112 protein-coding genes and 2 pseudogenes (2 of these 114 only partly in view) are annotated in these 114497 nt (G+C 60.4%); 25 read left to right on the top strand and 89 right to left on the bottom strand.

The window, feature by feature from the left end:
• The 33 genes from M0814_RS21725 to M0814_RS21565 form a co-directional block, all read right to left on the bottom strand.
• Positions 1 to 300, bottom strand: the 5' portion of a protein-coding gene (locus M0814_RS21725; RefSeq protein ID WP_103484540.1) for a phage tail protein. Its footprint begins 861 nt before the window's first position; 300 of the gene's 1161 nt are visible here — the first part of the coding sequence; the start codon lies at positions 298 to 300; its stop codon lies beyond the left edge, outside the window.
• Positions 301 to 313: 13 nt separating this feature from the next.
• Complete coding sequence (locus M0814_RS21720) at positions 314 to 913, bottom strand: putative phage tail protein (RefSeq protein WP_103484539.1); 600 nt, start codon at positions 911 to 913, stop codon at positions 314 to 316.
• Complete coding sequence (locus tag M0814_RS21715; RefSeq protein WP_103484538.1) at positions 901 to 1944, bottom strand: baseplate J/gp47 family protein; 1044 nt, start codon at positions 1942 to 1944, stop codon at positions 901 to 903. Before M0814_RS21715 ends, M0814_RS21720 begins: the two co-directional genes overlap by 13 nt.
• Positions 1934 to 2332 carry a phage GP46 family protein gene (locus tag M0814_RS21710; protein ID WP_103484537.1) on the bottom strand — a complete coding sequence of 133 codons (399 nt, stop codon included), beginning with the start codon at positions 2330 to 2332 and terminating at the stop codon, positions 1934 to 1936. The genes M0814_RS21715 and M0814_RS21710 overlap by 11 nt, the downstream gene beginning before the upstream one ends.
• Positions 2332 to 2841 carry a phage baseplate assembly protein V gene (locus tag M0814_RS21705; RefSeq protein ID WP_103484536.1) on the bottom strand — a complete coding sequence of 170 codons (510 nt, stop codon included), beginning with the start codon at positions 2839 to 2841 and terminating at the stop codon, positions 2332 to 2334. Before M0814_RS21705 ends, M0814_RS21710 begins: the two co-directional genes overlap by 1 nt.
• Before the next feature lie 135 nt (positions 2842 to 2976).
• Positions 2977 to 4026: a phage baseplate assembly protein gene (locus M0814_RS21700; protein ID WP_103484535.1), complete on the bottom strand. Its 1050-nt coding sequence runs from the start codon at positions 4024 to 4026 to the stop codon at positions 2977 to 2979.
• 3 nt (positions 4027 to 4029) lie between these two features.
• Entirely contained in the window at positions 4030 to 5268 is a 1239-nt protein-coding gene (locus tag M0814_RS21695) for a DNA circularization N-terminal domain-containing protein (protein ID WP_103484534.1), read from the bottom strand.
• Positions 5255 to 6835: a phage tail protein gene (locus tag M0814_RS21690; protein WP_103484533.1), complete on the bottom strand. Its 1581-nt coding sequence runs from the start codon at positions 6833 to 6835 to the stop codon at positions 5255 to 5257. Before M0814_RS21690 ends, M0814_RS21695 begins: the two co-directional genes overlap by 14 nt.
• A gap of 130 nt (positions 6836 to 6965) precedes the next feature.
• Complete coding sequence (locus M0814_RS21685; RefSeq protein WP_003222226.1) at positions 6966 to 7262, bottom strand: phage tail assembly protein; 297 nt, start codon at positions 7260 to 7262, stop codon at positions 6966 to 6968.
• Complete coding sequence (locus M0814_RS21680; RefSeq protein WP_007964335.1) at positions 7259 to 7606, bottom strand: phage tail tube protein; 348 nt, start codon at positions 7604 to 7606, stop codon at positions 7259 to 7261. The genes M0814_RS21685 and M0814_RS21680 overlap by 4 nt, the downstream gene beginning before the upstream one ends.
• Positions 7607 to 7673: 67 nt before the next feature.
• Positions 7674 to 9170 carry a phage tail sheath subtilisin-like domain-containing protein gene (locus tag M0814_RS21675; RefSeq protein WP_103484532.1) on the bottom strand — a complete coding sequence of 499 codons (1497 nt, stop codon included), beginning with the start codon at positions 9168 to 9170 and terminating at the stop codon, positions 7674 to 7676.
• Entirely contained in the window at positions 9170 to 9349 is a 180-nt protein-coding gene (locus M0814_RS21670; RefSeq protein ID WP_103484531.1) for a DUF2635 domain-containing protein, read from the bottom strand. Before M0814_RS21670 ends, M0814_RS21675 begins: the two co-directional genes overlap by 1 nt.
• The gene (locus M0814_RS21665) at positions 9346 to 9930 is read right to left on the bottom strand and encodes a hypothetical protein (protein WP_103484530.1); all 585 of its coding nucleotides are present in this window, start codon (positions 9928 to 9930) and stop codon (positions 9346 to 9348) included. Before M0814_RS21665 ends, M0814_RS21670 begins: the two co-directional genes overlap by 4 nt.
• Positions 9931 to 10088: 158 nt before the next feature.
• Complete coding sequence (locus M0814_RS21660) at positions 10089 to 11117, bottom strand: phage tail protein (protein ID WP_103484529.1); 1029 nt, start codon at positions 11115 to 11117, stop codon at positions 10089 to 10091.
• A gap of 9 nt (positions 11118 to 11126) precedes the next feature.
• Positions 11127 to 11339, bottom strand: coding sequence for a tail protein X (locus M0814_RS21655; protein ID WP_103484528.1), 213 nt, complete (start codon positions 11337 to 11339; stop codon positions 11127 to 11129).
• Positions 11332 to 11715, bottom strand: a complete 384-nt coding sequence (locus M0814_RS21650) for a phage tail protein (RefSeq protein ID WP_003222209.1) — start codon at positions 11713 to 11715, stop codon at positions 11332 to 11334. The genes M0814_RS21655 and M0814_RS21650 overlap by 8 nt, the downstream gene beginning before the upstream one ends.
• The gene (locus M0814_RS21645; protein WP_103484527.1) at positions 11715 to 13958 is read right to left on the bottom strand and encodes a phage tail tape measure protein; all 2244 of its coding nucleotides are present in this window, start codon (positions 13956 to 13958) and stop codon (positions 11715 to 11717) included. Before M0814_RS21645 ends, M0814_RS21650 begins: the two co-directional genes overlap by 1 nt.
• A 128-nt stretch (positions 13959 to 14086) precedes the next feature.
• On the bottom strand, positions 14087 to 14668 hold the full coding sequence (locus tag M0814_RS21640; RefSeq protein ID WP_103484526.1) for a phage tail assembly protein: 582 nt from the start codon (positions 14666 to 14668) through the stop codon (positions 14087 to 14089).
• Positions 14669 to 14825: 157 nt separating this feature from the next.
• Complete coding sequence (locus M0814_RS21635) at positions 14826 to 15332, bottom strand: phage major tail tube protein (protein ID WP_103484525.1); 507 nt, start codon at positions 15330 to 15332, stop codon at positions 14826 to 14828.
• Positions 15332 to 16498 carry a phage tail protein gene (locus tag M0814_RS21630; RefSeq protein ID WP_103484524.1) on the bottom strand — a complete coding sequence of 389 codons (1167 nt, stop codon included), beginning with the start codon at positions 16496 to 16498 and terminating at the stop codon, positions 15332 to 15334. Before M0814_RS21630 ends, M0814_RS21635 begins: the two co-directional genes overlap by 1 nt.
• Positions 16499 to 16500: 2 nt before the next feature.
• Positions 16501 to 16686, bottom strand: a complete 186-nt coding sequence (locus tag M0814_RS21625) for a hypothetical protein (protein WP_103367836.1) — start codon at positions 16684 to 16686, stop codon at positions 16501 to 16503.
• A gap of 86 nt (positions 16687 to 16772) precedes the next feature.
• Positions 16773 to 17030 (bottom strand): tail fiber assembly protein, encoded by a 258-nt coding sequence (locus M0814_RS21620; protein WP_247868526.1) that lies wholly within the window; start codon positions 17028 to 17030, stop codon positions 16773 to 16775.
• Between the two features lie 9 nt (positions 17031 to 17039).
• Complete coding sequence (locus M0814_RS21615) at positions 17040 to 17660, bottom strand: hypothetical protein (RefSeq protein WP_103484523.1); 621 nt, start codon at positions 17658 to 17660, stop codon at positions 17040 to 17042.
• Positions 17661 to 17740: 80 nt separating this feature from the next.
• The gene (locus M0814_RS21610) at positions 17741 to 18271 is read right to left on the bottom strand and encodes a hypothetical protein (RefSeq protein WP_103484522.1); all 531 of its coding nucleotides are present in this window, start codon (positions 18269 to 18271) and stop codon (positions 17741 to 17743) included.
• 70 nt (positions 18272 to 18341) lie between these two features.
• On the bottom strand, positions 18342 to 18995 hold the full coding sequence (locus M0814_RS21605) for a phage tail protein I (RefSeq protein WP_103484521.1): 654 nt from the start codon (positions 18993 to 18995) through the stop codon (positions 18342 to 18344).
• The gene (locus tag M0814_RS21600) at positions 18992 to 19987 is read right to left on the bottom strand and encodes a baseplate J/gp47 family protein (RefSeq protein WP_103484520.1); all 996 of its coding nucleotides are present in this window, start codon (positions 19985 to 19987) and stop codon (positions 18992 to 18994) included. The genes M0814_RS21605 and M0814_RS21600 overlap by 4 nt, the downstream gene beginning before the upstream one ends.
• Entirely contained in the window at positions 19984 to 20316 is a 333-nt protein-coding gene (locus M0814_RS21595; RefSeq protein WP_003222189.1) for a phage baseplate protein, read from the bottom strand. The genes M0814_RS21600 and M0814_RS21595 overlap by 4 nt, the downstream gene beginning before the upstream one ends.
• Before the next feature lie 14 nt (positions 20317 to 20330).
• A complete protein-coding gene (locus tag M0814_RS21590; RefSeq protein ID WP_103484519.1) occupies positions 20331 to 20939 on the bottom strand; it encodes a phage baseplate assembly protein V in 609 nt (202 codons plus the stop codon).
• Positions 20940 to 20942: 3 nt separating this feature from the next.
• Positions 20943 to 21464 carry a hypothetical protein gene (locus M0814_RS21585; protein ID WP_103484518.1) on the bottom strand — a complete coding sequence of 174 codons (522 nt, stop codon included), beginning with the start codon at positions 21462 to 21464 and terminating at the stop codon, positions 20943 to 20945.
• A gap of 73 nt (positions 21465 to 21537) precedes the next feature.
• Positions 21538 to 21879 (bottom strand): phage holin family protein, encoded by a 342-nt coding sequence (locus M0814_RS21580; protein ID WP_103484517.1) that lies wholly within the window; start codon positions 21877 to 21879, stop codon positions 21538 to 21540.
• Between the two features lie 110 nt (positions 21880 to 21989).
• Complete coding sequence (locus tag M0814_RS21575) at positions 21990 to 22565, bottom strand: DUF642 domain-containing protein (protein ID WP_103484516.1); 576 nt, start codon at positions 22563 to 22565, stop codon at positions 21990 to 21992.
• Between the two features lie 56 nt (positions 22566 to 22621).
• Positions 22622 to 23038, bottom strand: coding sequence for a tail fiber assembly protein (locus M0814_RS21570; protein ID WP_103484515.1), 417 nt, complete (start codon positions 23036 to 23038; stop codon positions 22622 to 22624).
• 517 nt (positions 23039 to 23555) lie between these two features.
• Entirely contained in the window at positions 23556 to 24299 is a 744-nt protein-coding gene (locus M0814_RS21565) for an XRE family transcriptional regulator (RefSeq protein WP_081794245.1), read from the bottom strand.
• A 200-nt stretch (positions 24300 to 24499) separates the two neighbouring features.
• On the opposite strand from M0814_RS21565, the gene mutS reads away from it, so the two are divergent.
• The gene (gene mutS / locus M0814_RS21560; RefSeq protein WP_003222179.1) at positions 24500 to 27082 is read left to right on the top strand and encodes a DNA mismatch repair protein MutS; all 2583 of its coding nucleotides are present in this window, start codon (positions 24500 to 24502) and stop codon (positions 27080 to 27082) included.
• Positions 27083 to 27245: 163 nt separating this feature from the next.
• A complete protein-coding gene (fdxA, locus tag M0814_RS21555; protein ID WP_003222178.1) occupies positions 27246 to 27569 on the top strand; it encodes a ferredoxin FdxA in 324 nt (107 codons plus the stop codon).
• 612 nt (positions 27570 to 28181) lie between these two features.
• Here the strand turns inward: fdxA and rpoS are convergent.
• The 8 genes from rpoS to M0814_RS21515 all read right to left on the bottom strand — a co-directional run bounded on the left by rpoS (position 28182) and on the right by M0814_RS21515 (position 35398).
• Positions 28182 to 29189, bottom strand: a complete 1008-nt coding sequence (gene rpoS / locus M0814_RS21550) for an RNA polymerase sigma factor RpoS (protein WP_103486013.1) — start codon at positions 29187 to 29189, stop codon at positions 28182 to 28184.
• A gap of 105 nt (positions 29190 to 29294) precedes the next feature.
• Entirely contained in the window at positions 29295 to 30176 is an 882-nt protein-coding gene (locus tag M0814_RS21545) for a peptidoglycan DD-metalloendopeptidase family protein (protein WP_103486012.1), read from the bottom strand.
• Positions 30177 to 30388: 212 nt separating this feature from the next.
• Positions 30389 to 31024 (bottom strand): protein-L-isoaspartate(D-aspartate) O-methyltransferase, encoded by a 636-nt coding sequence (locus M0814_RS21540; protein WP_169841266.1) that lies wholly within the window; start codon positions 31022 to 31024, stop codon positions 30389 to 30391.
• Positions 31025 to 31065: 41 nt separating this feature from the next.
• Positions 31066 to 31815, bottom strand: a complete 750-nt coding sequence (gene surE, locus M0814_RS21535) for a 5'/3'-nucleotidase SurE (RefSeq protein WP_103486011.1) — start codon at positions 31813 to 31815, stop codon at positions 31066 to 31068.
• Complete coding sequence (gene truD / locus M0814_RS21530; protein WP_103486010.1) at positions 31803 to 32861, bottom strand: tRNA pseudouridine(13) synthase TruD; 1059 nt, start codon at positions 32859 to 32861, stop codon at positions 31803 to 31805. Before truD ends, surE begins: the two co-directional genes overlap by 13 nt.
• A complete protein-coding gene (ispF, locus tag M0814_RS21525; RefSeq protein ID WP_007964300.1) occupies positions 32858 to 33331 on the bottom strand; it encodes a 2-C-methyl-D-erythritol 2,4-cyclodiphosphate synthase in 474 nt (157 codons plus the stop codon). The genes truD and ispF overlap by 4 nt, the downstream gene beginning before the upstream one ends.
• A gap of 43 nt (positions 33332 to 33374) precedes the next feature.
• Positions 33375 to 34220: an S-formylglutathione hydrolase gene (gene fghA / locus M0814_RS21520; protein ID WP_103486009.1), complete on the bottom strand. Its 846-nt coding sequence runs from the start codon at positions 34218 to 34220 to the stop codon at positions 33375 to 33377.
• A gap of 65 nt (positions 34221 to 34285) precedes the next feature.
• Positions 34286 to 35398 (bottom strand): S-(hydroxymethyl)glutathione dehydrogenase/class III alcohol dehydrogenase, encoded by a 1113-nt coding sequence (locus M0814_RS21515; RefSeq protein WP_003222162.1) that lies wholly within the window; start codon positions 35396 to 35398, stop codon positions 34286 to 34288.
• 117 nt (positions 35399 to 35515) lie between these two features.
• On the opposite strand from M0814_RS21515, the gene M0814_RS21510 reads away from it, so the two are divergent.
• The gene (locus M0814_RS21510) at positions 35516 to 36412 is read left to right on the top strand and encodes a LysR substrate-binding domain-containing protein (protein ID WP_103486008.1); all 897 of its coding nucleotides are present in this window, start codon (positions 35516 to 35518) and stop codon (positions 36410 to 36412) included.
• 143 nt (positions 36413 to 36555) lie between these two features.
• Here the strand turns inward: M0814_RS21510 and ispD are convergent, their stop codons facing one another.
• From ispD to rpsB, 23 genes are all read right to left on the bottom strand, one after another.
• A complete protein-coding gene (gene ispD / locus M0814_RS21505) occupies positions 36556 to 37263 on the bottom strand; it encodes a 2-C-methyl-D-erythritol 4-phosphate cytidylyltransferase (RefSeq protein ID WP_003222160.1) in 708 nt (235 codons plus the stop codon).
• Positions 37260 to 37538, bottom strand: coding sequence for a cell division protein FtsB (ftsB, locus tag M0814_RS21500; protein ID WP_003222158.1), 279 nt, complete (start codon positions 37536 to 37538; stop codon positions 37260 to 37262). Before ftsB ends, ispD begins: the two co-directional genes overlap by 4 nt.
• 171 nt (positions 37539 to 37709) lie before the next feature.
• Complete coding sequence (gene eno / locus M0814_RS21495) at positions 37710 to 38999, bottom strand: phosphopyruvate hydratase (RefSeq protein ID WP_003222156.1); 1290 nt, start codon at positions 38997 to 38999, stop codon at positions 37710 to 37712.
• Between the two features lie 156 nt (positions 39000 to 39155).
• Complete coding sequence (gene kdsA / locus M0814_RS21490) at positions 39156 to 40001, bottom strand: 3-deoxy-8-phosphooctulonate synthase (protein WP_003222154.1); 846 nt, start codon at positions 39999 to 40001, stop codon at positions 39156 to 39158.
• Between the two features lie 4 nt (positions 40002 to 40005).
• On the bottom strand, positions 40006 to 41637 hold the full coding sequence (locus tag M0814_RS21485; RefSeq protein WP_003222153.1) for a CTP synthase: 1632 nt from the start codon (positions 41635 to 41637) through the stop codon (positions 40006 to 40008).
• 274 nt (positions 41638 to 41911) lie between these two features.
• Positions 41912 to 43240 carry a tRNA lysidine(34) synthetase TilS gene (gene tilS, locus M0814_RS21480; RefSeq protein WP_003222151.1) on the bottom strand — a complete coding sequence of 443 codons (1329 nt, stop codon included), beginning with the start codon at positions 43238 to 43240 and terminating at the stop codon, positions 41912 to 41914.
• Between the two features lie 133 nt (positions 43241 to 43373).
• Positions 43374 to 44321 carry an acetyl-CoA carboxylase carboxyltransferase subunit alpha gene (locus M0814_RS21475; RefSeq protein WP_064586192.1) on the bottom strand — a complete coding sequence of 316 codons (948 nt, stop codon included), beginning with the start codon at positions 44319 to 44321 and terminating at the stop codon, positions 43374 to 43376.
• Positions 44322 to 44459: 138 nt separating this feature from the next.
• Entirely contained in the window at positions 44460 to 47981 is a 3522-nt protein-coding gene (dnaE, locus tag M0814_RS21470) for a DNA polymerase III subunit alpha (RefSeq protein ID WP_003222149.1), read from the bottom strand.
• A gap of 76 nt (positions 47982 to 48057) precedes the next feature.
• Entirely contained in the window at positions 48058 to 48684 is a 627-nt protein-coding gene (gene rnhB, locus M0814_RS21465) for a ribonuclease HII (protein ID WP_003222148.1), read from the bottom strand.
• An 8-nt stretch (positions 48685 to 48692) separates the two neighbouring features.
• Positions 48693 to 49826 carry a lipid-A-disaccharide synthase gene (gene lpxB, locus M0814_RS21460; protein ID WP_177434739.1) on the bottom strand — a complete coding sequence of 378 codons (1134 nt, stop codon included), beginning with the start codon at positions 49824 to 49826 and terminating at the stop codon, positions 48693 to 48695.
• Positions 49826 to 50602 carry an acyl-ACP--UDP-N-acetylglucosamine O-acyltransferase gene (lpxA, locus tag M0814_RS21455; RefSeq protein ID WP_103486496.1) on the bottom strand — a complete coding sequence of 259 codons (777 nt, stop codon included), beginning with the start codon at positions 50600 to 50602 and terminating at the stop codon, positions 49826 to 49828. Before lpxA ends, lpxB begins: the two co-directional genes overlap by 1 nt.
• On the bottom strand, positions 50599 to 51039 hold the full coding sequence (gene fabZ / locus M0814_RS21450) for a 3-hydroxyacyl-ACP dehydratase FabZ (RefSeq protein ID WP_003222142.1): 441 nt from the start codon (positions 51037 to 51039) through the stop codon (positions 50599 to 50601). The genes lpxA and fabZ overlap by 4 nt, the downstream gene beginning before the upstream one ends.
• 106 nt (positions 51040 to 51145) lie before the next feature.
• Positions 51146 to 52201, bottom strand: a complete 1056-nt coding sequence (lpxD, locus tag M0814_RS21445; protein WP_045122314.1) for a UDP-3-O-(3-hydroxymyristoyl)glucosamine N-acyltransferase — start codon at positions 52199 to 52201, stop codon at positions 51146 to 51148.
• Positions 52202 to 52204: 3 nt separating this feature from the next.
• Positions 52205 to 52708, bottom strand: coding sequence for an OmpH family outer membrane protein (locus tag M0814_RS21440; protein ID WP_003222140.1), 504 nt, complete (start codon positions 52706 to 52708; stop codon positions 52205 to 52207).
• A gap of 45 nt (positions 52709 to 52753) precedes the next feature.
• Positions 52754 to 55141, bottom strand: coding sequence for an outer membrane protein assembly factor BamA (bamA, locus tag M0814_RS21435; protein ID WP_103486497.1), 2388 nt, complete (start codon positions 55139 to 55141; stop codon positions 52754 to 52756).
• A 74-nt stretch (positions 55142 to 55215) separates the two neighbouring features.
• Positions 55216 to 56568, bottom strand: a complete 1353-nt coding sequence (gene rseP / locus M0814_RS21430; protein ID WP_003222134.1) for a sigma E protease regulator RseP — start codon at positions 56566 to 56568, stop codon at positions 55216 to 55218.
• A 54-nt stretch (positions 56569 to 56622) separates the two neighbouring features.
• Positions 56623 to 57813: a 1-deoxy-D-xylulose-5-phosphate reductoisomerase gene (ispC, locus tag M0814_RS21425; RefSeq protein ID WP_103486498.1), complete on the bottom strand. Its 1191-nt coding sequence runs from the start codon at positions 57811 to 57813 to the stop codon at positions 56623 to 56625.
• Complete coding sequence (locus tag M0814_RS21420) at positions 57810 to 58616, bottom strand: phosphatidate cytidylyltransferase (protein ID WP_003222130.1); 807 nt, start codon at positions 58614 to 58616, stop codon at positions 57810 to 57812. The genes ispC and M0814_RS21420 overlap by 4 nt, the downstream gene beginning before the upstream one ends.
• Complete coding sequence (gene uppS, locus M0814_RS21415; RefSeq protein WP_003222128.1) at positions 58616 to 59371, bottom strand: polyprenyl diphosphate synthase; 756 nt, start codon at positions 59369 to 59371, stop codon at positions 58616 to 58618. Before uppS ends, M0814_RS21420 begins: the two co-directional genes overlap by 1 nt.
• Before the next feature lie 14 nt (positions 59372 to 59385).
• Positions 59386 to 59943 carry a ribosome recycling factor gene (gene frr / locus M0814_RS21410; RefSeq protein ID WP_103486499.1) on the bottom strand — a complete coding sequence of 186 codons (558 nt, stop codon included), beginning with the start codon at positions 59941 to 59943 and terminating at the stop codon, positions 59386 to 59388.
• Complete coding sequence (pyrH, locus tag M0814_RS21405; protein WP_003222124.1) at positions 59940 to 60683, bottom strand: UMP kinase; 744 nt, start codon at positions 60681 to 60683, stop codon at positions 59940 to 59942. Before pyrH ends, frr begins: the two co-directional genes overlap by 4 nt.
• Positions 60684 to 60895: 212 nt before the next feature.
• Complete coding sequence (tsf, locus tag M0814_RS21400) at positions 60896 to 61759, bottom strand: translation elongation factor Ts (RefSeq protein ID WP_003222121.1); 864 nt, start codon at positions 61757 to 61759, stop codon at positions 60896 to 60898.
• A gap of 203 nt (positions 61760 to 61962) precedes the next feature.
• Positions 61963 to 62700 carry a 30S ribosomal protein S2 gene (gene rpsB / locus M0814_RS21395; RefSeq protein ID WP_003222119.1) on the bottom strand — a complete coding sequence of 246 codons (738 nt, stop codon included), beginning with the start codon at positions 62698 to 62700 and terminating at the stop codon, positions 61963 to 61965.
• A gap of 373 nt (positions 62701 to 63073) precedes the next feature.
• Here rpsB and map point away from each other — a divergent pair, with 373 nt between their 5' ends.
• The 4 genes from map (at position 63074) to M0814_RS21375 (ending at position 68831) form a co-directional block, all read left to right on the top strand.
• Positions 63074 to 63856 carry a type I methionyl aminopeptidase gene (gene map / locus M0814_RS21390; protein ID WP_103486500.1) on the top strand — a complete coding sequence of 261 codons (783 nt, stop codon included), beginning with the start codon at positions 63074 to 63076 and terminating at the stop codon, positions 63854 to 63856.
• 41 nt (positions 63857 to 63897) lie between these two features.
• Positions 63898 to 66600: a [protein-PII] uridylyltransferase gene (locus M0814_RS21385; protein ID WP_103486501.1), complete on the top strand. Its 2703-nt coding sequence runs from the start codon at positions 63898 to 63900 to the stop codon at positions 66598 to 66600.
• Between the two features lie 122 nt (positions 66601 to 66722).
• Positions 66723 to 67922, top strand: coding sequence for a succinyldiaminopimelate transaminase (dapC, locus tag M0814_RS21380; protein ID WP_003222115.1), 1200 nt, complete (start codon positions 66723 to 66725; stop codon positions 67920 to 67922).
• 261 nt (positions 67923 to 68183) lie between these two features.
• Positions 68184 to 68831, top strand: coding sequence for a hypothetical protein (locus tag M0814_RS21375; protein WP_103486502.1), 648 nt, complete (start codon positions 68184 to 68186; stop codon positions 68829 to 68831).
• 15 nt (positions 68832 to 68846) lie between these two features.
• Here the strand turns inward: M0814_RS21375 and M0814_RS21370 are convergent, their stop codons facing one another.
• Entirely contained in the window at positions 68847 to 70478 is a 1632-nt protein-coding gene (locus M0814_RS21370) for a Na+/H+ antiporter (RefSeq protein WP_103486503.1), read from the bottom strand.
• A gap of 293 nt (positions 70479 to 70771) precedes the next feature.
• Between M0814_RS21370 and M0814_RS21365 the strand changes: the two genes are divergently transcribed.
• The 5 genes and pseudogenes from M0814_RS21365 (at position 70772) to M0814_RS21345 (ending at position 73958) form a co-directional block, all read left to right on the top strand.
• Positions 70772 to 71134 (top strand): ArsC family reductase, encoded by a 363-nt coding sequence (locus tag M0814_RS21365; protein WP_003222107.1) that lies wholly within the window; start codon positions 70772 to 70774, stop codon positions 71132 to 71134.
• 32 nt (positions 71135 to 71166) lie between these two features.
• Complete coding sequence (gene dapD / locus M0814_RS21360; RefSeq protein ID WP_003222105.1) at positions 71167 to 72201, top strand: 2,3,4,5-tetrahydropyridine-2,6-dicarboxylate N-succinyltransferase; 1035 nt, start codon at positions 71167 to 71169, stop codon at positions 72199 to 72201.
• A gap of 11 nt (positions 72202 to 72212) precedes the next feature.
• Positions 72213 to 72311, top strand: a pseudogene (locus tag M0814_RS29195) (metal ABC transporter ATP-binding protein); the annotation flags it as partial.
• 40 nt (positions 72312 to 72351) lie between these two features.
• Positions 72352 to 73557 (top strand): cysteine desulfurase, encoded by a 1206-nt coding sequence (locus M0814_RS21350; protein WP_103486505.1) that lies wholly within the window; start codon positions 72352 to 72354, stop codon positions 73555 to 73557.
• A complete protein-coding gene (locus M0814_RS21345; protein WP_103486506.1) occupies positions 73554 to 73958 on the top strand; it encodes a SufE family protein in 405 nt (134 codons plus the stop codon). The genes M0814_RS21350 and M0814_RS21345 overlap by 4 nt, the downstream gene beginning before the upstream one ends.
• 99 nt (positions 73959 to 74057) lie before the next feature.
• Here the strand turns inward: M0814_RS21345 and tcdA are convergent, their stop codons facing one another.
• The gene (gene tcdA / locus M0814_RS21340; RefSeq protein WP_102355646.1) at positions 74058 to 74876 is read right to left on the bottom strand and encodes a tRNA cyclic N6-threonylcarbamoyladenosine(37) synthase TcdA; all 819 of its coding nucleotides are present in this window, start codon (positions 74874 to 74876) and stop codon (positions 74058 to 74060) included.
• A 381-nt stretch (positions 74877 to 75257) separates the two neighbouring features.
• Between tcdA and M0814_RS21335 the strand changes: the two genes are divergently transcribed.
• The 4 genes from M0814_RS21335 (at position 75258) to M0814_RS21320 (ending at position 80479) form a co-directional block, all read left to right on the top strand.
• Positions 75258 to 77849 carry a glycosyltransferase gene (locus tag M0814_RS21335; protein ID WP_003222095.1) on the top strand — a complete coding sequence of 864 codons (2592 nt, stop codon included), beginning with the start codon at positions 75258 to 75260 and terminating at the stop codon, positions 77847 to 77849.
• A 216-nt stretch (positions 77850 to 78065) separates the two neighbouring features.
• Complete coding sequence (gene dapE / locus M0814_RS21330) at positions 78066 to 79217, top strand: succinyl-diaminopimelate desuccinylase (protein WP_003222093.1); 1152 nt, start codon at positions 78066 to 78068, stop codon at positions 79215 to 79217.
• Positions 79217 to 80026 (top strand): putative RNA methyltransferase, encoded by an 810-nt coding sequence (locus M0814_RS21325; RefSeq protein WP_003222091.1) that lies wholly within the window; start codon positions 79217 to 79219, stop codon positions 80024 to 80026. Before dapE ends, M0814_RS21325 begins: the two co-directional genes overlap by 1 nt.
• A 75-nt stretch (positions 80027 to 80101) precedes the next feature.
• Positions 80102 to 80479 (top strand): hypothetical protein, encoded by a 378-nt coding sequence (locus M0814_RS21320; RefSeq protein WP_103486309.1) that lies wholly within the window; start codon positions 80102 to 80104, stop codon positions 80477 to 80479.
• Positions 80480 to 80633: 154 nt separating this feature from the next.
• Here M0814_RS21320 and M0814_RS21315 read toward each other — a convergent pair whose 3' ends face one another.
• Complete coding sequence (locus M0814_RS21315) at positions 80634 to 80843, bottom strand: cold-shock protein (protein WP_003222087.1); 210 nt, start codon at positions 80841 to 80843, stop codon at positions 80634 to 80636.
• Positions 80844 to 81080: 237 nt separating this feature from the next.
• On the opposite strand from M0814_RS21315, the gene plsB reads away from it, so the two are divergent.
• From plsB to M0814_RS21295, 4 genes are all read left to right on the top strand, one after another.
• Entirely contained in the window at positions 81081 to 83579 is a 2499-nt protein-coding gene (gene plsB / locus M0814_RS21310) for a glycerol-3-phosphate 1-O-acyltransferase PlsB (protein ID WP_003222085.1), read from the top strand.
• A gap of 97 nt (positions 83580 to 83676) precedes the next feature.
• Positions 83677 to 84363, top strand: a complete 687-nt coding sequence (locus tag M0814_RS21305; protein WP_103486310.1) for a hypothetical protein — start codon at positions 83677 to 83679, stop codon at positions 84361 to 84363.
• Between the two features lie 51 nt (positions 84364 to 84414).
• Positions 84415 to 84813 carry a YbaY family lipoprotein gene (locus tag M0814_RS21300; protein WP_103486311.1) on the top strand — a complete coding sequence of 133 codons (399 nt, stop codon included), beginning with the start codon at positions 84415 to 84417 and terminating at the stop codon, positions 84811 to 84813.
• Between the two features lie 21 nt (positions 84814 to 84834).
• The gene (locus M0814_RS21295; protein WP_003222080.1) at positions 84835 to 85524 is read left to right on the top strand and encodes a DUF4197 domain-containing protein; all 690 of its coding nucleotides are present in this window, start codon (positions 84835 to 84837) and stop codon (positions 85522 to 85524) included.
• Between the two features lie 801 nt (positions 85525 to 86325).
• On the opposite strand, the gene M0814_RS21290 is transcribed toward M0814_RS21295, so the two are convergent.
• Both M0814_RS21290 and M0814_RS21285 read right to left on the bottom strand, forming a co-directional pair.
• On the bottom strand, positions 86326 to 89394 hold the full coding sequence (locus tag M0814_RS21290) for an efflux RND transporter permease subunit (RefSeq protein ID WP_103485397.1): 3069 nt from the start codon (positions 89392 to 89394) through the stop codon (positions 86326 to 86328).
• Between the two features lie 6 nt (positions 89395 to 89400).
• The gene (locus M0814_RS21285) at positions 89401 to 90501 is read right to left on the bottom strand and encodes an efflux RND transporter periplasmic adaptor subunit (protein WP_103485396.1); all 1101 of its coding nucleotides are present in this window, start codon (positions 90499 to 90501) and stop codon (positions 89401 to 89403) included.
• Between the two features lie 94 nt (positions 90502 to 90595).
• On the opposite strand from M0814_RS21285, the gene M0814_RS21280 reads away from it, so the two are divergent.
• Complete coding sequence (locus tag M0814_RS21280) at positions 90596 to 91231, top strand: TetR/AcrR family transcriptional regulator (RefSeq protein WP_045122312.1); 636 nt, start codon at positions 90596 to 90598, stop codon at positions 91229 to 91231.
• A gap of 105 nt (positions 91232 to 91336) precedes the next feature.
• Here M0814_RS21280 and M0814_RS21275 read toward each other — a convergent pair whose 3' ends face one another.
• Positions 91337 to 92116: a class I SAM-dependent methyltransferase gene (locus tag M0814_RS21275; RefSeq protein WP_177434740.1), complete on the bottom strand. Its 780-nt coding sequence runs from the start codon at positions 92114 to 92116 to the stop codon at positions 91337 to 91339.
• Between the two features lie 96 nt (positions 92117 to 92212).
• Here M0814_RS21275 and M0814_RS21270 point away from each other — a divergent pair, with 96 nt between their 5' ends.
• Entirely contained in the window at positions 92213 to 92833 is a 621-nt protein-coding gene (locus tag M0814_RS21270; RefSeq protein ID WP_103485399.1) for an energy transducer TonB, read from the top strand.
• A 4-nt stretch (positions 92834 to 92837) separates the two neighbouring features.
• Here M0814_RS21270 and M0814_RS21265 read toward each other — a convergent pair whose 3' ends face one another.
• The 7 genes from M0814_RS21265 to ppc form a co-directional block, all read right to left on the bottom strand.
• A complete protein-coding gene (locus tag M0814_RS21265; protein ID WP_103485394.1) occupies positions 92838 to 93530 on the bottom strand; it encodes an extensin family protein in 693 nt (230 codons plus the stop codon).
• A gap of 2 nt (positions 93531 to 93532) precedes the next feature.
• Positions 93533 to 94369 (bottom strand): isocitrate lyase/phosphoenolpyruvate mutase family protein, encoded by an 837-nt coding sequence (locus tag M0814_RS21260; protein ID WP_103485393.1) that lies wholly within the window; start codon positions 94367 to 94369, stop codon positions 93533 to 93535.
• 30 nt (positions 94370 to 94399) lie between these two features.
• On the bottom strand, positions 94400 to 95260 hold the full coding sequence (locus M0814_RS21255; RefSeq protein WP_103485392.1) for a DUF72 domain-containing protein: 861 nt from the start codon (positions 95258 to 95260) through the stop codon (positions 94400 to 94402).
• Positions 95260 to 95568, bottom strand: coding sequence for a hypothetical protein (locus M0814_RS21250; RefSeq protein WP_003222071.1), 309 nt, complete (start codon positions 95566 to 95568; stop codon positions 95260 to 95262). The genes M0814_RS21255 and M0814_RS21250 overlap by 1 nt, the downstream gene beginning before the upstream one ends.
• 256 nt (positions 95569 to 95824) lie before the next feature.
• On the bottom strand, positions 95825 to 96499 hold the full coding sequence (gene tsaB / locus M0814_RS21245) for a tRNA (adenosine(37)-N6)-threonylcarbamoyltransferase complex dimerization subunit type 1 TsaB (RefSeq protein ID WP_103485391.1): 675 nt from the start codon (positions 96497 to 96499) through the stop codon (positions 95825 to 95827).
• A gap of 93 nt (positions 96500 to 96592) precedes the next feature.
• Complete coding sequence (gene adk / locus M0814_RS21240) at positions 96593 to 97240, bottom strand: adenylate kinase (RefSeq protein WP_003222067.1); 648 nt, start codon at positions 97238 to 97240, stop codon at positions 96593 to 96595.
• 290 nt (positions 97241 to 97530) lie between these two features.
• A complete protein-coding gene (ppc, locus tag M0814_RS21235; RefSeq protein WP_103485390.1) occupies positions 97531 to 100161 on the bottom strand; it encodes a phosphoenolpyruvate carboxylase in 2631 nt (876 codons plus the stop codon).
• Between the two features lie 213 nt (positions 100162 to 100374).
• Between ppc and M0814_RS21230 the strand changes: the two genes are divergently transcribed.
• The 3 genes from M0814_RS21230 (at position 100375) to M0814_RS21220 (ending at position 102334) form a co-directional block, all read left to right on the top strand.
• Positions 100375 to 100719, top strand: coding sequence for a hypothetical protein (locus tag M0814_RS21230; RefSeq protein WP_003222064.1), 345 nt, complete (start codon positions 100375 to 100377; stop codon positions 100717 to 100719).
• Between the two features lie 365 nt (positions 100720 to 101084).
• Positions 101085 to 101489 carry a DUF4398 domain-containing protein gene (locus M0814_RS21225; RefSeq protein ID WP_003222062.1) on the top strand — a complete coding sequence of 135 codons (405 nt, stop codon included), beginning with the start codon at positions 101085 to 101087 and terminating at the stop codon, positions 101487 to 101489.
• Positions 101490 to 101545: 56 nt separating this feature from the next.
• Positions 101546 to 102334: an OmpA family protein gene (locus M0814_RS21220; RefSeq protein WP_003222060.1), complete on the top strand. Its 789-nt coding sequence runs from the start codon at positions 101546 to 101548 to the stop codon at positions 102332 to 102334.
• 173 nt (positions 102335 to 102507) lie between these two features.
• On the opposite strand, the gene M0814_RS21210 is transcribed toward M0814_RS21220, so the two are convergent.
• From M0814_RS21210 to M0814_RS21155, 12 genes and pseudogenes are all read right to left on the bottom strand, one after another.
• On the bottom strand, positions 102508 to 102837 hold the full coding sequence (locus tag M0814_RS21210; protein ID WP_003222058.1) for a hypothetical protein: 330 nt from the start codon (positions 102835 to 102837) through the stop codon (positions 102508 to 102510).
• Positions 102834 to 103739 carry an alpha/beta hydrolase gene (locus tag M0814_RS21205; RefSeq protein ID WP_103485389.1) on the bottom strand — a complete coding sequence of 302 codons (906 nt, stop codon included), beginning with the start codon at positions 103737 to 103739 and terminating at the stop codon, positions 102834 to 102836. Before M0814_RS21205 ends, M0814_RS21210 begins: the two co-directional genes overlap by 4 nt.
• 156 nt (positions 103740 to 103895) lie before the next feature.
• Positions 103896 to 105173, bottom strand: coding sequence for a flavohemoglobin expression-modulating QEGLA motif protein (locus tag M0814_RS21200; RefSeq protein ID WP_003222055.1), 1278 nt, complete (start codon positions 105171 to 105173; stop codon positions 103896 to 103898).
• 24 nt (positions 105174 to 105197) lie between these two features.
• On the bottom strand, positions 105198 to 105752 hold the full coding sequence (locus M0814_RS21195; protein ID WP_003222053.1) for a hypothetical protein: 555 nt from the start codon (positions 105750 to 105752) through the stop codon (positions 105198 to 105200).
• A 159-nt stretch (positions 105753 to 105911) separates the two neighbouring features.
• On the bottom strand, positions 105912 to 106625 hold the full coding sequence (locus M0814_RS21190) for a TetR family transcriptional regulator (protein WP_007964212.1): 714 nt from the start codon (positions 106623 to 106625) through the stop codon (positions 105912 to 105914).
• A gap of 105 nt (positions 106626 to 106730) precedes the next feature.
• The gene (gene lysS / locus M0814_RS21185; RefSeq protein ID WP_103485387.1) at positions 106731 to 108233 is read right to left on the bottom strand and encodes a lysine--tRNA ligase; all 1503 of its coding nucleotides are present in this window, start codon (positions 108231 to 108233) and stop codon (positions 106731 to 106733) included.
• 111 nt (positions 108234 to 108344) lie between these two features.
• A protein-coding gene (prfB, locus tag M0814_RS21180; RefSeq protein ID WP_103485386.1) for a peptide chain release factor 2 occupies positions 108345 to 109440 on the bottom strand; the annotation gives its coding sequence in 2 pieces (ribosomal slippage) (positions 108345 to 109367 and positions 109369 to 109440; 1095 coding nt in all).
• 121 nt (positions 109441 to 109561) lie between these two features.
• A pseudogene (locus tag M0814_RS29190) lies at positions 109562 to 109651 on the bottom strand (metal ABC transporter ATP-binding protein); the annotation flags it as partial.
• A 15-nt stretch (positions 109652 to 109666) separates the two neighbouring features.
• Positions 109667 to 110668, bottom strand: coding sequence for a PleD family two-component system response regulator (locus tag M0814_RS21170; protein ID WP_003222045.1), 1002 nt, complete (start codon positions 110666 to 110668; stop codon positions 109667 to 109669).
• Positions 110669 to 110716: 48 nt separating this feature from the next.
• Entirely contained in the window at positions 110717 to 111727 is a 1011-nt protein-coding gene (locus M0814_RS21165) for a chemotaxis response regulator protein-glutamate methylesterase (protein ID WP_103485385.1), read from the bottom strand.
• Positions 111724 to 114012 carry a hybrid sensor histidine kinase/response regulator gene (locus M0814_RS21160; protein WP_103485384.1) on the bottom strand — a complete coding sequence of 763 codons (2289 nt, stop codon included), beginning with the start codon at positions 114010 to 114012 and terminating at the stop codon, positions 111724 to 111726. Before M0814_RS21160 ends, M0814_RS21165 begins: the two co-directional genes overlap by 4 nt.
• Positions 114009 to 114497 carry the 3' portion of a chemotaxis protein CheW gene (locus M0814_RS21155; RefSeq protein WP_003222039.1) on the bottom strand. It continues 207 nt past the right edge of the window, so only the last 489 of its 696 coding nucleotides appear in the window; the start codon falls outside the window, past its right edge; the stop codon is at positions 114009 to 114011. The genes M0814_RS21160 and M0814_RS21155 overlap by 4 nt, the downstream gene beginning before the upstream one ends.

The raw sequence follows: 114497 nt of genomic DNA, 5'->3' as shown, positions 1-114497 counted from the left end.
ATCGACCAGTAAGGTCGGTGCTGGCGAATAGGTCGCAGCGTAAGCGTTGGCGGTGCCGGTATCCAAAGCAAAATCGATGAGGCCGGCCTGATTGATTTTGCGCACAGCGGTCAACAACTGCCCGACGTTGGCTTCATCGGGAACCAGCGCCCCCCCCTTGATCACGCCGAGTATCTCCTCGGTTACGGAGTTGCCCCACACCGCCGGGATCAGCGATCCCGGAGTCCCGGCAATCGGGTTTTCATCGACAAACTTGCCATTGACCAGACCTGCGCTAGGTACACTTTTCGGGTAATCCATTTCTGTTTATTCCTTATTCAAAATTGATGTACACCTGCGTATGAGCCGGTGCACTGCGGTGAATGAGACATTCCAGGGCCGAGCCCGGATTCATGCCGAAGCGTTCGCCCCAGTAACTGGCGCCAAAGCGACGTCCGGTGGCCAGACGCCCGCCGGTATTGAGGATCCACATGAACTGCGCCTTCCAGGTGCCGAAATGGGCGCTGCCAAACCGCGATCGGCCCATGCGCGGGACTCGCAGTTCGTTGACGGTGGCGTCCGGATAACCCTGACTGCGGGCGACCTCAATGAAATACGCGGCGTTCTGATTGCCAACTGCCAGCAACCGTCGGCGTACGGCCAGACGCCGGTCGTCATACAGCGGCGTCGCTCCCAGACACGGGTCGGGCAGGTTCATCAGCTGCTCCCAGTCCGGCACCAGTTCACTGACGCCCGCCGGATCCATCTCATTGAGCAGGTCAACGGCACGCGCATCCAGATGCGCCAGTTGAGCAGCGACGCCTTCAAGCACCTGATCGAGTTCAGGCAGGCGCTCCATCTCCCAGGCCGGGCCGCTGGGCAGGAGGCTGCGCAGTTGGTCGCGGTACTGCGCGACATCTCTCAAGACAGCCATTCGATACCCCCAAAAGTCAGCAACTGATTCTCGGCGGCCGTGACGTCGGCTGAAGGTGCATCGAGCCGGTGATCTGTCTCTCCGGTGGCGCTGCTGATGGCTTCGCCGATATGGCTCAGCAACAGGGTCTCTCCGAGGCCGGCCTCGCGGTTGTGCAGATCGCGCAGCTGGTTTTCGATCGCGGCGCGCACAGCGCTGGTGTCGGGAGTGATCCGCAGCTTGTAATTGACCGGCACCTGCACCGGAGCCAATACCCGCACGTCGGCAGTCACCGGGCGCAACGGCTCGATGTAGGCATGGACATCTGCCAGCTGTTGCTCATTGGGAATCGGCTGCAGATCGTCGTCACGCATGACGAATAAACCCACGGTGCCGGGCCCGAGGAAATTGCCCCGGCACCACGCTCGGGTAATCCCCGGGCATTCCAGCGCCCAGGTTTCATAGTCTTGCGCCGAACCGCCGTGAGGAATGAGGCGATAGGAACGAATCACCCGGGCGCGCATTGACTCAAGGCTTTCCTCGGCGACACCGCCCGTGAGCCCGGGAGCCAGGACCACAAAGGTATTGCCGAGAATGCCGGCGATCGGCTGCACCAGGCTGAGCGTCAGACCGGCATCGGCATTACCCAGGCTGCCGGCCTCCAGCGCAGCGATGGTCGTGATGTTGATGCCGTTGCGCGCCGTGCTCGCAGCCGTGACCCTGTAGGTACGTCCGTCAGTCGATTGCAATAGCGTATCGACATCCAGCACGGCACCGGGGGTAGCTGTGAATCTGACACTGCCTTTGGCCGCCTGGGCGGGTTTGCGCGGCTGGTTAAGACGCAGTGCGGCGATACGTTCCAGGGTCGATTCGTCGGCCTTGTCGGGCAGGATCTGCTGGGCAATCCAGTCGAGATAGCCATACAGACCGTACACCGCACCACCAAGAGTACGGGCCAGCACTTGCGCATCGGACTGGCGCAGCGAATCGCCGGCCAGGTCGCTTTGGGTGCGCTTGATCAGCACCGGCAGCGAAGGGGTTTCAAACGGCATAGATCACCTGCCAACTGTTATCGGGGTTGATGTCCAGACGTTCGCCATCGGCCAGGGTCAGAACCGTGCGCAGGTTCAGGCGCTGGGCGTCGAGGCGTTCGCTGATGATGTCGATGGCGCTGCAGTGGCCGTCGTCGATCAGCCATTGCAGGGCTTCGCGGGCATAGAACTCGGCGTCCATCTGGGTCTGTCGGGTCAGCTTGACTCGATGCAACAGCCACAGCCGCGAGCCGATGCGGTCGTCGGCGACGGTGGGAAAGGTGTCGCCCCACCAGCCATAACGCTCTTCGTCGTCGAGGGCGTCGTCATCTGCGGCGCGGCGCCAGGTGAACAGGCTGATGAGCACGGCGCGGGTCAATGCGGCGTGGAGGTTCTGGCTGATGAGCATTATTTGCCTCCTACCGGTGCGCCGGTCTGACCGCTGCCCGGTTGCACGCCGACATGCATATGGTTGAGCTGGCTCACCGCACCGGCAATTTGATCGCCGGTGGACACGATCTTGCCGGTCTGATTGAGCACCGGCGTGTCGAAGTTCACCGCCGTACTGGCGCGGATGTTCAGCGTGGAAGTCTCGATGTCGATTATTCGCCCGCGCCGGAAATGGATCTTGTCACCCTCGTCGGTGTAGATCGCCACTTCGCCATTGGTCAGCGATTGCAGGCGATATCGCCGGTCGGCGATCACCAGTGCGATGGCGTGGGAGCGGTCACCGCCAAGGAAGGTGACAACCCCCTCAGCCCCGGCCAGGGGTCGACTGGTGAAGCCATAAGGTTCGAAATGCTCGATGTCGTCGTTCAGTTCACCGGCGGTGAGGCGCATTTGCAGCGATTGCAGCTTGGATGCCGAGTTGGCGAGCACGACGGTGCCGCGCGCCAGCAGGCGTGTCAGTAGGCTCATGAATTGTCCTTCAAAAGATGGGCACGACGCGGTCAACTGTAGGAGTGAGCCTGCTCGCGATGGCGTCAGTGCAGTCGACCTTTCAGTGGCCGGTCTACCGCTATCGCGAGCAGGCTCACTCCTACAGGGGTGGTGTCAGGCCGAAGATTTTTTCGGAGGCGTGGGATCGGGATCAAAGGTCTGCGGCGGTGCCACTTGCAGCGTGGTCACCGAGCCTTGCGCCGACAGCGAATAGGTGACCTTGGAGATCAGCATGTCGCCGTCAAAGCCGAGCACCGGATCCTTGACCTTCACCAGCGTGTTGTGGCGCCACAGATCGCCATTGGACTGGCGCCAGCCCTGCACCTGATAAGTAGTGGTCTGTGCCCGGCCAACACGAGTGGCGCTTTCCCAGAGAGCCCGTTTGAGCGACAGATCAGGGTTGATCTGCAAGCCCTCGTTGATCACGGTTACGCGACGTCGCTTGTAGCCCAGATCGGTAGCGATCGATTCAATCTCGCTGACCGCCGCGCCGCTTTTCTGATCGCTGCCCTTCTGCTGGCCGATGACCCGGTATTCGGAGAACACCTGGCTGTAATCCATCGGCGCGTTGGCCGAGAGAATATTCTTGCCCAGCTCCAGTACATCACTGGCCCGGCCACTGCTGCCCGGCTTGGCCAGCAACAACCGGCCTTGTGCGTCATCGGTAGAAAACACCCGAAACAACGAGAGCAATCGGTCGATGGATTGAAACACCGTCTCACCCGGGACGATGGTGTAACTGCCCAGCCGTGTGGTTTCAGCAATTTCGCTGACCACGTTGACCTTGTAAGAAGACGCCAGCGCTTGGACGATGCTCAGCATCGGCTGGTCTTTCCACTGGTTCGGGCGATTGATCGCGGCGCAATCCACAAGATCCTGCGTACAGGAACTGCCCTCGATGCTCAAACTGATCTGCCGCCCGTCATAGCGGATCGGCGCCTTGAACACGTACCCGGTCAACACCAGATCCTTGCCGATCCGTACCTCGCAGGCATCGCCGGCGGCGATGCGCTGATCCACCGTCTGCCCCGGCCATTGCCAGGTGATATCGAGCTTGAAAGTGCGGAACTGACGCTCCAGATCCGCGGTGATTTCAACACTTTTCCAACCGCCATACTCCATCTCGCCGACGGTCAGCGTGACGCGATTATCCATCTCGCTCATGGCTCACTCCCTGGAGACTTTCACGTCATTGGGCGACATGAACCCGGGATGGGCAGCCGCGTTGCGTTGGCTCACTTCGTCGACTCGCGTGGCATCGGTAAACTGTTTGTAGGCCACCACCAGTGCCGGCAGACTTTCCTGAAATGACTTGCTGACCAGCCGCACCCCCGACGAAGCCACGGCCTTGAGGTGCGCATTCAAGGCATCCTTCAGATCATTGATCGCCTGAAAATGCACCGGGCCAGCCTTGTCCAGCATCGGATTGACGGCCACCGCCACCGCATCACGCAGCGCCTGCATGTCGTCCGTGACGGGCACTTCCTGACGAGTGACTGGCTGATGCACCTGCTGTCCCACCGAAGGTATCGATTGCAGCTTGACCGGGGAGGTTGCCACTGGCATCGATGCGACCCATTGGGCGACTTTTACCAGCATCGTGTCCTGCACCAGATCGGCCATGGCCTGTGCCGCAGCACTGGTGTCCTTACCCGTGGTGAGCCTCGGCGCATCGGCCTTGCGAATCGCTTCGAGCTGCTGCGACACGTCAGCTATCACGCCACGGTAGCCCTCCTTCGCGAACGCCTTGAGCTCCTTGATATCGCCGAGCAAACCCTTGAACTCGGCGGCTACTTCCTTGGGCAATTCCTTTACCGCTTTCACCAGTTCGGTAATTTCCTTGTACTGCTCGATCAGCGGCTTGAGTTGCTCCTTGATCACCTCATAAACGCCGGTGAGGCTATTACGCAGATTGGCAATACCGATCCGCGCGGCCTTGATCAGCGTCATCGCCTGCTCGAAACGCGCGACAGCCGAACCCAGTAGCGTATCGGCCTTGGCCAGCAACACCTTCTGAGTACTGACGGTGGCCGTCGGAAACGGGACCGGCTGATCGGGATAGAACTTCAGCGTGAAGGTCACCAACCCACCGTCCTGGCGGGTATGGGTCATGTCGCACTCACCGACCCTGACTTGCAGGCGCCCCAGCCACGGGTGCACCAACTCGCCACTGCCCAGTTCCAGCGCCTTGAGCAGCTTGTCGCGCTGTTCCAGGCAATCGGCGCCGATAATGAACGCAGTCAGATCGTGGGTCCTGGCCTGCTGACCGAGATCCTCGAAATACGGCAGGTCGCGTTGCGGATACTCGTGCAACTGCCCCTTGCGACCGACCGGGGTTTTCACCTGATCGATCCAGAAGCCTACACCGCGAAATGATGCTGGCAACAAACGGTCACGCCAGTTCATTGGAACCTCCCACGGACAACGAGCGATAGCCGATGCGCGAAGACAGCGCCAGGCCTGGTTGATTGGTTTGCGGTTGATCGGTGCGCAGCCCTGCCGGCGCATTTTCGAAGCGCACGGTCAGGCCGCCTTCGAGTTGTGTACGGTTGTTGAGCGCGCTTTGCTGGATCAGGCTGTTGGAGGTTTGCGACAGAGAGCCGCCCTGTAACGCCGGTTTTTCCGGCAGATTGCCGGGTGAGGCCAGCTTGCCCGGTGCAGACAATTCACTCTCGGTGGATGGGTTTTCGGCCTTGAAAAACACCGGTGCCAATTCGCCTTTACCCTCGGCATTGGTTTTCAACTGGGCCTGGGTGAAGACATCCACGCGGGCCTTGGCATCGGCGATCAACTCACCAAAACCGCCATTGAAGAAATCCTTGATCGGTGCGATCGCGTCCTGAAATTTCTGCGCCCACTTTTCAATCCACGCTGTAACGGGCGCCCAGTTCTCGATGATCTTTTCCAAAGGCGACCAGCCTAGCTGCTCGCGAATAATCGCGTATGTCGCAAGGAACGGCAGCTTGATGTAATCCCAGATCGCCGAGAACACACTGACCACACCGCCCCAGATAGCCTGAATCACCTCAAGCGGCGACCAGTCAAAGAAGCTTTTCAGGAACGCCTGCACGGGCACCGACACCGCTCTGAGCAAGTCCCAGATCGATGAGAAAAGATCCACCAGAGGCCCCCAGTTGTTCACAATCAGCCCTTGCGGCGAATAGTTGAACAAGGTTTTGTAGAACTCGATCACCGGCGCCGCCACAGCCTTGAGGCCGTCCCATATCGTCGAGAAAAGCCCTGTGACCGGTCCCCAATTGCTGATCAACAGCCCCAGCGGCGTGTAACTGAACATTGTCTTGAAGAACTCGGCCATCGGAATGACGACTGGGGCAATCTTCTGCCAGAGCCCGATAAAAAACGTCGAAATCGGTTTCCAGTAAGCCACGATCAAACCGGCGGCCAAGGCAATGCCCGTGGCAATCAGCATGATCGGATTGGCCTTCATCACCATGCTCATCACGTCAAACACCTGGGTTGCACCGGCCACGGCGGTTTGCATCGCCGAAAACGCGATCGCCCCCGCCGCCAGACCTTGCACCAGTTCCGGGTTGTCATCGAGCAAACTGCCGAAACCGGTCAGCATCGGCTCAAGCCCAACGACCACAGCACCGACCGCCGGCACCAATGCGGCATTCACCGCATTGGAGACCTTCTCCATCGACGCACTGAACACGTTCATGTTCTGCGCAGCGACTTTCGGTGCGGCAGGCAGATCCACGGTTTTCGCCGTCTCGCTGACTTCAGTCAATTTGCCCTGAAACGCCGCCGCCGATTTGATCCCGTCCACGAACGGCGTGATCACGCTGCCGCCCTTGAACAGACCACTGATATCGAGCTTGCCAAGTCCGGTCTGTTCGAGATTTTTCTTGAAGCTCTCGACCTTTACTCGCAGGGCGCCGAGTTTGGGCGACAGTTCATCGATGCCCGTGATCAGCACCGGTGTTTGCACTTTCTTTTCTTCGTCTGCCATCACTGCACCTGCTGCATCGCATTGATCCGTTGCGCGTGCTCCAGCGATTCGCGGAGCACATCCAGTGGCCTGGCCATCATCTGTTCGGGGTCAACCTTCCAGAACCAGGCCAGGTCATAGGCGACTGCGATCAGGTCGGTGATGGCTCCGACGCCGCACTCATGAAAAAACTCGCAACGGCCCAGCTCAGCGCGTTGAGGTCAGCCAGATCGAGCTGATTGACCGACGACGGCGGGATGCCGGCGCACACGGCGATGTATTTGGCCGCCACGTCCATGTCGAGGCTGACTTCTTCGCTCTTGTCGATCTTGTACGGCAGCGCCTTGATCGCTCGCACTTCCTGCACCGTCGGACGGCGCAGGACGAGTTCGGTCAGGGGCTCGCCGTGAGCTTCGATCGCAACCTGAAGCTTCACGGCGCCGCTCATTGCCAGGTCCCCTTGATGCCTTCGAATTTCAGTTCGATGGTGGCGTCATCGCCCTTGGAAACCGGTTCTTCGACCAGATAGGCACCGGCCAGCACGTAGACCTTGCCGTTGCTGAATTCGCAGGTGACGGTGATGTCGGTGCCTTCGATCAGCTTCTTCAGCGGAAAGTCGGCGGTGTGCAGCGCGGTCACTTTGAACGACGGCGCAACGTCGGTTTCCTTGTAGAAACCCGGTACGACGGTTTCGCGTTTGACGGCCATCAGCGGGGCTTCGCAGCCGCCGTTGATAGTCAGTTGTGCACCGTCGACTTTGACGTAGCAGGTGCCTGCAATCACTTGACCCATGGTGTTACTCCCTTCAAATAAAAAAGCCCACCGAGGTGGGCTGAATGCTTACGGCCTAACGCGGCGATCAGGCCGCGTCGTCGTATTGCAGACGGAATTGGTTGAGCAGTGCGAACACGCGCAGACCGTTGATGTAATCCGGCGGGAACAGCACGTTCACGCGGCTCGGGTCCTGCACGTCGCGCTCGACGATCAGGTGCTCGGCGAACAGCTCGGCGTTCTCCACGTGGCCTTCCAGTTCCAGCTTGGCGTACTGCGCGATCAGCTCGCCGCGAATGGTCGCCGGGGTGACGATCGGCTGACCGGCGCCGAAACGGGTGCCATCGGAGGCCAGTTTGTGGCGCCCGTATTTGCTGGTGATCACGCTTTGCAGACGACGCACGATGAACGCCGACTGGTGCATGGTTTCGCTGTCCAGGTAGGAGTTGTCGGCCTGACCGTAAGCGTTCTTCTGGTAGGTGGTGATCGAACGCTGGATGCGCACGTAACCGCCTTCGTAGTACGCGGTGGCAATGCCGTAGTTGAGCAGCGACTGACGCTCGGTCAGGGTGAAACGTTCGCTGGCCGGTGCCGGATCAACGCCCGGCAGGCTGCCGCTTTGCGTCGGACGGCTGGCATCGGCGGAGATGAACACCGCGGTGCGCGCAGCCAGTGCGGCAGCTTGTACCCAGAACGGTTGCGGTACGCCCGGCTCCAGCGCCTGAATGGTCATGTGCTGGTCGTTGCGGCCCTGGCCTGCGGCGACCAGAGTGCCAACGGTGCCACGCTTGGCGCTGTAGACGTGACCGAACAGTTGCTTGGCCCAGGACCAGCGACCGGTGCTGTCATCCATGACTGCTTGCCAGGTGTTGAGAGTGGCCAGATCCGACCATGGCAAAGCGATGAACTCGAACGGTTCGTCACCCAGCGCGGCAACCGCTGCTACCTGATCCGGCACGCCGACGCCGCCGATCATTGCCGTGACAGTCGTGACCAGGCCTGGCGGAGTGTCTTCGCCGTTGCTCTTGCCCAGACGATTGAACTGCAGGCTGATGTCGTTACCGCTGTCGCCAACCCATTTGGCGCTCACGGTCACGGTGCCGTCGACGGCTGCCGCACTGACCGGTAGATCGGCAGTGGCGTTGATTTTCTGCGCCAGAGCGGTGGCCGCTTGTGCAGCGGTGGCACCGTTGACCACGGTGGCCTGCACCCGCACACCAGCGACGTACAGGTTGAGTACGCCAGCCTGAGTCGCGGTGCCGGTCAGGGTCAGCACGCCTTTGGCGATGGCGCCTTCAGCGTTGTGCAGCGGCAGGCACCAGATCTCGCCGATCGGGTCGGCCTTGCGGAACGTCTCGTACATCGAGGCGAGCATCGAGCCCTGACCACCGATGCTTTTTGCCAGCGCGACGCTGGAGACCAGCACCAGTTTGCCGACTTCGCTCGGGGCGATATTGTCGTTGACCTGAGCGACGATCAAACGGCGCATGGTCGACGTCGCGCTATTAGCGGCCGAGTTGTCCATTTCGGCATAGAACAGCGGTACACGAATGTCCGCGGGGATGTTGCTGAATCCGATCGCCATTATTTGGCTCCCTGTGCTTTGACTTTTACGGTTTTGATTGTGATATCGCCGTCGGCCAGACGCCGGCGCCACCAGGCGCTGTCCAGCACTTCACGGCCTTCGAGGGGCAGCAGATCGCCCGCTTCCGGGTCAGGCACGGCACGGCCAGCGGCCGGCAGTACGGTGATGCGATTGCTCATGGGGTTACGTCTCCAGAGAAAGTCAGTTCCACGCGCCCGTCAGGGCCCGGGTGTTTCAGATTGGGGTCGGCCGGATCGATCGCATCGACCCGCACGGTGACCCCGGTAAAGGACGACAAACCGTCCAGTTCACGTTCGTGCCAGCTCTCCGCAGGCTGACTTGGCAGATTGCGGCCAAGCTGGAACTCGGCAAAAAAGCGCAGCCGATAGAAGGCCCGGCTGCTGTTGATCGAGACCATTTCGCCGCCGTCGTAGACGATGGCGCTGTAGTCGCTGCCCGGCTTGAACCCCACCAGCGCACGCCACAGTTCGGCACGCAGGTCGTGCAACAGATCCAGCGCTTTTGTAGCGTCGGTTGCGTCAAGCGCGAGGACGATTTCGAAGCGGTCGCGGATCGGTTGGGCGGTGAGGTTTTGTGCGGTGCTGGTGCTGGCGAGATCCGCCAGGGGCAGCACGTGGGCCGAGGGTGTCGGCAGATCCGCGTTGCCTTGCAGCAACGCCAGATCGACGCCCACCGCAATGTGATTGGCAAGGCTTGGGCATTGCCCACGCAGTTGCGTGAGGATCGGGGTGATCTTCATGGTGGTGTTCCAGAGTTGAAATGAGTTGCAGAAAACACCGCGAATCCACTGTAGGAGTGAGCCTGCTCGCGATAGCGGTGCCACATTCACAATCAATGTGCCTGACACACCGCTATCGCGAGCAGGCTCACTCCTACAGGGGACTCGTGGGTGTGAGATCAGTCCTTGGCTTCGGCTTTCGGGTCGAGGCACGCGGCATCGATCACGCAGCGATAGCTGTTCTCGCGATTGCCGCTGGCGGTGACTTTTTCGATCGACCAACGCCCACGCATGAAGTCCGGCCAGGTCTCATCGAGCAGCACCAGACCTTCGGCCGCCAGCAGTGGATTGCCGGGACAAGTGATTTTCACCTTGTACTTCTGGCGGAGCATCTTGCGCACTTCGCCCTCGCCGACGGCGATTGCATCGGCTTCAGTGGGTTGCTTCTGGCGGAGGGTCTTGAACGGCGCGATTCCTGTTTCAACCCAGCGCAACACACCTGCAGCGCCATCCCAAAAACAGGTCTTGCAACCCTTGGTCTGCTCGCGGGCAGACTCCTCCAGCGTGGCGCTGACGAACGCGTGATCGCCGGGACGGTTGTTGCTGGTCACCGACAATGTCACGTCCGCCAGCACCTGGCCCGACAACGATTTGGTCTGGCCGGGACGGGCCAGCACGTACACGTCGTTGTAGGGTTTGGTCACCGCGTTGTACTTTTTCGCCAGGCGCGTCAGAAAGCTCATGTCGGTTTCGTTGGACTGGTCGACGTGCTCAATCCTGATCATCGCCACCTCGGGCGCAACGCGCGGTGAAAAGCCATGGCTCGATACCAGATCGCGAAACAGCGAACCCAGTGTTGTCGGGCCATGACTGGCCGTGCGACGTTGCTTGAAGCCCGTCTCGTCATCCTTGCTGAACGGCGCCGCCGTGGCCACCAGCGTCAGGCGAAACGGGAACAGCGTCGGCGTCAGGCGCGTCACTTTGAACTGGCCCTTGTCGACCATTCCCGATTCCAGATAACCGACCTCAAGGCCGATTTTTCCACCCAGATTCGGCAGCCCTTCGAGGCCTTCAAGATCAATCGTCAAGGTCAATTGATCGGACTCGAAACCGGCAGCGTCGATGTGCTCCCAACTGATCAGGCGTTGATTGAGCAGATCCGCGTTTGCGCCGTAAATCTTAACGACCGGCGTAAAACCCAGTGTCATGCAACCTCCTTAATCCCAGGCCGTGAGCGGTTTGATCGTGGCCGGTTTCGAGTCGAGTTCCGGCAACGTGACCCAAACGCCCGCAGGCAGGATCGGGCCGTGTTCGGCCAGGGTCGGGTTGAGTATCCACAGAGTTTCTTCGGCGGCGTCATCACTGCGCCCGGTTTCGCGGTAGAGCAGCAGATTCACCGAATCACCGGCCATGCTTCGGACCTTACGCATTGTTGAACTCCGCTAGCTCGATGACCCAATCGACGACCATTGCCGTGCCGTCATCGATGATCTGGGTTTGCGTTTCCTGAACCGAATTGATCCGCCACAAACCCCAGTTGCGACCGATGCCATCGATCAATGGCAGTGGTATGCGCAATGCCTGCAAGGCGCGCAACTCATCGAGCCGGTCCATGGCTACGGCGTACATCGACTTGCCGGTGATGGTCAGGGTTTCCGGTTTTTGCCCGGTCTGACTGGATTTGGGTTTACTGGTCAGGATCTGTATTTCGGCCCAGCCACCGTCGGCCTTGCGCAGCAGCTGGTGGTACGCAAAGTTGCGCGACAGGCCGAAGATGAAACTGCCCAGTGCCATTTGTTGTTTCATCAGGCGACTCCATCGGTGAGGGCTGCGTCACGGCGGGTGGCGAGAGCGTTGGTGCCTGCAGCGGGTGTGAATGCGGTATCGAAATGGTTGCGCATGACCTGCGAAACCACATCGCCGATTTTTTCGGCATTGAGCGCATCACTGCCGCTGATCTGCACCAACGGCGAGTAGGTGTTATTGGTGAGTAGCGTCTGTGCGCTGGACAGATCCTTGGCCACTTGCGCGGGGGGCGCGAGTTTGTCCTCGGCAGGTTTCCCCCATTGTTCCCCCACATAGGAGCCGAGCATTCCGCCCAGAGTGCCGCCGATGAATGTGCCAATACCAGGTGCAATGAACGAGCCGATCGTGGCGCCAATCGCAGTTCCAGCCAACTCGCCGGCAGCACCTTTGACAGCTTGATCATCGCCGTCACGCCAGCCCTTCAAACCCGCGTAAGCGGCATGACCAATCGCCAGCGGCGCGCCCATCTTGAAGGCGGGCAATGATTTGACCAGCGGCGGTAGAAGCTTGGATTTGGCACCCTCGACCAGCGGCATGAGCTTGGCGGTCGCGCCGTTGAGCCAACTCGGGCGCATGCTTTTGGCCATCTCACCGACCATTTTCACGCGGGTTATCGCATCGTCAAACATCGGGGCGATTTTGGCCGTCATCGTGCTCAAACGTCCGCCTCGACCGGCGCCAGAGGAAGGAACACGAGACCGCGCGCTGGAAGATGCGCGTCGACCGGCGCGCTTTCTTTTAGGCCCCTCGCCGCCGTCGTCACCGCCATTGATCACATCGGCAATATCGGCGGGCAATCGCGCCGTCGCCAGACGCAACAGTTTCGAGTTGACCGCATCCAGCACCGAGGCGACCCCGGTCTTCAGTACACCACCGACGAACGGCATGGCGGCCACACCGGCAAGTGTGAGACCAGCCGCCAGAAACGGCAGTGCTTCAGCCGCTGAACTCAAGCCATTGACCACAGCCGTTAGCGACACTGCCAACGCGTCAGTCACGGGCGCGAGTGCATTTCCCACCGCTGTCGACAAGCGATTAAGACTCGCATCCAGCGCATTCCAGCGCCCTTGTGACGTATCGCCAAAGGCTTCGGCCGTTTTCGTCGCGGCACCGCCGCCGGAACCCAGCTCCGAGGTTGCATATTGGTGCTTGTCGGACACTCGCGTGAAGGCTGTCTTGACGTCGTCGGGCTTCTTCAACAACTCAAGAATGCTGGTACTGCTCTCGCCAAACAGCGTCTTCGCTGTGGCTGCACGTTCGGGTACGGATTGTTTAGCGAGCGCCGCGAGCACCGAATCAATGGCACCTGGCGCATCCGTGCGCATCTTCTCAGGTAACGAATCGGGGTCCAAGTGCAACCGGGTCATCGCCGAACGCTGTTCGGTTGACGCCGCGTTTCCTTTGCCGAAGACCGACGTAAAGCTCTTCAATGCCGCAGTGGCACCGTCCTTGTCGGCCCCGCTGTTCAACAGCGCAGTGGCAAACGCTGCCACCTGTTCCGGTGTCATTCCCGATGCAACAGCACTCTCGCCCGAGCGTTGTACGACCGCGCCGATATCGGCAGGCTTGGCATCCAGACCGCTGCTGCCCAGGTAACTGACCGCATCGGCCAGATCCTGTCCCTGGTATCGATCCAGCTTCAAGGAGGAACGCCAGACCGCGAGCATTTCCCCCGCGGCCTTGACGTCAATCCGGAAGGCTGTGGCATTGATCGCCGCGTCGCCGGAATACGCTCTTAGCTCTGTCGCTCGCTGATCACCCTTGGCGCCGTCGGCAATACCAGATCGCGCCCCGACCTGCTGGATTTGCAACAGATCCGCACCAGTCGCGCCACTGGCTGCAACTGATCGCTGAGTCGCGAGTTCGAGGGTTTGCTCTGAATGCGCTTGAAGCTGGTCTTTGTTGAGCCCAATCAACTGATTGAGCTCAACCAGCGCGGTCTCGTTAGCCATCGCCGATTGCAGCTTTTTCGGTGGCGGACGCTGCTCGATTTCCGCCTTGAGTTTTGACTTCGGCTCACTGTTGGCGGCTGGCGGCGCCGCGACGACCTTGAACAACGATTGCTGGCTGACCAGCAGCTCTCGCAGCTTGATCTGCTCCTGAGTCAGCAAGCGAATATCCACGCTTGCCAGGGACAATGTCAGGTTCAGATCCTGTAGTGATTTGCCGAGGTTGGTCGGCAGCGCGTCCGCCGTATTGCCACTCTCACCGGCGTATGCGAGCGCATATTTACTCTCTGCCATGCCGCTCTACTCCTGTTTCACGCCAAGGCGAGTGATCGCTATGTCGTAGCGGCGCAACGCCTTTTCGGCGTCCCATTCCAGAATCTCCGCTTCACTTACCGGGTAAATGAGCGGGACGATATCGAGGATTACTTCGATGTCGCGTTCCGAAAGTAGGCCGCCGGCTGGTTTAAAAAATCGTCGATGCGCACCTGCAATTGGGTCCAGTCCGGGACGCTCAGCTGGGCCAGATCGGGGATCATCAGACCGGTGCAGTGGGCAGTGATGAACTCGGCGCGTTCCTTGGCCGTTTTCAGTTTTTTCATCACTTTGGTGGCGCGCAGTGCCGGCATTTCCAGCGACAGCGAGGTCACGGTGCGGCCGGTCACGGCGAGCGGTTGCAGCAGCTGCACTTCGTCAGGATCGTCGGACTTTTCCGCGTCCTCGACCTGCTCCAGAAAGTACGCCGTCGGACGGGTCGACATCTCGTGCACGTACTGGGCGATGCTCACGTAGTCCGGGCGTTTCAGCTGGTCGAGTTCCTTGACCGACAGGCCGGTGGCGAGCAGCGCCAGTTCGAAGAACTGATCGTCTTCATCATCGCCGGCACGTTCCAGCGCTTCTTTCTGCGCGGCGTAGAACAGTGGCTTGAGCTGGATCTGTTCGATCTGCGCGCCGTCGTCACCGCTGATCGGCGACAGCAGGTCATGCTTGGGTGGCATCCACGACATGTATGAATTCCTTGGTGATTCTTTTTTAGGGGGTGTCGCTATTCCCTTGTAGGAGTGAGCCTGCTCGCGATGGCGGTCTTTCAGGCACATTGATGTTGAATGTGCTGGCCTCATCGCGAGCAGGCTCACTCCTACAGGGTTTGGGGTGTATCGAGAGTTACGGCATCAGCACCGCACGACGCGCATCACCGAGGATGTCGACGCCGTTGAGCACGAACTTCTGGGTGCGCACGTCGATGTCGATCACCGGGATGCCGTTTTCCAGGCGGTTGTAGGTGCGGCAGGAGAACTCCAGAGTCGTCAGGGCTTTGCCGCCCATCTTGATCGCGTCTTCACCCATGGTTTTGAGCTTGCCGCCGATGGTGTGATAGGTGAACCAGGTGTTGCCGTCCTGATCCTGACCGGCTTCACGCACGTTCAGCAGGATGTCGTCGCCCAGCTTCACACCCATCGCCAGCAACACTTCAGCACCGGTGCCTTGCAGCTTGAGCGTGGCGTTCAGAGCCTTGGCACTCTTGGCCATTTCCTCAACGATGAAGCGCCCGCCCGCCATGCTTTCCATGTCGAAATCGATTTTCGGCGGGGTGAATTCCTCAACGGTCGCCGACAGCGGCAGACCTTGCAGGGTGGCCGCGATGGCCTGTCTTACGCGGTTGGTAAACATTAGAGAACGTCCTCCAGGAACTGCTCGATGATTTCATCGCGGGCGTTGAGTTGATAAACCATGTGTTCGTTCGGCGCGTAGCGGCCATAGTCGATGACCACGTACCAGGTGCCGTTCTTGTACTTCTCGACGCTGTTGAGTTCCGGGTGCAGGTAGACGCTGCCGCCAGGAATGGTTTCGTCGGCGACCAGGGTCTGCAGCCAGTCGTTGATGCGCTTGACCTCCTGATCCATGAACGACTTGGTCAGGTTCTTGGCCATGGCTTTCTGGCCGGCCTTGACCAGCTTGCGGCTGATCGCATCTTCGAGGCCGACGTAGCTGATGAACTTGCCGGTGATCGAACGGTTACCCAGCAGCGAGAAGCCACCGAGCACGGTGCGGGCGTAGTAGCTCACGCCGTAACGGTTGAGCAGATCACCTTCGGTGGAGGTGTCGAGGATGTTGTATTCGACGACGCGGGACACGTCTTCGGCGTAGGTCACCTGGTTGCCCGGGCTCTCCCACTGCTTGACCTTGGCCAGTGCGGCAATCGCCAGGCTCGACGGCGCGAGGAAGACATTTTTCTTCGCGGCTTTCGAGTACACGGCGGGCATGTTGTGCACCACCAGGCAGCGGTCGAAACCGAGGTCGGCGCCGCCCAGTTCCTGGCTGTAAGCCACTTGATCAGCGACCGAAGCGTCTTTGCCGTCCAGTACCACACGGGCCTTGATACGCTTGCCGAACGAAGCGAACTCGCTGGCCACCGCTTTGGTGCCGGTGAAGCCCGGCGCGCCGATGATGGTCAGGTCTTCCGGGACACTGCCCAGTGCGGCCAGACCGAGCTTGCGGCCGGTGGTTGGATCGACACCACCGATCACCGCGTTAACGGTGTCGGCCGGGGTCGCGCCCGCTTCGACGATCACCACGTACACCGGCACCTTGACCACTTTGAGGATCTGGTAAACCGCGTGGTACAGCGTGCCCTCTTCGGCGCCGGTCGGATCGAGCAGCGCGTGAGTGGTGAAGCTGTTGATGCGGAACGGTGCGTTGCGCGGAATCAGCGGATCGGCTTTCGGCGCGGTGCCGACCAGACCGATGACGTTGTCACCCAGGCCACCCATGGCCTCGGGGGATTCGGTGGCATTGACGGTAATGCCGTTGTGCTCGAAGTTCAGAACCTCAGCCATGGTTAGTCAGCCTTCTTGGCAGCGGCCTTTTTGGCCTGGGTAGTAGGTGTTTTCAACTCCAGTCGACCGGCGCTGTGCAGCGCACTGGCCTCGACGTCGAGCAGATCAAGGTCTTGACCGACGCTCGACCAGTGCCCACCGCCGGTGGGGAATGGGACGAGCACGGTGTAGGTTTGGCGAACAGACATTTGCGAGCTTCTCCAGACGCAAAACGCAAAAGCCCCATGTAGGGGCTTTGTGCAGACGTAAAAAAACCGCTTTCGCGGTATCGGGTTTACTTGATGAAAGAGGGCAACTCAGGCCAGACCAGTTCAGTGGGTTGCTCCACCGTTTCAGGAATGTCGCGAAGAGCCTTTCGGTAAGCCTTGAGCTGTGCCAGTTGCTCGGCGGTAGCCGGATAATCAGGCAATTGCGTAAAGTCAGTGGCGCGCAGCAATTGATCGCGACGACTGCGAATGGCAGCCCATTCGATTTCCGGCATGGGCCCTGCCAGAGGCAGATCAGTTGCCACACTTTCAATATGTTCGATCATGATTTTTCCTTAATTGAACAAAACGGTCTCGGCCAAGGACAATTTGGTTTTCAAATCACCCAAATTGAACAAACGGCCGTTACCCACTCGCATGGTGTCGATGCGAACCGTGGTGAAATAAATATTTGGAATCAGCACTCGCATAACAATATTGCCATTTGCATCCACATAAACAGCAGGCGTCATATTGCCAAAGGTCGAAACATTCAGCAGCGAGCGAGTAGGCTGATAGCAATAACCAACTATTGTTTCCTCAATGATTTTTGCCGTACCGTAACTGTAGCCCTTTACATTGAACCAGAACATTTCAGAGTTGATGTTGATATTCAATGGGATCTTGAAATGCATATAGACATTGAGACTGGTCGCCAGATCTGTCGGCACAAAACCACCCTCGCTACCCAAACCATGCGCGCCCCCCGTGCCCGTGACAAAACCTTGCAATATATTCCGGCGGATCGTACCCAGTGCCGTTGGGTCACCTTCAACATCTTTTAGACTTCGCCATTCATTGAACTGATTCAACGCCGTGGCCATGGTGGTATTAATGCTGCCAATTTTCCCGTTCACGACACTGGTCAAATTGTTTGCAGCCGTGACCAACGATGCAACAGTAGTTTCTAGACTCACGTTTAAGTTTCCTGTTTTATTAATAAGCCGACACGGCCATTATCGAGAGGTTCGCCTTTATCAGCTGCAACCGCGATGACTTATCTTGTTTCAAGCGCCATTACCCGTAACAGCAGTTGAACATGACGGGACATATTATCGATATCGGCACATGCCAACGCCGTAAACTCTTCACTCAACAATATATTGAGATTTTCCGTTCCTACCGACACGGTGACGCTGTCCGCCGGCAGCGGAGAGACATCCAAGGTGAACTTCTGCAATACGCGCGCGGCACTTGCCTTGTAGGTCAGCAACTTGCCGGCTACTGAGTAAACCGCCAGGAGCGTGCCACTGGCGAGATAGAAGCCGAATTCCCCGATTTCATATTCGTCCGGACCGCTGAACAGCGCTCCCATCCTGAGTTGTCCTGCACCCAGGTCTTCGTAATCGACAATCGCAACGCGCTGTCGCTCATCGCGAAGTGCGGTTTCGGAGCCGGTAGGATCGTAGCGAGCGGTGCCGGCACCGATATGCGTGATCTCGCCTTTCAAACCCTGGTTTTTTGCCTGCAACACTTCACCCAGTCCCGCAGAGGTGAAGCGAACCAGGCGCGTAACGTCATCCGTCATAACTGCGCCCTTCAATCATTGATTTTTGATGCGCTGGAGTTCCAGCGTTTATTGGCCGCGCCTCGACCCTTCACCCAGGCAGCGCCGAGTGGAGAGACAGCTCGCTGTCAGAGAGCGCCAGCGATGCACCCGCGCTGAGCCCCAACAGAGCAGGCAACTCGATTTGCGGCAGAGCCCCTGCCCGCTCGCAGTCATGAATACTCAGACCGGGGTCAACAGCCGCAGCAGCTTGCAAACCGGCGCGGGTGCTGTGAACGATGGTGATGGTTGCCTCATCACGCTCACTTTTCGCTGCATTGACACGCCGTATCAGGCGGTTGTGATCGCCGCTCGACCAACGCGTACCAATCAGCGCCTGCACGTCGAAAGAATAGGGCTGACCTGCCGGTCTCTGCTGATACCAGGCCGCTATATTCGGCGTGAAACCCAACGACTCAACGGCATGACTCAGCGCCTGGCGAGTACCCGCCTGGCGCTGTATTTGCCAGGCGAGCGATACCGTCAGACGTTTTTCGGTCTCGCTGGCATCGGCATCCCACTCACTGACGCCGCGATCCGCCGCCAGATACGGCAAAAAAACCACCGGCGTTTTGCTCGGGTTCATCAGTTCGGGGAACGGCGGCGCGATGCGATCAAGCAGCGCACCGAAGCCCAGATCCAGTCCACGTTCGAGTGCCGAGCTGTTGGCCGGCAGCAACGTCGGGCTATGCGTTGGCTCACTCATAGCGTCAGCACCTCGACCTCGACCGCCGTGCAGTACGGCGCCTGAAACGCCGTGGTGACGATCGGCGCCAGCGGTTCAAGAATCTGCAGTTGCACGGTGCCAGCGCTGTGCAGCGTGTAGTCGATCCAGCTCGGATCGACCCGCCCTTCGAGGCGATGGCAACTGTCGGCGTAGGCCTGCAATTGCTGCTGTGCGGCAACTTTGGTCAGGCCCGAGTCGGGGCCGGAATTGATCTTGGCCACCACACGAATCTTGTAGCGTTGAATGTCCGCAGCCTTGACCGTGACCAGGTCGGTTTCCGGTCGCACATCGGGCCGGGCGAAGTGCTGGCGTACACCGTCAAGCAACGCTGCAGACGGGGTGCCATCGCCGTCGCGGGACAACACTGTGACCTGCACTTCGCCCGGCGCCGTGCGGCGTCCGTTGCCGTCCTTGACCTGTGCAGCGAGGCCGTCCGGATTGAAGGTGTAGGTGACATTCACCACACCGGCATCGCTGGATTCGACCTTCACCTTCGGCCGCTCACCGAGGGTAAACACTTCGCGGCGATACTGCATTCGCGAGCCCGCTGCCGGGGCGTGCGGTGCCAGGTAATAGCGCAGCCGGGCGTCGTCGTCGCTTTCGTAAATCGCGGGTACCGGCGGGAAGGCTGCAGGGTCGCCCGCATCGAGCAACTGCCGCTCCAGGCCCATGTCTGCCAGCCGTGCATCGAGGTTGCTGCCGGTCGCCCACCACGCCAGCATCTGCTTGATGCGAGCGTTGTATTTGCGTTCATGGGTTTGCAGGCGCACGCAGAAGGCTTCGAGCGCCAGGGTCAGCAGCTCGCTTTCGTTGTCGAGGCTGGTCTTGAGTTTCGCCGCGCTGTCCGGCGCTCGGGCGCCGACGTATTCGATGACGAAGTTTTTGAACTCGGCGAGCAGGTCTTCGAAGGCGTCGACGGTGATCAGCGCCGGTTCGGCCAATTGGTTCTGGCCGGGGATCAACATGCTCATGTCACTACCTCGAAGGTCTGTTGACGGTTTTTCCAGGTGCCGGCGAAACGCAGCAGCAGACCGGCGCCCTGACGGCTGGCGACGATCACGCTCGGCTGAAAATCGCTGATCCCGTTCTGCGCGTTGTAGAACGCCTGAGCCGCGTGGCTCTGCGCCAGAAGCAGAACGTCGTCACCGAGGTTCTGCCCCAGCAGCGTGGGGATCAGCGAGCCATAAAGGGGCCTTTTTTGCCGGGTGCCCAGCGGCGTGGTCAGGGCTCGTGTCGCGCGCTGCACAAACTGCAGCCAGTCGTCGACCGTGGCCCCGGAGTCTCTATCGATTCCGATCATGGGAAGCTCTTGATTCAGGGGCTGATGACGCGGCCCTGGTGATCCACCAACGGGCCGCTGAAGTGCACGCCCGAGGCATCGATGCTCAGGCCGACGCCGCCCAGTTGCAGGCTGATCAGCTGTGGCGTCATCGTCAGTTGCGCCGGGCCGATGCTCAGTGCAAGCGACTCGCGAGAGCCACTGAATGCAGCCGGGGCGTTCTGCCAGTGCAAGGTGTGCGTGGCGTCGTCGTAGCCGCTTTCGCTGCCGTCGACATGCACCCGGCGCGTCAGCGTCGGTACCGTCGCCGTCGGCGGAAATCGGTCACTGTTGAGGCCGAACAACGCCACGCTTTGCGCGCCGCTTTCACCGCTGCCGTAGTTGAACAGCAGGCACTGCTCGCCCACGCTCGGAATCCGCGACTCGCTCTGCGCTCCGGCGCTGGGGTTGAAGAACTTGATCGACGGCGTGAGCAATCCTCCGTGGCTGACTTGGCAAGTGTTGCTCGCAGCATCGACTGCCTGACAGACGCCGATGCGACAAAAACTCTCGGCACGTCGGTGCAGGTCGTCGATTTCCGCTTCCATCTCCGCCAGCCGCTCGATGATCGGCCCCAGTTGCATGCGCAGTAATGCGTCGAACATCGGTCAGGCCTCCAGCGCGGTGTATTGGTCGGGGTCATCGATGTTGCTGACTTCCCAGGTGCGGGCGAATTTCGGCGTACCGAGCGGGTCGTCGAGCAACGTCGGGCCGAGATAGAGGGTCTGGGTGAAGGTCAGCGTCCACGCCTTGTATGGCTGGTCGGCGCGGATCAGCACTGACGGCAGACCATCAAGGTTCATCGGCAGATCACATTGAGCGCCGGGCAGTCCCCAACGGTTGTCGGTGATCAGGTTTTTCAGTACGGCGATCAGATCGCAGGCGGCAAATGCGCTCGCAGAAAGTGCCGGAATGACTTGCAGCGACACCGTCATGACGTGGGCGATACGCCCGTCAGCGGCACGTGCGCCCGGTGCATTACGGTCGAAGTCGATCAACGCCCAGGCCTGAGCGCCGGGTGCCGTGAAGTCGTCGTTATTGCCGACCTGCAGGTTCAGGCCGGCGCTGTTGCGCAAGGTTGTCGCCATCGCCGTGAACAGCTGCGAAGGCTGCTGGATCGGTGCGGGCATGCATTGACCTCCTTTTCAAATGTCCACGCGCAGCCCCGCCGCATCAGTTGCAGCGAGGCAGGAAAGTGAGGGTTTACTGTGGATCGTGCGGTGGCGGTACTTCGCACACGCCAATACGCTTGGCGGCCCAGCGTTCGTACAGACCGATAGCCACGTCGGCACCGGCCATGGCGGTCAGGCAGCCGATTGCGCACGCAGCCCAGATCGACATGCCAGCGGCGTACAACAGCATAATGGCGGACACCCCGCAGATGACGCAGGCACCGGAGCGCAACGCCAGACGTCGCATGAGCGCCCAGCCTCGAGCGCCGTCCTTGTCGGCGCGCCACATTTCACCGGATACCCCGCCCACCAAGGCAAGCAGGATAACCAGCCAGACCGGCATGTCCGCCAACGCTTGTTGCTCGGTTGTCATGTCACGCCTCCTGGGAGCGTTGATGAATGAACGGATTGTGGGGAAGCGACACCGCATCGGTGTCGCCGCTCACGCTTGAATAAAACGCCGCGAATTCGCGGCGATATCGGTTACAGAGGTTCAACAATGACGTTGTCGATAAAGGCAAAGTTGGCATACGGGTTCTGTTCGTTGAAAAACGCCAACGTTGTCTGTGGGGTGATCGCGGTGAACTCGTAAGTGATGGTGCTCCACTCCACCGCGACGCCTTTGGCAGACGGCGTGCTGAACGTAGCGGTCTGGCCAGCCACTTTCACCTGAATGACACCGTCGCCGGAGCGGCTGGCGTAACGCGAGTTACCCGCACTGAAGGTCAACCGGTACTTGGCGCCTACGGTGGTGGCGAAGTTCTGCTGAATCCCGCCGCCATTGCCGTAAACGTAGTTGGCCAAGTCAACAATCGCCACGCCATCGGCTGCGGCGGAACCGAACGAAGCTGGCAAGTTGAAGTACTCGGCACCGGACAGAAACGTCGTCCAGCCGGTGATGAAATTGGCTTTCGCCGGGGTGTCCAGAATGCAGCTGCCGCTGCAACCGGGCTGTTCAAAGCTGCCGTTGACCAGAAGGTTGGCGGCGACTGCATTGGCTCCCGCGCCAAACGACACAGCAGCGAGCATCAATACGACGTACTTCTTCAAAATGTTCATGCATTTCCCTATGAGTAAACTGGCATTGCTGAAGTTGCGCGTGCATCAAACAGCGTTTATGGAACTTCTGGCCAGGTGACGGTCAGCGGATAGCCAGGCTGTTTATTGACATTGCTCATATCGATAAAGAATTGCTTGTACGCCAGCAAGGCGGCTTTATCGGCCGGAGTGGCCAGACCCAGTTCAACTTTGTAGGCCAGCGCGGAGGAAGCCAGAGTATTGTTGGCTCGTTCCAGACGTGGGGCTCTGGCAGCGCGCAGTTCGTTGGACAGTTGGGATGGCTGACCCCACATATCGCTGTCGGTAAATGTCCAGACGCCGTCGGTGTTCACCGCATTCCAGGAGTAGTCGATTTTGGGCAATGCGCTGACATCCACCCAGACTTGGTTCGCCGGAAACTCTTCGGTGATCGGGTTAGCAGTTTCAAAAATGTTGTCGACTTTGCCTGCGACAACACGTGCGTACTTCTTCATGCTCATCATCCTTATTGATTGCCGGCATTCCGGCTTTTCAGTTCCTGCCCGGGTAGGCATTCCAAAAAGCCCGGCAATGGTTGCCGGGCTTTTCAGTAATGCGCTCCTTCGCCTTCCTTCAAATCCTGTGTTCGAGAAGGAAGCTGACTTTTCGGCGCTACTGGCGCGGTACGAGTCCATTCAAATTGTTTTTCCGACCGCGGTCCCTGCCCGCCGGATAACTGCTCTTGGTGCTTTACGCTGCACACCCGGGTCAGTTGCCAACCCTCTGAACCGTTGAGGCCGGTTCATCGCTGCCTGTTCTTGTGGAACTAAAGAGCTGTTGTTGCCAGCCGCTTTGTCGAGCGGCTTGGTGGCAAGGATATGCATGGATGCATATACAGTCAATGCATAAATGCATTTATTTATGCGCAAGAAATGCACAGGCGCATGAAAGCCGCATAAATCAAGGCGTTGGAGGTTTTATTCGGGCGAAAAAAAACCCGCCAAGGGGCGGGTTTTCAGTGAAGGGGGAAGTCTATCGAGCGTACATGCCCCACCAGAAGACGTGACCGAGGATGACGATCTGCTCTTCCTGCATGTCCTGGAAGCTGTAGTCCTCGTCCGGATGCTCATCACGATTGAAGCTGCGCAGACGGATGCCGGTCGGCAGGCGATAGAGCTGCTTCACACGCAACTGACCGTTGTGATTGATCGCGTACAGGTCGCCATCGATGATGTCGCCGATCCCGCACTTGCCGGCGTTCACCCCGACCGTGGCGCCATCACGCAGCACTGGCATCATGCTGTTACCGCGCACCGTCACGCATTTGGCCTGGTCGAACTGCACACCGTTGTGGCGCAGGCTGCGCTTGCCGAAGCGCAGGCTAGAGCGTTCGCTCTCTTCGATGACGAATCTTCCTGATCCAGCAGCCAATTCAACCTCGCGAAGAAAGGGCACCGACACCTCGTCGTCATCGACAGGGGTATCGTCGTCCCACAGGCTTATGTCCTTGAGTTCCGCATGCACGTCATCACGCGCGCCGCCCGTCGCCGGTGCGACGTCTGCGCGACCACGCAATTGATCAGTGCTCACATTGAAGTATTCGGCGATCTTCGAAATGTGTTTATCCGAAGGATCGACGATCTTCCCGCTGAGAATCCGCGAGAGCGTTGATTGAGGCACGCCGGTGCGACGGTGGAGCTCCGTAGGGGAGATCCCGTGCTGGTCGAGCAGTGCTCTTAAGACGGAGGATACGTTGCGTTTTTGCATAACGCGCATAGTGCTTGAAGTTTTTTCCGAAGACAAATGCTGATTTGCATAAATCGTGCATATATCACAATTAAACGCAGAAAGTGCCAGCGGACTGTCATGCCTGCGTCAAGCAGACCGCCCATGGTAACCTTGCGCCCATCGCGGAAAAGCCCGGCGGTTGCCCTTGCTTTTGCCCTACATCATTTAACGAGTTACCTGACAATCCGATGAATAAAGCCGTCTCCGACCTGTCCTCCCACACCCCGATGATGCAGCAGTACTGGCGCCTGAAGAACCAGCACCCGGACCAGCTGATGTTCTATCGCATGGGCGACTTCTACGAGATCTTCTATGAAGACGCGAAGAAGGCTGCCAAGTTGCTCGACATCACCCTGACCGCGCGCGGTCAGTCGGCGGGACAGGCGATTCCGATGTGCGGGATTCCTTATCACGCGGCGGAAGGTTATCTGGCGAAACTGGTCAAGCTCGGCGAGTCGGTAGTGATCTGCGAGCAGGTCGGCGATCCGGCCACCAGTAAAGGCCCGGTGGAACGTCAGGTGGTGCGGATCATTACCCCGGGCACGGTCAGTGACGAGGCGCTACTCGATGAGCGCCGCGACAATCTGATTGCGGCGGTACTGGGCGACGAGCGTCTGTTCGGTCTGGCCGTGCTGGACATCACCAGTGGCAACTTCACCGTGCTCGAAATCAAGGGCTGGGAGAACCTGCTGGCGGAACTGGAGCGGGTCAACCCGGTAGAGCTGCTGATCCCGGACGACTGGCCGAAAGACCTGCCGGCGGAAAAACGCCGTGGCGTGCGTCGTCGCGCACCGTGGGATTTCGAGCGTGATTCGGCGCTGAAAAGTCTCTGCCAGCAGTTCTCCACCCAAGACCTGAAAGGCTTCGGCTGCGAAACCCTGACCCTGGCCATCGGCGCCGCCGGTTGCCTGCTGGCCTACGCCAAGGAAACCCAGCGCACCGCCCTGCCCCATCTGCGCAGCCTGCGTCATGAGCGCCTGGATGACACCGTGGTGCTCGACGGCGCCAGTCGCCGCAACCTGGAACTCGATACCAACCTGGCCGGCGGTCGCGACAACACCCTGCAATCGGTGGTCGATCGTTGCCAGACCGCGATGGGCAGCCGCTTGCTGACCCGTTGGCTGAACCGTCCGCTGCGTGATCTGACCGTGCTGCTGGCGCGGCAGACCTCGATCACTTGTCTGCTCGATGGCTACCGCTTCGAAAAACTCCAGCCACAGCTGAAGGAAATCGGCGACATCGAGCGGATTCTGGCGCGGATCGGCCTGCGCAATGCGCGCCCTCGCGACCTTGCTCGACTGCGTGATGCTCTCGGCGCCCTGCCACAACTGCAAGTGGCGATGACCGACCTGGAAGCGCCGCACCTGCAACGCCTGGCAACCACCACCAGCACCTACCCGGAACTGGCGGCGCTGCTGGAAAAAGCCATTATCGACAACCCGCCAGCGGTGATCCGCGACGGCGGCGTGCTGAAAACCGGTTACGACAGCGAACTCGATGAGCTGCAATCGCTGAGTGAGAACGCCGGCCAGTTCCTGATCGATCTCGAAGCCCGGGAAAAGGCGCGCACTGGCCTGGCCAACCTGAAAGTCGGCTACAACCGCATTCACGGCTACTTCATCGAGCTGCCGAGCAAGCAGGCGGAATCCGCTCCGGCCGATTACATCCGTCGCCAGACGCTCAAGGGCGCCGAGCGCTTCATCACGCCGGAGCTGAAAGAGTTCGAAGACAAGGCGCTGTCGGCCAAGAGCCGTGCCCTGGCCCGCGAGAAAATGCTTTATGAAGCGTTGCTGGAAGATCTGATCAGCCAACTGCCACCGCTGCAGGACACCGCCGGCGCGCTGGCCGAACTGGATGTGCTAAGTAATCTCGCCGAGCGTGCATTGAACCTCGACCTGAACTGCCCGCGCTTCGTCAGCGAGCCTTGCATGCGCATCACCCAGGGTCGTCACCCGGTGGTCGAGCAAGTGCTGACCACGCCGTTCGTGGCCAACGACCTGAGCCTGGATGACAACACCCGGATGCTGGTGATCACCGGTCCGAACATGGGCGGTAAATCCACCTACATGCGCCAGACCGCATTGATCGTGCTGCTGGCGCATATCGGCAGCTTCGTGCCGGCGGCCAGTTGCGAGTTGTCGCTGGTGGACCGGATCTTCACCCGGATCGGCTCCAGCGATGACCTGGCCGGTGGCCGTTCGACCTTTATGGTCGAGATGAGCGAAACCGCCAACATCCTGCACAACGCTACCGAACGCAGCCTGGTGCTGATGGACGAAGTTGGGCGCGGCACCAGCACCTTCGACGGCCTGTCGCTGGCATGGGCGGCCGCCGAGCGTCTGGCGCATCTGCGTGCCTATACTCTATTTGCTACGCATTATTTCGAACTCACCGTGTTGCCGGAAGCCGAGCCTTTGGTGGCCAACGTGCATCTGAACGCCACCGAGCACAACGAGCGCATCGTGTTCCTGCACCATGTGTTGCCGGGGCCTGCCAGCCAGAGCTACGGCCTGGCGGTAGCGCAACTGGCCGGCGTGCCGAGTGAAGTGATCGTGCGTGCCCGCGAGCACTTGAGCCGACTGGAAGACACCGCATTGCCGCATGAAGCGCCAAAGCCTGCCATCAAAGGCAAACCGGCCGCTCCGCAGCAAAGCGATATGTTTGCCAGCCTGCCGCACCCAGTGCTCGATGAGTTGGCCAAAGTGGATCTCGATGACCTGACCCCGCGTCGAGCGCTCGAATTGTTATATGCACTCAAGAACCGGATCTAAGCACTAAAGAACCGGATATAACGCAAACGGCTTCAAGCTGTTAGAATCTCGCGCGGTTTGGGATGCTGCTGGCTAATAGCCTGGCTGGCAGACATCGCTCCCGAACCTGGCGACCCCAACCGTGAAGGGGCAACGCTGCCGCCGCCTGAGGAGAAAATTAGAAATGACCTTCGTCGTCACCGACAACTGCATCAAGTGCAAGTACACCGACTGCGTAGAAGTCTGTCCGGTGGACTGCTTTTACGAAGGCCCGAACTTCCTGGTGATTCACCCGGATGAGTGCATCGACTGCGCCCTGTGCGAACCGGAATGCCCGGCCGTCGCGATTTTCTCCGAGGACGAAGTTCCGGAGGATATGCAGGAGTTCATTCAACTGAACGTTGAATTGGCCGAAATCTGGCCGAACATCACCGAGAAGAAAGAATCGCTGCCGGATGCCGAAGAGTGGGATGGCGTCAAAGGCAAGATCAAAGACCTCGAACGCTGATCTGTCGCGCGTTACGAAAAGGCCCTTTGCGGGCCTTTTTGCTTTCCGGGTTTTACTTTTCTACAGGCAAAAAAAGGGGCGGTTTGACCCGCCCACATTTTTTCCCTATTCCCTGTATTCCTTTTCATCGTCCTGATGAATCGCGTCCTGCGATGTCCATTCCCCTCTTCCTTGAAGGGCGTGTCTGTCCGTCGACACAGTGCTGATACTAAAGAGTTCCCTGCCGAGAGCAATCGGCGTTGCGGGCTGAAAAACCCTGTAATAAGCACTTCACAATAAAAAATAAACTTTTAAATCAAGTAGTTAAACTCGATCACTCTGAGCAATCGACGTCTGCCGTCCTGCAAAAATAGGGAACACTTACGAAAGAGTAAGCCAAGGCTTACACCGTGAGACTACAAACGATGGAAATGCTGACCGTATGTCCGACAGTGAACTTTGTGGCGAGGCAGCTTGCTCTCACTTGAGTGCGCAGCGCTCATGAGTCTTTGGGATTGCTGCGTAACCCGGCGGGAACAAGCGCCCTCGCCACAGACAGTCATCAGCCAATATCCGAGCAATAAAAAAACCCCGAACCAGTCGGGGCTTTTTATGGGCGGGTGTCAGAGGCGCTTACTGAAACAGCGACTCGCTCGACAGGCCATTCTTCTCGAGAATTTCCCGAAGGCGCTTCAGGCCCTCCACCTGGATCTGCCGCACCCGTTCCCGGGTCAGGCCGATCTCCAGGCCTACATCTTCCAGCGTGCTGCTCTCATGACCGCGCAGGCCGAAGCGGCGTACAACCACCTCGCGCTGCTTGTCGGTCAGTTCCGAGAGCCATTGATCGATGCTCTGCGACAGGTCGTCATCCTGCAGCAGTTCGCATGGATCGGTCGGACGGTCATCCGTCAGGGTGTCCAGCAGGGTTTTATCCGAATCCGGACCCAGCGAGACGTCGACCGAAGAAACCCGCTCGTTCAGGCCAAGCATGCGCTTGACCTCGCCCACCGGTTTTTCCAGCAGGTTGGCGATTTCTTCGGGTGAAGGTTCGTGATCGAGCTTTTGCGTCAGTTCCCGTGCCGCCCGCAGGTACACGTTGAGTTCCTTGACCACATGGATCGGCAGCCGGATGGTCCGGGTCTGATTCATGATCGCGCGTTCGATGGTCTGACGAATCCACCAGGTAGCGTAGGTCGAGAAGCGGAAGCCGCGCTCGGGATCGAACTTTTCCACCGCGCGGATCAAGCCGAGGTTGCCCTCTTCAATCAGGTCCAGCAGCGACAGCCCTCGATTGACGTAACGCCGGGCGATCTTCACGACCAGCCGCAGGTTACTTTCAATCATGCGCTTGCGCCCCGCCGGATCGCCACTTTGCGACAGACGCGCGAAGTGAACTTCTTCCTCGGGGGAGAGCAGTGGAGAAAAGCCGATTTCGTTGAGATACAGCTGCGTGGCATCGAGTGCCCGAGTGTAGTCGATGTACTTGTGTTGCTTAAGTGAAGCGGAGTGTTTGGATCTGGAACGAACGGAAGGTGGAGCAGCCCCTTCATCATTCGACATCGAATCCGAATCGATGCCGGTCTCCATAAGGAGAACCTCATCGTCGATGTCAAACTCCGGCACTTCTTTACTGAGAGCCATTGTTATAGTCCTTTGGTGAGTTCGACCCCAAGCTCAAGCGACGCCTTTATCCTTGGCAGCGCTGGAGCCTGTCCCCTCTACGCGACGGAACAGGCTGGCCTCAAATCAACGTTTGGGCAGGAACTGCAGCGGATCTACAGGTTTACCTTGTCGGCGAATCTCAAAATGCAGTTTCACCCGGTCTGTACCCGTTGACCCCATTTCGGCAATTGTCTGTCCGACCTTGACCTGCTGCCCCTCCCGTACCAACAGCCTGCGGTTATGTCCGTAGGCACTGACGTAGGTTTCGCTGTGTTTGATGATGACTAATTCGCCGTAGCCCCTTAAGCCACTCCCGGCGTAAACCACCGTCCCATCAGACGCAGCTAAAACAGGCTGTCCCAAATCTCCGGCGATATCAATTCCTTTATTCAAACTACCGTTTGAAGAGAATTTTCCAATCAGAATGCCATTAGATGGCCATCCCCAGCCGGTCGGGGCCGGACCCGGTGGAGGCAGTGGAGCAGGTGCCGATTTACTGGCGACGGACGGTGCAGCCCCCGCAGAACCAGCACCGGAGCCGGTCACCGTGGTGGTCGTCGTGCCATTCGCCTGGCGCCGGATTACCGTGGTTTTGCTCGACGATGATGGCGCGGAACCGCCGTTGCTCACCACCGTTGTCGGTGTTGAACCGGTGCGGCCGTCAAAGCGAATTGTCTGACCCGGGTGGATCGTATACGGCGTAGGAATATTGTTCCGGGCAGCGAGGGCTTTGTAGTCCCAGCCGTAGCGAAAAGCGATGGAAAACAGCGTATCGCCCGGACGGACTACATACTGCCCGGTCGTGACGGCCGGACGCTGGGCCGCCGCACTGTTGCGATCGACCACCCGCACGTTGCTCGATTTGGTGCTGGAGCAACCGACCAGCAAGGTGCTCAAGACAAGGCCAGTCACCAGGCGCTGAAAGCTCGTGTTACCCATACGCTGCGCAATGACTGTGAGACTCACCCGCCGCTCCCTTTGTGGTGGCTGAAAAAATATGGAATGCCCATTCAGGCATGAGGTGTCGCAAGTATAACGGGCCGCGCCGTCTTTACCTTTAATGAAGCGAAATCGCTGCACGCACACGTTTGCCGAGAACCGATCGAGTGCGTTTAAACACTCGCCGCCGCTGTAAGACCGAAGCCAGCGCCAGGAATTCAGCGCCCGCAAACAAATGCTCAGGCCAGTGGGCCATTGAGCAATGGCACGAAGCGCACCGCCCCCAGAACGTGACGAGAAAAGCCGTGTTCTTCGCGCACGATCAGCATCAGTTGCTGCACTTCCCCCGAGCCGACCGGAATCACCATCCGCCCACCCGGTGCCAGCTGATCGAGCAACGCCTGCGGCACATCAGTCGCAACCGCGGTGACGATGATGCCGTTGTACGGCGCCAGCGCCGGCCAGCCTTCCCAGCCATCGCCCCAGCGGAACACCACGTTACGCAGGTTCAGTTCGACCAGACGTTCCTTGGCCCGATCCTGCAAGACCTTGATGCGCTCGACCGAGAACACCCGTTCGACCAGTTGCGACAGCACGGCCGTCTGGTAACCCGAACCGGTGCCGATCTCCAGCACCTTGTCCAGCGGCCCCGCCTCCAGCAGCAGCTCGCTCATGCGCGCCACCATATAAGGCTGAGAGATGGTCTGGTTGTGGCCGATCGGCAGCGCGGTGTCTTCGTAGGCACGGTGCGCCAGCGCTTCATCGACAAACAGATGACGCGGCGTACGGCGGATCACTTCCAGCACCTTGGCGTTGGACAGGCCTTCTTCGTAGAGACGCTGGATCAGGCGTTCGCGCGTGCGCTGCGACGTCATGCCGATGCCGCTGCGCAGTCTGTCTTCGTGTTCACGAGCCATCAGCGCAGTCCCTCCAGCCAGCCGTCGAGGCTTCTGAAGGCATCGTTGAAGGTGCGATCGAGCTGCAACGGCGTGATCGACACATAGCCCTGCATCACCGCATGAAAATCAGTGCCCGGGCCGCCGTCTTCGGCATCGCCGGCAGCAGCAATCCAGTAACCGGCCTTGCCCCGCGGATCGACCACTTTCATCGGCGCTGCCGCACGGGCGCGATGGCCCAGACGGGTCAGCTGAATGCCCCGAATATGGTCGATCGGCAGATTGGGAATGTTCACGTTCAGTACCGTACGCGGCGGCAGGTCCAGCCCGGCATGGGCCTCGATCAGTTTGCGCGCGAAATGCGCCGCTGTCGCCAGATTGTCCACCTGTCGCGAACACAGCGAGAACGCAAACGAAGGGCGCTCGAGAAAGCGTCCTTCGAGGGCTGCCGCCACAGTGCCGGAATACAGCACGTCATCGCCCAGATTGGCACCGAGGTTGATCCCGGAAACCACCATGTCCGGCTCGCGCTCCAGCAGGCCGTTGAGGCCCAGGTGCACGCAGTCGGTCGGCGTACCGTTGAGGCTGATGAAACCGTTGGCCAGGTATTGCGGGTGCAGCGGACGGTCGAGCGTCAGCGAACTGCTGGCGCCGCTTTTGTCCTGCTCCGGGGCGATAACCACGCATTCGGTGTAATCCGCCAGCGCAGCATAAAGCGCGGCGAGACCGGGTGCGGTTACCCCATCGTCGTTAGAAATCAGAATACGCATGGGCTGTCCGTCTGCCCCACCGGCACCAGATCAACGAGTTCGCGCACCAATACGGTGGCGAAGCATCCGGCCGGGAGGACGAATTCCAGTTGCAGAATGTCAGGCTGGGGATAATGCCACGACAACCCGCCAATGGGCAGTCGCAGGATGCGACGTTCGTGGCTCATTCCGGCATTGATCAACCAATCGCGCAGATCCGCCTCGCGCTCGGCAATCGCCTGCTCCAGATCATGGACAGCGCCGGCAGTCGGTGAGTCCCCTTCGCCCCACTGCGGGCCGGTCGGGTGCAGGTCGAGAATCGCCAGGCGCGGATCGCTGCATTCGGCCTCACCGGCCGGGAAGAAACTGCGGCTGTCGGTGAACGCCAGCAGATCGCCGACCTGCGCCTTCTGCCAGGTGCCATCGGCCACCCGGGCGGCCAGCACCTGATTGAATAGAAAACTGCGCGCTGTCGACAGCAGCCGCGAACGCACATTGCGCTGCTCCGGCAGCGCCTTGCGCGCCGCCCACGCACGCGCATCAATGACGTTGCCGCCGTCATGGCCAAAACGCTGGGCGCCGAAATAATTGGGAATGCCTTGCCTGGCGATCAGTTGCAGACGCTGTTCGATCGCGTCCTTGTCGCCGGCAAACTGGGTCAGGCGCAAGGTGAAGCCGTTGGCCGAATGCGCGCCGCGTTGCAGCTTGCGCTTGTGGCGTGTGGTCTTGAGGATCTTCAACGTGTCGTTTTCCGCCGCCGACAGATCCGGGTCGGCCTTGCCCGGCAGTTGCACGCTGAACCACTGACGGGTCAGTGCCTGACGATCCTTGAGCCCGGCATAACTGACGGTGCGCAATGGCACGCCGGCGGCCTTGGCGATGCGCCGTGCTGCTTCTTCGGTGTTCAGACCACGCTTTTCGACCCAGATCCACAGGTGTTCGCCATCGCCGCTGAACGGGATGTCGAGCACTTCATCGACCTGGAAATCTTCGGCGATGGCTTTCAGTACCGCAGTGCCGAGTGGTTCGCCATAGGCGCGCGGGCCGAGCAATTGCAGTTCGTTCATGCGCGCAGCAACAAGGCAACGGAGTGTACGGCGATGCCTTCTTCGCGACCGACAAAGCCGAGTTTTTCGGTGGTGGTAGCTTTCACGTTCACTTGATCCAGCTCAACTTGCAGATCGGCGGCGATCAACGCGCGCATCGCTTCGATATGCGGGGCCATTTTCGGTGCCTGGGCGACGATGGTGTTGTCGACGTTACCGACTTTCCAGCCTTTGGCGTGGATCAGCGCGACCACATGACGCAGCAGCACACGGCTGTCGGCGCCCTTGAATTGCGGGTCGGTGTCCGGAAAGTGCTTGCCGATATCACCCAGCGCGGCCGCGCCAAGCAACGCATCGCTCAAGGCGTGCAGCAGGACGTCACCGTCGGAATGAGCGAGCAGCCCGAAGCTGTGTGCAATGCGCACGCCGCCCAGAGTAATGAAATCGCCTTCAGCGAAACGGTGAACATCGTAGCCGTGGCCAATACGCATAAAAAAACGCCCCGATTTTTGTCAGGGCGTGATTCTACCTGCATTAGCCGCGCAGAGCGCGTGCGTGATGCTGCAAGTGGACGTCTATGAAGCTTGAGATGAAGAAATAGCTGTGGTCGTAGCCCGGTTGCAGGCGCAGCGTCAGCGGATGACCCGCTTGTTTTGCAGCTTGTTGCAGGGCTTCGGGTTTGAGCTGCGTGGCGAGGAAGTCATCGCGATCACCCTGATCGACCAGCAACGGCAGTTTTTCGGCGGCTTCAGCGAGCAGCGCACAGGCATCCCATTCTTTCCACTTGGAGCGATCTTCACCCAGGTAACGGGAGAACGCCTTTTGCCCCCACGGACAATCCATTGGATTGTTGATCGGCGAAAACGCCGACACCGACTGGTAACGCCCCGGATTGCGCAGCGCACAAACCAGTGCACCGTGGCCGCCCATGGAATGGCCGCTGATGCTGCGTTTATCCGACGCCGGGAAATGCTCTTCAACCAGTGAAGGCAATTCCTGCACGACATAGTCATGCATCCGATAGTGCCGCGACCACGGTTCCTGCGTGGCATTCAGGTAGAACCCGGCACCGAGACCGAAATCCCAGGCGCCATCCGGATCACCCGGCACATCCGGGCCGCGCGGACTGGTGTCCGGGGCGACGATGATCAGACCGAGTTCAGCGGCCATGCGCATCGCACCGGCCTTTTGCATGAAGTTCTCGTCGGTGCAGGTCAGGCCGGACAGCCAATACAGCACCGGCAGCTTGCCGCCCTGCTCCGCTTGCGGCGGCAGATACACGGCAAACACCATGTCGCAACCGAGCACGTCGGAACGGTGGCGATAGCGCTTGTGCCAGCCGCCGAAACTTTTCTGACAGGAGATGTTTTCCAGACTCATGTAAAGACTCCTACGCTGCCCCGGTTACAAACCTTCAAGGTCTGTAGCTGGGGCGTCGCGATTGATCAGAAATGAATGACGGTACGAATGCTCTTGCCTTCATGCATCAGGTCGAAGGCCTTATTGATGTCTTCCAGACCCATGGTGTGGGTAATGAAAGTATCCAGCGGAATCTCGCCGCTCTGCGCCATGTCGACGTAGCTTGGCAGCTCGGTACGGCCACGCACGCCACCGAACGCCGAACCACGCCAGACGCGACCGGTCACCAGTTGGAACGGACGGGTGGCGATTTCCTGGCCAGCACCGGCAACGCCAATGATCACCGACTCACCCCAGCCCTTGTGGCAGCATTCCAGCGCGGCGCGCATCAGTTGCACATTGCCGATGCATTCGAAGGAGAAGTCGACGCCGCCATCGGTCATGTCGACAATCACTTCCTGGATCGGACGATCGAAGTCTTTCGGGTTGACGCAATCGGTGGCGCCCAGCTGCTTGGCGATTTCGAACTTGGCCGGGTTGATGTCGATGGCGATGATCCGCGCAGCCTTGGCTTTCACTGCGCCAATGACTGCCGACAGACCGATGCCGCCGAGACCGAAGATCGCCACGGTGTCACCCGGCTTGACCTTGGCAGTGTTGATCACTGCGCCGATACCGGTAGTCACGCCGCAACCGAGCAGGCAGACTTTTTCCAGCGGCGCATCCTTGGCGATTTTCGCCACGGAGATTTCCGGCAGCACGGTGTATTCCGAGAACGTCGATGTCCCCATGTAGTGGAAAATCGTTTGGCCCTTGTAGGAAAAGCGCGAAGTGCCGTCCGGCATCAGACCTTTGCCCTGAGTAGCGCGAATCGCCTGACACAGGTTGGTCTTGCCCGACTTGCAGAATTTGCACTGACCGCATTCCGGGGTGTACAGCGGAATCACGTGGTCGCCAACCGCAACAGACGTCACGCCCTCGCCGATGGCCTCAACGATCGCACCGCCTTCGTGGCCGAGGATCGACGGGAAGATGCCTTCCGGGTCAGCACCGGACAGGGTGTAGGCGTCGGTGTGGCAAACCCCGGAAGCCACTACGCGCAGCAACACTTCACCGGCCTTGGGCATGGCCACATCGACTTCTACGATTTCCAGCGGCTTCTTGGCCTCGAAGGCAACGGCGGCGCGCGACTTGATCATGCTGACTCTCCAGTGAATCCATTGAATAAAAAAACCAGATCGGCAGTGTAGTACAGCGCGATCTGATGAATAATCCGGACAAAAGCAAAACATTATTGCCATACAGGGATAATCCCGATGTCGGAAAACCGCTGGGAAGGTATCGACGAGTTCGTCGCCGTCGCCGAATGCAGCCAGTTCACCGCCGCAGCAGAACGCCTCGGGGTTTCGTCCTCGCACATCAGTCGACAAATCGTACGACTGGAGGAGCGATTGCAGACGCGTCTGCTCTATCGCAGTACCCGTCGCGTGGCTCTGACCGAAGCTGGACAGACCTTTCTGCAGCATTGTCAGCGCCTGCAGGACGGTCGCGAAGAAGCCCTGCGCGCGGTCGGCGATCTGACCAGCGAACCGAAAGGCATGCTGCGCATGACTTGCGCCGTGGCGTATGGCGAACGGTTTATCGTGCCGCTGGTGACGCGGTTCATGGGGCATTACCCACAACTGCGGATCGATATCGAGCTGACCAACCGCCAGCTCGATCTGGTGCATGAAGGGCTGGATCTGGCGATTCGTCTGGGTCGGCTGCAGGATTCGCGGTTGGTCGCCACCCGCCTGGCGCCGCGTCGGATGTATCTGTGCGCGTCCCCGTCCTACGTTGAACGGTATGGCCGCCCACACAGTTTGTCGGAACTGAGCCGCCACAATTGCCTGATCGGCAGCTCGGATCTGTGGCAACTGGAACAGAACGGCCGGGAATTTTCCCAGCGCGTGCAGGGAAACTGGCGCTGCAACAGTGGGCAAGCGGTGTTGGATGCGGCGCTGCAAGGGGTCGGCTTGTGCCAGTTGCCGGACTATTACGTGCTCGAACATTTGCACAGTGGGGCACTGATTTCTTTATTGGAGGCGCATCAGCCGCCGAATACGGCGGTGTGGGCGTTGTATCCGCAGCAGCGGCATTTGTCGCCGAAAGTGCGCAAGCTGGTGGATTTCTTGAAGGAAGGATTGGCCGAGCGGCCGGAGTATCGGAGCTGAGTTATGCGGTGCCTGAGCAGCCGTCTTCGCGAGCAAGCTCGCTCCCACAGGGGATCCTCAGTGGATGCAGATTGGGTGTCAGGCGCGAATCAAAGGTGGGAGCGAGCTTGCTCGCGAAGGCGGCAGAACAGGCGCCACAGCATTCAGCGGCGATTGGCCCAACGCTGACGCAACCACTCCAGGTCTTCCGGCCGGGTGACCTTGAGGTTGTCCGCCCGCCCTTCGATCAGTCGTGGCGCCAGACCGGCCCACTCCATCGCCGAGGCTTCATCGGTAATCAGCGCATCGGCCACCAGGCTGTCAGCCAGCGCTCGATGCAACGCACCGAGGCGGAACATTTGCGGTGTATACGCCTGCCAGATCACGCTGCGATCAACGGTTTCGAGCACACGACCGTGCTTGTCGACCCGCTTCAGGGTGTCCCGCGCTGGCACGGCCAGTAAACCGCCAACGGCATCGTCCGCCAGTTCAGCCAGTAACTTGTCGAGGTCGTCACGACTCAGGTTAGGTCGGGCCGCATCGTGGACCAGCACCCAGTCATCGTCATCGGCACCCTGCGCATGCAAATGCAGCAAGGCATTGAGCACCGACCCGGAACGCTCGGAGCCGCCCTCGACACGCTGAATTCGCGAGTCGCTGGCGCAGGCGAGGTTCGGCCAATAGGGATCATCAACAGCAAGACTGACCACCAGCCCTTTGAGGCTCGGGTGATCGAGGAAACAGCCGAGGCTGTGTTCAAGAATTGTGCGCCCGCCCAGTTGCAGGTATTGCTTGGGACGGTCCGCGGCCATTCGGGCACCGACGCCCGCGGCAGGAATCACGGCCCAGAAGGCCGGCAGAGAATCGATCATTGCGCGAGCTGGTAAAGGGTTTCACCGTCCTTGACCATGCCCAGCTCATGGCGAGCCCGCTCTTCAACGGTCTCCATGCCTTTTTTCAGCTCGCTGACTTCAGCGTCCATCACCCGGTTGCGCTCCAGCAGGGCTTCGTTCTCGGCGTGTTGATCAGCAATCTGCTGATTCAGCTCGGCGACCTGCGCCAGACTGCCATTGCCCACCCACAGGCGGTACTGCAGACCGGCCAGCAGCAAGAGCAAAACGAGAAACAACCAGTAAGGACTGCGCATCGAATATCAGGTATCCAGTGAAAAAAGACAGCCACGCGAAAACTTTGAAACGTCTGATAGCACGAAGCCTGGAAGATCCAGGCTTGTGCATATAAGGCATCAGATTAGTGGCAAATCCATCGCTGTCACGACTTTTCCGACACAATCCGGTGTCTTTTTACCATTTACCACTCAGCCGCGGAACTCGCTGCGACCGTTGTACTTGGCTTTGCCATTCAACTGCTCTTCGATACGCAGCAGTTGGTTGTACTTGGAAACGCGGTCGGAACGGCACAGCGAACCGGTCTTGATCTGGCCAGCCGAAGTGCCCACAGCCAGGTCGGCGATGGTCGAATCTTCGGTTTCGCCCGAACGGTGCGAGATCACGGCGGTGTAACCGGCAGCCTTGGCCATCTGGATGGCTTCCAGGGTTTCGGTCAGGGTACCGATCTGGTTGAACTTGATCAGGATCGAGTTGGCGATCTTTTTATCGATGCCTTCTTTCAGGATCTTGGTGTTGGTCACGAACAGGTCGTCGCCAACCAGTTGGGTCTTCTCGCCGATCTTGTCGGTGAGGATCTTCCACCCAGCCCAGTCGGACTCGTCCAGACCGTCTTCGATCGAGATGATCGGATAACGTTCGGTCAGACCTTTCAGGTAGTCGGCAAAACCTTCAGCCGTGAACACCTGGCCTTCGCCGGACAGGTTGTACTTGCCGTCTTCGTAGAACTCGCTGGCCGCGCAGTCCAGCGCCAGGGTCACGTCGGTGCCCAGCTTGTAACCGGCGTTGGCCACGGCTTCGGAGATCACTTTCAGCGCGTCTTCGTTGGACGCCAGGTTCGGTGCGAAACCGCCTTCGTCGCCAACGGCAGTGCTCAGGCCACGGGCCTTCAGCACAGCTTTGAGGTGATGGAAAATCTCGGTGCCCATGCGCAAACCTTCCGAGAAGGTCTTGGCGCCAACTGGCTGCACCATGAATTCCTGGATGTCGACGTTGTTATCGGCGTGCTCGCCACCGTTGATGATGTTCATCATCGGCACCGGCATCGAGTAAACACCCGGGGTGCCATTCAGGTTGGCGATGTGTGCGTACAGTGGCAGATCCTGGTCCTGTGCAGCCGCCTTGGCCGCAGCCAGGGACACCGCGAGGATGGCGTTGGCGCCCAGGGTTGCCTTGTTTTCGGTACCGTCGAGCTTGATCATCGCGTGGTCGAGGGCTTTCTGGTCGCTTGGGTCAGTGCCCAGCAGCAGATCGCGGATCGGACCGTTGATGTTGGCTACCGCCTTGAGCACGCCCTTGCCCAGGTAACGGCTCTTGTCGCCATCACGCAGCTCGAGCGCTTCACGCGAGCCAGTGGATGCACCGGACGGCGCGCAAGCGCTGCCGATGATGCCGTTGTCGAGAAGCACGTCCGCTTCCACGGTGGGATTGCCACGGGAGTCGAGAACTTCACGACCTTTGATGTCGACGATTTTTGCCATTGTTGTAAACACTCCAAAGTTGACGAAAACGACGCAGCTAGAGGAAATCTTTTTACCGTCGGCAAGTGGTGTGCAGCGGGCAGCTTGCAGACGACAACGCACATGCCCGAGGGCATGTGCGACAAATCGTGCGGTACTTTACCGGAGAAATGAGGTTTACGCGGTTTCTACCGTCGGAAAACTCTTCACCAGTTCGTCCAAAGCTTTGAGCTGGGCCAGAAATGGCTCCAGTTTGTCCAGACGCAAGGCGCAAGGGCCGTCGCATTTGGCGTTGTCCGGATCCGGATGCGCTTCGAGGAACAGACCGGCCAGCGCCTGGCTCATGCCGGCCTTGGCCAGATCCAGAACCTGCGCACGGCGACCGCCGGCGGAGTCGGCACGACCGCCAGGCATTTGCAGCGCGTGGGTCACGTCGAAGAATACCGGGTACTCGAACTGCTTCATGATGCCGAAGCCGAGCATGTCGACCACGAGGTTGTTGTAGCCGAAGCTCGAACCACGCTCGCAGAGGATCAATTGATCGTTACCCGCTTCCACGCACTTGTTCAGGATGTGTTTCATCTCCTGAGGCGCGAGGAACTGGGCTTTCTTGATGTTGATCACAGCGTTGGTCTTGGCCATCGCCACGACCAGATCGGTCTGGCGCGACAGGAAGGCCGGCAGCTGGATGATGTCGCAGACTTCAGCGACGACCGCGGCCTGATCAGGCTCGTGGACGTCGGTGATGATCGGCACGCCGAAGGCTTGCTTGATGTCCTGGAAGATGCGCATGCCCTCTTCCAGGCCTGGACCGCGATACGAGGTCACAGAAGATCGGTTGGCCTTGTCGAAACTGGCCTTGAACACGTAAGGGATACCGAGTTTCTCGGTGACCTTCACGTACTCTTCGCAAACCTGCATGGCCATGTCACGGCTTTCCAGCACGTTCATGCCGCCGAACAGCACCATGGGCTTGTCGTTGGCGATCTCGATGTTGCCAACGCGGATGATCTTCTGTGCCATCGGGTTACGCCTTCTTCTGGTGTTGAGCCAACGCAGCTTTCACGAAACCGCTGAACAGCGGGTGACCGTCACGTGGCGTCGAGGTGAACTCCGGGTGGAACTGGCAAGCGACGAACCATGGATGATCCGGTGCTTCGACCACTTCAACCAGCGCGGCATCAGCGGAGCGACCGGAGATTTTCAGGCCGGCTTCGATGATTTGTGGCAGCAGGTTGTTGTTCACTTCGTAGCGGTGACGGTGACGTTCGACGATCACGTCCTTGCCGTAGCAATCGTGCACCTTGGAGCCGGCTTCGAGCAGGCATTCCTGAGCGCCGAGGCGCATGGTGCCGCCCAGATCGGACGCTTCGGTACGCACTTCTACGGCGCCGGTGGCGTCTTCCCACTCGGTGATCAGACCCACGACCGGATGGCCGCTGGCGCGATCGAACTCGGTGGAGTTGGCGTCTTTCCAGCCCAGCACGTTACGGGCGAACTCGATGACCGCCACTTGCATGCCCAGGCAGATACCCAGGTATGGAACCTTGTTTTCACGAGCGTACTGAACGGCAGTGATCTTGCCTTCCACGCCGCGCAGACCGAAGCCGCCCGGAACGAGGATCGCGTCGACACCTTCGAGCAGCGCAGTGCCCTGGTTCTCGATGTCTTCGGAATCGATGTAACGCAGGTTGACCTTGGTACGGTTGGTGATGCCGGCATGACTCATCGCTTCGATCAGCGACTTGTAGGCGTCCAGCAGCTCCATGTACTTGCCGACCATCGCGATGGTGACTTCGTGCTCTGGGTTGAGCTTGGCATCGACGACCTTTTCCCACTCGGACAGGTCGGCGCCATTGCATTGCAGGCCGAAACGCTCGACGACGAAATCGTCCAGACCCTGAGCGTGCAGCACGGCCGGGATCTTGTAGATGGTGTCGACGTCTTCCAGGGAGATCACCGCACGCTCTTCAACGTTGGTGAACAGCGCGATCTTGCGACGCGACGACACATCCACCGGATGGTCGGAGCGGCAGATCAGCACGTCTGGCTGCAGGCCGATCGAACGCAGCTCTTTAACCGAGTGCTGGGTTGGCTTGGTTTTGGTCTCGCCAGCGGTGGCGATGTACGGAACCAGCGTCAGGTGCATCAGCATCGCGCGCTTGGAACCGACTTCCACACGCAGTTGACGGATGGCTTCGAGGAACGGTTGCGATTCGATGTCGCCAACGGTACCGCCGATTTCCACCAGGGCCACGTCGGCATCGCCGGCACCCTTGATGATGCGACGCTTGATTTCGTCGGTGATGTGCGGAATCACCTGGATGGTTGCACCCAGGTAGTCACCACGGCGCTCTTTGCGCAGCACGTGCTCGTAGACACGACCGGTGGTGAAGTTGTTGTTCTGGGTCATGGTCGTGCGGATGAACCGCTCGTAGTGGCCCAGGTCCAGGTCGGTCTCGGCGCCGTCGTGGGTGACGAACACTTCACCGTGCTGGAACGGGCTCATGGTGCCCGGGTCGACGTTGATGTACGGATCCAGCTTAAGCATGGTGACCTTAAGCCCCCGCGCCTCCAGGATGGCCGCCAATGAAGCCGAGGCAATGCCTTTCCCCAATGAAGAAACAACACCGCCCGTGACGAATATGTAGCGCGTCATGAAAAACCCTAGAAGTCTGCGTTAAAGCGGTACGAGCCGCCGGGGAAAGCGAAGGAAGGCCGAAGCCCCCGATCACCTGCATTAATCACAGTGCACCTTTCAAAAAAACCGCCGCGTTGGGACAGACCGGCAGATGAAACACCGGTACGTTGCTCGCTACACATTTTTTGGAATCGCCCAGCAAAGACTGCTTGGTAATCGGCAACTCCTGCAATTCAGGCGAATCCACAGAAGTTGTATCAAGAAGGGAGCGTAGTCTACCGGAATGCCCCTTTCATCTCAAACCTTGATCTTCGTCTGTTGGCTGCCAATGCAATTTCCAGCCGTCCGGCCCCTGTCCGTCAAGGCCCGGCAGGTTCGCCACGGCGAGCAATTCCGCGCCGCGAAACAGCAGCGGCAATCTGCCACGGACGAAGCCCGGTACCGCGCGCTCATTGAGCAGGCGCTTGAGATCGCGATGGCCGCGATCCGCCAGGTGCATCAGCTCGCCGCCCTGCCGATAGCCAATCCGCAACGGCCCGTCGGGAGTCTGCCCGCTGAACATGACACGCCCGTTATTCGGCAGACGTAGCGCTGTCGACGGGTCATGCCATTCACCGCTGATCGCTGGCGCGCGCAGCCAGTCGCCGCTCAGCCACCATAGCCGGCCGGCGCTGCGCTGCAGTTCGCCATCGGCCAGACACCAGACCGGCGATGCATCGCTGGCAGCGCCGCAGAGGTTGTCCCAACCCGACCAATGGTCGGTGTCAGGCAGTCGGGTCAGGGGCTCGAGCCAGTGACTGAGCGCATTGCGCTGACGAGCGACGGACAGGGCGGCCAGCGGCGCCAGTTCCAGCGACGGCAGGCCCAGCCATGCAAACTCACTCGGCGTGGCGGCTTGTGCCAGATCGATTTGCGCCAACTCATCGAGCAAACCTTGCGCCTCGCGCAGATGCGCCGCACTTCGCGCCATGCTCGCCTGCGCCTGCGGCCAGCGCGCCGTGAGCAACGGCAGCACCTGATGGCGCAGATAGTTGCGCGAGAACTGCCGATCTTCGTTAGACGGGTCGTCGACCCAGCGCAACTGGTGCGCGCGGGCGTAAGCCTCAAGCTCGGAGCGCGTCACGTCGAGCAATGGGCGCAGCAGCGTGCCCTGCCCCAACGGGCGCTGCGCCGGCATCGCCGAAAGTCCGCGAACGCCGGCACCGCGCATCAGGCGAAACAGCAAAGTCTCCGCCTGATCATCCCGATGCTGACCGGTCAGCAACAAATCCCCGGCCTCGGTCAGCGAAGTGAACGCCGCATACCGCGCCTCCCGCGCTGCTCGCTCCAGGCTGGCGCCGGGTTGCACCGTCACCCGCACCAATTGCAACGGGACGTCCAGTGCGTCGCAGACCGACTGACAATGCTCCGGCCACGCATCGGCCGCAGCCTGGAGGCCGTGGTGGATATGGATGGCGCTGAGCGCCGGCAGGGAGTGGTGTTGAGCGAGATGGGCCAGCAGATGCAGGAGGACGGTGGAATCCAGACCGCCGGAGAAAGCCACGCGCCAAGCCTTGGCATTGCGCCAAGCTGCAAGATTGCGCAGAAGCCGGGAAGGCAGATCACTCACGGACTGACCCATATCTTTCTCTTGGCCCAAATCAAATGTGGGAGCGGGCTTGCTCGCGAAGGCGTTTCAACATTCAACACATCTGTCGAATGTTATACCGCTTTCGCGAGCAAGCCCGCTCCCACATTGGGTATTGCGAGATCTGTCAGAGACCGTAGCTCATCAGACGATCGTAACGACGCTTGAGCAGCGCTTCGTTGTCGAACTTCTTCAACATCGCCAGTTGCGAGCTCAGTTCGGCACGGATCGACGCAGCGGCAGCCGCCGGATCACGGTGAGCGCCGCCCAGTGGCTCGCCGATCACCTTGTCGACGATGCCCAGGCCTTTCAGGCGCTCGGCGGTGATGCCCATCGCTTCAGCGGCATCCGGTGCTTTTTCGGCGGTTTTCCACAGAATCGAAGCACAACCTTCCGGCGAGATCACCGCGTAGGTCGAGTATTGCAGCATGTTCAGCTGATCGCAGACACCGATCGCCAGCGCACCGCCGGAACCGCCTTCACCGATAACGGTGGCGATGATCGGGGTCTTCAGGCGCGACATCACGCGCAGGTTCCAGGCGATGGCTTCGCTCTGGTTGCGCTCTTCAGCGTCAATCCCGGGGTAAGCACCCGGGGTGTCGATGAAGGTCAGGATCGGCATCTTGAAGCGCTCGGCCATTTCCATCAGACGGCAGGCCTTGCGGTAGCCTTCCGGACGCGGCATGCCGAAGTTGCGGCGTACCTTCTCGCGCACTTCACGGCCCTTCTGGTGGCCGATGATCATCACCGGCTGGTCTTCCAGACGTGCCACGCCGCCCACAATGGCCGCGTCGTCGGAGAAGTGACGGTCACCGTGCAGTTCGTCGAACTCGGTGAAGATGTGCTCGATGTAGTCGAGGGTGTACGGGCGTTTCGGGTGACGCGCCAGGCGTGCGATCTGCCAGCTGGTCAGCTTGCCGAAGATGTCTTCGGTCAGCGTGCGGCTCTTGTCCTGCAGGCGGGAGATCTCATCGCCGATATTCAGCGAATTGTCATTACCGACCAAGCGCAACTCTTCGATCTTGGCTTGCAGGTCGGCGATCGGCTGTTCGAAATCTAGAAAATTCGGGTTCATAGGCGTCCGTCTTGGGTCGTGTCCCAAATGAGCTTGGGCCGGCCGGTTGTCTATTCGCGCCTACCTTAAGGGAGAGGCGCGCTGAGGTCGAGATTAAAAATTCAGGTTGTGGGCAAGCGCAATGATGGCACTTGCCGGTCAACGGTATTGGAGGAAGACGTTGTCTCGCCCGAACTGGTCACGCAGGGCTTGAATCAACGCATCCGCCGGGTCGATTCGCCAGGTCTCGCCAAACTGCAGCAAGGTCTTCGCATCGGGACTGGTGTACTCCATGGTGATCGGGCACGCCCCGCGGTGACGCTTGAGCAATTCACCCAACCAGCGTAGCTGATCGCCTTTCAAGTCCTGAGTGTGCAGCTTCAGGCGCAGGCTCTCGGCCAGATTGGTGCGTGCATCTTCCATGCTCATCACCCGCTTGACCCGCAGACGCAAGCCGCCGGAGAAGTCATCGTTACTGACTTCGCCTTCGACCACCACCATCGCGTCGGTCTGCAACAGCGACTGCGCGGAGTGGAACGCATCGGCGAACAGCGACGCTTCGATCCGTCCCGAACGGTCATCGAGGGTGATGAAGCCCATCTTGTCGCCCTTCTTGTTCTTCATCACCCGCAGGGCAATGATCATCCCGGCCACGGTTTGCGTGTCACGGGCCGGCTTCAGGTCGATGATGCGCTGCCGGGCGAAACGGCGAATCTCGCCCTCGTACTCGTCGATCGGGTGACCGGTGAGGTACAGGCCCAGAGTGTCTTTCTCACCCTTGAGGCGTTCCTTGAGGGTCAGCTCCTTGGCCTTGCGATGGGTCGCGTAAACGTCGGCATCTTCCTCGACGAACAGCCCGCCGAACAGGTCGGCGTGGCCACTGTCGTGGGTGCGTGCGGTCTGCTCGGCAGACTTGATCGCCTCTTCCATCGCCGCCAGCAGCACGGCGCGGTTGCGGTCGATGTTGGCCTGATAAGCCTTTTGCTCATCGTGGAAATAAGGCCCGAGACGATCCAGTGCACCGCTACGGATCAAGCCGTCCAGCGTACGCTTGTTGATACGCTTGAGGTCGACCCGGGCGCAGAAGTCGAACAGATCCTTGAACGGGCCGGCCTGACGCGCTTCGGTGATCGCTTCCACCGGGCCTTCGCCGACGCCTTTGATCGCGCCCAGGCCATAGACGATGCGGCCGTCGTCGTTCACCGTGAACTTGAACTCGGAAGTGTTCACGTCCGGCGCGTCGAGGCGCAGCTTCATCGTGCGCACTTCCTCGATCAAGGTCACGACCTTGTCGGTGTTGTGCATATCCGCCGAGAGTACCGCGGCCATGAACGGCGCCGGGTAGTGCGCCTTCAACCATGCGGTCTGGTACGACACCAGGCCATAGGCGGCGGAGTGGGATTTGTTGAAGCCGTAACCGGCGAATTTTTCCACCAGGTCGAAAATGTTACCGGCCAGGTCGGCATCGATATTGTTGGTCGCGCAGCCTTCAATGAAACCGCCACGTTGCTTGGCCATTTCCTCGGGCTTTTTCTTACCCATGGCTCGACGCAGCATGTCCGCACCACCGAGGGTGTAACCGGCCATGACCTGGGCGATCTGCATCACCTGTTCCTGATACAGGATGATGCCGTAAGTCGGCGCCAATACCGGTTTGAGGCCTTCGTACTGGTAGTCCGAGTGCGGGTACGCCAGTTCGGCGCGACCGTGCTTACGGTTGATGAAGTCGTCCACCATGCCGGACTGCAGCGGGCCCGGACGGAACAGGGCTACCAGTGCGATTAAGTCTTCCAGGCAGTCGGGCTTGAGCTTTTTGATCAGCTCTTTCATGCCGCGCGATTCAAGCTGGAACACCGCGGTGGTTTCGGCTTTCTGCAACAGGCTGTACGTCGGCTTGTCGTCGAGCGGGATGAACGCGATGTCCAGCGGCTCTTCGCCGACCTTGGCGCGGTCGCGGTTGATCGTTTTCAGTGCCCAGTCGATGATCGTCAGGGTTCGCAGGCCGAGGAAGTCGAACTTCACCAGACCGGCCGCCTCCACGTCGTCCTTGTCGAACTGGGTTACCAGACCGTCACCGGCCTCGTCGCAATAGATCGGCGAGAAGTCGGTCAGCTTGGTCGGGGCGATTACCACACCACCGGCGTGCTTGCCGACGTTACGCACCACGCCCTCGAGCTTGCGCGCCATCTCCCAGATTTCCGCCGCTTCTTCATCGACCTTGATGAAGTCACGCAGGATCTCTTCCTGTTCGTAGGCTTTTTCCAGGGTCATGCCGACTTCGAACGGAATCATCTTCGACAGACGATCCGCCAGACCATAGGACTTGCCCTGCACCCGCGCCACGTCACGCACCACAGCCTTCGCGGCCATGGAACCGAAAGTGATGATCTGACTTACCGCGTTGCGACCGTACTTCTCGGCCACGTAGTCGATCACCCGGTCACGACCGTCCATGCAGAAGTCGACGTCGAAGTCGGGCATCGAGACCCGTTCCGGGTTAAGGAAACGTTCGAACAGCAGGTCGTATTCCAGCGGGTCGAGGTCAGTAATCTTCTGCACGTAAGCCACCAGCGAGCCGGCACCCGACCCCCGACCAGGACCTACCGGCACGCCGTTGTTCTTGGCCCACTGGATAAAGTCCATCACGATCAGGAAGTAACCGGGGAAGCCCATCTGGATGATGATATCCAGCTCGAAATTCAAGCGGTCGACATAGACCTGACGCTTGGCTTCGTAGTCTTCGGTGGTGTCCTTGGGCAACAGCACCGCGAGGCGTTCTTCGAGACCTTCGAAGGACACCTTGCGGAAATATTCGTCGATGGTCATGCCATCGGGAATCGGGAAGTTGGGCAGGAAGTGCGTGCCCAGTTTCACTTCGATGTTGCAGCGTTTGGCGATTTCGACGGTGTTTTCGATGGCGTCGGGAATGTCGCTGAACAGCTCGGCCATTTCCTCGGCGCTTTTGAGGTATTGCTGATCGCTGTAATTCTTCGAACGCCGCGGATCGTCGAGCGCGCGGCCCTCGCCGATGCACACGCGGGTTTCGTGAGCGGCGAAGTCTTCCTGCTTGATGAAGCGCACATCGTTGGTCGCTACCAGCGGCGCGCCGAGCTTGTCGGCCAGGGCCACCGCACCGTGCAGTTGTTCTTCGTCGTTGGGACGGTTGGTGCGCTGGATTTCCAGATAGAAACGATCCGGGAACACCGCCATCCATTCACGCGCCAGCGCTTCGGCCTCGGCCGGGTTGCCGCCGATCAGCGCCATGCCGATCTCGCCTTCTTTGGCGGCGGACAACATGATCAGGCCTTCGTTGGCCTCGGCGACCCATTCGCGCTCGATGATGATCATGCCGTTACGCTGGCCCTCGATGAAGCCACGCGAGATCAGCTCGGTGAGATTGCGATAGCCCTTGGCGTTCATTACCAACAGGCTGATCCGGCTCAATGGCGCGTCCGGATCCTTGTTCGACAGCCACAGGTCGGCACCGCAGATCGGCTTGATGCCCGCGCCCATGGCGTTTTTATAGAATTTGACCAGGGAACACATGTTGTTCTGATCGGTGACTGCCACCGCCGGCATGTTCATGCCGGTCAGCGCCTTGACCAGTGGCTTGATCCGCACCAGCCCGTCGACCAGGGAGTATTCAGTGTGCAGGCGTAGATGAACGAATGAAGCCGGCATAGTGATCCTGTCCAGTTACATAGAGACAACAAGGCCCGGATTGTACCGGGCCTCGAACAAAACATCAGCCTTGCGCCTAAACCTGCGTCAGACCTTCCAGCGCCTCGTAAGCCTGACGCACCGGGGCGAACGAGCGCCGGTGAATCGGCGTCGGGCCAAGCCGCACCAACGCTTCCAGATGAACGGGCGTCGGATAGCCTTTATGACCGCCGATGCCGTAACCCGGGTAGATCAATTCGAACGCCGACATCTCCCGGTCGCGACTGACTTTGGCCAGAATCGATGCGGCGGCAATCGCCGGCACCTTGCTGTCGCCCTTCACCACCGCTTCAGCGCGCATCGGCAGTTTCGGGCAGCGGTTACCGTCGATCATCGCCAGTTTCGGCTGAATATGCAGCCCGGCCACCGCACGCTGCATGGCGAGCATGGTCGCGTGCAGGATGTTCAGCTCGTCGATTTCTTCGACTTCGGCGCGGGCGATGCACCAGCTCAGGGATTTCTCGATGATCTCGTCGTAAAGTTTCTCGCGCCGGGCTTCGGTGAGTTTCTTCGAGTCATTGAGACCGAGAATCGGCCGGTTCGGATCGAGAATCACCGCCGCCGTCACCACTGCCCCGCACAACGGGCCGCGACCGACCTCGTCGACACCGGCCACCAGCTCTTCAACTTCGGCGACCAGAGTGAAATCCAGGCCCATCTGCATCGTCTTGCTCATGGTTTCTGACCGATCAGGTTGAGGACGGCATCCGCCGCCTGATTGGAAGCATCCAGCCGCAATGTGCGGTGGATCTCGTCGAAGCCTCGGGTCTGCTCTTCGCCACCTTCGATCAGCGGCGCCAGGGTCTGGGCCAATGCTTCGACTGTCGCATCATCCTGCAACAATTCCGGTACCAGCAGACGCTGGGCCAGCAGGTTCGGCAGCGACACGTACGGGCTCTTGACCATGCGCTTGAGAATCCAGAAGGTCAGCGGCGCCAGGCGATACGCAACGACCATTGGCCGCTTGTACAGCAAGGCTTCAAGTGTCGCCGTGCCGGAGGCGATCAACACCGCGTTGCACGCCGCCAGGGCCAGATGCGATTTGCCGTCGAGCAGGGTTACCGGCAGATCACGGCCAACCAGCAGTTCTTCGAGCTGAGCGCGACGCTCGGCATTCGCGCACGGTATGACGAAGCGCAGCCCCGGGCGCATGGCCCGCAGACGCTCGGCCGTATCCAGGAACAGCGCACCGAGACGACCGACTTCACCACCGCGACTGCCGGGCATCAACGCCACCAGCGGCCCGTCGGGCAAGCCGAGTTCGGCACGCGCTGCGGCGCGATCGGCCTGCAGCGGAATGGTATCGGCCAGCGTATGACCGACGAACCGCACCGGAACGCCCTTCTCTTCGTAGAATTTTGCTTCGAACGGCAACAGGGTGAGCATCAGATCGCAACCTTCGCGAATCTTCAGCACACGCTTCTGGCGCCACGCCCACACCGAAGGGCTGACGTAATGCACGGTTTTGATCCCGGCCTGACGCAGCTTGAGTTCGATGTTGAGGTTGAAATCGGGAGCGTCGATGCCGATGAACACGTCCGGTTTCTCGGCAATCAACGTGGCGATCAGGTCCTTGCGGCGCTTGAGCAACTCGCGCAGCCGCCCGAGAACCTCCACCAGCCCCATGACTGACAGTCGCTCCATGGGGAAATAAGACGTCAGGCCCTCGGCCTGCATCAACGGACCGCCGACACCGATGAACTCGACTGCCGGGTATTGAGCCTTGAGGGCGCGCATGAGCCCGCCGCCCAAAATATCACCGGAAGCCTCTCCCGCCACCAGCGCAATACGCAGACTGGCCATGATCAGCGGGTGATGCCGCGAGTCGACGACTGGATCGAGTCACGGAACACCGCGACTTCCGGGAACTGCGCAGCAGGCTCGGCCAACTCGGCCAACGCTTGCTCCACGGTCAGGCCTTGGCGATACACCGTTTTATAGGCGCGGCGCAGCGCATGAATCGCGTCTTCGCTGAAACCACGGCGGCGCATGCCTTCGAAGTTCATGCTGCGTGCTTCGGCCGGGTTGCCGAACACGGTCACAAACGCCGGAACGTCCTTGCCGATGGCAGTGCCCATGCCGGAAAAGCTGTGGGCGCCGATGTGACAGTACTGATGCACCAGGGTGAACCCGGAAAGGATCGCCCAGTCGTCGACATGTACATGCCCGGCCAAAGCCGTGTTGTTGACCAGAATGCAGTGGTTGCCGATCACGCTGTCATGTCCGATGTGGGCATAGGCCATGATCAGGTTGTGATCGCCAAGGGTGGTTTCCGAACGATCCTGAACGGTGCCACGGTGAATCGTCACGCCTTCGCGAATGACGTTGTGATCACCGATCACCAGACGGGTTTCTTCACCCTTGTACTTCAGGTCGGGAGTGTCCTCACCGACCGAGGAAAACTGGTAGATGCGATTGTGCTTGCCGATGCGGGTCGGGCCTTTGAGGACCACGTGCGGCCCGATCACAGTACCCTCGCCGATTTCCACACCTGCGCCGATGATCGACCACGGGCCGACCTCGACGCCGTCAGCCAGTACGGCCGACGGATCGATGATTGCGCGAGGGTCAATCAAACTCATAGCTTGCGTTCCGCACAGATGATTTCAGCCGAGCAGACTGGCTTGCCGTCGACCGAAGCCTGGCATTCGAATTTCCAGATCTGACGCTTGCAGCTGATGAACTTGGCTTCAAGGATCAATTGATCGCCCGGCAGCACTGGCTGACGGAAACGCAGCTTGTCGGAACCGACGAAGTAGTAAAGGGTGCCATCGGCCGGTTTCACGTCGAGCATTTTGAAACCGAGGATCCCGGCAGCCTGGGCCATCGCCTCGATGATCAGCACGCCTGGCATGATTGGATGCGCAGGGAAGTGACCATTGAAGAATGGCTCATTGATGCTGACATTCTTGTAGGCGCGAATGCGCTTGCCTTCAGTGTCCAGTTCCACCACCCGGTCCACCAGCAGGAACGGGTAACGGTGAGGCAGGTATTCGCGAATCTCGTTGATGTCCATCATTTCGGGGGGAAGCCTATGTAAAGATTGGGAGCGCGACTGACGCGCACTCCTCTAGCAAATCAAGGAGGCAGTCTAGAGGCTGTGCACACTTGATATGGAAATGGTATCAGCCATCAGATGAAGCATTACTGCCGGGGGTCACTTCCCCAACGCGCTTTTCCAACTGCTTCAAACGTCGCGCGATGTCATCGAGCTGACGGATGCGGGCCGCGCTTTTGCGCCATTCGGCCGCCGGCTGCATGGCTGTGCCGGAAGAATAGGCGCCTGGCTCGGTAATCGAGTGGGTCACCATGGTCATCCCGGTCAGGAAAACGTTGTCGCAAATATCGATGTGCCCCACCAGGCCGACGCCACCGGCGAGCATGCAGTGCTTGCCGATCTTGGTGCTGCCGGAGATACCGACACACGCCGCCATGGCGGTGTGATCACCGACCTGGACGTTGTGCGCGATCTGGATCTGGTTGTCGAGTTTCACGCCGTTGCCGATCACGGTATCCGCCAGCGCACCACGGTCGATGGCTGTGTTCACACCGATCTCGACATCGTCACCGATGGTCACGCCGCCGATCTGGGCGATCTTCTGCCAGACACCTTTCTCGTTGGCAAAACCGAAGCCTTCGCCACCGAGCACGGCGCCGGACTGGATCACCACCCGCTTGCCGATGCGCACGTCGTGATAAAGCGTTACCCGCGGAGCGAGCCAGCCGCCCTCGCCGATTTCACTGCGGGCACCAATGACGCAATGGGCACCCAGGGTGACCTGTGCACCGATGCGCGCACCGGCCTCGATCACCACGAACGGGCCGATGCTGGCGCTTGGATCAACCACCGCATCCGGCGCAATCACCGCCGTGGGATGAACACCCGCGGTGGCTTTCGGTTTGGGATCGAACAGGTGAGAGATACGCGCATAAGCCAGGTAAGGATCCGGCACCACCAGCGCATTGCCGGCAAAACCTTCGACATCGGCTTCCTTGAGCAACAGCGCAGCCGCCTGGGAACTTGCCAGGTATTTGCGATATTGAGGATTTGCCAGAAAGCTCAACTGAGCTGGGCCAGCCTCCTGCAAGGTGGCTAGCCCAGTAATTTGCGTCTCGGGGTCGCCACGCAGGGTGGCGCCGAGGAACTCGGCCAACTGGCCGAGCTTGATAGTCACGGTCATGGGTTACTTCAGCTGATTCATGCGCTCGATAACCTGGCGCGTGATGTCGTACTGCGGTTTGACATCGATGACTGCGCCACGCTCGAACACCAGGTCAAAACCACCTTTCTTGATGACTTCTTCCACTGCGCTATCCAGTTTCGGCTTCAGTTGCTTGAGCATTTCGCGGTCGGCAACTGCCTTGGCTTCGTTCAGCTCCTTGGACTGGAACTGGAAGTCACGGGCCTTTTGCTTGAATTCAAGCTCCAGACGCTCACGCTCGCCCTGCTGCATCTTGTCGCCACCGGCCATCAGGCGATCCTGAATGCCCTTGGCGCTGCTTTCCAGCGTCTTGAGCTTGGTCAGTTGCGGACCGAATTTCTTCTCGGCATCCACGGCGTACTTCTTGGCCGCGTCGGATTCCAGCAGTGCCATCTGATAGTTCAGCACGGCGATTTTCATGTCGGCGAACGCCGGGCCTGCCACCAGTACGGAGGCCAGGAGAACCAATTGAGTCAACTTACGCACGATGCACTCCTACAAAATCCATTGTCGTTGTCTTGGGTCAGACGCTTAGAACGTCTGGCCGAGGGAGAATTGGAACACTTGAGTTTCAGCGTTATCCGGCTTCTTGACCGGCATCGCCAGAGCAAAACTCAGAGGACCCAGTGCGGTGACCCAGGTCACGCCAACACCGACGGAACTTGCCATGTTGCTCAGGCTGATGTCGTTGCACTGAGTGTTGGCCTTTGTACCATCTGCGTTGGTGGTCGACTTGCAAGTCGAGTCGAACACGTTACCGACGTCCCAGAATACCGAGGTACGCAAGGAGCGCTGATCTTTCACGAACGGCAGCGGGAACAGGACTTCAACACCGCCCTGGATCAGCACGTTACCACCGAACGGCAGCGGGTCCTGGTCCGGGTCGGCCAGTGTACCGGCGTTACCTGTAACCCCGACGCCACGGCTAGGGGTACTGCGAGGACCCAAAGTGCTGTCCTTGAAGCCACGTACCGAGTTGAAACCACCAGCATAGTAGTTTTCATAGAACGGCAAGCCGTCGGTCGAACCATAACCGTCGCCATAACCCAGCTCGGTGTGCAGACGCAGGGTGTAGTTCTCGGTGATCGGCTGGAACAACTGACCACGGTAGTCGAGCTTGTAGAACGACAGGTCGCTGCCAGGAATCGTGGTTTCCAGGGTCAGGCTCTGGGAACGGCCACGGGTCGGCAACACGCCCTTGTTCAGGGTCGACTCGGACCAGCCGGCCGAAGCCTTGAAGTTCAGGTAGTTGTCGCCTTCCTTGTTAACGAAGTCGAAAATCTCGTCGACGGTGTACTGACCGGTCTTGATCTTGTCCTGCTGTGCGGACAGACCGAAGGTCAGACGCGAAGTCTCGCTGATCGGATAGCCAACGTTGACGCCGGCACCCAGGCTGTCTACCGCATAGCTCGCTACGTCGATGTTGAGATCTTTGTAGTCGGTGGTGCGATAGAAAGCGTTGTAACCCAGGCTCACGCCGTCGGCGGTCCAGTAGGGGTCAACGTAGCCGAAGTTGTAGCGGCTCTGGTATTCGCTGCGGGTCAGGCCCACGCTCACACGGTTACCGGTACCCAGGAAGTTGTTCTGGGTGATCGAGCCGCCGAGGATCAGACCGGCGCTCTGGGCGAAACCGACGCTGGCGGTGATCGAGCCGGAGGCTTGTTCTTCAACGGCGTAGTTCACGTCAACCTGGTCGTCGACACCCGGAACAGCCGGTGTCTCGACGTTCACTTCCTTAAAGAAGCCCAGACGCTCAAGACGGGTCTTGGACTGGTCGATCAGGTAGGTCGAAGCCCAGCCACCTTCCATCTGACGCATTTCGCGACGCAGCACTTCGTCCTCGGACTTGGTGTTGCCACGGAAGTTGATGCGGTTGACGTAGGCGCGCTTGCCCGGATCGACGGCGAACAGGATGTCCACGGTGTGATCGTCGTCATGCGGCTGAGGTATGCCGTTGACGTTGGCGAAGGTGTAACCCTCGTTACCCAGACGGCGCGTGATCAGTTCGGAGGTGGTGGTCATCAGCTTGCGCGAGAACACCTGGCCTTTCTGCACCAGCAACAACGACTTGACCTGGTCTTCAGGCACCTTCAGGTCACCGCTGAGCTTGACGTCACGAACGGTGTACTTCTCGCCTTCGGTGATGTTGACGGTGATGTAGACGTGTTTCTTGTCCGGGGTGATGGACACCTGGGTCGAAGCGATATCCATGTTGATATAGCCGCGGTCCAGGTAGTAGGAACGCAGACGCTCCAGGTCACCGGAGAGTTTTTCACGGGCGTACTTGTCATCGTTCTTGAAGAACGACAGCCAGTTGGTGGTTTTCAGCTCGAACAGGTCGATCAGGTCGTCGTCAGGGAAAACCGTGTTGCCCACCACGTTGATGTGCTGGATGGCAGCCACAGTGCCTTCGTTGATCTTCACTTTCAGGGCTACGCGGTTACGCGGCTGCGAGACCACTTCGGTATCAACCGTGGCCGAATAGCGGCCCTGCGCAACGTACTGGCGCTGCAGCTCGTTACGCACACCTTCGAGGGTGGCGCGCTGGAAGATCTCGCCTTCCGAGAGTCCGGACTGCTTGAGGCCTTTCATCAGGTCTTCGGTAGAGATCGCCTTGTTACCTTCGATCTCGATACTCGCGACCGACGGACGTTCGACGACCGTGATCACCAGAACGTTGCCTTCGCGGCCCAGCTGGATATCTTGAAAGAAACCGGTTTTGAACAACGCACGAGTGGATTCCACCAGGCGACGATCATCCGCCTGCTCGCCGACGTTCAACGGCAAGGCACCAAAGACGCTACCCGCGGAGACCCGCTGGAGGCCATTGACGCGAATATCAGAGATAGTGAAGGACTCGGCGTGAACTTCGGCGATCATCAATACGGTGAGAACCGCAGTTAGCAGCAGACGTTTCATGAAGTCCTTTCTTATTCCAACTGGCAATAAACAAACTGCCGCAAAATGCGGCAGATTCGCAATTCAGCGAAGCTTTACAGACGGCCCAGATCATTGACCAGAGCAAGCAACATCACTCCGACCACCAAACTGATACCGATCTGCACCCCCCAACCTTGCACCCGATCCGACAAGGGGCGACCACGCACCCACTCAATCAGATAAAACAACAAATGCCCCCCATCCAGTACAGGGATGGGCAGCAAATTCAGAACTCCCAGGCTAATACTCAGATAAGCAAGGAAATTCAGGAAATCAGCAACGCCCGACTGGGCAGAAGCGCCCGCCACTTTAGCAATGGTTATCGGCCCACTCAAGTTTTTTACCGAGAGCTCGCCAAACAGCATTTTCTTCAGTGAGTCCAGCGTCAGGATGCTCATGGTCCAGGTACGTCGGGCACCCTCGCCAATCGCGGCCAACGGGCCATAACTGACCTCGCGGATCATTTCCGGCGGCCAATCCACAGCTTTCACGCCGGCGCCCAGATAACCACTCGGCGCTTTGCTTTCGCCGCGCGCAGCCAGGGTCACCGGGACGTCGATTTGAGCACCGTCACGCTCGACGCGCAGCAAGATTTTGGTATCAGGACGCGTACGAACGGTATCGACCACTTGCTGCCAGTCACCCAGCGCCTGACCATCGAGCGACAGCAGACGGTCGCCGGTTTTCAGACCAGCGGCCTGCGCCGGACCTTTCGGATCAAGTTCGGCCAGCACTGGCGGCAGAGCCGGGCGCCATGGGCGAATCCCCAGCGAGCGAATCGGATCGGGCTCGTCCGCCCCTTTGAGCCAATGATCGAGCGCCAGTTCGCGCGGCGTATCCGCTGTAGAGCCCTGCTCACGCACGAGCAATTGCAGGGCCCCGCTTTCCCCAAGACGACGGACCAACTGCAAATTGACCGCCGCCCAGCCAGAAGTGGGCTCGCCATCAATGGCGACGATTTCCTGACCGGCACTCAAACCGGCCCTGGCCGCGATGCTGCCGGACTCGACGGCACCGATGACCGGACGGATCTGCTCGCTGCCGAGCATGGCCAGCACCCAGAAAAACACCAGAGCCAACAGGAAGTTGGCGATCGGCCCCGCTGCAACAATAGCGATACGCTGGCGAACCGATTTGCGATTGAAGGATTGATGAAGCTGATCGGCCGGGACTTCGCCCTCACGCTCATCGAGCATTTTGACGTAGCCACCCAGCGGAATCGCGGCGACGACAAACTCGGTACCCTGCTTGTCGTGCCAGCGCAGCAAGGGCATGCCGAAGCCCACGGAGAAACGCAAAACCTTGACGCCACAGCGACGCGCGACCCAGAAATGGCCGAATTCGTGAAAGGTGACCAGCACACCCAAAGCGATCAGGGTGCCGGCAATCATATAGAGCGCGCTCATCTACTTTCTCCGCAATCCTGTTCAGTGCCGCGTGAAGCCATGGTCCTGCAACGGCTATCGGCCGTGACGATCAAGCCATTGTCCGGCCAGAATCCGCGCTTTCGCATCAGCGGTAAACACCGCGTCCAGATCCTCAAGCGCAACCACTGGCTCGAGATTCAGCACATCCTCGATGATACTCGCGATTTCCAGATAACCAACGCGTCCGTCGAGAAACGCCGCGACCGCCACTTCGTTGGCCGCATTGAGCATGGCCGGCGCGCTGTTGCCAGCCTCTGCCGCCTGTCGCGCCAGGCGCAGGCAAGGGAAGCGCTGCTCGTCCGGTGCTTCGAAATCCAGGCGGGCAATGGCAAACAGGTCCAGCGGCGCAACACCCGAGTCGATCCGCTCAGGCCACGCCAATGCGTTGGCAATCGGCGTGCGCATGTCAGGGTTGCCCAACTGCGCCAATACCGAGCCATCCACATAGTCGACCAGCGAGTGAATCACACTCTGCGGATGAATCACCACCTCGACCTGCGACGGCTTGGCGTCGAACAGCCAGCAAGCCTCGATCAACTCCAGGCCCTTGTTCATCATGCTGGCCGAATCCACCGAGATCTTACGACCCATCGACCAGTTCGGGTGAGCACATGCCTGATCAGGCGAAACATGCGCCAGTTCGCTCATCGGCGTCTGACGGAAAGGACCGCCCGAAGCCGTCAGCAAAATCCGCCGCACGCCAACAGCGCCCAGACCACGGGAAAAATCCTGCGGCATGCACTGGAAGATCGCGTTGTGTTCGCTGTCGATCGGCAGCAATACCGAACCGCTCTTGTGCACGGCCTGCATGAACAACGCGCCGGACATCACCAACGCTTCTTTGTTGGCCAGAAGGATTTTCTTCCCGGCCTGCACCGCTGCCAGGGTCGGACGCAGACCCGCGGCGCCAACGATGGCGGCCATCACGGCATCGACTTCGGGCGCGGAGGCGACCTGGCACAGGCCCTCCTCCCCGACCAATACGCGAGTGGATAAACCGGCAGCACGCAGGTCGTCCTGCAAACCACGCGCCGCCGCCACTTCCGGCACGACTGCGAATTGCGGCACATGGCGCACGCACAAGGTCAGCAACTCGCTCAGGCGCGTGAAGCCGCTCAGTGCGAAAACCTGATAACGCTCAGGATGACGAGCGATGACGTCGAGGGTGCTCAGACCAATCGAGCCGGTAGCCCCCAGAACGGTAATCTGTTGAGGGCGGCTCACGGCGCAGCCATCCACAGCAATACAGCGAAAATCGGGATCGCGGCGGTCAGACTGTCGATGCGATCAAGCACACCGCCATGACCGGGCAGCAGGTTGCTGCTGTCCTTGATGCCGGATTGACGCTTGAACATGCTCTCGGTGAGGTCGCCCACCACCGAAATGAATACGATCAACGCAGCGCCGATCAGGCCCTTGAGCAGCTCGCCAACGGTCCAGTCACGTACCAGGCCGACGATCGCGGTAATCACCAGGCTCAGCGCCAGACCACCGTAAACGCCTTCCCAGCTTTTGCCAGGGCTGACTTGCGGCGCCAGTTTGCGCTTGCCAAAGGCACGGCCGGAGAAATAGGCACCGATATCGGCCCCCCAGACCAGCACCATCACCGCCATGATCAACCAGTTACCCAGCGGGTACTGCTTGATCTGAACCAGCCCTTGCCAGGCCGGCAGCAGGATCAGCAAGCCGATCACCAGTTTGGTGGCCGCCGTGGACCAGTGCTCGCTCGAACGCGGATAGGTCAGCACCAGATAGGTCGCCACCGCCCACCACAACACCGAGGCGCCCAACACCCAAGGGGCAAGGCCCGGCAGGACATACATGACGAACAGCATCAGCGCGACGACAGCGGCAAAGCCGACACGGAACGACTGCGCGGTAAAGCCAGCCAGACGCGCCCATTCCCAGGCGCCCAGGCTCACGACCAGACCGATGAACAGCGCAAAACCAGACCCTTCGAGCAGGAAAAACCCGCACAGAGCGATCGGCAGCAGGATCAGCGCAGTGATGATTCGTTGTTTAAGCATTAAACCCGGGCTCCAGCTTCGACCTGTTCGCTCGTTTTACCGAAGCGACGCTGGCGCGAAGCGAAATCGGCCAGCGCGGTGCGCATGGCTTCGTGTTTGAAGTCCGGCCAGAACAGGTCGGAGAAGTACAACTCGGCGTACGCCAGTTGCCACAGCAGGAAGTTGCTGATGCGGTGCTCGCCACCGGTGCGGATGCACAGATCCGGCAACGGCAGGTCGCCGGTGGCCAGACAGGTCTGCAGCAGATCCGGAGTGATATCTTCCGGACGCAGATGCCCGGCCTGGACTTCACGCGCCAGACGCTGCGCCGCTTGAGCGATATCCCACTGACCGCCGTAGTTGGCGGCGATCTGCAGGATAAAGCGGTTGGCACCGGCCGTCATGGCTTCCGCCTCGCGCATCGCCGCCTGAAGCTCAGGGTGGAAGCGCGAGCGATCACCGATGATGCGCAAGCTGATGTTGTTGTCGTTGAGGCGCTTGGCCTCACGACGCAACGCCTTGAAGAACAGATCCATCAAGGCACTGACTTCATCGGCCGGGCGCTGCCAGTTTTCACTGGAAAAGGCGAACAGGGTGAGCACTTCGACCTTGGCCTCGGCGCACACCTCGATTACCGCCCGCACAGCATCCACGCCGGCTTTATGCCCGGCGACACCCGGCATAAAGCGTTTTTTCGCCCAGCGATTGTTGCCATCCATGATGATCGCGACATGGCGCGGCACCGCGGACGGCGCAGACTGCTTGGTCTTGTCCATTTGAAACTCGACCCTTATACGGCCATCAGGTCTTTTTCTTTCTCGTCCGTGGCCTTGGTGATCTGGGCCTCGAAGTCTTTGGTCAGCTTGTCGATTTCAGCGGTGGCACGACGCTCTTCGTCTTCGCTGATTTCTTTATCCTTGACCAGTTTTTTCAGATCGCCCAGCGCATCACGGCGGATATTGCGCACAGCAACACGTGCATCTTCAGCGGCAGCACGCGCCTGCTTGGTGAAGCCCTTACGGGTTTCTTCGGTCAGGGCCGGCATGGAGATCAGCAGCAGTTCACCCAGGTTGGTCGGGTTCAGGTTCAGACCGGCGCTCTGGATCGCTTTGTCGACGGCCGCCAGCATGTTGCGCTCGAAAGCGACGACTTGCAGGGTGCGGGAGTCTTTTACAGTGATGTTGGCCACTTGAGTGATGGAAGTGTCTGCGCCGTAGTACGGCACCATCACGCTGCCCAGGATGCTTGGGTGAGCCTTGCCGGTACGAATCTGGCCGAATGCATGGGCCAGAGAGTCCAGGGATTTCTGCATGCGCTCTTGAGCGTCTTTCTTGATTTCGTTGATCATTGTTGACCTTCCTCGATCAGAGTGCCTTCAGCGCCGCCATGCACGATGTTCAGCAGGGCGCCGGGCTTGTTCATGTTGAATACGCGCAGCGGCATTTTGTGGTCGCGGCACAGGCAAATCGCTGTCAGATCCATTACACCCAGCTTGCGATCCAGTACTTCATCATAAGTCAGATGATCGAACTTCTCGGCATGCGGGTCTTTGAACGGGTCAGCGGTATAGACGCCATCGACCTTGGTCGCCTTCAGCACGACGTCAGCGTCGATCTCGATGGCGCGCAGGCAGGCTGCCGAATCCGTGGTGAAGAACGGATTACCGGTACCGGCGGCGAAAATCACCACGTCCTTGGAGTTCAGGTGGCGCATGGCTTTGCGGCGATCATAGTGATCGGTCACGCCAACCATGGAAATGGCCGACATCACGATGGCCGAGATATTGGCACGTTCCAGCGCATCACGCATGGCCAGGGCGTTCATCACAGTGGCCAGCATGCCCATGTGGTCGCCTGTCACCCGATCCATGCCAGCCTTGCTCAAGGCCTCGCCACGGAACAGGTTGCCACCGCCGATCACCAGACCGACCTGTACGCCGATGCCGACCAGTTGGCCGACTTCCAGCGCCATCCGATCCAGCACTTTTGGATCGATCCCGAACTCTTCCGAGCCCATCAGGGCCTCGCCGCTAAGCTTGAGTAGAATGCGTTTATAGCGAGCCTGATAACCACTGCCCTGCTGAGCCATTGCGAATCTCTCCTGCGGCGTATTTAAAAAATTCTTTGCAAGCTGTTTTACAGCTGGCGTTCACTCTAGCTTGGCGCTGCTTCAGCGCCATCGGAACCTGGCTTTGTAAGTCAGTTCCCAGTGGAAACCAATAAAAAATTGGTAACCCCATCTGAAAAGAGGCTGCGCGCGTGAGCGGGCAGCCTCTTTCGGGCGACAGTTGAAAAACCGTCTTATTGCTTGGCGGCAGCCAGCTGGGCAGCAACTTCTTCAGCGAAGTTGTCGACCGGCTTCTCGATGCCTTCGCCTACTTTGAAGTAGGTGAAGGAAACGATTTCTGCGCCGCCTTTCTTGGCCAGCTCGCCAACCTTGATTTCAGGGTTCTTGACGAACGCCTGCTCAACCAGGCTCGCTTCTGCCAGGAACTTGCTGATACGGCCTTTGACCATGTTCTCAACAATGTTTTCTGGCTTGCCTTTGATCTTCTCTTCGTTCAGCTGCAGGAACACAGCTTTTTCACGCTCGATCGCTTCAGCCGAAACTTGCGAAGGCAGCAGGAACTCAGGGTTGCTCGCAGCGACGTGCATCGCGATGTCTTTGGCCAGCTCGACGTCACCGCCTTTCAGAGCCACAACAACACCGATCTTGTTGCCGTGCAGGTAAGAACCTACAACGTCACCTTCGATACGGGTCAGACGACGGATGTTGACGTTTTCGCCTACTTTGGCAACCAGTGCTTCGCGAGCAGCTTCTTGCGAAGCGATCAGCGGAGCAGCGTCGGTCAGCTTGTCAGCGAAAGCTTTTTCAACGCTGGCAGCAACGAAGTTCTTGAAGTCGTCTTGCAGAGCCAGGAAGTCGGTCTGCGAGTTCACTTCCAGGATAACGGCAGCTTTACCGTCGTCCTTGATTGCGATTGCGCCTTCAGCGGCAACGTTGCCAGCCTTTTTCGCAGCCTTGATCGCGCCCGAAGCACGCATGTCATCAATGGCTTTTTCGATGTCGCCGTCAGCCTTTTCCAGGGCTTTCTTGCAGTCCATCATGCCTTCGCCGGTACGCTCGCGCAGTTCTTTAACCAACGCTGCAGTAATTGCTGCCATTTTCAAATTCCTCTTGGATAGGTTTTCAACCATTCCACCCGATCGAACGGGCGTTCAATTCTTCCCGAATCACCTTGTACCCGCCGCACGTTACAGATGCAGGGGCTGCGCCACCAGACACGGGCGCCAACAAACGGTTTTCGAGGTGGCAAAAAGGGGGCCAAGCCCCCTTTTTGCTTACTGAGTCAACGCCAGGGCGTCAATTACTCAGCTGCAGCCTGAGTTTCTTCAGCTGCGAACTCAACAGTGCCGCCAGCAACATTGTTGCGACCACGGATCACTGCGTCAGCCATCGAACCCATGTACAGCTGGATAGCGCGGATTGCGTCATCGTTGCCTGGGATGATGTAGTCAACGCCTTCCGGGCTGCTGTTGGTATCGACAACGCCGATGACCGGGATGCCCAGCTTGTTGGCTTCGGTGATCGCGATGCGCTCGTGGTCAACGTCGATCACGAACAGTGCGTCTGGCAGACCGCCCATGTCCTTGATGCCGCCCAGGGAGCGATCCAGCTTTTCCAGGTCACGGGAGCGCATCAGCGCTTCTTTCTTGGTCAGCTTGGCGAAAGTACCGTCTTCGGCTTGAACTTCAAGGTCACGCAGACGCTTGATGGAAGCACGAATGGTTTTGAAGTTGGTCAGCATGCCGCCCAACCAGCGGTGATCGACGTACGGCGAACCGCAACGCGCTGCTTCTTCAGCAACGATCTTGCCAGCGGAACGCTTGGTGCCGACGAACAGAATCTTGTTTTTGCCCTGGGCCAGACGCTCTACGAAAGTCAGAGCTTCGTTGAACATTGGCAGGGTTTTTTCAAGGTTGATGATGTGAATCTTGTTACGCGCGCCGAAAATGTACTTACCCATTTTCGGATTCCAGTAACGGGTTTGGTGACCGAAGTGCACACCGGCCTTCAGCATATCGCGCATGTTGACTTGGGACATGATAGTTCCTTAATAAGTCGGGTTTGGCCTCCACGTATCCCAATGACCAACCAGTGGCATAAAGCCAAAAGCACCCAGGTCATCGTGTCGACACGTGTGTGGATTTAAGCTTTTCGGGGTATCCCCGGAAAGCGGCGCATTTTATACCACAGGGTGCGCAGAAACGGAACCCGGAATCTGTAATCGCACCAAGGACATGGGCGCAGCCCCCTTGGAATCGCCTTCAGGCGCACCATTGTATAGACAGACGCGATGCACGCAGGCGCGGATTTGCTCCTTCCGTCTGATAGAATCGCGTTTTTCAGGGTCGCAAATCCAACACTTGCCACCCTCTCCGTATCAGTAAGCGCCGCCGAGCGCAGAGAGAGCCTGTATGACCGTCAACCTCAAAACCCCCGAGGACATCGCTGGCATGCGAGTCGCCGGCAAACTGGCCGCCGATGTGCTGGAAATGATTGCCGAACATGTCAAACCGGGTGTTACCACCGATCAACTGAACCAGATCTGCCACGACTACATCGTCAACGTGCAGCAGGCCATCCCTGCCCCGCTCAACTACAAGGGTTTTCCGAAGTCGATCTGCACCTCGATCAATCACGTGGTCTGCCACGGCATCCCGAATGACAAGCCGCTGAAAAATGGCGACACGCTGAACATCGACGTCACCGTGATCAAAGACGGCTACCACGGCGACACCAGCCGCATGTTCCACGTCGGCGAAGTGCCGGTCTGGGCCGAGCGTCTGTCGCAGGTCACCCAGGAATGCATGTACAAGGCGATTGAAATCGTCAAACCTGGCTGCCGCCTTGGCGACATCGGTGAAATCATCCAGAAGCACGCGGAAAAGAACGGCTTCTCGGTGGTTCGCGAATTCTGCGGCCACGGCATCGGCAAGGTGTTCCACGAAGAACCGCAGATCCTGCACTACGGCCGCGCCGGTACCGGCATGGAACTGAAGGCTGGCATGACCTTCACCATCGAGCCGATGATCAACCAGGGCAAGGCCGACACCAAGGTACTGGGTGACGGCTGGACCGCGATCACCAAAGACCGCAAGCTCTCGGCACAGTGGGAACACACCCTGCTGGTGACCGACACTGGCTACGAGATCTTCACCCTGCGCGCCGACGACACGATTCCGCGCGTCTCGGCCTGATCCCAAGAACGCTCCCAGCCTTATAGAAGGAAAGCCAATCGATGCCGCAGGTGGATCCCGAACTGTTCGACCGCGGCCAGTTCCAGGCTGAACTGGCCCTGAAAGCGAGTCCCATTGCGGCGTTCAAGAAGGCGATCCGCCAGGCTCGCGAGGTCCTCGACACGCGTTTTCGCAGCGGCCGCGACATCCGCCGGCTGATCGAAGACCGTGCCTGGTTCGTCGACAACATCCTGCGAAAGGCCTGGGAGCAGTTCAACTGGAGCGAAGACGCCGACATCGCGCTGGTCGCGGTCGGCGGCTACGGCCGTGGTGAGTTGCACCCCTATTCCGACATCGACCTGCTGATCCTGCTGGACAGCGCCGACCACGAAGTTTTCCGCGATTCCATCGAGCGTTTTCTGACGCTGCTGTGGGACATCGGTCTGGAGGTCGGGCAGAGCGTGCGTTCGGTCGACGAATGCGCCGAAGAGGCCCGCGCCGACCTGACCGTGGTCACCAACCTCATGGAAAGCCGCACCATTTGCGGCCCCGAGCGTCTGCGCCAGCGCATGCTCGATGTCACCAGCACCGCACACATGTGGCCGGCCAAGGAGTTCTTCCTGGCCAAGCGCGCCGAGCAGAAGGCCCGCCACCACAAGTACAACGACACCGAATACAACCTGGAACCCAACGTCAAAGGCTCGCCCGGCGGCCTGCGGGATATCCAGACGATTCTGTGGGTGGCCCGGCGTCAGTACGGCACCCTGAACCTGCGCGCCCTCGCCGGCGAAGGTTTCCTGGTCGAGAGCGAAAACGCGCTGCTGGCCTCCTCCCAGGAATTCCTCTGGAAAGTGCGCTATGCCCTGCACATGCTCGCCGGCCGCTCGGAAGACCGCCTGCTGTTCGACCATCAGCGGACCATCGCCGGCCTGTTGGGCTTTGAAGGTGACGACGCCAAACAGGCCGTCGAAAATTTCATGCAGCAGTACTTCCGCGTGGTGATGAGCATCGCTCAGCTCAGCGACCTGATCATCCAGCACTTCGAGGAAGTGATCCTCGCCCCGGAAGACGAAGCACCGCCGCAGCCGATCAACTCGCGTTTCCAGTTGCACGACGGCTACATCGAAGCACGTAACGACAACGTGTTCCGCCGCACGCCGTTCGCCATGCTCGAGATCTTCGTGCTGATGGCCCAGCAGCCGGAAATCAAAGGCGTGCGCGCCGACACCATTCGTCTGCTGCGGGAAAATCGTCATCTGATCGACGACAATTTCCGCAACGACATCCGCAATACCAGCCTGTTCATCGAGCTGTTCAAGTGCAAGATCGGCATCCATCGCAACCTGCGGCGGATGAACCGTTACGGCATTCTCGGGCGTTACCTGCCGGAGTTCGGCTTTATCGTCGGACAGATGCAGCATGACCTGTTCCACATCTATACGGTCGATGCGCACACCCTGAACCTGATCAAGCACCTGCGTAAGTTGCAGTACAGCCAGGTGTCGGAAAAATTCCCGCTGGCGGCCAAACTCATGGCCAAACTGCCCAAGCCCGAACTCATCTACATGGCCGGTCTGTACCACGACATCGGCAAGGGCCGGCATGGCGATCATTCGGACATCGGCGCGGTCGATGCCGAAGCGTTCTGCCAGCGTCATCAACTGCCGGTGTGGGACAGCCGCCTGATCGTCTGGCTGGTGCAAAACCATCTGGTGATGTCGACCACCGCACAGCGCAAGGATCTGTCCGACCCGCAAGTGATCCACGATTTCGCGCAGATCGTCGGCGACGAAACTCGTCTGGACTATCTGTATGTGCTGACCGTGGCCGACATCAACGCGACCAATCCGACGCTGTGGAACTCGTGGCGCGCGAGCCTGTTGCGCCAGCTCTACACCGAGACCAAACGCGCCCTGCGCCGTGGCCTGGAAAACCCGGTGGATCGCGAAGAGCAGATCCGCCAGACCCAGAGCGCGGCACTGGACATTCTGGTGCGCGGCGGCACCGACCCGGACGACGTCGAGCAGTTGTGGGCGCAGTTGGGCGATGACTATTTCCTCCGTCATACCGCCGGCGACGTCGCCTGGCACAGTGACGCGATCCTGCAGCAGCCGGCCGATGGCGGCCCGCTGGTGCTGATCAAGGAAACCACCCAACGCGAATTCGAGGGTGGCACGCAGATCTTCATCTACGCCCCGGATCAGCACGATTTCTTCGCCGTGACCGTGGCCGCGATGGACCAGCTCAACCTGAACATTCACGACGCCCGGGTCATCACCTCGAGCAGCCAGTTCACCCTCGACACCTACATCGTGCTCGACACCGACGGCGACTCGATCGGCGACAACCCGGCGCGGGTCAAACAGATTCGCGACGGTCTGACCGAAGCCCTGCGCAACCCCGACGACTACCCGACGATCATCCAGCGCCGGGTGCCGCGCCAGCTCAAGCACTTCGCCTTTGCGCCGCAGGTGACGATCCACAACGACGCCCAGCGTCCGGTGACGGTGCTGGAACTCACCGCTCCTGACCGCCCGGGCCTGCTGGCGCGGATCGGCGGGATCTTCCTCGAGTTCGACCTGTCGCTGCAGAACGCCAAGATTGCGACCCTGGGCGAACGCGTGGAAGACGTGTTCTTCATCACCGACGCCCACAACCAGCCGCTCTCCGACCCGCTGCTGTGCAGCCGCTTGCAGGACGCAATCGTCGAGCAACTGAGCGTCAATCAGGAACCGGATATCAAGCTTTCGCGCATCAGCATTTGATCCAGCAACTTCCCCCCCTGTGGGAGCGGGCTTGCTCGCGAAAGCGGTGTGTCAGGCAGCACATCATTCAATGACACACCGCTTTCGCGAGCAAGCCCGCTCCCACATTGAACGAGGCCCCCATGAACAACGCTCTGAACCAGCTCCAGCCCTACCCGTTCGAAAAGCTCCGCGCCCTGCTTGGCACGGTCACGCCGAACCCGGACAAACGCCCGATCGCCCTGTCGATCGGCGAGCCGAAACACCGCTCGCCAAGCTTTGTCGCCGAAGCGCTGGCGAACAATCTGGATCAGATGGCGGTGTATCCGACCACCCTTGGCATCCCGGCCCTGCGCGAAGCCATCGCCGGCTGGTGCGAACGTCGCTTTGGCGTACCGAGCGGCTGGATTGATCCGGCGCGCAATGTGCTGCCGGTCAACGGTACCCGCGAAGCGCTGTTCGCCTTCACCCAGACCGTGGTCAACCGTGGCGACGATGCGCTGGTGGTCAGCCCGAACCCGTTCTATCAGATCTACGAAGGCGCAGCGTTCCTCGCCGGGGCCAAGCCGCACTACCTGCCATGCCTGGACGAAAATGGCTTCAACCCGGATTTCGATGCGGTCTCGCCGGACATCTGGAAACGCTGCCAGATCCTGTTCCTGTGCTCGCCGGGCAACCCGACCGGCGCACTGATCCCGGTCGACGTGCTGAAAAAACTCATCGCCCTGGCCGACGAATACGACTTCGTGATCGCCGCCGACGAGTGCTACAGCGAACTGTACTTCGACGAACAGACCCCGCCGCCAGGCCTGCTCAGTGCCTGCGTCGAACTGGGCCGCAAGGACTTCAAGCGTTGCGTGGTGTTCCACAGCCTGTCCAAGCGCTCCAACCTGCCGGGCCTGCGCTCCGGTTTCGTCGCCGGTGACGCCGATATCCTCAAGGGCTTCCTGCTGTACCGCACCTACCACGGCTGCGCGATGCCGGTGCAAACCCAACTGGCCAGCGTTGCCGCATGGAATGACGAAGTGCATGTACGCGCCAACCGTGCGCTGTACCGCGAGAAATTCGATGCAGTGCTGGCAATCCTCAGCCCGGTAATGGACGTGCAGCGTCCGGACGGCAGCTTCTACCTGTGGCCGAACGTGGCCGGCGACGATGCCGCCTTCTGCCGCGACCTGTTCGAACAGGAACACGTGACCGTGGTGCCGGGCTCGTATTTGTCGCGAGATGTGGACGGCGTCAATCCGGGTGCCGGGCGTGTGCGCATGGCGCTCGTCGCGCCACTGGCCGAGTGTGTCGAGGCCGCAGAGCGGATTCGCGCGTTCGTCACTCGCCAGTCATAAGCGCCTTTACCGTGCCAGTTCTGCTGGCACGGTAACCCGTCATAAAACCGCACACATATTCAATTTACCCACTCAAGTTCAGTCACTAGCATCCCTCATTCAAAGCGACTTGCCGGGAACACTAAACAACCCGACAAGTTAAACCTGAAGAATGAAAACACGGATGTTCAGTTATGCACTCAACATGGCTTCACCCACGCAGAAAATCTGAAAACACGCAGATATCCCGGCCTCTGAAACACGCTCGGGAGTTTCAGAAACATGTGGGCTAAAAACAATCCGGCGAAATTCTGGACACCCGGCTGCACACTTCGCATCGCCTTCCTCAATGGCACGCAAGAATTCAAGGACGCGACCATCGCCGCCGCCAGCAACTGGTTGCCGCACATTAATTTGAAGTTTGATTTCGTCGAAGGTGAAGCGGGCGATATCCGCATACTCAGCCAGGAAGGAACGTTTTCTTCATTTATTGGTACCGATGCCCGGTTATTCCCCGATGAGCCCACCATGAGACTCTGGCCCCACCCAGCCGACAGCGCACGTTACTTCGCAGCCAATGTAATGCACGAGTTCGGCCACATGCTTGGCGCAGAGCATGAGCAAACCAACCCGACGGCAAACATCCCCTGGGACATGCCAGCCATTTATGAGGAACATGAATTAACTGCCAACCCGGAAGAAGACGACTACCGGGCCAGCGTGACGCGCAAACGCCTGCACGACTGGTACTTTGATCGCGGCAATCCCGGCGAAAGCATTTATTCGGCGTACGATCGAACGTCGATCATGCACTATCGCATCAAGCAGTCCTGGACCCTCGGTGACTTCCAGCTCTTCATTAATCTGGATCTCAGCGAACAGGACAAAATCTTCATGTCGAACGCTTATCCTTACCCGGTGAGTGAGTGAACTTACCCCCTCAGGCTATTTGACCTGCCCCAGATTCGCCTCGCTCAAATCAAGTTCGCCCAATACTTCTCTGAGCACGTCATCACCAATCTGGTGCTGACGACTCAGGCTATACAACTCCAGGCGCTGCGCGCGCAGTGCCTTCAAGCGCAAACGGCGTTCCAGCAGATCCATCTGGAACGCCAGCGTCTGGGCTTCAGCCGAATCGTTGAACACCTCAAGCTGATGCCGGTATTCGGACATGATCCGCGCCTTGAGTTCAGCCGAGAGCGCCGCCTGCGCGGCATCCTGCGGCGCAACTTCTTCGGTTTCCAGCGCATGGATCGCTGCTTCGGCGGTCTTGCGCCAGGCATCGCGCACTTCTTGACGACGCTTGTCGTCCGGACTTTTTTCGATACCGCGCAACAGCAACGGCAAGGCGATGCACGCCACAATCAGCGACAACAGGATCACCCCGGCGGCAATAAAGATCAGCAGATCACGCTCGGGAAACGCCTCAGCCCCCATCAACATCGGCACCGACATCACACCGGCCAGCGTCACCGCGCCGCGCACACCGCCAACGGTCAGCAACCAGCAGGAGCGCGCCGTGGGTACTTGCGTCAGGTCACCCTTGCCGCGCAACCGCCGCAGCAGCACCGACAAACGCCAGATGCTCTGCACCCAGATAAAGCGCAGCAGCACCAGCGCGAGGAAAATCGCCACCACGTCGAGGCCGCGATACAGCAGGGTCGGCCACAACGTCGGTTCGTGGCTGACCACGGCTTTGATGATGTCCGGCAATTGCAGGCCCAGCAGCAGGAAGATCAGACCGTTGAAGGCGAACTCCAGCAATGACCAGACGCTACGGTTGAGCAGACGGGTGCTGGTCTGCCGTGGCAACAGATCGAGCCAGCTCTGCATCATCCCCGCCGCGACGGCCGAAAGAATCCCCGATGCACCCAGTCGCTCGGCCAGTACATAAGCGGCGAACGGCAATAGCAACATGAACACCACATGGGTGGCCGGATCGTCCCAGCCACGGGCAATCATCCATGCGCGCAAACGCCCGACCAGCCAGCTCAGCGCAACACCGACCGCCAGCCCGCCGACCGCCACCAGTACGAAGGTCAGGCTGGCATTGGCCAGCGAGAACACCCCGGTCACTGCCGCGACGAGGGCAAACTTGAACGTCACCAGACCCGAGGCGTCGTTCATCAGCGCCTCGCCCTGCAGCATGTGCATCAGCGGTGTCGGCAAACGGTTCTGCGAGATCGCCGAGACGGCCACGGCGTCGGTCGGCGACAGCACGGCGGCCAGAGCAAAGGCCACCGGCAGCGGAATGCTCGGCAACAGCCAGTGAATGAAATACCCGGCGCCGACCACGGTGAACAGCACCAGGCCCACCGCCAGCGTCAGGATCGGCCCACGCAAATGCCAGAATTCGCGTTTGGGCATGCGCCAGCCGTCGGAAAACAGCAGCGGCGGCAGGAACAGAAACAGGAACAGTTCCGGATCCAGCGCCACGTGCAGGCCCAGTGTCGGCCAGGCCAGCAAGGCACCGGCGGTGATTTGCACCAGAGGCAGCGGCAGCGGGATGACCCGTCCAACCAGACGCGAAACGCTGACCAGCATCAGCAGGATAAGGACGGTGTAAGCGGTTTGCATAAAGCGGAAATCTCAGGCAATCGACAGCGTTGAACTGCCATATTAGCCGCTTAGGATGCGTCTGACCGTTGCACCTATGTCGCAGCCCTGTCGCAAATCCACTTGTAGGAGCGGGCTTGCTCGCGAATGCGGTGGGTCATTGAGCAATGATTTCGACTGACACGGCCCTTTCGCGAGCAAGCCCGCTCCCACAGGGTAATCTGCAAGCAGATAAACCTCGGCGCCGCGAAACCGTTTGGTCATGGCATAATCCGACACCATTTTTTTCCAGCACCTGTAAAGGGGGCGATTCCTTGACCGTTTCAAGTAAAACGTTGCACCTTTTCGGCATCAAAGCCTGCGACACCATGAAGAAGGCGCGCACCTGGCTCGATGAACACGCTGTCAGCTACGACTTCCACGATTACAAAACCGCCGGTATCGACCGTGAGCACCTGACCCAATGGTGTGACGAGCACGGCTGGCAAACGGTGTTGAACCGTGCAGGCACGACCTTTCGCAAACTCGACGACGAACGTAAAGCCGATCTCGACCAGTCGAAAGCCATCGAACTGATGCTCGCTCAACCCTCGATGATCAAGCGCCCGGTGCTCGATCTAGGTGACCGAACCCTGATTGGCTTCAAGCCAGACATCTACGCGGCCGCACTCAAGTAAGCAGCCCGTCACTTATTGCTAGAGGTATTCACATGTCCAACTCTCTGTTCAGCATCGCCTTTGGTGTCGGCACTCAGAACCGTCAAGGCGCGTGGCTGGAAGTGTTCTACGCTCAGCCACTGCTCAACCCTTCGGCCGAACTGGTCGCTGCCGTGGCGCCGATCCTCGGTTACACCGAAGGCAACCAGGCCATCACCTTCACCACTGCACAGGCTGCGCAACTGGCTGAAGCGGTCAAAGGCATCGACGCCGTTCAAGGCAAACTGCTGACCCGTCTGGCCGAGAGCCACAAGCCGCTGGTCGCCACCCTGCTGGCCGAAGACGCCCAACTGACCTCGACGCCAGAGGCCTACCTCAAGCTGCACCTGCTGTCGCATCGTCTGGTCAAGCCGCACGGCGTAAGCCTGGCCGGGATCTTCCCGCTGCTGCCGAACGTGGCATGGACCAGCCAGGGCGCAATCGACCTGAGCGAACTGGCCGAAATGCAACTCGAAGCCCGTCTGCGCGGCGAGCTGCTGGAAGTGTTCTCGGTGGACAAGTTCCCGAAAATGACCGACTACGTGGTGCCGGCCGGCGTGCGTATCGCTGACGCAGCACGTCTGCGTCTGGGCGCTTACGTGGGCGAAGGCACCACCGTGATGCACGAAGGCTTCATCAACTTCAACGCCGGCACCGAAGGCCCGGGCATGATCGAAGGCCGCGTGTCCGCTGGCGTTTTCGTCGGCAAGGGTTCGGACTTGGGCGGCGGCTGCTCGACCATGGGCACCCTGTCGGGCGGCGGCAATATCGTGATCAAGGTCGGCGAAGGCTGCCTGATCGGCGCCAACGCCGGTATCGGTATCCCGTTGGGCGACCGCAACACCGTCGAGTCGGGCCTGTACGTGACCGCCGGCACCAAGGTGGCGCTGCTGGACGAGCACAACAACCTGGTCAAGGTGGTGAAGGCGCGTGAACTGGCCGGTCAGACCGACCTGCTGTTCCGTCGCAACTCGGAAACCGGTGCCGTGGAGTGCAAAACCCACAAATCGGCGATCGAGCTGAACGAAGCGCTGCACGCTCACAACTAAGCAGCCACACGATCCCCCCTGTGGGAGCGAGCTTGCTCGCGAAGGCGTCCGGTCAGTCAACAACAGTGCTGAATGACACGACGCTTTCGCGAGCAAGCCCGCTCCCACAAGGTTCGGTGTACACCCGCCCAAGTTCACAGGGCTGAACAGATGATGATTCCCTCCCCCTGGCGCGCCGATTTTCCGGCCATCGCCGCCCTGCAACGGCAAGACCAGACCTATCTGGACAATGCCGCCACCACGCAAAAACCCCAGGCCCTGCTTGACGCGCTAGCGCACTACTACGCCAACGGCGCAGCCAATGTGCATCGTGCGCAGCATCTGCCCGGCGCCCACGCGACGCAGGCGTTCGAAGACAGTCGACTGAAAGTTGCCCAGTGGCTGAATGCCGGTGACAGCGGGCAGATCATCTTCACCCACGGCGCCACCAGCGCGCTGAATCTCCTGGCCTATGGCCTTGAGCATCTTTTCCATCCGGGCGATGAAATTGTCATCAGCGCCCTGGAGCATCACGCCAACCTGCTGCCGTGGCAGCAACTGGCACAGCGTCGCGAGCTGAAACTGGTGATCCTGCCGCTGGACGCCGACGGCGTGATCGACCTCGGCGCCGCTGTGCGTCTGATCAACCCGCGTACCCGTTTGCTGGCGGTCAGTCAGCTGTCCAACGTGCTCGGCGCCTGGCAACCGCTGCCGGCGCTGCTGGCGATGGCCAAGGCGCAGAACGCGCTGACCGTGGTCGATGGCGCCCAAGGTGTGGTGCATGGTCGCCACGACGTGCAGGCACTGGGTTGCGACTTCTACGTGTTTTCCAGCCACAAACTGTACGGCCCCGATGGTCTCGGTGTGTTGTTCGGGCGCAACAAGGCGCTTGAGCAACTGCAGCCGTGGCAGTTCGGCGGCGAAATGGTGCTGGAAGCCAATTATCACGATGCGCGCTTCCGCCCTGCCCCGTTGGGTTTCGAGGCCGGTACGCCGCCGATTGCCAGCGTAATCGGCCTCGGCGCAACTCTCGATTATCTGGCAGGGCTGGATCAGGACGCGGTGTCGGCCCACGAAGCGGCGCTGCACGCCTATCTGCTACAAGGCCTGGCCGCGCGCAACGGCATTCGTCTGCTCGGCAAGCCGCAACTGGCGCTGGCGAGTTTCGTCGTAGAGGGCGTGCATAACGCCGATCTGGCGCATCTGCTGACCGAACAAGGCATCGCCGTGCGCGCCGGGCATCACTGCGCCATGCCGTTGCTGAAAAGCTTTGAGCTGGCCGGTGCTATTCGCGTGTCGCTGGCGCTGTACAACGACTCCGAGGATCTGGAGCGTTTCTTCGAAGCGCTGGATCAGGCCCTGGAGTTGCTGCGATGAGCCTGCCGCTCGCCGCTGCCGAAGCGCTGCAGACCTTTCAGAATGCTGCCGGTTGGGAACAGCGCGCACGGTTGCTGATGCAGTTTGGCGATCGTCTGCCGCCGCTGGATGACGCGGACAAATGCGAGGCCAACCGCGTGCATGGCTGTGAAAGTCAGATGTGGCTGGTGGGGGAATTGCAGGACGGCCACTGGCAATTCAGCGCTGCCAGCGATGCGCGGATGATTCGCGGGTTGGTGGCGTTGCTGCTGTTGCGGGTCAACGGTTTGAGCGCTGCCGAGTTGCAGCAGGTGGATTTGCCCGACTGGTTCAATCAACTGGGGCTGTCGCGGCAATTGTCGCCGTCGCGCAGTAATGGCTTGAATGCCGTGCTCAAGCGCATGAATGAGTTGGCAGGCTGATCGCCTTCGCGAGCAAGCCCGCTCCCACAGGGGATTTGTGAACGCCACAGATCCAACGTGGGAGCGGGCTTGCTCGCGAAGAGGCCATCACTGACAACCTCAGACCTGAGGTTTGATGCGATCCGCCGGCCGCCGCACACCCGCCACAATCTTGTCCACAGCCTTGGTCGCCGCGACCATGCCGAACGTCGCCGTGACCATCATCACCGCGCCAAACCCGCCGGCGCAGTCGAGCTTCACGCCATCGCCGACAAAACTCTTCTGCAAACAGATGCTGCCGTCCGGTTTCGGATAGCGCAGCTGTTCAGTGGAGAACACGCACGGCACGCTGTAATGGCGAGTCACGGTACGCGAGAAACCGTAGTCGCGGCGCAGGGTCGAGCGCACTTTCGAAGCCAGCGGGTCGTTGAAGGTCCGGTTGAGGTCGCAGACCTGAATCAGCGTCGGATCGATCTGCCCACCCGCACCGCCCGTGGTGATGATCTGAATCTTGCGGCGTTTGCACCAGGCGATCAGTGCAGCCTTGGCGTTGACTGCGTCGATGCAGTCGATCACGCAGTCGATGTTCGGCGTGATGTACTCGGCCATGGTGTCGCGCGTCACGAAGTCCGCCACCGCATGCACGGTGCAATCCGGATTGATCCCGCGCAGGCGCTCGGCCATCACTTCGACCTTGGGTTTGCCGACGGTGCTGTCCAGCGCATGCAACTGGCGGTTGGCGTTGCTGACGCAGACGTCGTCGAGGTCGAACAGCGAAATCTCGCCCACGCCACAGCGGGCCATGGCTTCCGCCGCCCAGGAACCGACGCCACCGACGCCGACAATCGCCACATGGGCCGCACGCAGGCGCTCAAGGCCCTCGATGCCATACAAACGGGCGATGCCTGCAAACCGCGGATCTTCTGTACTCATGACCATTACCCCAAAAACCGGCGCGCATTATAGGGCCGTCGGCGGCCAAGAGCATCTTTGACGCTATGAACGGTGAACGCCGCCGTTTTGCACAAGCCTTGTGGCGAGGGAGCTTGCTCCCGCCGGGTCGCGAAGCGGCCCTTGAAAAGCGGACTGCTTCGTAGTCCGGCGGGAGCAAGCTCCCTCGCCACGGGAATTGCTATAACTGAATAACAAAGTTTTCTCTTACAAGCTGTTACTAAAGAACTTAAATCAGGTTGGACTGCCCAATGTCGGGCATTTTCCTGCCCGGTGTACGAGCAGTGAACTGCCGGTGTAGGATTCGCGCCCTTTTGGCGTAAGCCGATCCGTTCCTTCGTTCCACAGCCTTTGGAACCCGAAATAGCTATGTCATCGCGTAAATTTGGTCTCAACCTGGTGGTGGTTCTGGCAATCGCCGCCCTGTTCACCGGTTTCTGGGCGCTGATCAACCGCCCGGTCTCCGCGCCCAACTGGCCGGAACAGATCTCCGGTTTTTCCTATTCGCCATTCCAGCAGGGCCAGTTCCCGCAGAAGGATCAGTATCCGACTGACGACGAAATGCGCCGCGACCTGGAGATCATGAGCAAGCTGACGGACAACATCCGCATCTACTCGGTCGACGGTTCGCTGCAGGACATCCCGAAACTGGCGGAAGAGTTCGGTCTGCGCGTGACCCTCGGGATCTGGATCAGCCCCGATCAGGAACGCAACGAGCGGGAAATCCAGCGCGCCATCGAACTGGCCAACACCTCGCGCAGCGTGGTTCGCGTGGTGGTCGGTAACGAAGCGATCTTCCGCAAGGAAATCACTGCCGAGCAACTGAGCGTGCTGCTGGATCGGGTGCGCGCGGCGGTGAAAGTGCCGGTGACCACCTCCGAGCAGTGGCACGTCTGGGAAGAACACCCGGAGCTGGCCAAGCACGTTGACCTGATCGCTGCGCACGTCCTGCCGTACTGGGAATTCATCCCGGTCGACAAGGCCGGGCAGTTCGTCTTCGACCGTGCCCGTGACCTGAAAAAGCTATTCCCGAAAAAGCCGCTGCTGCTGTCCGAAGTCGGCTGGCCGAGCAACGGTCGCATGCGCGGTGGCGCCGACGCGTCGCCGGCGGATCAGGCGATCTACCTGCGCACACTGGTCAACAAGCTCAACCGCCAAGGCTTCAACTACTTCGTGATCGAAGCGTTCGACCAGCCGTGGAAGGCCAGTGACGAAGGTTCGGTGGGCGCCTACTGGGGCGTGTTCAACGCCGCCCGCCAGCAGAAATTCAACTTCGAAGGCCCGGTCGTCGCCATCCCGCAATGGCGCGTGCTGGCCATCGGTTCGGTGGTGCTGGCGCTGCTGTCGCTGACCCTGCTGATGATCGACGGCTCGGCCCTGCGCCAGCGTGGCCGCACCTTCCTGACCTTTATCGCGTTCCTCTGCGGTTCGGTGCTGGTGTGGATCGGTTACGACTACAGCCAGCAATACAGCACGTGGTTCAGCCTGACGGTGGGTTTCCTGCTGGCGCTGGGTGCGCTCGGGGTGTTTATCGTGTTGCTGACCGAGGCGCATGAACTGGCCGAAGCAGTCTGGACCCACAAGCGCAGGCGTGAATTCCTGCCGGTGGTGGGCGACTCGGACTACAGACCGAAAGTCTCGATCCACGTACCGTGCTACAACGAGCCGCCGGAGATGGTCAAACAGACCCTCGACGCCTTGGCTGCCCTTGATTACCCGGACTATGAAGTCCTGATCATCGACAACAACACCAAAGACCCAGCCGTCTGGGAACCGGTGCGCGACTACTGCGCCACCCTCGGCCCGCGTTTCAAGTTCTTCCACGTTTCGCCCCTGGCCGGTTTCAAGGGCGGCGCGCTGAACTACCTGATTCCGCATACCGCCAAGGACGCCGAAGTGATCGCGGTGATCGACTCCGACTACTGCGTGCATCCGAACTGGCTCAAGCACATGGTGCCGCACTTCGCCGATCCGAAAATCGCCGTGGTGCAGTCGCCGCAGGACTATCGCGACCAGAACGAAAGCACCTTCAAGAAGCTCTGCTACGCCGAATACAAAGGTTTCTTCCACATCGGCATGGTCACCCGCAACGACCGCGACGCGATCATCCAGCACGGCACCATGACCATGACCCGGCGTTCGGTTCTGGAAGAGCTGGGCTGGGCCGACTGGTGCATCTGTGAAGACGCCGAGCTGGGTCTGCGCGTGTTCGAGAAAGGCCTGTCGGCGGCGTATTACCACGACAGTTACGGCAAGGGTCTGATGCCGGACACCTTCATCGACTTCAAGAAGCAGCGTTTCCGCTGGGCCTATGGCGCGATCCAGATCATCAAGCGCCACACCCGCAGCCTGCTGCGCGGCAAAGACACCGAGCTGACCCGTGGCCAGCGTTACCACTTCCTCGCGGGCTGGCTGCCGTGGGTCGCGGACGGCATGAACATTTTCTTCACCGTCGGCGCCCTGCTGTGGTCGGCGGCGATGATCATCGTGCCGCAACGGGTCGATCCGCCGCTGCTGATTTTCGCAATCCCGCCACTGGCGCTGTTCGTGTTCAAGGTCGGCAAGATCATCTTCCTCTACCGTCGCGCCGTGGGCGTGAACCTCAAGGATGCGTTCTGCGCCGCACTGGCTGGCCTGGCGTTGTCGCACACCATCGCCAAAGCGGTGCTGTACGGTTTCTTCACCAGCAGCATTCCGTTCTTCCGCACGCCGAAAAACGCCGACAACCATGGCTTCTGGGTGGCGATTTCCGAAGCGCGCGAAGAGCTGTTCATCATGCTGCTGTTGTGGGGCGCAGCGCTGGGGATCTACCTGGTGCAGGGCATTCCGAGCAACGACATGCGCTTCTGGGTCGCAATGCTGCTGGTGCAGTCGCTGCCATACCTGGCCGCGCTGATCATGGCGTTCCTCTCGTCGCTGCCAAAACCTGCGACAGCGCCCGAACCGGCGCCTGTCGTCTAATTCCTCGACGAAGCACTAAACGGCGGCCAATGGTCGCCGTTTTGCTTTAAGATAACCGCCATTTTGCAGGGCACTCCTCTAATCCCTGTGGGAGCGAGCCTGCTCGCGAAGGCTTTGTAACATTCACCGATTATGTTGACTGACACACCGCATTCGCGAGCAGGCTCGCTCCCACATTGTTAGTCCGCGCCCACATTCATGACTCCGGAGTTTTCCATGACGGCCCACGCCGACCTTTCGCCGACCCTCCAACTCGCCATCGACCTGATCCGCCGTCCGTCCGTGACGCCGGTCGACGCCGATTGCCAGAAGCAGATGATGCAGCGCCTGGGCGATGCCGGTTTCACCCTGGAGCCGATGCGCATCGAGGACGTGGACAATTTCTGGGCGACCCACGGCAATGACGACGGCCCGGTGCTGTGCTTCGCCGGCCACACCGACGTGGTGCCGACCGGTCCGGTGACTGCCTGGCAGATCGAACCGTTCAACGCCGTGATCGATGAACACGGCATGCTCTGCGGTCGCGGCGCGGCCGACATGAAAGGCAGCCTGGCGTCGATGACCGTCGCCGCCGAGCGCTTTGTCGCCGACTACCCGAACCACAAGGGCAAGGTCGCGTTCCTGATCACCAGCGACGAAGAAGGCCCGGCGCACCACGGCACCAAAGCGGTGGTTGAACGTCTGGTGGCGCGCAAAGAGCGTCTGGACTGGTGCATCGTCGGCGAACCGTCGAGCACCACGCTGGTCGGTGACGTGGTGAAAAACGGTCGTCGCGGCTCGCTCGGCGCCAAGCTCACCGTGCGCGGCGTGCAGGGCCACGTGGCCTACCCGCATCTGGCGAAGAACCCGATCCACCTCGCCGCCCCGGCCTTGGCCGAACTGGCCGCCGAGCACTGGGACCACGGCAACGATTTCTTCCCGCCGACCAGTTTCCAGATTTCCAACCTCAACTCCGGCACCGGCGCGACCAACGTGATCCCGGGTGATCTGGTGGCGGTGTTCAACTTCCGCTTCTCCACCGAATCCACCGTCGAAGGCCTGCAGAAACGCGTGGCCGACATCCTCGACAAACACGATCTGGACTGGCACATCGACTGGGCGCTGTCCGGCCTGCCGTTCCTCACCGAGCCGGGCGCGCTGCTCGACGCGGTGTCGTCGAGCATCAAGGACATCACCGGCCGCGAGACCAAGGCATCGACCAGCGGCGGCACTTCCGATGGCCGCTTCATCGCGACCATGGGCACGCAGGTTGTTGAACTGGGCCCCGTCAACGCGACCATCCACCAGGTCAACGAGCGTGTGCTGGCGGCCGATCTCGACGTGCTGACCGAGATCTACTACCAGACCCTGATCAAGTTGCTCGCCTGATGCTCGCGTGCCCGATCTGCAGTGAACCGCTGAACAGCGTCGACAACGGCGTGGTCTGCCCCGCCGGCCACCGCTTCGACCGCGCGCGTCAGGGCTACCTGAACCTGTTGCCGGTGCAGCACAAGAACAGCCGTGACCCTGGCGACAATCAGGCGATGGTCGAGGCGCGCCGCGACTTCCTGAATGCCGGGCATTACGCGCCGGTGGCCAAGCGTCTGGCAGAGCTGGCAGCCAGTTATGCGCCGGCACGCTGGGTCGATATTGGTTGCGGTGAGGGTTACTACACCGCGCAGATCGCCGAGGCCCTGCCGGAAGCCGATGGCTACGCGCTGGACATCTCGCGCGAGGCGGTGAAACGCGCCTGCAAACGCAACCCGGCGCTTACCTGGTTGATCGCCAGCATGGCCCGCGTGCCATTGGCGTCGGGCAGTTGCCAGTTTCTCGCCAGCGTTTTCAGTCCGCTGGACTGGGCAGAAGCCAAGCGTCTGCTCAGCGTCGGCGGCGGCCTGATGAAGGTCGGCCCGACCAGCGGCCACCTGATGGAACTGCGCGAACGCCTGTACGACGAAGTGCGCGAATACACCGACGACAAGCATCTGGCCCTGGTGCCGGAAGGCATGGCGCTGGCGCACAGCGAAACCCTGGAATTCAAACTGACGCTGGACAAGCCCGAGGATCGCGCCAACCTGTTGGCGATGACACCCCACGGCTGGCGCGCCAGTGCCGAACGCCGCGCCGCAGTGATCGAACAGGCCGAGCCGTTCGTGACCACCGTGTCGATGCGCTACGATTATTTCGTTCTTCAATAACTTTTGGTCTCGGGCGAGTGCCCGGGGCCGGCTAAATCCGCGAATGGATTTTTCAGACCCGCAGTGAGGACATCCATGCGCCAACCGGATATCGAGATTTACCTGAAAGACGCCGACGTCGACCACAAGGCGATTTCCGCCTGGCTCGGCGCAGCCCTGGGCCCGTGCAGCGACTGGGTACAGAAAGGCCAGACCTACAAATGCAAGGCCGGCAATGTGCCGGTGACCTGGCTGCCGAAAGCCGTGGGCAAATGGAACAGCCTGTACCTGGAAAGCGATGCGACCCCATGGGACGACGACATCGCCTGCGCCCGCGCCGCCTTTGCCGCGCTGAACGTCGAAGTGCGTTGCGCACCGGGCACGTGGGTCGAGGAAGAAGGCGAGGAAACGGCGGATCGCTGGATTCGCATCAGCGAAGACGGTGAAGAAGAGATCACCTGGAAAACCGCTTAATCGCAGTCAACACAGATCCAAATGTGGGAGCGGGCTTGCTCCGGGCGGCGTTCCGACGAATGCGGTGTATCAGCTACAGATATGCTGAATGACACGACGCATTCGCGAGCAAGCCCGCTCCCACAGTGGTTTTGGGGTGTTTTGGAGGGTTGTGTTACAGACCTACCACATCCTCAGCCTGCAACCCCTTCTCCCCCGTCACCACCGCATATTCAACCTGCTGACCTTCAGTCAGCGAGCGATGCCCTTCACCGCGAATCGCGCGGTAGTGCACGAACACGTCCACGCCGTCGTCGCGCTGAATGAAGCCGTAGCCCTTGGCGTCGTTGAACCACTTCACATTGCCGGTTTCACGTGTTGCCATCTGTTCATACTCCTTTTTTATTATTGAACAGGCTTTTCGCAGGAAAGCCTTTGCGGAACGTCAGACTGCGCCCGACGTCCATAAAGGGCCCCGGCGACAGATTGCCGAGTATATGACAGGCGCGAAAACTCTCAACAGGAGTTTACTTCGCCGCTTTTTTGCCGATTTTCGGCGAATACGGCAAACTGTCGACCGCCCGAGCAGTTGCTCGGTTTTATTCACTCACGCAGAAGCCGTATGACCCGTTCCCCGTTCCGCCGTCTTGTGTTTGGCACCTTGCGCCGACTGTTGTACCTCTGGGTTCGCTCGGAGACGATCAACCAGTCGTCGTTCACCCTCAACCTCGACCGCAGTCGTCCGGTGTTCTACGTCCTGCAAAATCCCTCGCTCACCGATCTGGCAGTAGTCGACACCGAGTGCACCAAGGCCGGTCTGCCGCGTCCGGTGCTGCCGGTGTCCGTCGGGCCGTTGATCGAACCGGCAGCGTTTTTCTACCTGACGCCGGACCCGGACTGGCTCGGCCGTCAAGACAAGCGCGGCGCACCGCCGACCCTGACCCGCCTGGTCAGCGCCCTGACCCAGAACGCCGCCGAAGACGCGCAGATCATTCCGGTCAGCGTGTTCTGGGGCCAGTCGCCGGACAGCGAAAACAGCCCGTGGAAGCTGCTGTTCGCCGACAGCTGGGCCGTCACCGGGCGTTTGCGCCGGCTGCTGAGCATCATCGTCCTCGGGCGCAAGACTCGCGTGCAGTTCTCCGCGCCGATCCACCTGCGCGAACTGATCGACCACAACAAGGGCCACGAGCGCACCGTGCGCATGGCCCAGCGCATCCTGCGCGTGCATTTCCGCAACCTCAAAGCCGCGGTGATCGGCCCGGACATTTCCCACCGGCGCAATCTGGTCAAGGGCCTGCTCAACCAGCCACTGGTCAAGCAAGCGATCGTTGAAGAGGCCGAGCGCGAGAACATCTCTCTGGAAAAAGCCAAGGCCCAGGCGTTGCGCTACGGCAACGAAATCGCCTCGGACTACACCTACACCGCGATCCGCTTCCTCGAAGTGGTGCTGAGCTGGTTCTGGAACAAGATCTACGACGGGATCAAGGTCAACCACATCGAAGGCGTGCAGAAGGTCGCTCAGGGTCACGAAGTGATCTACGTGCCGTGCCACCGCAGCCACATCGACTACCTGCTGCTTTCGTACCTGCTGTTCCGCAACGGTCTGACCCCGCCGCACATCGCCGCCGGGATCAACCTCAACATGCCGGTGATCGGCAGCCTGCTGCGCCGTGGTGGCGCGTTCTTCATGCGCCGTACGTTCAAGGGCAATCCGCTGTACACCTCGGTGTTCAACGAATACCTGCACACCCTGTTCACCAAAGGCTTCCCGGTCGAATACTTCGTCGAGGGCGGCCGCTCGCGCACCGGGCGCATGCTGCAACCGAAAACCGGGATGCTCGCGATCACGATGCGCAGCTTCCTGCGCTCGTCGCGCATGCCGATTGTCTTCGTGCCGGTGTACATCGGTTACGAGCGCGTGCTTGAAGGTCGTACTTACCTTGGCGAACTGCGTGGCGCGAGCAAGAAGAAAGAGTCGATCTTCGACATCTTCAAAGTCATCGGCGCGCTCAAGCAGCGCTTCGGTCAGGTCGCGGTGAACTTCGGCGAGCCGATCAAACTCGCGGAGTTCCTCGACAGCGAACAGCCGGATTGGCGCCAACAGGAACTCGGCCCTCAGTACAAACCGGCGTGGCTCAACGAAGCCACCAATCGCCTCGGCGAGAAAGTCGCACAGCACCTGAACGAAGCGGCGGCGATCAACCCGGTCAATCTGGTGGCGCTGGCGCTGCTCTCGACCACTCGCCTGGCGCTGGACGATCGGGCGATGGCGCGGGTGCTGGATCTGTATCTGGCGCTGCTGCGCAAAGTCCCGTACTCGCCACACACGACCCTGCCGGAAGGCGATGGCCGTGCGCTGATCGAACACGTGAAGGACATGGATCTGCTGTCCGAGCAGAACGATGCGCTGGGCAAGATTCTCTATCTGGACGAGCAGAACGCCGTCCTGATGACCTACTACCGCAACAACGTGCTGCACATCTTCGCCCTGCCGGCGCTGCTGGCGAGCTTCTTCCAGAGCACCTCGCGCATGAGCCGCGAACAGATCCTGCGCTACACCCGCGCGCTGTATCCGTACCTGCAGGCGGAGCTGTTCATTCGCTGGAGCCTGGACGAACTCGACGCAGTGGTCGATCAATGGCTGGAAGCCTTCGTCGAGCAAGGCCTGCTGCGCTTCGAGAAGGACGTGTATATGCGTCCGGCGCCAAGTTCGCGGCACTTTGTGCTGCTGACCCTGCTGTCGAAAAGCATCGCCCAGACCCTGCAGCGCTTCTACATGACCGTGTCCTTGCTGCTCAACAGCGGCCAGCACAGCATCAGCGCCGAAGAGCTGGAAGACTTGTGCACGGTCATGGCCCAGCGCCTGTCGATCCTCCACGGCTTGAACGCCCCGGAGTTCTTCGACAAGAGCCTGTTCCGTCACTTCATCCAGACCCTGCTCGACCTCGACGTGCTGCGTCGCGACGAAGCCGGCAAGCTGAGCTACCACGAACTGCTCGGCGAACTGGCCGAAGGCGCGGCCAAACGCGTATTGCCGGCGGAGATTCGTCTGTCGATTCGTCAGGTAGCCCTGCATCGCAGTGAAGATGCCGCCGAAACAGCGGATGCGCCGCAAGTCTGAAACTTGCCGACAACTAACGGGGACGCACTGCAATGGCCCCGTTAGTTGATTCATGAATTAATAGGCGCCATCAACCAATCACGATACGGATATCGAGATGAGCCTGTTAAATCAACAACCCCCCAGCGTCACTTTGAACTTCAGTCTGCCAGCGGACTTTGTTGCCCCACAGGGCGGCATCAGCGAAACGCGGGTCAGCGTCAAACGCCTCAACTCTGCAGCGCCCGTCACGATCAAGGACTGGCGCCATGCTTCGCTCTATGACGCCGGATGGAAGTTTGACTTTCCCCACCCTTACAGCGATGTGGGCGTGAAGTATCAGGTCAATGTCCAGATGCTCCACAACCGCCAACCGTTGCTGATCGAGCTGGACTACTTCGTCACCGTCAACAAGGCGCCGCATCGCCAGACCTTGCACTTGAGCCCGATCGGGCAACTTTATGTCGAAGTACAGGAACCCACGACGGTCCCGGCTGAAGAAGCCGTGACCATCAGATTGCATCAACTCGAGCAGCCGCAAGTTGAACTGGTACGCGTCAACCATGACGAACAGACCGCCACTTCGTTTTATCTGAAATACGATCCCGAGAGTGTCATCCCTGGCAAACGTTATGTGCTGAGCGCCGTTGAAAACCGCTACCACCAAGCGGTTCCGGTTTCGCCGGGATCGATCGAACTGTCCCCTGTAGCACGCGAACAACAGGCGTGGTCATTTCAGGCCCTGATGCATTGGCTGGAAAAACCCTTACGTTTGTTCACTGACGCTGACGCCAAAATCCGCTAGATTTCCTTCGGCGCCGGGATTCTTCCGGCGCAAACGTCTCAGAGGTCCCCAATGAAAAAACTCACCCTCCTCGCCGCAGCCACCCTGTTGAGCGCCTGCCAGTCGACCACCCCCGCCGGCAAGGTCGGCCTCGATGGCGAAGTGTTCTACCTGCAACGCATCGCCCTGCCACCGAGTGCGACCCTGAGCGTGAGCCTGCAGGACGTATCGCTGGCCGACGCCCCGGCGGTGGTCCTCGACGAACAGAAAGGCCCGGTCAAAGGCCAGGTGCCACTGCCGTTCCACTTGAGTTACGATCCGGCCCAGGTCAAACCCGGCCACCGCTACTCGGTCAGCGCGCGCATCGAAGTCAACGGCGAGCTGATGTTCATCACCACCGAGAACCACGCCCTGCAACTGGACGGCAACGATCCGCAGCCGCTGAAAATCCGCGTCGACGCCATTCGCTAATTGTCTTTCAAGGAAGCTGCCATGCTCCGCCCTACCCTTCGCTTCGCCGGCCTGTGCGCGGGCTTGATGATCTCTGCCAGCGCCCTGGCACTGTCGCTCAGCGACCTCTCGCAACAAGACGCCACCGGCGGCCTCAAGGACGCCCTGACCCAAGGCGCGCAAATTGCCGTCAAACAGCTCGGCACCCCGGGCGGCTTCAGCAACAACCCGGAAGTGAAAATCGAACTGCCGGGCAAACTCGGCAAAGTCGCCGGCAAGATGAAAGCCTTCGGCATGGGCGCCCAGGTCGACGAACTCGAAACCGCGATGAACAAAGCCGCAGAAAGCGCCGTGACCCAGGCCCAGCCGATCCTCGTCGACGCCGTGAAGAAAATGACCGTGGCCGACGCCAAGGGCATCCTCAGCGGCGGCACCGACTCGGCCACCCAATACCTGGACAAAACCAGCCGCGAACAAATCCGCGCCAAGTTCCTGCCCATCGTCAAACAAGCCACCGACAAAGTCGGCGTAGCACAAAAGTACAACACCTTCGCCGGCCAGGCCGCGACCCTGGGCGTAGTAGATGCGAAAAGCGCCAACGTCGAAAACTACGTCACCGAACAAGCCCTGAACGGCCTGTTCGAAATGATCGGCAAACAGGAAGAAACCATCCGCAAGAATCCCGCCGCTGCAGCGACGGGTCTGGCGAAGAAAGTGTTCGGCACCTTGTAATTTTTGCCGCGGCACGAAAAAGCCCGCTGAACCTGTGAAGGTCAGCGGGCTTTTTATTGTGGGTCAGCCTTGCGGATCGACTTGATCGGGGACGCGGTTAACCGAGAGCTCAGCGAGCGATTTTTAAATAGACCAAAGAGGTTGGGTGGCTGGGCGGGCCTCTTCGCGAGCAAGCCCGCTCCCACAGTTGGATTGGGTGCAGGCAGTTGGAGATTGGTCGGCTCATAGGCCGCCATCGCTGGCAAGCCAGCTCCCACATTTTGGATTGGGTGCAGGTAGTTGGAGATTGGTCGGCTCATAGGCCGCTATCGCGAGCAGGCTCACTCCTACAGTTGGATTGGGGGCGGTCAGTTGGGGATTGGTCGGCTGTCAGGCCGCCATCGCGAGCAGGCTCACTCCTACAGAAAAGCAAAAGTCGACCACATGCTTTTCACCACTCAACAGGATGAGCGCAAGCTCGGCTGCAGCTCTTGATCTTGCCGTGCCGGCCCCTTCGGCAGGCTGAGTGGAGGGGTTTATACGGGGGTGGGAGCGCAGCGACCGTTCGACGAAGTCGAACACATCGAGAGGAGGTGCAGCGAAGCAAACCGGAGGCGATGCCCCCGGATGAACCCCGCAACGAAGGAACCCGAGCCCAAGCGAGGGCCGTACGCCGGGGCCCAGCGTTTTGGTTACTTTTGGGCGTCTGCAAAAGTGACTCGCCGTAAGGGCGAAACCGCCAGCCGCCACACCCCAAAAAACGGATAACCCCCCAAAACCCCAGGAACCTGGTCGGCCCAAAGGCCGCCACGTCCAAAACCATCAAGCGTCGCGACGCACCCGGAACCAAGCCGCATACAAAGCAGGCAAAAACAAAAGCGTCAAAGCCGTAGCCACAATCAACCCCCCCATAATCGCCACCGCCATAGGCCCAAAAAACACACTCCGCGACAAAGGAATCATCGCCAGCACCGCCGCCAAAGCCGTCAAAACGATCGGCCGAAACCGCCGCACCGTCGCCTCGATAATCGCCTGCCAAGGATTAAGACCAGAGGCAATATCCTGCTCGATCTGATCCACCAGAATCACCGAGTTACGCATGATCATCCCCGACAGCGCGATCGTCCCCAGCATCGCCACAAACCCGAACGGCTGGCGGAACACCATCAGAAACAACACCACCCCGATCAACCCCAGCGGCGCCGTCAGAAACACCATCGCCGTGCGCGAAAAACTGCGCAGTTGCACCATCAGCAACGTCAGCACCACCACAATGAACATCGGCACCCCGGCATTCACCGACTTCTGCCCCCGCTCCGAGTCCTCCACCGTACCGCCAACATCCAGCAGATACCCGTCAGGCAATTCGGCGCGAATCGGATCCAGCGTCGGCTGAATCTGCTGCACCAGCGTCGCCGGCTGCTCCTTGCCGTAAATGTCCGCGCGCACCGTCACCGTTGGCAACCGATTGCGATGCCAGATGACGCCTTCCTCAAACCCATATTCCAGCGTGGCAATCTGCGACAACGCCACACTGCGACCGTTATCCGTCGGCACCGCCAGGCTCGGCAGCAACGACAACTCGGTGCGCTCATGCACGGTGCCGCGCAGCAGAATCTCGATCAGTTCGTTGTCCTCGCGGTACTGACTGACACTCGAACCCGTCAGCGAACTCTGGAGGAATTTCGCCAGATTGGCCGTGCTCACACCGAGCGCCCGGGCACGGTCCTGATCGATGTTCAGGTACACCACCTTGCTCGGTTCTTCCCAATCCAGGTGCACGTTGACCACGTGCGGGTTCTCGCGCACCTTGGCCGCCACTTTGCGCGCCAAGGCGCGGACCTCTTCGATGTGTTCACCGGTGACGCGGAACTGCACCGGATAGCCAACCGGCGGGCCGTTTTCCAGACGCGTGACCCGCGAACGCAAGGCCGGGAATTGCTCGTTCAACGTGTCGATCAACCAGGTACGCAGGGTCTCGCGCTCCTCGATGTTTTTCGCCAACACCACAAACTGGGCGAAGCTCGCCGCCGGCAGTTGTTGATCCAGCGGCAGGTAGAACCGCGGCGAACCGGTGCCGACATACGCCACATAGTTGTCGATACCGGCGTGATCCTTGAGCATCGCCTCCAACCGTTTGACCTCGGCCGTGGTGTTGGCCAGCGACGCCCCTTCAGCCAGTTTCAGATCGACCATCAATTCGAGCCGGTTGGAGGCCGGGAAGAACTGCTGCGGGACGAAACGGAACAGCATCACCGACGCAATAAACAGCCCCACCGTCAGCACAATCACGGTTTTACGGTGCGCCACGCACCACTCCACCAGACGTCGGACCCGTTGATAGAACGGCGTGCCATACGGGTCGGCCTGACCGTCAGTCGTACCGTGTTTGGCCGCATGAATCTTCGCCAGATCCGGCAAGAGTTTTTCCCCCAGATACGGCACGAACATCACCGCCGCCACCCATGACGCGAGCAACGCGATGGTCACCACCTGGAAGATCGAACGGGTGTATTCGCCGGTGCCGGACTGCGCGGTGGCAATCGGCAGGAAGCCTGCAGCGGTGATCAGCGTGCCGGTGAGCATCGGGAACGCGGTACTGGTCCAGGCGTAACTGGCGGCCTTGATCCGGTCGAAGCCCTGCTCCATTTTGATCGCCATCATTTCCACAGCGATGATCGCGTCGTCCACCAGCAACCCCAGCGCCAGCACCAGCGCGCCGAGAGAGATTTTGTGCAGGCCGATGCCGAGGTAATACATGCAGGCGAACGTCATCGCCAGCACCAGCGGAATGGTCAGCGCGACCACCATGCCGGTGCGCACACCGAGGGAGAAGAAGCTCACCAGCAACACGATCGCCAGCGCCTCGACCAACACCTGGACGAATTCGCCGACACCGGTTTTCACCGCTGCCGGTTGGTCGGACACCTTGCGCAGCTGCATGCCGGCCGGGAGGTTCTTTTGCAGGCGCGAGAATTCGCCCTCCAGCGCTTTACCCAGTACCAGAATGTCGCCGCCGTCCTTCATCGCCACCGCAAGACCGATGGCGTCTTCGCCCATGAAACGCATGCGGGGCGCCGGTGGATCGTTGAAACCGCGACGCACGTCGGCGACATCGGAGATGCGGAACGTCCGATCACCGACCCGGATCGGGAAGTTCTTGATCTCGTCGACCGTCTGAAAATTCCCCGAGACCCGTAGCTGCACACGCTCGCTGCCGGTCTCGAAGAAGCCGGCGGTGGACACCGCGTTCTGTTCTTCCAGCGCCTGCTGTACCGCCGCCAGTGGCAAGCCAAGGGTGGCGAGTTTGACGTTGGACAGCTCGACCCAGATCTTCTCGTCCTGCAAACCGAGCAGATCGACCTTGCCGACATCCTTGACCCGTTGCAGTTGGATCTGGATGCGGTCGGCGTAATCCTTGAGCACCGCGTAGTCGAAACCGTCGCCGGTCAGCGCGTAGATATTGCCGAAGGTGGTGCCGAATTCATCGTTGAAAAAAGGCCCTTGAATCCCTGGCGGCAAGGTCTGGCGAATGTCGCTGACCTTCTTGCGCACCTGATACCAGAGGTCGGGAATGTCCACCGAATGCATGGAGTCGCGGGCAATAAAGGTGACCTGGGATTCACCCGGGCGGGAGAACGACACGATGCGTTCGTACTCGCCGGTTTCCATCAGTTTCTTTTCGATGCGTTCAGTGACCTGACGCGAGACTTCCTGCGCGGTCGCCCCCGGCCAACGGGTCTGGATGACCATGGCCTTGAAGGTGAACGGCGGGTCTTCGCTCTGGCCGAGTTTGGTGTAAGACAACGCGCCGACGATGGCCAGCAAAAGCATCAGGAACAGTACGATCTGGCGATTACGCAACGCCCATTCGGAAAGGTTGAAGCGCATCGGGACTTACTCCTTGTCCGCCAGATTGACCACTCGGTTGGAGCGATCCACAGGCCGCACCTGCTGACCTTCGAGCAATACGTGAACGCCGGCGGCAACTACCCAGTCGCTGGCGTTGAGGCCTTCGAGCACCGGCACGCTTTTCTCGCCGAACGGGCCGATGCGCACCGGGGTCTTTTTCAGGGTGTTGTTGGCGCTGACGACCCAGACGTAGGTCGCGCCGTTTTCCGCGGTGAGCGCCGAGAGCGGCACCGACAGCGGCACGGCATCCGCCGATTGCACAAACACCCGGGCGCTCTGCCCGAGTTCCGCCGGGACTTTGCCGCTGGTGAACGAGATGCGTGCAGCGAAGGTACGGGATTTCGGATCGGCTGCCGGCGACAGTTCACGAATCTGCCCGGCGAAGCGCTGGTTCTGCTGGGTCCACAGTTCAACGGTCACTGGCTGGCCGACTTTGAACCGTCCGAAGCTCTGCTCCGGCAGGCTGATCGACACTTCGCGCTCGCCATCAGTGGCGAGGGTGAACACGGTTTGCCCGGCGGCAACCACTTGCCCGACTTCCACCGAACGCTTGGCCACCACGCCGTCCTGCGGTGCGCGCAGCACGGCGTAACTGGCCTGGTTGGTCGAGACGTTGAATTCGGCTTTGATCTGCTTGAGACGGGCTTCGCCGGAGCGGTAGAGGTTTTCCGCATTGTCGTAGGCGGAACGGCTGACCATCTGCCGCTCCATCAGGGTCTTGTAGCGGTCACGCTCGGCGCGCACCAGATTCAGATTGGCTTCAGCGGCGGCGACCTGTGCGCGGGTGGCTTCGAGTTGCAGGCGCACATCCTGCGGATCGAGTTCAGCCAGTGGCTGATCGGCTTTGACCCGCTGACCTTCTTCGACCAGTCGTCGGCTGACTTTGCCGCCAATGCGGAACGCCAGATCGGGTTCGTAGCGCGCGCGCACTTCGCCCGGATAACTTTCCATCGCCTGCGCCGAAGGCTCTGGCTGCACCACCATGGCCGGTCGAACGCTGACTTGCGTCGCCTCTTCCTGACCGCACGCGGACAATAAAAAAGCCAGGCTGACTGGCACGGCAAAGCACAACGCATGGCGGAACATGGTGACGGACCTTTCGCTAATGGTGCTTGGAATATTTATACTGGCCGGTATGGTATTAATAGCAAACTCACCAGTCCAGTATTAAAAGCGAAGAATGTCGAACAATCTTTCAGCTCCAAACGGCCCGGGCCGTCCGAAGGACCCGGCCAAGCGCCGGGCGATCCTCGATGCGGCGAAAACCCTGTTTCTGAGTCACGGCTACGCCAACACCAGCATGGACGCGGTGGCCGCCGAGGCTGGCGTGTCAAAACTGACGGTTTACAGCCATTTCAACGACAAGGAGACGCTGTTCTCCTCCGCCGTGATGGCCAAATGCGAGGAGCAACTACCGCCGCTGTTCTTCGAATTGCCCGCCGGAATCCCCGTGGAAAAAGTGTTGCTGAACATTGCCCGGGGCTTTCATCAGCTGATTAACAGCGACGAGTCGGTGAATCTGCACCGCTTGATGATGGCGCTGGGTACGCAAGATCCGAAGCTGTCGCAGATTTTCTTCGAAGCCGGTCCCGAGCGCATGGTGCAAGGGATGGAGCGGCTGCTGAAACGCATCGACGAGACCGGCGCGCTGCGCATCGATCAGCCGCGTAATGCGGCCGAGCATTTCTTCTGCCTGATCAAGGGCGCGGGGAATTTTCGCTTGCTGTATTGCTGCGGTGAGCCGCTGAGCGAAGAAGCTTCAGAGAGTCACGTGCAGGAAGTGGTGGGGTTGTTCATGCGGGCGTATCGGCCCTGATTCTGCGGTGTTTTTGCGGACGCCTTCGCGAGCAAGCTCGCTCCCACATTGGATTGCATTTCAAATGTGGGAGCGAGCTTGCTCGCGAATGGACGCAACTCGGTCTTAAGGTTTTAACGCCTTCTTCGGGTAAATGTCATACCGACTGGATTTACCATCCAGCGCATGGCTCGGTTTCGGCCCCTCGATGCACGGCGCCTTGCGCGGGCGCTTGACCACCACCCGGTGTGTCGCCAGGGCCAGCGCCGCTTCGAGCAATGCCGGCGCATCCGGATCATCCCCGACCAGTGGCCGGAACAGGCGCATCTCTTTTTTCACCAGCGCGGTTTTCTCGCGGTGCGGGAACATCGGGTCGAGGTAGATCACCTGCGGCGGCTCGCCCTCCCAGTTGCGCATGACTTCGATGGAGTTGCCCTTGAGCAGCTTCATCCGCGCGACAATCGGCGCCACGTCGAAATCTTCCGCCGCCCGCGCCAGACCATCCTCCAGCAGCGCACCGATCAATGGCTGACGCTCGATCAGGCTCATCTCGCAACCCAGACTGGCCAGCACGAACGCATCCTTGCCCAGCCCCGCCGTGGCATCCAGCACCCGTGGGCGCACGCCTTGGGCGATGCCGACCGCCTTGGCGATCATCTGCCCGCTGCCGCCACCGTACAGACGCCGATGCGCCGCGCCACCCTCGACGAAGTCCACCCGCACCGGCCCCGGTGCATCCGGGCCGAGCTGTTGCAGCTGCAAACCCTGCTCGCCGACCTGCAAGGCAAACTCGCCGTCGGCCACCTGCAGCGGCAGGCCCAGCCGCTCGGCCCACTGCTCGGCCTGCGCTTCAAACGTCGGGGCAAGGGCCTGGACATGGATGCGGCAGGCCGCGGGTTGCTCAATCATGAAAACACGCTCAAAAAAGTTAAGGATCGGCAAAAAGTGGCCGATAAACCAATCAACGCGCATTTTGCCAGAGCTGAGCGTCAACCGAAAAAAATGTCAGGCATTCTTCCCACATCGATTGGCTACATTTCGCCCAAGGGCGACTTCAGCCGTCATAACACTCAAGCATTGGGCGGCGTCAGTCACCTGTGGCAGGATTTCTTTGCCCAGGCCCTGGCCGAACAGACGAGTGATGTGGTGCCGGCCTGTGGCACCTTTCCACCGGTTGACCTGAACAGCCCGGAAGAACCGACCCTGGGCAGCGAGCTGCACGCGCACATCGTCGAGCAGCGTCAGTGCGACGTGGTCGACACCGAAGTGCGTCCGCCGGAGCCGCTGTTCCTGCCGATCGCCGAGTTCGAAACCGATCTGCTGGACAAGCCGTTCCCACCGTTCCCGCCAGAAGAACTCAAGGCTCAGCAAGAGCAGCAGGATTTCGACAGCAGTTGGGTCCGGCCGATCGTGATCAACAACGGTCAGCCTGTGCCAGAGCCTGGCCCGGCGCCGCAGAAAAAGCCGCTGTACCTGCCGATTGCCGAATTCGATCTCGATCTGCTGCAAAAACCTTATCCGCCGTTCCCGCCGGAAGAAATTGCCGAGCAACAGAAGGCACTGGACTTCGATAACGGCTGGGCGCGCCCGATCGTGTTGCAGAACCTGCGCCTCGCCGCCTGACACCTCAGCGACACACGCTCCAGCGCCCGACATCGACATGGAAGTGATTGCGATGGGCAGCGTTGTAATCCGGACTCAACACCACACTGAACGCCTCGCAGGCGCCGTCGCGCACCTGCCGCAGAAACTGCGCGTCCTGATTCTGCTTCGGCCAGTCCTTGAACACGCTGATAGTGCGCCCGTCCGCCAGACGAAAACCGGCAATGTCCAGCGCATCGGCACTGGCATGCCGGCTGAGCGCCCCGCTCTCGCGGTTATAGATATTGCGACAGGCAAAGCTGCCGAGGTGATCAAGCCGCGCCACCCTCTGCCCGTAAACAGATTGCGCGGCGGGTTGCAGGGTATGCCGCTCAAACATCGCGTAAGCCACCGCCAGCGGGCAACTGGCGAGGAAGCTGCTGCTCAGCGCCACCTCGCCGCCCTGCACGCGCACGGCGTCAATCAAAGGACACTTGGCGTCAGGGCTGTCGGCTTGCGCTGTGACGCGCAGACCCGAGCTGCTCAGCACTTGTGCGCATAACTCGGGATTGCCGCGCAGGCGCATCAGTTTGAAACCGGTCAGCCAGTTCGGCGCGGCCTTCACGTCCAGCGGCGCCCACGGATTCCACTCGGCCGGTACGTCGAGCCAGCCACGCCAGACGCTGACCACGGCGCCAGCAATCATCAACAGTACCGACAGCGCGATCCAGCGACCCATGCTCAGCCTTTGAAAAACTGATTGGCCTTGGCGTACGGCATCGATTGCGACGTGAAGCCGAACGTGCCGTGCTGCTGGATTTCTTCTGCCGCGCGGAAGAACTCACCGAACGCCGCCAAGGCCAATGCCGAACCGGTACTGATGCGCCGCACGCCCATTTCTTCGAGCTCCTTCACGGTCAGTTTCAAACCGCCGGACATCAACACATTGACCGGTTTCGGCGCCACTGCACGCACCACCGCCAGCACCTCTTCGGCGTTACGCAAACCCGGCGCGTACAGCACGTCGGCGCCGGCCTCGGCGAAGGCTTGCAGGCGGCGAATGGTGTCGTGGATATCGGGATTGCCGTGCAGGTAGTTTTCCGCGCGAGCGGTCAGGGTGAAAGGAAATGGCAGTGTGCGCACGGCGGCGACGGCGGCTTCGATACGTGCCACGGCATGTTCAAAGCAGTAGATCGGTGCGTCGGCACGGCCCGTGGCGTCCTCGATCGAACCGCCCACCGCGCCGGCCTCGGCGGCACGCAGCAAGCTTTTGGCGCACTCGGCCGGGTCATCGGCGAAACCGTTTTCCAGGTCCACCGCCACCGGCAGATCGGTGGCCGCGACAATTGCCCGGACGTTGGCCAGAGTGTCATCAAGACTCAAGGCGCCGTCGGCCTTGCCTTGGGAAAATGCGTAACCGGCACTGGTGGTCGCCAACGCCTGATAGCCCAGACTGGCGAGCATCTTCGCCGAGCCGGCATCCCACGGGTTGGGAATCACGAAAATCCCCGGACGCTCGTGCAGGGCCTTGAAGGCCTGGGCTTTGCGGGCTTGTTCTTGAAGGGCGTGGGCGTCCATCGGCAGGCTCCTGAGCAGGGAAAATCCGCCTCAGAGCAAGCCGAGTTGCTCGGCGGCGGGTTCTCTGTATAGCTCAGGCAGGGATGGCAGGCCAGGCAAACGTTGCATCAATTGTGCGTGAAAACGTTGCGCCAGCTTCGCCGCCATGACGTTGTCGGCGGTGTGCAGGAAGATATAGGGCGTGCGGCCCTCTTCGATCCACTCGGCAATTTTCGCCACCCATGGCACCAGGAACGGGTCGTTAGCCTCAAGCTCGGGGTGGCCGATGAAGCGCACCTGCGGGAACTGGGTGAACGCCGCCGGACGGGTCGGTACCCGGGGCTTTTTAGATTGCGCGTGGATCACCGAAGACTCTGTCGACAGGCAACTGAACAGCGCCCGTGGATCGAGACAGATGCGTTCTACGCCACGGTCGAGCAGCAAGCGATTGAGCAGGCGTTCGCTCTCACCCTTGGCGAAGAACTGCTCGTGACGCACTTCTACCGCCAGCGGCCGGTCCAGCGCGTCGATGAACGCGGTCAGCTCCGGCAGCCGATGCGGGGTGAAGCTTTTCGACAGTTGCAGCCACAGCGGCGAAACACGTTCGCCGAGCGGGCTGAGCAGGTTGACGAAAGTTTCGGCGGCAGTCAGTTGATCGCGCAGGTCACCGCTGTGGCTGATGTCGCCGGGAAACTTGGCGGTGAAGCGAAAGTGTTCGGGCATGGTCTCGGCCCAGCGCTGCACGGTGGCCGGCGACGGGCTGGCGTAGAAGGTCGTGTTGCCTTCGACGGCGTTGAACACTTGCGAATAGAGACTGAGGAAATCGGAGGTCTTGGCGTCTTCGGGATACAGATACTCGCGCCAGGCGTTTTCACTCCAGGACGGACAACCGAGGTAGTAAGGCAGATCCATCAGATGTACAGGTCGAGGCCCAGCACATCCGCATCCCAATCGACAAAACCGGCGGTGCTCAGGTAGCTGGCGAGGGCCATCGCTACGCTTTTGCTCATGGCGCGGTGATAAATCATGTCTTGCTGACGGGCAGGCAGATTGGCAAGGCGTTGCGCGGAGGCTTTGGCAGCGCGGGCGGCCAGTTGCTCTTCAGTCGGGAATTCCAGCTCGCCGTCGATATCGTCGACGGATTCATCCAGCGCCACATTACCTTTGCGAGGCTTGCGCTTGATGGGGTAGGACTGAGAGGAGAGGCCGTCTATACGCATAAATTCATGCTCGGTATCAATGATGGCAATTTAGCGGCACTTGACCGACTTAGCAAACTGCCGAGTGATAACTAGAACACATAAAGCGTAAAAGGTTTAAAGCGCGGGGTTGGAAACTGACGATTGGCAGTGACTTTAAGTGAACACCTAACTCGTGGGAGCGGGCTTGCTCGCGAAAGCGGTGTGTCAGGCACCTGGATAGAGACTGACATGGCCTCTTCGCGAGCAAGCCCGCTCCCACAGGTTTTGTGGTGAATCAGCGAGCCTTCGGGGTGGCGACTTTGTCGCGCAGATAAACCGGTTGCGCATCATCGGCAGGGATCGACTCACCGCGTTCCCAGGCAAACCGCGCCAGGGTCAGCAGGTCTTCAGCGTGAGGCAGCATGCCGGCGTCCTGACCGGACAGACTGACCGCGATCCGCTCACCATAGCCCCAACCGGTACCGGCACCGAACCACTCACCGCTGGCATCGGCCGGCAATGCCGCGACTTCCGGCGGCAGTACCGCTTCGACACCGACCAGACGCATCTCGCCCGCCGTTTCGCGGTAGCAGCCCCAATACACTTCATCCATCCGCGCATCGATGGCCGCTGCGACCTGGCTCACGCCGTGTTCGCGATACGCACGCTGCGCCAGTACAGCGAGGTTGGATACCGGCAGCACCGGACGATCCAGCGCGAACGCCAGCCCCTGCACCACGCCGATGGCAATCCGCACACCGGTAAACGCACCCGGCCCGCGACCGAACGCGATCGCATCCACCGCTTGCAGCGTGGTGCCGGCATCGGCCAGCAGTTGCTGGATCATCGGCAGCAGTTTCTGCGCGTGCAAACGCGGGATCACCTCGTAATGGCTCGTGACCTTGCCGTCATGCAGCAAGGCAACGGAGCAAGCTTCGGTCGCGGTGTCCAGGGCCAGCAAGGTGCTCATCGATGTATCCAAAACAGGTGGTGGAAAAAGTGCGTCAGTATAAACAACTACGGCCCGCAAGCGGGCCGAGGATGATGCAGCCAATCAGCTTTTTCAGCTCAGCGCTTCGAGCACCTTGGCGGTGATCGCTTCCACCGAACCAACGCCCGGGATGTGGCTGTACTTCGGCTTGCCGTTGGCAGCGGAGAGCTTCTGGTAGAAGTCCACCAGCGGCTTGGTCTGCGAATGGTAGACCGACAGGCGATGACGCACGGTTTCTTCGGTGTCGTCCTTGCGCTGCACCAGATCGTCGCCGGTAACGTCGTCTTTGCCAGCCACTTTCGGCGGGTTGTAGACGATGTGGTAAACGCGGCCGCTGGCCTCGTGAACGCGACGACCGGCGATACGCTGAACGATTTCTTCGTCCTCAACAGCGATTTCAACCACGGCGTCCAGCTCGACACCGGCGGTTACCAGTGCTTCGGCCTGTGGAATGGTGCGCGGGAAACCGTCGAACAGAAAGCCGTTGGCGCAGTCTGGTTGAGCGATGCGATCCTGCACCAGCGCGATGATCAGGTCATCCGACACCAGACCGCCGGCATCCATGATGCTCTTGGCTTGAACGCCCAGCGGAGTGCCGGCCTTGACCGCAGCACGCAGCATGTCGCCGGTGGAGATTTGCGGAATGCCGAATTTCTCGGTGATGAACTTAGCCTGAGTACCTTTACCGGCCCCGGGAGCTCCCAGCAGAATGACGCGCATCGATGTGCTCCTCAATTTTTTATATAGAAAACAACAGGATTCGCCTCTTGGGGCGGATCTTAAAAATATGGGTCGTGGCCGCACAAACGGCCAAAGGCTGATCAAGATACACAGCAGGCTGCGCCCACACAAGACGCCAAAAGTCGGAGAAACCGCCGCCTGCCGCGACCTTGCGACCCGGTGAGCCAAGTCGCAACCCCATCACTAACTGTCGCCTGCCCGCACTTGCTCGCCGTATACAAAGCGACACCCGGCCTGTGCACCGGGCGCCTGACACGACAGCAAAAACCTTAGCCGGTATTACGCAAACCGGCGGCGATCCCCGCCACAGACACCAGCAGCGCCTGTTCCACCGGGCTGCCCTGCTCGACATTCTGTTGCCGCGAACGGGCCAACAGTTCGGCCTGCAATAGATGTAGCGGATCGAGATAGGTGTTGCGCAGACGGATGAATTCCAGGGTGTCCGGGCTATGTGCCAGCAGCTGCGACTGGCCGTTCAGGCCGAGTACCACCGCGCACGCCTGCGACAATAGGTCGCGTAACTGCGCGCCCAACGGCAGCAAGTCCGGCTCGACCAGACGCTGATCGTACGACAGCGCGATGTCGGCGTCGGCCTTGGCCAGAACCATTTCCAGCATGTCGATACGGGTGCGGAAGAACGGCCACTGTTCGCGCATCTGCCCGAGCAGTTCGCCCTCGCCACGCGCCAGCGCCTTGCTCAACGCGGTTTCCCAGCCGAGCCAGGCCGGCAGCATCAGACGGGTCTGGGTCCAGCCGAAAATCCACGGAATCGCCCGCAGACTTTCGATGCCGCCGGCACGGCGCTTGGCTGGGCGGCTGCCGAGGGGCAGACGTCCCAACTCCTGCTCCGGCGTCGATTGGCGGAAATACTCGACGAACTGCGGATTTTCCCGCACCACGGCGCGATACGCGGCGACGCCGTCGGCGGCCAGTTCATCCATCAGATGGCGCCATTCGGGCGTCGGTGGCGGGGGTGGCAACAACGTCGCTTCCAGCACGGCAGCCAGATACAGATTGAGGTTCTGCTCGGCGATGTCCGGCAGGCCGAATTTGAATCGAATCATTTCGCCCTGCTCGGTGGTGCGGAAGCGCCCCGCCACCGACCCCGGCGGCTGCGACAGGATCGCCGCGTGCGCCGGACCACCGCCACGGCCCACGGTGCCACCGCGACCATGGAACAACAGCAGTTCGACTTGCTGCTCGCGGCAGATCTCCACCAGCCGCTCCTGGGCGCGATATTGCGCCCAGGCCGCAGCGGTGGTGCCAGCATCCTTGGCCGAGTCGGAATAACCGATCATCACTTCCTGCGGGCCTTGCAGCCTGGCGCGGTAGCCCGGCAGCAGCAACAGACGCTCCATCACCGGCCCGGCGTTGTCGAGGTCGGCGAGGGTTTCGAACAGCGGCACCACGCGCATCGGCCGCAGCACACCGGACTCTTTGAGCAGCAGTTGCACCGCCAGCACGTCGGAGGCGGCGCCTGCCATCGAGATCACGTAGGAACCCAGCGATGCACTCGGTGCGGCAGCGATTTCCTTGCAGGTGGCGAGCACTTCAGCGGTGTCGGCGGACGGTTTGAAATGCGCCGGGAGCAGTGGCCGACGATTGCTCAATTCGCGGGTGAGGAAGCTGATGCGCTGTTCTTCGTCCCAGTCTTCGTAGCGACCGAGGCCGAGGTAGTCGGTGATTTCAGTCATCGCCGAACTGTGTCGCGTCGAATCCTGACGCACATCGAGGCGCACCAGGAACAGGCCAAAGGTCACCGCCCGGCGCAGGCAATCGAGCAACGGCCCGTCGGCGATCACGCCCATGCCGCATTCGTGCAACGAGTTGAAACACAGTTCCAGCGGATCGAGCAGATCGCGATTGTTGTGCAACACGTCAGCCGGTGCCGGCGTGTTGGCCGTCAGCGACGCCTGTGCCCAGTTGCGCGTGGCGCGCAGGCGTTCGCGCAATTGCTTGAGCACCGCACGGTAAGGTTCGGCGCTGTCGCCGGCCTTGGCCTTGAGCGCGTCGCTGGCCTGCTGCATCGACAGTTCAGCAGCGAGGTGATCGACATCGCGCAGGTACAGATCGGCAGCCATCCAGCGCGCCAGCAACAGCACCTCGCGGGTCACCGCTGCCGTGACGTTCGGGTTGCCGTCACGGTCGCCGCCCATCCACGAAGCAAAGCGGATCGGCGCCGCCTCCAGTGGCAAACGCAGGCCGGTGGCAGCAAACAACGCCTGATCGGCCTTGCGCATGTGGTTGGGAATCGCCTGCCACAGCGAGTGTTCGATCACCGCAAAACCCCATTTGGCCTCGTCGACCGGGGTCGGCCGGGTGCGGCGGATTTCTTCGGTGTGCCAGGCTTCGGCGATCAGCCGTTGCAGGGTGTTCTGGATCTGCTCGCGCTCGGCGCTGGTCAGGTCGCGATGATCCTGAGCGGCCAGTTGTCCGGCAATCGCATCGTATTTCTGGATCAACGTGCGCCGTGCCACTTCAGTGGGGTGTGCGGTCAGCACCAGTTCGATTTCCAGGCGCGCCAGTTGCCGGGCCAGGGATTCGGCGCTGTGGCCTTCGTTGCGCAGGCGGGCGAGCAGTTCCGGGAGCACGCGGGATTCGAACGGCGCCGGCTGCGACTCTTCGCGACGATGAATCAATTGATACTGCTCGGCGATGTTCGCCAGGTTGAGAAACTGGTTGAACGCCCGCGCCACCGGCAGCAGTTCGTCTTCGCTCAACTGATTGAGGCTGGCGCTGAGTTCGGCGTCCATCGAGCCACGCCGGTCGGCCTTGGCGCCCTTGCGGATCTGCTCGATCTTGTCGAGAAATTCCTCGCCGTACTGGTCGCGGATGGTATTGCCCAACAGCTCACCCAACAGGTGAACGTCCTCGCGCAAGCGTGCATCAATATCGGTCATCAGCAGTTCTCCAGCGATAATCGGGACGGCTCAGAAACGAATGCTTTGCCCAGAGAGTGCCGCTCTACGGCGCTTCTTACAAGCAGACGACGAAGGGACTTTAAACCTTGGGGCTTAGAGCTAGTCTCAATAGCAAGCCGTACAACGGCTTGCCGCCGGCCCCGCCGGACACTCACCCAGGCCTGCCACGAGCAGGCACGAAATGAGGTCATCATGAAAATTCGTGAACTCGCCCAGCATTGGGAAGAAAACGCCAAGGGTCGCCTGACCGACACCGGCTACACGATTCATCTGGACGTCGAGGCCGCTGCGCGGCTGGCGGCGATTGCCGAGATGTACCCCAAACGCCACCCGGAAGAACTGCTCGGCGAACTGATCGGCGCCGCGCTCGAAGAATTCGAGGCGAGCCTGCCGTATGTGAAAGGTTCGACCGTGGTCGCCACCGATGAGGAAGGTGATCCGCTGTATGAAGACGTCGGGCCGACACCGCGGTTTCTGGCGCTGTCGCGGCGGCATTTGCAGGATTTATCCGCCGCTGCCGGCAAGCAAAAACACTGACACAACAAAGATCAAACTGTGGGAGCGAGCTTGCTCGCGAATGCGGTATTTCAGCCGACATTGATAGCGACTGATTCACCGCATTCGCGAGCAAGCTCGCTCCCACATTGATCGTGTTCAATTTCAAAAATCGTATATTTTTTACTCGCGCGTACCTCTCCCCGCCTCCAAAGTTCCCGGTTTAGAGCCTTGTCCGTTTGGTCAAAAAAAAATTTGGCGATAGGCCATCTTTTCTGAACTTTTGAAAAACGCCTCCGGTCGGAAGCTGTAACCACGCCTGGAACGAGCGTTTCAAAAACTCGCTTTACACGACGCTCGCGGCTCCTCGACCAGGATGGATTTTCAGTTTTATCAGGAGTTAAACAATGGAGTTGAAGACCATGAAGACCCAAACCTCGTTCTCCCACCTGCGCGGTCTGAAACTGGCTGCTCTGGCTATCGGTACCAGCTTCGTTCTGGCCGGTTGCGCCGGTAACCCACCGACCGAGCAGTACGCCGTGACCCAATCGGCGGTCAACAGCGCCGTCAGCGCCGGTGGTACCGAGTTTGCTGCGGTGGAAATGAAGCAGGCGCAGGACAAGCTGAAACAAGCCGAAATCGCCATGCACGACAAGAAGTATGAACAGGCTCGCACCCTCGCCGAACAGGCCGAATGGGATGCGCGTGTAGCAGAACGCAAGGCTCAGGCCGCCAAGGCCGAACAGGCTCTGAAGGATTCCCAGAAAGGTGTTCAGGAACTGCGTCAGGAAAGTCAGCGCACCGTGCAGTAAGCGCGCATCCCGAATCGCAAAGCTGAAACTTTTATCGATAGAAAGGACGACAAATTATGCGTAAGCAACTGATGATCCCCGCTCTTCTGGCCGCAAGCGTTGCCCTGGCTGCCTGCTCCACTCCGCCTAACCCGAACCTGGAACAGGCGCGCACCAACTACGCCGGCCTGCAGGCCAACCCACAGGCCAGCAAAGTCGCTGCCCTGGAAACCAAGGACGCCAGCGATTACCTGGACAAGGCCGACAAGGCTTATCTGGACAAGCAAGACGCTGCCAAGGTTGACCAACTGGCCTACCTGACCAACCAGCGCGTGGAAGTGGCCAAGCAGACCATCGCCCTGCGCACAGCTGAAAACAACCTGAAGAACGCTGCCGCGCAACGTGCCCAGGCCCGTCTGGACGCTCGCGATCAGCAGATCAAACAGCTGCAGAACAGCCTGAACGCCAAGCAGACTGATCGCGGTACCCTGGTGACCTTCGGTGACGTGCTGTTCGCCACCAACAAGGCTGACCTGAAATCCAGCGGTCTGGTGAACATCAACAAACTGGCGCAATTCCTCCAGGAAAACCCTGATCGCAAAGTGATCGTCGAAGGCTACACCGACAGCACCGGCGCGGCGTCTTACAACCAGTCGCTGTCCGAGCGTCGTGCGACCTCGGTTCAAGTCGCACTGATCAAGATGGGCGTAGATCCTTCGCGCATCGTGGTTCAGGGTTATGGCAAGGAATACCCGGTTGCCGACAACGGCAGCGTCTCGGGCCGTGCGATGAACCGTCGTGTGGAAGTGACCATTTCCAACGACAACCAGCCAGTGCTGCCACGTTCGGCCGTCAGCTCGAACTAAGCGTCACTCAGTAACGCAAAAGCCCCGCCTGAGTGATCAGGCGGGGCTTTTTTTGGCCATACATATTCCCCTGTGGGAGCGGGCTTGCTCGCGAAAGCGGTGGATCAGTCGGAATATAGAGTGACTGACACACCGCTTTCGCGAGCAAGCCCGCTCCCACAGTTTTGATCGGGTTATTGCTCGAGTTTCTGCGGGGTTTCCTGCCCCATGCAACGCACGGCTTTCTTCTGCGCATTGATCAGCACACCGGTCAGGCCTTTCTGCTCGGTATCAAACAGCACCAGCACGCCATCGATGCACTGCGCCACTTGCGGCGCCGGGTCCAGCGAGATTTTGTAGTCTTCACCCGGCACGGTCTTGAGCATGGTGAATTCGTTGAGCAGCAGCGCATCCTCGGGTTTGGCGAAGTGCAGGTAGCCGTAGTACCACAGCGCCCCAACCGTGCCGAGGATGCTGCAGATACCGGTGATGATCAGCGGGATGGCGTTACGTTCTTCAGTCATTGCGGACTCTCATTTTCAGAATTCGGGGGTTGCGGGTAGTTCGGGATCTCGCCGAGGCGGCGCAGGCCGTTGAAATGCTCGGGGTCTTCCAGATAACGCAGCATCACCTGGCGCCAGACCGGGTCGCCGAAGGTCTGCACGTGGCCGCCGCGGGTCAGTTGCAGCACACGCGGTGGCGGCGCTGCCTGATACAGGCGGATGGCGTTGGACATTGGCACCAGTGGGTCGTCGATGCTGTGAAAGATCAGTTTCGGCACGCCCGTGAGCTGCGGCATCGAGTGGATGGCGCTGTCGCCGTCCGGCACCAGCCACGACAGCGGCACCTGAAACGGCCAGGTCAGCCATGAGGTGCTGAGGGCGTACTGGCCGACGCTGCGGTAACTGGCGGGCACACCATCGAGCACGAAAGCCTTGAGCTGTTTTTGCCGCTCGGGGTGCTGCGCCAGCCAATGCACAGCCATCGAGCCGCCGAGGCTCTGACCGAGCAGGATCAGCGGCTTGCCTTTGACCTCGGGCGCCTGATCCAGCCAGGCGAACGCGGCGTCGATGTCCTGATAGATCGCCGGCAGGCTCGGTTCACCCTCCGACAAGCCATACCCGCGATAGTCCACCAGCAGCACCTGATAGCCGTTTTTCGGCAACCACCAACTGCCGCCGAGGTGCATCGGCAGATTGCCGCCATTGCCGTGCAGGTGCAAAACCGTGCCCTTGACCTCGACCCCGGGTTTGGCCGGCAGCCACCAGGCGTTGAGCTTGAGGCCGTCAGCCGTAGTCAGCGTGACGGTACGGTATTCGAGCTTGGCTTTTTCCGGGGTGAAGATCTGACCCGGCTCAGGGTAGAACAACAGCGAACTGCAACCGCCGAGGGTCAGGAGCAGGCAAAGAATGCCGAGGATTCTCATCCGGTGAAACCTCGCAGAAATTGAGAGCTAAACACAAATCAAAAATTGTGGGAGCGGGCTTGCTCGCGAAAGCGGTGCATCAGCCAACATTAATGTTGAATGTGAAATCGCATTCGCGAGCAAGCCCGCTCCCACAGGGGAATTTTTCTTCGTCGTTCAGAGGATATTCGAATAATCCGCCTCGATCCGGTCCAGGCTCAAGTGATTAAGGAAGTTGGAGAAGCACATCCACGCCGACAGCGCGTTCATGTCGCGAAACTGTTCCGGCAAATACTTGGGCGGCACCACCAGACCTTCATCGACCAACTGACGCAGGGTACGCATGTCTTCCAGGGTGGTCTTGCCGCAGAACAGCAGCGGCACTTGCTCAAGCTTGCCTTTACGCACGGCCAACTGAATGTAGTTGTAAACCATGATAAAGCCCTTGAGATAGGACAAGTCTTTGGTGAATGGCAGGCCGGTCGGCGTCGAGCCACGGAACACCCGGCTGGCGTTGCCGTAGCTTTCGGCCATTTCAAAACCCTGCTCACGGAAAAACTCGAACACCTGCAAGAAGTCCGCGCCCTCCTCGACCATGTGAATCGCGCGGGTACGGTTGGTCAGCTTGCGCAGGCGACTCGGGTAGGAGGCGAAGGTGATGATTTCCATCAGGATCGCCAGGCCTTCCTGGGTCACCGTCGACGAGGGCGGGCCCTTGGACAGGAAGGTGCAGATCGGCTGGTTCAGACCGTTGAGGGTGGTGCCGACATGCACCAGGCCTTCGTGGACTTCCAGTGCGCGCACGTCGCGGTCGTTGAACAGCGCGTCGGTGCGGATCTTGATGTAGTCGGCGCCCGCCGCCGCGTCAGCGACAATCCCGTCGGACTCGAACACGCGGATGGTTTCCTCGGCCTCGCCAAACACCTTGTTCAACCGGGTTTGCAGCAGATGCACGGCATCCTTGGCGGTGAGGATCTTCGGTTCGTCCTTCAGGTCGCCACGGCCATCAATGTTGTTCAGGTAGTCGGACATCATCAGGCCGAGGTCGGCCAGGGTCGGGTCGCCGGCGTGGAACGCATCGGAGGCGGCGCCGTAGAGTTCCTGGGAGATCAGGCCGAAATCCTCGGTGCCGCGCGCTTCGAGCATGCGCACCACCATGCGGTATTCCTTGCACATGCGCCGCATGATCTGCCCGACCGGGTTGAACTGGCCGAGCTGGCGGGTGATGTCGCGCTCGATGTTCTGGAATTCCAGTTTGACCTTGCTCGAATCGAAGGACAGCGGCCGATTGAGGTAGTAGTCGCGATCCACCGCCGGCATTTCCTTGCCCTTGGCCTTGAGAAAGCCCTTGCGGATGTTCTCGTCCCACTTCACCGCGTCGAGCACGCGGATCGGCGTCTGCGCCAGCACAATGCGATCGGACAGCGTGCGTATCGTCTGCTGGTAATCGTCCACCCGAAACTCCTGTAGAAAACTGAATTATTTGGCGCGGGCCTGGCGCTGATAGCGTGCGGCTTCGACGAATGCATCGGAATTGGCCGGATCGTCGAGGTAAGCAAAGACCTTGTCGAGACTGCTGTCGACCTGCACGCCGTCACCATCGTCGGTCGGGAATGGCTGACCGTCGAGGGTTTTCTGTTTGATCGCCTGATTGATCTGTTCGAGGTCGAGGCTGTACACCACCAGCTCGTGTTTGTCGGTGAGTTCGAAACCGGCGATGGTGTATTGACCACCGTAACGCGCCGGCACTTTCGCCGACAGATACCAGCGACTGCCATGGTGCGATACGGTGAACGGGTACGCCTCGCGCTCGTGGGGTCTGGCCTTGAACCAGGTGATAGCCTGATAGCGATCAGTGCCGACGCGGGTCAGCTCAAGGTTCATCGGCTCGCCCCAGGCATTGGTGCTCGACCATGTGCCCAGCAACCCCTTGGGCGCCGGGGCACTGGCAGGCAGCGGATCCTTGAAGGTCACCAGACAGCCACTGAGCAGCAGGAACGACAAGGCGATCAGCACGCCACGCCAGGCTTTCATTCAACACTCCCTATGAACACGCGTCGCCCTGATGATCCGGCTCAGTCCCCTTGTGGGAGCGAGCTTGCTCGCGAAGGCGGTGGGTCAGTCAACTGAAGCGTTGAATGTGATACCGCATTCGCGAGCAAGCCCGCTCCCACAGGGGATTTCCATCAGCTGTCAGACCGAGGCGAGGACCAGATGCATATACCGCGTCAGAATCCCGAGCATGTCCTGTTCGGCCAAAGGCTCTGCGTCGTTGAGCAGGCCCTGATATTCCATCCGTCCGATAATCGCCGTCAACACCTTGGCATCTTGCTGCGGTTCACGCGAGCCCAATACCTGAAACAACTGGCAGGTGCCCTGCAGCAGAATCTGCTGATGGGAGCGCACCAGATCCGCCAGACGCGGGTTGAGCAGCGCTTCCTGGCGGAACGCCTGCTCGGCCATCAGGTGTTCGCGGCGATTGACCAGTTGCCGGTGCACATAGTCGGCCATCAGCCGCGCGATGTCGTCCGCCAGTTGCGAGCGCGACTCGGGGCTGCCGTCACCACTGACGACCATCTCGCGCAGCAGGCCTTCGTTGTTGATCCACAGCTTGGCCATGTAGGCCGCGCTGCGTTCGACGTATTGGGCGAAAGTATCGGTGAGCAGGTCATCGATATCCTTGAAGTAATAAGTAGTGGCCGACAGTGGCACACCGGCCTCGGCCGCCACCGCACGGTGGCGCACGGCGCGCACGCCGTCACGCACGACAATGCGCATCGCCGCGTCGAGAATGTCCTGTCGACGCTGCTCACTGCCCTGTCGGCTGGCCTTGCGGCCCTGGTACTGAACACTTTCAGCGACCGCAGTGGCGATACCCGCTGCACCTTCTTGAGCGATTGCAACCATCACGACTGGACTTCCTCTGCTATTGCAAAATTAACCAATTGATACATTTGTACCAGACAGGCAATAAAAAGCCGCCTGTTTTAGGCGGCTTTTTAACTGAAACGTTTACGCTTGCGGTCGCATGTGCGGGAACAGGATCACATCGCGGATCGATGGCGAGTTGGTCAGCAACATCACCAGGCGGTCGATGCCGATACCTTCACCGGCCGTTGGCGGCATGCCGTACTCCAGCGCGCGCACGAAATCGGCGTCGTAGTGCATGGCTTCGTCGTCGCCGGCGTCCTTGTCGGCCACCTGCGCCATGAAGCGCTCGGCCTGGTCTTCCGCGTCGTTCAACTCGGAATAGGCGTTGGCGATTTCACGGCCGCCGATGAACAGCTCGAAACGGTCGGTGACGTTCGGATTCTCGTCGTTACGACGGGCCAGCGGCGACACTTCGAACGGGTACTGAGTGATGAAGTGCGGCTGCTCCAGCTTGTGCTCGACCAGCTCTTCGAAAATCATCACCTGCAGCTTGCCCAGACCCTCGAAGCCCAGCACCTTGGCGCCGGCCTTCTTGGCGATGGCGCGGGCCTTGTCGATGTCGTTCAGGTCATCGGCGGTCAGCTCAGGGTTGTACTTGAGGATCGAGTCGAACACCGACAGACGGGCAAACGGCTCGCCGAAGTGGAACACCTTGTCGCCGTACGGCACGTCGGTGCTGCCCAGAACCAGCTGCGCGAGTTCGCGGAACAGTTCTTCGGTCAGGTCCATGTTGTCTTCGTAGTCGGCGTAAGCCTGGTAGAACTCCAACATGGTGAATTCAGGGTTGTGACGCGTCGAAACGCCTTCGTTACGGAAGTTGCGGTTGATCTCGAACACTTTTTCGAAACCGCCAACCACCAGACGCTTGAGGTACAGCTCAGGCGCGATACGCAGGAACATTTCCATGTCGAGCGCGTTGTGGTGGGTTTCGAACGGCTTGGCCGCAGCGCCGCCAGGAATGGTCTGCAGCATCGGCGTTTCGACTTCGAGGAAGTCGCGCTTCATCAGGAAGCTGCGGATGTGCGCGATCACTTGCGAGCGTACGCGGAAGGTCTGGCGCACGTCTTCGTTGACGATCAGGTCAACGTAACGCTGACGGTAGCGTTGTTCGGTGTCGGTCAGGCCGTGGTGCTTGTCCGGCAGCGGGCGCAGCGACTTGGTCAGCAGGCGCACATTGGTCATTTCGACGTACAGGTCGCCCTTGCCGGAACGCGCCAGGGTGCCTTCGGCGGCAATGATGTCGCCCATGTCCCAGGTCTTGACCGCGGCCAGGATGTCTTCGGACAGGGTTTTACGGTTGACGTAGACCTGGATGCGACCGGTCATGTCCTGGATCACCATGAACGAGCCACGGTTGAGCATGATGCGACCGGCAACCTTGACCGGGATAGCAGCCTCGGCCAGCTCTTCCTTGGTCTTGTCCGCGTACTTCTTCTGCAGATCTTCGCAGTAGTTTTCGCGGCGGAAGTCGTTCGGGAAGGCGTTGCCCTTGGCGCGCTCGGCAGCCAGCTTTTCCTTGCGCAGGGCGATCAGCGAGTTTTCTTCCTGTTGCAGGGCTTGCGGGTCGAGTTGTTGGTCGCTCATGTCTTTAGATATTCCATCAGGTTCGTTGCCCCCGGGCCTGGCGGCCCGGGAATCGCCAGCAGGGCTGGCTCCTACAGGGTCGCGTTGCATCAGCGCCCCTGTGTGCGTCTTTTACAGCCCCGACTTCAGGCTGGCTTCCAGGTATTCGTCGATGTCGCCGTCGAGCACCTTGTCGCAGTCGCTGCGTTCGATGTTGGTGCGCAGGTCCTTGATCCGCGACGCGTCGAGCACGTACGAACGGATCTGGTGACCCCAGCCGATGTCCGACTTGGTGTCTTCCAGCGCCTGGGAAGCGGCGTTGCGCTTCTGCATTTCCTGCTCGTACAACTTGGCCCGCAGCATTTTCATGGCGGTGTCCTTGTTGGCGTGCTGGGAACGTTCGTTCTGGCAGCTGACCACGGTGTTGGTCGGTACGTGGGTGATACGTACGGCCGAGTCGGTGGTGTTTACGTGCTGACCACCGGCACCGGAGGAACGATAGGTGTCGATCCGCAGGTCTGCCGGGTTGATTTCGATTTCGACCTTGTCGTCGATCTCTGGCGAGACGAAAACGGCAGAGAACGAGGTGTGGCGACGGTTGCCGGAGTCGAACGGGCTCTTGCGCACCAGACGGTGCACGCCGATCTCGGTGCGCAGCCAGCCAAAGGCGTATTCGCCCTTGATATGCACGGTCGCACCTTTGATACCGGCGACTTCACCGGCCGACAGTTCCATGATGGTCGCGTCAAAACCGCGTTTGTCCGCCCAGCGCAGGTACATGCGCAGCAGGATGTTGGCCCAGTCCTGGGCCTCGGTGCCGCCGGAGCCGGCCTGAATGTCCAGGTAGGCGTTGTTCGGGTCCATCTCGTGGCTGAACATGCGGCGGAATTCAAGCTTGGCGAGGTTTTCCTCGAGACGGGCCAGTTCGGCGACGACATCGCCCACTGCACCTTCGTCGTTTTCTTCGACAGCCATGTCCAGCAGGTCGCGGCAATCGGCCAGACCGCCGTTCAGTTCGTCGAGGGTGTCGACGATCTGCGCCAGCGCCGAGCGCTCGCGGCCCAGTTCCTGGGCATATTCAGGTTTGTTCCAGACACTCGGATCTTCAAGCTCGCGATTGACCTCGGTCAGACGCTCATGCTTTTGATCGTAGTCAAAGATACCCCCGAATAGTTTCGGAGCGCTCGGACAGGTCCTTGATGGTGTTCAGGATCGGGTTGATTTCCATGACGGGCAGCACTCGTTGGCGAACTTTTGAAAGCCGGCGAGTATAACGTAATCACGCTGTCACGGCAGCCCGTCTGGCGGCTGTTACGACGATTCACTTGACATGGACTGACGCAGATCCCCTGTGGGAGCGGGCTTGCTCGCGAAGGCGGTGTGTCATTAAGCATCGATGTCGACTGATACTCCGCATTCGCGAGCAAGCCCGCTCCCACAGGGGGATTGCGAACCTATTCGATACCCACCTGATTACGCCCGTTGTTCTTCGCCAGGTACAACCCGCGATCCGCCGCCGAAATCAGCAGCCGGCAATCGCTACCCGACTGCGGCACCATGGTCGCCAGGCCGATGCTGATGGTCAGGCTCGCCCCTTCGCTCGGGGTGTTGTGCGGAATCTTCAAGGCCGCCACGGTCTGACGCAGTTTCTCCGCCACCAGGCGTGCGCCGCCCGGCGAGGTGTTCGGCAGCACCAGGGCGAACTCTTCACCGCCGTAGCGCGCCGGCAGATCCGACGGTCGGGCGCTGGCGTCGCGGATCGCTGTGGCGACCTTGCGCAGCGCCTCGTCGCCTTCGACGTGGCCAAAGCTGTCGTTGTAGGACTTGAAGTAATCGACGTCGATCATCAGCAGCGACAACTGGCTCTGGTCGCGCAGCGAACGGCGCCATTCCAGCTCCAGGTACTCGTCGAAGTGCCGGCGGTTGGACAGCCCGGTCAGGCCGTCGGAGTTCATCAGCCGTTGCAGCACCAGGTTGGTGTCGAGCAACTGCTGCTGGCTGACGCGCAACGCGCGGTACGCCGCATCCCGCTGCAGCAGGGTCATGTAGGAGCGCGAGTGGTAACGGATGCGCGCCACCAGTTCGATGGTGTCCGGCAGCTTCACCAGATAATCGTTGGCCCCGGCGGAAAACGCCGCACTCTTGATCAGCGGGTCTTCCTTGGTCGACAGGACGATGATCGGGATGTCCTTGGTCGCCGGGTGATTGCGGTACTCGCGCACTAGGCTCAGGCCGTCGAGGCCGGGCATCACCAGATCCTGCAGGATTACCGTCGGTTTGATCCGTACCGCCTGGGCGATGGCCTGGTGCGGGTCGGAGCAGAAGTGGAAGTCGATGTTCTCTTCATTCGACAGCCCACGGCGCACGGCCTCGCCGATCATCGCCTGATCGTCCACCAACAACACCATGGCGGCGTTTTCGTCGGTTTTAATGTCGTCGATCTGTAAATCATTCATGGGCGGTCACCTGAGTACTGCGGGGGCCAGGATTGCGGAATAGCCTGTTCATTTGGGGAAAACCTCCAGCAACCGTGGCGCTATCTTTTCCAGTGGGCGGATTTCGACGGCAGCATCGATGGCCGCTGCGGCCTTGGGCATGCCGTAGACCGCACTGCTTTGCTGGTCCTGCGCGATGGTCAGATAACCCTGCTGGCGCATGAGCTTAAGCCCTTGCGCCCCGTCGCGTCCCATTCCGGTCAATAAAACCCCGATCGCATCGCCGTTCCAATAACTGGCGACACTTTCGAAAAACACGTCGATCGAAGGTCGGTAGATCTCATTGACCGGCTCGGCGGTGTAGGCCAGCGTGCCGTTTTTCAATAAGCGAATATGGTGGTTGGTGCCGGCCAGCAGCACCGCGCCAGCCTGCGGCGGCTCGCCTTCGCGGGCCAGGCGTACATCGAGGCCGCTGGCGCTGGCCAGCCATTCGGCCATGCCGGCAGCAAACACCTGGTCAACGTGCTGCACCAGCACGATGGCCGCCGAGAAATTGCGCGGCAGGCCCTTGAGCAACACTTCCAGCGCTGCCGGTCCGCCGGCGGACGAGCCGATCGCCACCAGCCGCTTGCACGACGCCGAACTGCGGTGGGGCGTCGGCACCGGGCGCGAGCGCGGGGTTTTCTCGCCGATCAGCCAGCCAATGTTGAGGATCTTGCGCAGCAACGGCGCCGCCGCTTCCTGCGCGTTCCCCGCACCAATGGCTGGGGTATCGACCACGTCCAGCGCGCCATGGCCCATGGCTTCGAAGACCCGGTGCACGTTCTGCTGGCGGTCGACCGTGACGATGACGATGGCGCACGGGGTTTCGGCCATGATCCGCCGGGTAGCCTCGACGCCATCCATCACCGGCATGATCAGGTCCATCAGGATCAGATCCGGAGTGTTTTCGGCGCACAGTTGCACCGCCTCGGCGCCATCTCTGGCGACCCAGATCACCTGATGCGCCGGCTCGAAGGCCAGCGCACGGCGCAGTGCCTCCACCGCCAGGGGCATATCGTTGACGATTGCGATTTTCATGCCCGCGCTCCTCCAATGAGCTCAACCACTGCATCAAGCAGGGCGTCGTCATGAAAACTGGCCTTGGCTAAATAATAGTCGGCGCCGGCATCCAGTCCACGACGCCGGTCCTCTTCACGATCCTTGTACGAGACCACCATCACCGGCAGCGATTGCAGACGGTTGTCGCGGCGTAACAGGGTGACCAGCTCGATGCCGTCCATGCGCGGCATGTCGATGTCGGTGATCAGCAAATCGAAGTCCTCCGAACGCAAGGCGTTCCAGCCGTCCATGCCGTCTACCGCCACCGCCACGTCGTAGCCGCGATTGAGCAGCAGCTTGCGTTGCAGCTCGCGCACGGTCAGCGAGTCGTCGACCACCAGAATCCGCTTGCGCGCCACTTCGGCGGCCTGATTGCCATAGCGGGCGATACGTTCCAGACGCCCGGTATTGAGCAGTTTGTCCACCGACCGCAGCATGTCCTCGACATCGACGATCAGCACCACCGAACCGTCGTCGAGCAACGCCCCGGCGGAAATGTCCTGAACCTTGCCCAGCCGCTCATCCAGCGGCAGCACCACCAACGTGCGCTCGCCGACAAAACGCTCGACCGCCACGCCGTAGACCGCATCGCGCTCGCGGATCACCACGACCTTGAGGGTTTCGCTGCTGCTCTGACTGGCCGGACGGTTCAACAACTGGCTGGCGGCGACCAGTCCGACGTGCCGGCCTTCGTGCCAGAAATGCTGGCGCCCCTCGATCTGCACGATGTCCTGTGGCTGCAGATCGCACATGCGCTCGATGTGCGCCAGCGGAAAGGCGTAGGCCTCTTCGCCGACTTCCACCACCAGACTGCGCACCACCGACAGGGTCAGCGGCACTTCCAGATGAAAGCGGCTGCCCTCGCCTGCCGTCTGCTCCAGCACCACCGCGCCGCGCAACTGCCGCACCATGTGCTGCACCGCATCAAGACCGACGCCACGTCCAGACACTTCGGTGACCGTGTCGCGCAGGCTGAAGCCCGGCAGAAACAGGAATGTCAGCAGCTCGTCTTCGCTCAACTGCGCCGCCGTTTCGGCGGGCGAAAGCTGACGTTCGACGATGCTGCGGCGGACCTTTTCCAGATCGACGCCATTGCCGTCATCGCTCAATTCCAGCACCAGCAAACCAGCCTGATGCGAGGCGCGCAGGCGGATCAGGCCTTCTTCGGACTTGCCTTTGAGCAGGCGTTGTTCCGGGGTTTCGATGCCGTGATCGACCGCGTTGCGCAACAAATGAGTCAGCGGCGCTTCGAGTTTTTCCAATACGTCGCGATCGACTTGGGTCTTCTCGCCCTCGATCTCCAGCCGCACCTGTTTGCCAAGGCTGCGCCCCAGATCCCGGACCATGCGCACCTGCCCGGTGAGCACGTCGGCAAACGGGCGCATGCGGCAGGCCAGCGCGGTGTCGTAGAGCACTTGTGCGCGCTGGCTGGCTTGCCAGGCGAACTCGTCGAGCTCGGCGTTCTTTTCCGCGAGCAATTGCTGAGACTCGGCCAGCAAGCGTCGGGCATCTTCCAGGGCTTCCTGGGCTTCGAGGCTCAGCGCATGTTCCTTGAGATGCACGTTGAGGCTTTCCAGTGCCCGCAGGCCATTATTCTGCATGCGTTTGAGACGCTGCATGGTCGCCAGATGCGGTTTGAGGCGCTGGGTTTCGACCAGCGATTTACTCGACAGGTCGAGCAGGCTGTTCAGGCGTTCGGCGGTAACCCGCAGCACCCGCTCGCCACCTTCGGTGGTGCGTTTGCTCTTGCGCGGAGCCGAATCGGACGCTTCCAGCGGTGTATCGATCACTGTCGCTGGAGGCTCAATCGGAGTCGGCGTTGGCGCCTGCATCTGCAACTCGGCCATCGGCGGCGGCGCCACTGCGGGCGGTGCCGAAGGGTCAAGCAGGCGCCCCATCAACGCCACATACGCTTCGATGTCCGGCGCTTGCGGGGCATTGGCCGGCGTGGCGATACGCATCAACAGATCGGTGCCCTGCAACAACGCATCGATGTGTTCGGGGCGCAGCAACAGCCGCCCTTCCTGAGCGCTGACCAGGCAATCTTCCATCACGTGGGCGACGCTGACGCCGCTGTCGATGCCGACGATGCGCGCCGCGCCCTTGAGCGAGTGCGCCGCGCGCATGCACGATTCCAGATAATCGGCCTGGGTCGGATTGCGCTCCAGCGCCAGCAGCCCGCTGCTGAGCACCTGGGTCTGGGCTTCGGCTTCGAGACCGAACAGCTCCAGCAGCGAGGCGTCGCGCATTTGCTCGGGGGTCATGTGAGGCTCCGGGTCACGGCGGACAGCAGCTGTTCTTCATCCAGCCAACGCAGGCTGCGCCCCCGAAATTGCAGGACACCACGGGTGTATTTGGCGCTGGCCGTACTGTGGTGTTCACCGCCGGCACGCGACGCGGCGTCGAGAATTTTTTCGTCGATGGCGTGGATGCCGTCAACTTCGTCCACCGGCACCACCACTGGCCCGCCGTGGGCGGCGATGATCAGCATGCGCGGCATGATCCGCGCGCCGCTGGCCGGTGCGGCGTTGCCGTCCAGATCGAGCAGTTCGACCAGCGACAGGCAGGCGACCAACGCCCCGCGCACGTTCGCCACGCCAAGCAAGGCCCGCGAACGCTGATGCGGCAACGAGTGAATCGCCTGCAGCGGCGCCACCTCCACCAGAGTGCGGGTGGCCAGTCCCAGCCATTCCTCGCCGAGGCGGAACATCAGCAGCGAACGGGTTTTCACATCGGTTTCAACCGCCAC

It is taken from the genome of Pseudomonas sp. MWU12-2020, from assembly GCF_023100605.1.
In the GTDB taxonomy this organism is placed as follows: Bacteria; Pseudomonadota; Gammaproteobacteria; order Pseudomonadales; family Pseudomonadaceae; genus Aquipseudomonas; species Aquipseudomonas fluorescens_H.
The sequence above is the reverse complement of the archived record's forward strand: the minus strand, read 5'-3'. Positions and strand labels throughout refer to the sequence as shown.

Coding starts and splice junctions, on each gene's coding strand:
- surE (WP_103486011.1), bottom strand. CDS start 31,815: ATGCGTATTCTGATTTCTAACGACGATGGGGTAACCGCACCCGGTCTC.
- M0814_RS21710 (WP_103484537.1), bottom strand. CDS start 2,332: ATGCTCATCAGCCAGAACCTCCACGCCGCATTGACCCGCGCCGTGCTC.
- M0814_RS21270 (WP_103485399.1), top strand. CDS start 92,213: ATGTCAGGCATTCTTCCCACATCGATTGGCTACATTTCGCCCAAGGGC.
- M0814_RS21720 (WP_103484539.1), bottom strand. CDS start 913: ATGGCTGTCTTGAGAGATGTCGCGCAGTACCGCGACCAACTGCGCAGC.
- M0814_RS21305 (WP_103486310.1), top strand. CDS start 83,677: ATGAGCCTGTTAAATCAACAACCCCCCAGCGTCACTTTGAACTTCAGT.
- M0814_RS21295 (WP_003222080.1), top strand. CDS start 84,835: ATGCTCCGCCCTACCCTTCGCTTCGCCGGCCTGTGCGCGGGCTTGATG.
- M0814_RS21660 (WP_103484529.1), bottom strand. CDS start 11,117: ATGACACTGGGTTTTACGCCGGTCGTTAAGATTTACGGCGCAAACGCG.
- M0814_RS21205 (WP_103485389.1), bottom strand. CDS start 103,739: ATGAGAATCCTCGGCATTCTTTGCCTGCTCCTGACCCTCGGCGGTTGC.
- ispD (WP_003222160.1), bottom strand. CDS start 37,263: ATGATCGATTCTCTGCCGGCCTTCTGGGCCGTGATTCCTGCCGCGGGC.
- M0814_RS21285 (WP_103485396.1), bottom strand. CDS start 90,501: ATGTTCCGCCATGCGTTGTGCTTTGCCGTGCCAGTCAGCCTGGCTTTT.
- M0814_RS21315 (WP_003222087.1), bottom strand. CDS start 80,843: ATGGCAACACGTGAAACCGGCAATGTGAAGTGGTTCAACGACGCCAAG.
- M0814_RS21320 (WP_103486309.1), top strand. CDS start 80,102: ATGCGCCAACCGGATATCGAGATTTACCTGAAAGACGCCGACGTCGAC.
- M0814_RS21590 (WP_103484519.1), bottom strand. CDS start 20,939: ATGTTCGACGCATTACTGCGCATGCAACTGGGGCCGATCATCGAGCGG.
- M0814_RS21515 (WP_003222162.1), bottom strand. CDS start 35,398: ATGATCAAGTCGCGCGCCGCCGTTGCCTTCGAGGCCAAGAAGCCGCTG.
- M0814_RS21350 (WP_103486505.1), top strand. CDS start 72,352: ATGATGATTCCCTCCCCCTGGCGCGCCGATTTTCCGGCCATCGCCGCC.
- M0814_RS21695 (WP_103484534.1), bottom strand. CDS start 5,268: ATGAACTGGCGTGACCGTTTGTTGCCAGCATCATTTCGCGGTGTAGGC.
- ftsB (WP_003222158.1), bottom strand. CDS start 37,538: ATGCGCAGTCCTTACTGGTTGTTTCTCGTTTTGCTCTTGCTGCTGGCC.
- M0814_RS21605 (WP_103484521.1), bottom strand. CDS start 18,995: ATGAGTGAGCCAACGCATAGCCCGACGTTGCTGCCGGCCAACAGCTCG.
- M0814_RS21170 (WP_003222045.1), bottom strand. CDS start 110,668: ATGAATGATTTACAGATCGACGACATTAAAACCGACGAAAACGCCGCC.
- M0814_RS21675 (WP_103484532.1), bottom strand. CDS start 9,170: ATGGCGATCGGATTCAGCAACATCCCCGCGGACATTCGTGTACCGCTG.
- adk (WP_003222067.1), bottom strand. CDS start 97,240: ATGCGCGTCATTCTGCTGGGAGCTCCCGGGGCCGGTAAAGGTACTCAG.
- M0814_RS21625 (WP_103367836.1), bottom strand. CDS start 16,686: ATGTCTGTTCGCCAAACCTACACCGTGCTCGTCCCATTCCCCACCGGC.
- M0814_RS21585 (WP_103484518.1), bottom strand. CDS start 21,464: ATGCCCGCACCGATCCAGCAGCCTTCGCAGCTGTTCACGGCGATGGCG.
- M0814_RS21665 (WP_103484530.1), bottom strand. CDS start 9,930: ATGAAGATCACCCCGATCCTCACGCAACTGCGTGGGCAATGCCCAAGC.
- kdsA (WP_003222154.1), bottom strand. CDS start 40,001: ATGGCACAGAAGATCATCCGCGTTGGCAACATCGAGATCGCCAACGAC.
- M0814_RS21290 (WP_103485397.1), bottom strand. CDS start 89,394: ATGCGCTTCAACCTTTCCGAATGGGCGTTGCGTAATCGCCAGATCGTA.
- M0814_RS21645 (WP_103484527.1), bottom strand. CDS start 13,958: ATGGCAGAGAGTAAATATGCGCTCGCATACGCCGGTGAGAGTGGCAAT.
- M0814_RS21705 (WP_103484536.1), bottom strand. CDS start 2,841: ATGAGCCTACTGACACGCCTGCTGGCGCGCGGCACCGTCGTGCTCGCC.
- M0814_RS21595 (WP_003222189.1), bottom strand. CDS start 20,316: ATGATCGGAATCGATAGAGACTCCGGGGCCACGGTCGACGACTGGCTG.
- fabZ (WP_003222142.1), bottom strand. CDS start 51,039: ATGATGGACATCAACGAGATTCGCGAATACCTGCCTCACCGTTACCCG.
- M0814_RS21255 (WP_103485392.1), bottom strand. CDS start 95,260: ATGGATCTGCCTTACTACCTCGGTTGTCCGTCCTGGAGTGAAAACGCC.
- M0814_RS21195 (WP_003222053.1), bottom strand. CDS start 105,752: ATGAAAGCCTGGCGTGGCGTGCTGATCGCCTTGTCGTTCCTGCTGCTC.
- dapE (WP_003222093.1), top strand. CDS start 78,066: ATGACGGCCCACGCCGACCTTTCGCCGACCCTCCAACTCGCCATCGAC.
- M0814_RS21370 (WP_103486503.1), bottom strand. CDS start 70,478: ATGCAAACCGCTTACACCGTCCTTATCCTGCTGATGCTGGTCAGCGTT.
- ispF (WP_007964300.1), bottom strand. CDS start 33,331: ATGCGTATTGGCCACGGCTACGATGTTCACCGTTTCGCTGAAGGCGAT.
- lysS (WP_103485387.1), bottom strand. CDS start 108,233: ATGAGCGACCAACAACTCGACCCGCAAGCCCTGCAACAGGAAGAAAAC.
- M0814_RS21265 (WP_103485394.1), bottom strand. CDS start 93,530: ATGGGTCGCTGGATCGCGCTGTCGGTACTGTTGATGATTGCTGGCGCC.
- M0814_RS21570 (WP_103484515.1), bottom strand. CDS start 23,038: ATGAAGAAGTACGCACGTGTTGTCGCAGGCAAAGTCGACAACATTTTT.
- M0814_RS21230 (WP_003222064.1), top strand. CDS start 100,375: ATGAAAATTCGTGAACTCGCCCAGCATTGGGAAGAAAACGCCAAGGGT.
- rpsB (WP_003222119.1), bottom strand. CDS start 62,700: ATGTCCCAAGTCAACATGCGCGATATGCTGAAGGCCGGTGTGCACTTC.
- M0814_RS21690 (WP_103484533.1), bottom strand. CDS start 6,835: ATGGCAGACGAAGAAAAGAAAGTGCAAACACCGGTGCTGATCACGGGC.
- M0814_RS21335 (WP_003222095.1), top strand. CDS start 75,258: ATGTCATCGCGTAAATTTGGTCTCAACCTGGTGGTGGTTCTGGCAATC.
- pyrH (WP_003222124.1), bottom strand. CDS start 60,683: ATGGCTCAGCAGGGCAGTGGTTATCAGGCTCGCTATAAACGCATTCTA.
- uppS (WP_003222128.1), bottom strand. CDS start 59,371: ATGGACAAGACCAAGCAGTCTGCGCCGTCCGCGGTGCCGCGCCATGTC.
- tilS (WP_003222151.1), bottom strand. CDS start 43,240: ATGGGTCAGTCCGTGAGTGATCTGCCTTCCCGGCTTCTGCGCAATCTT.
- M0814_RS21600 (WP_103484520.1), bottom strand. CDS start 19,987: ATGAGCATGTTGATCCCCGGCCAGAACCAATTGGCCGAACCGGCGCTG.
- M0814_RS21575 (WP_103484516.1), bottom strand. CDS start 22,565: ATGAACATTTTGAAGAAGTACGTCGTATTGATGCTCGCTGCTGTGTCG.
- M0814_RS21610 (WP_103484522.1), bottom strand. CDS start 18,271: ATGACGGATGACGTTACGCGCCTGGTTCGCTTCACCTCTGCGGGACTG.
- bamA (WP_103486497.1), bottom strand. CDS start 55,141: ATGAAACGTCTGCTGCTAACTGCGGTTCTCACCGTATTGATGATCGCC.
- M0814_RS21210 (WP_003222058.1), bottom strand. CDS start 102,837: ATGACTGAAGAACGTAACGCCATCCCGCTGATCATCACCGGTATCTGC.
- rnhB (WP_003222148.1), bottom strand. CDS start 48,684: ATGCAGATGGGCCTGGATTTCACTCTGGTCGCCGAAGTTGAAGAGCTG.
- M0814_RS21640 (WP_103484526.1), bottom strand. CDS start 14,668: ATGTCGTGGATGCCACCCAAGCATGACCTGCTGTCGCCGATCAGCGGT.
- dapC (WP_003222115.1), top strand. CDS start 66,723: ATGAACAACGCTCTGAACCAGCTCCAGCCCTACCCGTTCGAAAAGCTC.
- rseP (WP_003222134.1), bottom strand. CDS start 56,568: ATGAGCGCGCTCTATATGATTGCCGGCACCCTGATCGCTTTGGGTGTG.
- M0814_RS21160 (WP_103485384.1), bottom strand. CDS start 114,012: ATGACCCCCGAGCAAATGCGCGACGCCTCGCTGCTGGAGCTGTTCGGT.
- M0814_RS21650 (WP_003222209.1), bottom strand. CDS start 11,715: ATGAAACAACAAATGGCACTGGGCAGTTTCATCTTCGGCCTGTCGCGC.
- tsf (WP_003222121.1), bottom strand. CDS start 61,759: ATGGCAGCAATTACTGCAGCGTTGGTTAAAGAACTGCGCGAGCGTACC.
- M0814_RS21540 (WP_169841266.1), bottom strand. CDS start 31,024: ATGACGTCGCAGCGCACGCGCGAACGCCTGATCCAGCGTCTCTACGAA.
- M0814_RS21375 (WP_103486502.1), top strand. CDS start 68,184: ATGTGGGCTAAAAACAATCCGGCGAAATTCTGGACACCCGGCTGCACA.
- dapD (WP_003222105.1), top strand. CDS start 71,167: ATGTCCAACTCTCTGTTCAGCATCGCCTTTGGTGTCGGCACTCAGAAC.
- M0814_RS21630 (WP_103484524.1), bottom strand. CDS start 16,498: ATGGCTGAGGTTCTGAACTTCGAGCACAACGGCATTACCGTCAATGCC.
- M0814_RS21325 (WP_003222091.1), top strand. CDS start 79,217: ATGCTCGCGTGCCCGATCTGCAGTGAACCGCTGAACAGCGTCGACAAC.
- M0814_RS21220 (WP_003222060.1), top strand. CDS start 101,546: ATGCGTAAGCAACTGATGATCCCCGCTCTTCTGGCCGCAAGCGTTGCC.
- M0814_RS21250 (WP_003222071.1), bottom strand. CDS start 95,568: ATGCGTATAGACGGCCTCTCCTCTCAGTCCTACCCCATCAAGCGCAAG.
- lpxA (WP_103486496.1), bottom strand. CDS start 50,602: ATGAGTTTGATTGACCCTCGCGCAATCATCGATCCGTCGGCCGTACTG.
- M0814_RS21715 (WP_103484538.1), bottom strand. CDS start 1,944: ATGCCGTTTGAAACCCCTTCGCTGCCGGTGCTGATCAAGCGCACCCAA.
- M0814_RS21635 (WP_103484525.1), bottom strand. CDS start 15,332: ATGTTTACCAACCGCGTAAGACAGGCCATCGCGGCCACCCTGCAAGGT.
- M0814_RS21260 (WP_103485393.1), bottom strand. CDS start 94,369: ATGGACGCCCACGCCCTTCAAGAACAAGCCCGCAAAGCCCAGGCCTTC.
- fghA (WP_103486009.1), bottom strand. CDS start 34,220: ATGAGTCTGGAAAACATCTCCTGTCAGAAAAGTTTCGGCGGCTGGCAC.
- lpxD (WP_045122314.1), bottom strand. CDS start 52,201: ATGACCGTGACTATCAAGCTCGGCCAGTTGGCCGAGTTCCTCGGCGCC.
- rpoS (WP_103486013.1), bottom strand. CDS start 29,189: ATGGCTCTCAGTAAAGAAGTGCCGGAGTTTGACATCGACGATGAGGTT.
- M0814_RS21680 (WP_007964335.1), bottom strand. CDS start 7,606: ATGGGTCAAGTGATTGCAGGCACCTGCTACGTCAAAGTCGACGGTGCA.
- M0814_RS21385 (WP_103486501.1), top strand. CDS start 63,898: ATGCCGCAGGTGGATCCCGAACTGTTCGACCGCGGCCAGTTCCAGGCT.
- map (WP_103486500.1), top strand. CDS start 63,074: ATGACCGTCAACCTCAAAACCCCCGAGGACATCGCTGGCATGCGAGTC.
- M0814_RS21620 (WP_247868526.1), bottom strand. CDS start 17,030: ATGATCGAACATATTGAAAGTGTGGCAACTGATCTGCCTCTGGCAGGG.
- M0814_RS21510 (WP_103486008.1), top strand. CDS start 35,516: ATGTCGGAAAACCGCTGGGAAGGTATCGACGAGTTCGTCGCCGTCGCC.
- M0814_RS21655 (WP_103484528.1), bottom strand. CDS start 11,339: ATGCGTAAGGTCCGAAGCATGGCCGGTGATTCGGTGAATCTGCTGCTC.
- M0814_RS21580 (WP_103484517.1), bottom strand. CDS start 21,879: ATGACAACCGAGCAACAAGCGTTGGCGGACATGCCGGTCTGGCTGGTT.
- M0814_RS21700 (WP_103484535.1), bottom strand. CDS start 4,026: ATGAGCGAGATGGATAATCGCGTCACGCTGACCGTCGGCGAGATGGAG.
- M0814_RS21280 (WP_045122312.1), top strand. CDS start 90,596: ATGTCGAACAATCTTTCAGCTCCAAACGGCCCGGGCCGTCCGAAGGAC.
- M0814_RS21670 (WP_103484531.1), bottom strand. CDS start 9,349: ATGAGCAATCGCATCACCGTACTGCCGGCCGCTGGCCGTGCCGTGCCT.
- plsB (WP_003222085.1), top strand. CDS start 81,081: ATGACCCGTTCCCCGTTCCGCCGTCTTGTGTTTGGCACCTTGCGCCGA.
- truD (WP_103486010.1), bottom strand. CDS start 32,861: ATGAACGAACTGCAATTGCTCGGCCCGCGCGCCTATGGCGAACCACTC.
- M0814_RS21475 (WP_064586192.1), bottom strand. CDS start 44,321: ATGAACCCGAATTTTCTAGATTTCGAACAGCCGATCGCCGACCTGCAA.
- tcdA (WP_102355646.1), bottom strand. CDS start 74,876: ATGGTCATGAGTACAGAAGATCCGCGGTTTGCAGGCATCGCCCGTTTG.
- M0814_RS21420 (WP_003222130.1), bottom strand. CDS start 58,616: ATGCTTAAACAACGAATCATCACTGCGCTGATCCTGCTGCCGATCGCT.
- M0814_RS21685 (WP_003222226.1), bottom strand. CDS start 7,262: ATGAGCGGCGCCGTGAAGCTTCAGGTTGCGATCGAAGCTCACGGCGAG.
- tsaB (WP_103485391.1), bottom strand. CDS start 96,499: ATGAGCACCTTGCTGGCCCTGGACACCGCGACCGAAGCTTGCTCCGTT.
- M0814_RS21190 (WP_007964212.1), bottom strand. CDS start 106,625: ATGGTTGCAATCGCTCAAGAAGGTGCAGCGGGTATCGCCACTGCGGTC.
- eno (WP_003222156.1), bottom strand. CDS start 38,999: ATGGCAAAAATCGTCGACATCAAAGGTCGTGAAGTTCTCGACTCCCGT.
- frr (WP_103486499.1), bottom strand. CDS start 59,943: ATGATCAACGAAATCAAGAAAGACGCTCAAGAGCGCATGCAGAAATCC.
- M0814_RS21565 (WP_081794245.1), bottom strand. CDS start 24,299: ATGCGCGTTATGCAAAAACGCAACGTATCCTCCGTCTTAAGAGCACTG.
- M0814_RS21345 (WP_103486506.1), top strand. CDS start 73,554: ATGAGCCTGCCGCTCGCCGCTGCCGAAGCGCTGCAGACCTTTCAGAAT.
- M0814_RS21485 (WP_003222153.1), bottom strand. CDS start 41,637: ATGACGCGCTACATATTCGTCACGGGCGGTGTTGTTTCTTCATTGGGG.
- mutS (WP_003222179.1), top strand. CDS start 24,500: ATGAATAAAGCCGTCTCCGACCTGTCCTCCCACACCCCGATGATGCAG.
- dnaE (WP_003222149.1), bottom strand. CDS start 47,981: ATGCCGGCTTCATTCGTTCATCTACGCCTGCACACTGAATACTCCCTG.
- fdxA (WP_003222178.1), top strand. CDS start 27,246: ATGACCTTCGTCGTCACCGACAACTGCATCAAGTGCAAGTACACCGAC.
- ppc (WP_103485390.1), bottom strand. CDS start 100,161: ATGACCGATATTGATGCACGCTTGCGCGAGGACGTTCACCTGTTGGGT.
- M0814_RS21300 (WP_103486311.1), top strand. CDS start 84,415: ATGAAAAAACTCACCCTCCTCGCCGCAGCCACCCTGTTGAGCGCCTGC.
- M0814_RS21165 (WP_103485385.1), bottom strand. CDS start 111,727: ATGAAAATCGCAATCGTCAACGATATGCCCCTGGCGGTGGAGGCACTG.
- M0814_RS21225 (WP_003222062.1), top strand. CDS start 101,085: ATGGAGTTGAAGACCATGAAGACCCAAACCTCGTTCTCCCACCTGCGC.